Origin of the sequence: Brevibacillus choshinensis, assembly GCF_001420695.1 — a bacterium.
Lineage (GTDB): Bacteria > Bacillota > Bacilli > Brevibacillales > Brevibacillaceae > Brevibacillus > Brevibacillus choshinensis.
In genome coordinates this window covers 474,140-589,482 of sequence record NZ_LJJB01000010.1, presented here as the reverse complement: position 1 = coordinate 589,482, position 115,343 = coordinate 474,140, and the positions used below count along the sequence as shown (strand labels likewise).

Here is a 115,343-nt window from a genome sequence, read left to right as displayed (position 1 = left end):
AAAGTCCTGGGCTTCAAGGTAACGGACTGGAGCGAGCATCAAATGGTTTTCCTGCGCTGCAACAAAAACCATCACTCCCTCGCTTTCAACCAGGATGCACATGCATCTGTGAACCACATTGCTTATGAAGTTGAGAGTGTAGACGAAGTCATGCGAGGCATCGGCAATGTACGCAAAGCAGACGTCGAGCCGATGTGGGGACCTGGTCGTCACGGTCCTGGTAACAACATCTTCTGTTATTTCCGCGATCCAGCCGGCTATGTCATGGAATACACCTGCTACCTGACAACCGTAGAGGATGACGACAAATGGCAAGCACTGGTCTGGAAGCGCGTACCGCATTTGATGGACCAATGGGGAATTGCAGGACCTCCACCACCAGGAGCGCGTGCGTCTATGCAAGGCGATCCCGACGAGGGCTGGGCTACCAAGCTCGTCAACAAACAATAAATTCGACTAACTGGCACTAGCCTTGGGGGAGTGGAGAAACCGATGGATTTGGGACTGAAAAATAAAGTCGCGGTAATCATGGGCGGAACATCTGGGGTAGGCCTGAAGGCAGCCGAAATGTTCTTGCAAGAGGGTGCAAAAGTCGCCATTTGTGGACGCGATCAACAGCGTATGGAAGGGGCCGTTGCTCATCTCGCAGCATTCGCTCCTTCTGAACAGGTGTTCGCTGAGACCTGTGATGTGACGAATAAAGAAGACGTTACCCGTTTTATTGACGGAGCGGCAGAAACGTTTGGCGGCGTGGACATTTTGGTTAATGCAGCTGGACAAAGCGTCATGGGGTACTTCTTTGACATTACGGATGAACAGTGGAGACAACAGATCGATCTGAAGTATTTCGCCATCATCAACGCCGTTCGTGCGGTTCATCCACACTTGCTCAAGCGTGGTGGCGGCCGAATCGTCAACATCAACGCGACGCTGGCAAAAGAACCAGAGCGTCACATGGTAGCGACAGCAGCAACGCGCGCAGGACTGTTGAATCTGAGCAAAACGTTGTCACACGAGCTTGCTCCAAACAACATTTTGGTCAACTCGGTGAGCCTCGGATTGATTGCGACGGACCAATGGGAGCGCAGACGGATGAAAAACGCTCCAGACATGGATCCAACCGACTACTACAATGATCTGGCACAAAAACGGAACATCCCGCTTGGTAGAGTGGGTCAGCCTGAAGAGGTAGCGAGCGTTATTCTCTTCCTGGCATCAGAACAGGCAAGCTATGTATCCGGATCGACAATCGAAGTTGCGGGGGCTTTGGGAAAAGCGCTGTAATGTGAAGGGGCGAGAATAATAACATGACAACTAATGGGCAAATGGAATTCACTACGGCAGACGCAGTCGTTGCGGAGCTTGTTCGCGCCGGAGTAGAAGTCGTTTTCGGTGTAGTAAGTATTCATAATATGCCAATCTACGATGCGCTGCTGCGCGAAGGAAGCATTCGGATCGTTTGCTCCCGCGGTGAGAGCGGTGCTGCCAATATGGCAGACGGCTATGCGCGCTCGACTGGCAAACTCGGTGTTGTCATCACGAGTACAGGTAGCGGAGCAGGTAACGCAGCAGGTTCTTTGGTAGAGGCATGGGCTGCGGGAACTCCTGTCCTGCATCTGACGGGTGAAGTTTCCTCCAAGTACTTGGGAACAGGCAGAGGGTACATTCACGAATGTAAAGACCAGCTGTCGATGATGAACGGCTGCTGTAAAGAAGCGTATCGTCTGCGCAAGCCGGAACAAGCTGCTGCTGTGGTACGCCAAGCGATTCAAAACGCAACAACGGCTCCACGCGGTCCTGTATCGCTAGAGATTCCGATCGACTTTCAATCTGCGATCATTCCAAATAGCGTGATTGAAGCAGTTCAAGCAGTAACTGCTCAAGAAGTAGCTCCACATATTCCAGCTGAAGTAACCAAGCTGGTAGCAGCTGCTCGTCGTCCAGTCATCTGGGCAGGCGGAGGCGTCATCTCCTCCGAAGCTTCTGCTGAACTGACCAAGCTGGCTGAACTGACAGGTGCGGCTGTGATCACGAGCCAGTCCGGAAAAGGCTCTATTCCAGAGGATCATCCACAATGCATAGGTCATTTCGCAGCGTATGAAGATGTAAAAGCACTGTTGAAGCAATCAGATCTGTTGATCAGTGTAGGCGTTCGCTTCCGTGGCAACGAAACAGCCAACTGGAAAGTGACTGCACCAGAAGCGCACATCAGTATCGATGCAGACTGGAGCGCATTCAACCGCAACTACGAAATTACACATGGTCTCTTGGGAGAAGCAAAAGCGATCCTGAACGCGTTGAATGAAGAGCTAGCAGCACAAAGCGTAACACCAAATGCAGAGTATGTAACAGAAGTGAAATCCGTAAGAGAAAAAATCCGCGGCATTCTCCGCGATACATTAGGTCCATACGAGAAATTCGTAGATGGCATGCGCAAAGTATTGCCGAAAGATGCCATCCTGGTACGTGACGTAACCGTTCCTGCGAATGTATGGGGTAGCCGATTGTTTGAAATTTACGAGCCTCGCACGTCCATTCACGCTTCCGGTGGTGGGATTGGACAAGGCTTGCCGACAGCATTAGGTGCACAAACGGGTCAATTGGACCGTGTAGTCGTCCTGATGGCCGGTGACGGTGGATACATGCTCAATGTTGGCGAGATGCCCGTTGCCGTTCAAGAAAACCTGCCTTTGATCGTTGTACTCTTTGATGACCAAGGCTACGGTGTTCTACGCAACATTCAGGATGCAGCGTATGGCCGTCAGGTAGCGGTTGATCTGGTTAGCCCAGACTTTGTCATGATGGCGAAATCGATGGGCTTTGAAGCAGAGCGCATTGGTTCTCCAGAAGAGTTCGTTGCTGAGCTGGAAGCGGCAGTGGCTCGCAGAAAGCCATCCATGATCGTTGTCGACATGAATGCTGTCGGTCCAATGGCCAAGCCTTTTGGTGGACCTCCAGGAGCAGCAGATTCATTCAAGCCGAAAAAACTGTAAGGAGGTCTGGTCATCCATGTCAAACGCATATCCTAGCATTTCCGGCCAATTTCTGATCAACGGTGAATGGGTACGAGGGGCAAAGGTCACAGATGTGACCAACCCCGCCATTCTCACTGAAGTAGTAGGACAAGTCGCTCTTTGTAGCAAAGACGATGTAAAACAGGCGATTGATGCAGCGGAGCAAGCATTCCCAGCTTGGGCATCTACCTCCGCAGAAAAGCGCGCTGAGCTGGTAAAAGAAGCTTCCAAGCATTTGGCTCCGATCATTGAGCAGACCGTTCCTCTGTTTGTTCGTGAAAATGGAAAACCACAAGTAGAAGCGAAAAAAGACCTCCTACGCTGTGTCGAAATCATGAGCCAAGGGGCGGACGCTTTGGTGAAATGGTGGCAGCCTGAGTCCATCCCAGGTGGGCAGATGGTACAGCTTCGTCGACGTCCGAGAGGTGTAACCGCTGTCATCTCTCCATGGAATTCTCCGATGATTCTTACGTTTAAACGTGTCATTCCTGCTATTCTCGCAGGGAATACGGTCGTAGTGAAACCAGCGACAGATTGCCCGTTGACCGTTTTGGCTACGCTTAAAGTCGTAGCAGAGCACCTGCCTCCAGGTGTTATCAATATCGTGACTGGTTCTGGTGCCTTGGTCGGTGAACAAATTTGCGGAGATCCTCGCGTGCGTACGATCGCCTTTACAGGTAGTACGGAAACAGGAAAACGCATCATGAGCATGTCTTCTGGCACCGTGAAAAAACTGTACATGGAACTGGGCGGAAACGATCCAGCTCTGATCCTGCCTGATGCAGTTCTAGATGAAGTAGCGATGCAACGCATTCGCATGGGAATCCTCCGAGCAGCTGGTCAGGTATGCTCGGCAATCAAACGCGTCTACGTTCACGAATCCCGCTATGAAGAGTTCATGGGCAAATTGACTCGTGAGTTTGGGCGCATGATCGTCGGAAACGGCATGCAGCCAGATGCGATGATGGGTCCAATCAACAACAAAGCACAGTACGACTATGTCACTGGCTTGATCGAACGCACCAAACAAGAGGGCGCCGGGGTTGAGACATTGGGGATCAAGCTGGATGAAGAGTCCTGGAATCAAGGCTACTTCCTGCTTCCTTCCATCGCGACTGGAGTCAATCAATCGAGCGAGCTAGTACGCGCTGAACAATTCGGACCGATCATTCCAGTACTTACGTATTCCGATCTGGACGAAGTGATCGCGATGGCGAACGATACAGAATTCGGCTTGCGTGCTTCTGTCTGGACGGCTGATCAACAACTGGCAGAATCTTTTGCAGATAGACTGGACGCAGGTGCTGTGTTCTTTAACAACCATACGATTTTCCAAGACCTGCACTACGACTTCCCAGGTCTGAAAGAAAGCGGACTGAGCAGAGAGACCCAAATGTGCGGTATCGATCTCTTTGCTGATACGTACGGATTTGCCAACTAACCTTAGCCAAAGTGCCTTTCAACTACGACTGAAAACAGAATGTCCAGTCACCAGGAGGTTGTTGCATATATGCTTAGCAAAAACATGCGATGGGTTTATATTTCGTTGCCAATCTTCTTCTTTTGGTTCTTTGGCCAGATCGATAAGCTAGGGATATCTGTGATTCAAACGGATCCAGGCTTTTTGCAGGACATGGGACTTACCGGTCCGGATAAAAACGCGAAAATCGGTTTCCTGACCTTTATCTTCACAGTAGCGTATGCGTTGTCCAATTTGTTCTGGGGCGTCATTATCGACAAGCTGGGCGCACGAAAGACAGCGATGCTGGGGATTGCGGTATGGACGGTCACGATGGTGCTGGCCGGACTTTCCACCTCTTATGAAATGTTCGTCGTTTCCCGTATCATTTTGGGTATTGGGGAAGGGATTATGATTCCGGTTTCTGGTAAGTTTATTGCCAACTGGTTCAATCGAAATGAATTGGGTAAGGCACAGGCGTCCTGGATTTCAGGTAACTACCTTGGCCCAGCACTCGGGGCACTCGTGTTGTCTATTCTGATTGCCAATCTGACTTGGCATTCCTCGTTCTTCATTTTGGCGGCTTGTAACTTGATTCTCAACATCCCGATGTTCTACTTCATGACGCGAGATAAGCCAGAAGAGCATCCAAAGCTAAGCAAGGAAGAATTGGCTTTCATCCGTAGCTCTGATGGACCTGCAGAAGAAAAACAAAGCTTTGCTCAAGATTTCCGGTACTGGATTGTTTGGATCGGGATGCTGGTTGCGTCCTTCCTGTTCTTTGGATTGAGCATTTGGCTGCCTACCTATCTGACGCAAGGGAAAGGCTTTGCACGAGAAGCGATGGCAGGGATTACCTCACTCTCCTGGTTGTTTGCCCTCATCTTTGTATTGGTGTGCGGCTACTTGGCAGATAAAACGAAGCGTCCAGGTCTGCTAGCGGCGATCCTGTTTGGACTCTGTGCCCTTTTCCTGGGGATCGCAGTCAGTGCGACGAATCCGATCGTAGCTGGTATATCCATCGGACTTGCTATGGGAACACAGGGTGGAGTCTTCCATCTGAGTAACCTGTTTATCGTTAAATTCTCAACACCTGAAACAGCCGGGCGCGCAGCTGGCTTGATGGGCTTTACGAATATTCTCGGTGGTTTTGCGAGCTATATCATGGGTTGGATGCGAGATATTTCTGGAGGGGACTTCGGTCCATCTATTCTGATGCTGATAGTCATTTCCCTCGTTGGATTGATTGCCTACCTCTTTACCTTGAAGCGCGAAGCAGCAGAGGCTATCAGGATCAAGCAGGCTGAGTTTGCAAGAGCGGTTTCCTAGTTGTCGAACTGTAATTTGAGATTGGAGTGATTACGTATGGGTAAGCCTGAAGTGCGCTTGGACGAAATGACAAGGGAAGAGGCCCTTCGCTATTTGAACGAAACAATGGTACCGGAGGAAGGCGTCATTCCCGCCTACATTTTGAGCGATCCAACGATTTACAAGCTGGAACATGAAAAAATCTTCATGAAAACGTGGGTACTGCTCGGCCACGAGTCAGAAATTCCGAACAAAAACGACTACATGCTCCGCGATCTGGCCGGTTATTCCGTGATTATTTCGCGTGGCCAGGACGAAGAGATTCGTGCATTCTACAACATGTGTACGCACCGCGGCATGAAGCTTTGCCGTGCGGATCATGGAAACAAAGCGAACTTCACTTGTCCCTACCACGGCTTCAACTTTAAAAATACGGGCGAATTGATCGGTGTTCCACTCCAAAATGATATCTATGGCGGCAAACTGGATACGTCCAAAATGAGCCTGAACAAAGTGACGCTCGGTACGTACCGTGGTCTGATCTTTGGTACGTGGAACGACAATCCGCAACCACTTGACGACTTCCTCAGCGATTTCAAATGGTATTTGGACATTGGTTTGGGCCGCACGGAGATGGAAGTCGTTGGACCGCCGCAAAAATTCATCGTGCATTCCAACTGGAAAATCGGTTCCGACAACTTTGTGAGCGACTCCTATCACACGATGGTGACGCACGGTTCGATCGCACAGCTCGGAATGGTCCCTAGTGCGACTTACTCCAAAAAAGGCTACCAAGTCCACACAGATAATGGACACGGTTGTCTGATCGGGATGCCAAATCCGGATTTCCCATTCCCTGAAGAGCTGAAAGACGAATACAAGGCACATCTGACACCTGAGCAATACGATCTGATTTCCAATATGAAAAACCTGATCGGTACGCTGTTCCCGAACCTGTCCATCCTGGTATCGCACACCAAGGTAAAAGGACAGCTCGTTTCCAACACGACCATGCGTCTGTGGAAGCCAGTAGGACCAGACAAAATGGAAGTCATGACCTGGTTCATGGTGGAGAAAAACGCATCGGAGGATTGGAAATACCGTTCCCGCGAAGCGTACATCCTGACGTTTAGCCCATCCGGTATTTTTGAGCAAGACGATACCGAAGTATTTACCGATATCACGGCAGCGGCAAGCGGGGTTATGCCTTTTGCCAAGCAGCTGACCTACAACTACACCATGGGTATGCACCGTGAGCCTGTCACCGATTTCCCTGGACCTGGTGTTGCCTACGGAGATAAATTCTCGGAAGCGAACTCCCGGAACTACTACCGTTACTGGCTTAATCTGATGAACTCGTAATTGCCTAAGGAGGAAGACGCAATGAGCATGGAAATGATGCTGGCTACTTACGAATTCCAGCAATGGTTGTATCGCGAAGCAAAATTGTTGGATGATATCGATTTTGATGGTTGGTTTGCGTTGATGCATCCTGACATTAAATACTCGATGCCAGTCCGCGTAAACAAAGAAGGAATCGAGCGCCCTGATTACGCGACGGACATGTTCGCCTTCCATGACGACCACCATCTGCTGTCCCTGCGTGTGGAGCGTTTGAAATCGGATTATGCCTGGGCGGAGATTCCTCCGTCCCGCACTCGCCGTTCGGTAAACAACGTGCGCATCGAAGAGTACGTACCGAATGACAAGGCTGTTGTCAAAAGCTACCTGCTCTTGTATCGCAGCCGCTCGACGGATATTCACCACGATCTGGTCTCTGGTGAGCGTACGGATGAGTTCCTCTATGTAGACGGAGAATGGAAGCTGTCCAAGCGTTTCTTCGTGATCGACCAGACCACCATCAATACACGTAACCTGGCAATTTTCGTATAGAGAAAAGGAGGCATGACGGGGATGGCAGAGCTTTCCGGAAAATCGGTATATATCACAGGTGGTGCCTCCGGGATTGGCAAGGCGGTTGTGGAGGCTTTCATCAAAGAAGGGGCTGTTGTCACCGTACTGGACCGCTCAGCAGACGGTCTGCGTGAGCTGGAACAGCAACTGGGGGACAGTGTCCGCACCATCACGGGCGATGTGACTGTGTATGAGGATCATCAGCGAGCCGTGCAATGCGCCGTGGAGGCATTTGGGAAGCTGGATATTCTCGTGTCCAACGCAGGTGTGTTCGATGCATTCGCCAAATTCGTCGATGTCACCCCGGAAGCGATGTCGGATGCCTACGACATGCTGTTTTCGATCAATGTAAAAGGAAGCTTTTTTGCTGCAAAAGCGGCAGTGGACGAACTGAAACGGACGCGGGGGAACATGATTTTCACGGTGTCCGGTGCAGGCTTCTATCCAGATGGTGGAGGCGTATGGTATACGGCAAGCAAGCACGCGCAGATCGGTCTGCTCCGACAGCTCGCTTTCGAATTGGCACCCGATATTCGTGTAAATGCCGTGGCTCCTGGCGGTACATTGACAGCACTATCCGTGATTCCACCACTGCGCCCATTTGTCAATATAGTAGACAACGAGACAAAGGCGAAAAGCATTAAGAGACGAAACCCGTTGCAAATTGCGATGGAAGCAGAAGATCATGTGGGAGCATACATCTTGCTGGCTTCAGACAAAGCGCGTGCGATCACTGGCGAAGTATTGGCTAGCGACGGTGGATTAGTCGTGCGAGGACTCGGATAGGGGGAAACAGAGATGAGAGAAGCGCTACTCGGTAACAGTGAGTTGAACCAGATTTGTTTTGTAGTCAATGACATAGAGAAAGCAGCGGGGGCGTTCGCGACACTGCTGGGTATTGAAAAGCCAAATTGGTTTTTGACGGGGACGCGTGAAGTTTCTCAAATCGTTTTCAACGGCGTACCGACAGATGCACGCAACAAGCTGATTTTCATTAATACACCTTCCGTACAGATCGAATTGATCGAGCCTGACCAAGAGCCAAGCACGATGCGTGAATTCTTGGGCAAGCAGGAAGGCATCCACCACGTTGCTTTCAATACCGATGACATGAAAAAGCAATTGGCACTGCTTAGTGAAAACGGCTATGGCGTCATTCAGACCGGTGAATTTACTGCGAGCAAAGGCCGATACGCGTATGTAGACACTGTGCCAAATTGCAAAACGATGGTGGAGCTTTTGGAGCGCGATGAGCCACAACCAATTCCTCCAGTGAAACCAAGAACGGCAGAAGATCCACAGCCTCTCCTCGGTACAGACACCTTGACTCAAATCGCAGTCGTGGTCAAAGATCTAGATGCAGCTGCTGATGCTTACTGCTCTCTTCTGGGAGTGGAAAAACCAAACGTGCTCAGAGAAGGACCGAGCGACGTAACGCAAGTCGTATTCCGTGGAGAGCCGACGGAAGCGAAAGCGCGTTTTCTATTCATCAAAACTCCGTTGATCGAGATCGAATTGATCGAGCCAGGAGATTCTCCTAGCACGTGGAAAGAACACCTCGAAACAAAAGGTGAGGGTGTTCACCACATCTCCTTCCTGGTGAAAAACATGGATGAGAAAATGGCCATCCTGGAGGAAAAAGGCTATCCTGTGATTCAGAAAGGCAACTTTTGGAACGGGAAAGGCAGATACGCATACATGGATACGACCTCTGACTATCATGTCATCATCGAGCTTCTGGAGAAATTCGAAGCGTAACGCGTGTAAATGATGGGAGGGACGGATGCCACAGGTTCCAGAAAGGAGAGAGACAAGACGTTGGAAAAACTAGAAAAAGATCGATACAGTTCCAGCTCCCTTGTAAGGGGATTGGAAATCTTGCGGCTATTTAGGGCAGAGCAACCAACGCTTTCTCTTGTGGAGATCGCCAATCAGTTGGGGATTAACCGGACGGCTCCGTTCCGGTTATTGTTTACACTGCAGTCTCTTGGATATTTAAAACAGAACGAAGATACCAAACGCTATGAATTGACGCCGAAAGTATTGGAGCTGGGTTTTGCCTATCTAAACACGCTGCAGATCACAGAAGTAGCTAGACCGTTTTTGGAAAAGCTACGAGATGAGACGGGTGGCTCCTCCCATATCGGTATTCTGGACGATACAGCGGTTGTGTTTGTGGCGGTTCAACAGGCGCGAGGGCCGTCTACAGTCAGTGTTTCCGTAGGTTCGCGTCTGCCTGCACATGCGACAGCAGTAGGGAAAATTCTGTTGGCATTTCAGCCGAGAGAATTGTGGGAAGAGATTTTGCTGCTGTCTGATTTGCAGTCGTACACGAAAGATACGAAGACCATGATGACCGCGATCCTCAAGGAGCTGGATGTCGTTCGCAAGCAGGGTTACTCCGTCAGTAGCGGTGAGTTCGAGGTGGGAATCCGATCTGTATCCGCGCCGATTTTTGATGAAACGGGTCGGGCTGTCGCTGCGGTGAGTGTTGCAGCACATGAATCGATCTTGCCAGACGAGCGTGTGGAAAAATACGTATTGCCGGCGATTTGCGATTCCGCAGAAAAGCTCTCCGCCTTTTACGGCTATCGGCAAACCAAAAGGATGGGATAAGGCATGTCCTTGAAAACAGAGTGGGTTCATTTTGAGCAAAATGGCGCCAAGCACCGCATCTACACCTCTCGGATGGAGCGGGCGAAGACACCTTTGCCTGTCGTTATCGTCATCCAGGAGATCTGGGGAACGGACGCGCATATTCTGGATTTGACCGATCGCTTTGCGAAGGCAGGCTATTTGGCTGTCGCTCCCGATCTGTACGCAGTAGATGGAAAGCGGACAGAAAGCATGACCGAAGAGCGTATCGAACAAGTCAAAGCCTTTCTCGAGGCGTTGCCACCACCTGCATGGCATGATCCGGTAGCACGTGAGGCAGCGATGGAGCAACAGCCGGAAAAGGCACGTGAAGAATTGCGAGCGACGTACGCGGATGTATTTGCCAACCTGAAGCGCTTGCCACAGCTCCTGGAGAAACTGCAAGCGACCATGACCTTCCTCGAAGGCTACGACCTGTCCAAAGGGCAAAAGGTAGCTTCTACGGGCTATTGCATAGGTGGGGCTCTCTCCCTCTTGCTGGCTTCTTCTGATCCGCGTCTGGCAGGTGCTGTAGTCTATTACGGGCATCTCCTAAACAAAGAGCAGATAGCGACAATCCAATGCCCAGTCGTCGGATTCTTCGGCGAGCTGGACGGAAAGATCAATGCCCATTTACCAGAGTTCGCCCGTTCGATGCAAGAGGCAGGGAAGTCCTTTAGCTACGAAGTCTATGAAGGAGCACATCATGCTTTCTTCAACGACACACGGGGAGCCTACCATGTAGGAGCTTCGCGTGATGCTTGGGAAAAGACGCTGGCATTTTTTAATCAAGTCTTGGTATAAAAAGGTAGAAATACCCTTCGCGAGAGTCGATATGGCTCAGGTGGAGGGTATTTTTTGTACCATCGGAAAGTTTAAATTCCTAGGAAAAAAAGATGAGCTTATCAACATAGCGGAGGTGGGGAGAAGCAAGCTTTTGTGGTTTCTAGGCACCTTTTTAGCGGTTATTCAAGGGGGAAAAGCCTATTCTCCCAATGGATAGGGAGGAGCAAGCTTCCGTTCGTCGCAGGCATTGCCCCAAGCAGCGCTTTTTTCAAAGAAACTCCATGGAAAGCCCCTGGAAAAGGAAAGTAGGATATTCAAGGCTGGCCTAGGAAAAAAGGGAAAAAAGCGGAGGCGTTTGGGACACAGCCCAAGCGGAGTGGAAAAAGGGGAAAACGCCTGAGCGTCCACCTCTGAGAAGCTCCCGCGAGCCGGCTAATTTGGACGCCGTTCCACTTTTGGAATGGAGCTGAACAGTCAATACTTCTAAGTAGTGTCCCTATCGCTGTAGTGTTTTCCCTTTTTTCCTTCCCTCCACCACCGTTCGATTTACCACCAAACCAAAGGACGCGGGCATCATATCCGCGTTTTTCTTACTCCAATAGCTTATTGTTTATAAGTAAATAATTTTTTGACTTATTTTAAAGTTTTCAATATTGACAACTATATAACCCTGACATAATATTTATATAGCAAAACTACGTTTTTCATACAAAACACTCAAGATTATTTCCAGGGGGTCACTTATGAGAAAAAGCATGGGAAAAATCGCAATGATTTTGGGTCTGGCAGTCGGGTTGACAGCCTGTGGATCGGGGCAATCTGCCCAGCCTTCTTCAGGATCAGCATCTGGTGGCCAACCAGCAGCGGGCGGAGGAAGCCAACCGGTAGAGATTAGATTAGGCGGTGGTTTTTCATCCGAAGAGCCGCTGTGGCTGATGCAGGTAAATCCTTCCTTGACGCCCAACCAAGGAAAGAGCTACACACTCAACATTACTCAGTTCCGCGCAAATGCTGACCGTCTGAATGCCTACCAGGCGAACCAGATCGACGTTGCTTCCATCGGTCAAGGTGCTACCTTGGTCGCGGCTTCCCAAGGCATACCGCTCAAAGTGATTGCCTCTGTTATTAAAGAAACACCAGGAAAAGGCTTCAACACGATGTTCATGGCGCTAAAAGATTCCGGGATTAATAGCATGGCAGATGTGAAAGGCAAAGTAATCGGTATTCCTGACTTCAAGTCTCCGACAGACATGTGGGCACGGGCTGCGATTCGCTCCGCAGGAATGGACCCTGATAAGGACGTGAAATATGCGATTATTCCGATTCCTTCGATGACGGAAGCGGTGAAGTCGAAGAAGATCGACATCGGGATGTTCCCGCAGCCATTTGGGGCTACAGCTCTAAAGGCCGGAGAATTTAAAGAAGTGTTCAATGCGAAGACAGGTGTACAAGCAGATGAAGATTTCTTGTCCATGATGGTGAACCCTGAGTTCCTGAAAAACAACGAACAAGCAGTCAAAGACTTCTTGAGCGATTACGTAGCTGCCCTGAAGTACTACAACGAAAATGGAACAGAAGCTCGTAAATTGTTGATCGAAAAACAAAAAGTAAAAGCTGAGCCAGATGTCTACATCAACTTGACCGACAACAACCGCTCTACAGACGGAAAAGTGGATCCAGAGGGCTGGAAAGCAGTACAAGACATTCTGCTGCAAGAGAAATGGATAGACAAGCCAGTCGATCTGAACGCGATTATCGATATGTCCTATTTGCCAAAATAAGGACACCTAGCTGGCCAAGACTTTGTTGGATCGTCTCTTTTTATCCCCTTTTAATACCCGTTAAAAAAGGTTGCTCGAAACCAAAGAAGCTCGCAGGAGAAGCAGGTTTCCAGGCGGAGAGGAGATCGGAAGCCTGCTTCTCCCTCCTCAGCTAATAAACTTAACAACCTATACCGAGGTTTCAAACACGCTCTATGAATGGCGGTCCCTATTTCCCAACATAGGGGCCGCCAATGTTATGTAACTTCCATAAAAACCAGCGAAGGAGAAGATTGTCATGCAAACTAAGACACCCGCTATTGAAATCGAAAAGCTGCGCAAAGTCTATACGCGAGGGAAAGAAGAGGTCACGGCCATTCAAGAAATCAGCCTGCAGATTCCCGAAGGCAAATTTGTCAGCATTGTCGGTCCTAGCGGATGCGGAAAAAGTACCTTTTTGCATATTGTTGGTGGCTTCATTCCTAAATCTACGGGGACAGTGCGCATTCGCGGCAAGGAAGTCGACAAGCCAGGTCCGGATCGGGGCATGATGTTTCAGGAGTCAGCCCTGTTTCCTTGGAAAAACGTCTACGACAATGTGGCATGGGGACTCGAGGTTCAAGGCGTGGAAAAGGCAAAGCGTGACGAGATCGTGGAGCACTACCTCAAGCTGGTACACCTGTGGGATTTCCGCAACAATCTCCCATCGGAGCTGTCTGGCGGGATGAAGCAGCGCATTTCCCTCGCACGTGTGCTCGCTTTCAATCCGGACGTCCTTTTGATGGATGAGCCGTTTGGTGCGCTCGATGCGCAGACGCGAGAGAAGATGCAGGTAGAATTGCAACGCATTTGGCAGGAGTCAAACAAGAGCGTGATGTTCGTCACACATGATATCGACGAAGCGGTTTTCTTGAGTGATGTCGTGGTTGTATTTAGCGGTCGTCCTGCTGTCATCAAGGAAATCATCGAGATTGACTTTGCGCGCCCTCGTCAGCTAGACGTGCACAAGACACAGGAATTTATGGATATTCGCAATCATATCTGGGATTTGCTCCATCAAGAACACAGCAAGAATGGAGAGGATGATTTCTGATGGATAAACGCCTGCACAAAATCGCGTTAATCGAAGTCGTCGTACTGCTAGTCGTCTGGCAGATTCTTGCTACGCTACAGTGGATTCCCGAGTACTTGTCCAGCCCGATGGTCGTCGGCAAAGAACTGTTCGCCATGATTATGAGCGGAGACTTGTTTAGCAATGCGGCCGCCAGCTTGTATCGTTCGATCATCGGATTTTTGCTGGTAGCCGTCGTCGGGATCGTACTGGGTATAGCTGCAGGGTACTTCAAGCCCATCGGCACCTTTTTTACCCCGATCGTGGATGTACTCAACCCTGTACCGAAAATTGCCTTGCTGCCGATCTTGATGGTCTGGTTTGGCATTTCGGATACGACACGTGTGTTGCTCATCTTTTTGACCGCATTTTTCCCTTGTTTTATCGCGACTCAGGACGGTGTGCACGGGGTGAAACAAGTTTACGTCTGGGCTGCGCAAAATATGGGAGCAAGTCGCATACAAATCTTGTGGAAGATCATTCTTCCAGCTTCCTTACCGAAAATTTTTGACGGTTTGCGCGTTTCGCTCGGATTGACGTTCGTCATGATGTTTTCCTCGGAAATGATCGGTTCCTCCAATGGTCTAGGGCTTGGCTTCATGATTTTGACCGCGGACATGGCAGGACGTACGGACCTGATGTTCGTCTCCATTTTTGTCATTGCTTTGCTCGGCTTTTTGTTTGATCGAATTTTACTGGCTGTCCGCGCTCGCTTGCTCTGGTGGTCGGAGAACAGGGGGTAGACATACATGAAAAAAGGATGGAATGTCCTCATTCAATACCAATCGCTCATTTGGATCGTCGTGGCATGGGAAGTGATTGCTTTTATGCAAATCATGCCAGAGCGTCTTTTCCCGTCGCTCGCCAAGGTAGTGGTGGTCGCTTTCGATCTGATCTCGTCCGGCATGCTTATGGAAAATCTGCCAACGACACTGTTCCGGGTCTTTGCTGGATTTGGTCTGGCGATATTGATCGGAGTGCCACTCGGTCTTTTGATGAGTCGCTCTGCTTTGCTCAATGATGTGATGCAGCCGATGTTTTCCCTCGGCTATCCGATACCGCGCGTGGCGCTCTACCCGATTCTCGTGTTCATATTGGGCCTGGGCTCCGCGTCAAAAGTGACTCTGATTTTCATCGAGTGCCTGTTTCCGATTGTGCTCAACACCTACTATGGTGCGACCCGCGTCGGCAAGCTCTATCTGTGGGCAGGACAAAACATGGGAGCGAGTAACAATCAGATTTTCTGGCGCATCCTCTTGCCGGCGACGATGCCTTCCATCTTTACTGGTCTGAAAATCGCGCTCCCGCTGGCGTTTATCATCGCTGTGTTGACGGAAATGATCGGTTCGACGGTCGGTATGGGCTATCTGCTCAGTTACATGTCAGCCTCGTTGATGCAGGAAAAAGTATTGGCAGGTGTCCTCCTGATTACACTGGTCGGATATTTGCTCAATCTCCTGCTGCAAGTCATTCAGCGAAAGTATGTATTTTGGCAGTAGTTTCAATCAATTATCTCACACTTTCGAATATTGACTTTTGCCGAGAACGATCGTATAATCATTTTAAATACAAAACGATGTTTTTTATATAAAACAAACAGGGAGGCATTACCCATGAGTGAACAAAACATCTCTATTGAAGAATTTGAGCAAAAGTTTGTAGCCCGTCTGGAAACGAGAAAGCTTGACTACAATGCACTCTCTTTCCAAGAGCAAGTAAACCCAGCATATCGTCGTGCGCAATGCCGTTATGTAGGTACTGGCGGCGTAGCTACAACTGACAGCAACGTAATCCAAGCAGGCAACTTCACATTGAGCAACATGTACCTGCCAGCTGGCGCTGAAGGCCCTCTGCACCTGCACAGCGACGTAGAAGAAGTGTTCTTCGTGATCAAAGGTAACATCACGGCTCTGGTACAAATCGGCGAAACTGTGCATGAAATCAAACTCGGTGAGCGCGATTGCATCTGGTCACCTCCAGGCTACTACCGTGGTGTTCGCAACGACGGTGACGAAGAAGCAATCATGGCTGTTATGCTGGGCGCACCAAAACCACAAATCCCAACATACCCAGAAGGCAGCGAGCTGGAAGCGATTCGCGTAGAGCGCGCGAAAGCAAAAGCAGCAGCGGCAGCAGCAGAACAACAAAAATAAAATGGGACTGTCTGGGAGCCTGCCACCACAGGCTCCCTCTTATACAGCGAAAGGACCGGCACTTAAAATCGCAGCCGGGTCTTTTCATTTATTGGCACAAAACGATATGTTCGAGGTGATAGCAATGCCGTACACGCAAGTTGGATCTCTCTCCATTCATTACCGGACCGCAGGAGAGGGAGCTCCGCTCATTTTGTTGCATGGCTTAGGCAATAATTCGCAATCATGGTCCCGCCAGCTGGCAGGCTTGCAAGACCACTTTCAGGTCATCGCCTGGGATACTCCTGGCTACGGTGACAGCTCCGATCCCGATCCGGAGTTCCGCACGTTTGGCGAGCTGGCTGATATACTCAAAGGCTTTATTGATTCCTTGGGCTTCAAGAAAGTCTTCTTGCTGGGTCACTCGATGGGTAGCACCCTCGCGATGGACTTCTGTTCGAAGTATCCGGAATACGTGGAAGCTCTGATTTTGGCAGCGAGCACCCGCGGTGGGCGGACGAACCCGGAAACAAATGAACGCAAGCTGAAGAACCGACTGCATAATGTGGAGAACTTGCCGCCGCAAGAGCTGGCTGAGCTGCGCACACCGGATATGTTCTCTCCGTATGCACCGCCAGAAGCAATTGCAGAGGCGAAGCGCATCATGTCGATGGTCAGACCTCCAGGCTATCGTTCTGTAGCTTATTCGCTCTATCATGCTGATCAGACGGAAAAGCTATCTTCTATTACAATGCCGACCATGCTTATCTGTGGAGAAGACGACAAAGTCACTCCAGTAGCAGAATCACGCATCGTCGAACAGGGAATTGCGGGTTCTTCTTTAGAGCTCATCGCACGTGCAGGACATTTGTGCTATATCGAACAACCGGAGGAGTTTAACCGCCTCGTGCTTACTTTCCTGCAGACATACAACGAGGGGGAAGCGTCATGAAGATCGGAATCATCGGTGGGGGAACGGTAGCGACTTTTTTAATCAAAAGCATCAATGTGGATCAGCGGCTGCCAGGCTGCACGGTGGACTCCGTTTTTCTGAGAAGTGCAGATGTCGCAGAAGCGTGGGAACGCGATTATGGGACACGTGCGTTTACGGAAATGGAAGCGTTTCTGTCCTCTGGAATTGATATCGTCGTAGAAGCGGCGACAGTGGAAGCCGTCCGTGACTATGCTGAGCTCGTCATTTCCAAGCGTAAAGATCTGGTGATTATCAGCGTAGGTGCGCTGGTGGATCAAGAACTGTACGATCGCCTGAACGAAATCTGTCGCCAGTTGGGCACGCACATTCATTTGCCGTCCGGAGCAATCGGTGGCTTGGATGTGATTCATTCGGCAATGGCATTGGGGCAGTTGGACGAGGTCTCCCTGACCACGCGTAAGCCACCAGCATCCTTGTTGGGGCGTCAGTTGGATGCGAAGGAAGTTGTATTTGATGGAACAGCTACAGAGGCCATCAGTCGCTTCCCGAAAAATATCAATGTTGCCATCGTGCTGTCTTTGGCGGGTCTGGGCTGTGACAACACGCGGGTGAAGATCGTAGCTGATCCGGAAGCGACGAAAAACATCCATACGATCGAGGCGGTAGGTTCATTTGGCAAAATGAACATCCAGCTGGAGAATGACCCGATGCCGGACAATCCGAAGACAAGCTACTTGGCGGCTTTGAGCGTACTTTCTACATTGAAAAAGCAGACTGAGCGCATTTCTATCGGGTAACCAGAGGAATTCCACGGTTCGCACTTGTTACGTTGACGTGTGACGACTACAATAGGTGAAAAGGTACCAATTGCATGTCCCTTAGTGAAAGGAGTAACAAGCGCTCATGCCGAAAACGGAGAAAGATCGGTATCTGTCTAATTCCCTAATCAGGGGATTGGAAATTTTAAAAATGTTCGACGCTTCTCATTCCACGCTGAGTTTGGCAGAAATCGCCGCTAAAATGGGGGTAAGCCGAACCGTTCCATTCAGATTTCTCTATACCCTTCAGCATATGGGCTACCTCTTTCAGGATGAGACGACCAAGCGCTATCAGCTGACACCCAAGGTCATGGAGTTGGGTTTTGCTTTCTTGAACACCATGCATCTTCCGGAATTGGCACGACCGTACCTGGAGAAATTGCGGGATCAGACAGGGGCTTCCGCACATATCGGGATTTTGGATGGAACCGAAGTCGTCTATATTGCACGTGCGGCTACCTCTACCAGTTTTTCCACGCTCAATGTCATGATCGGTTCGCGGCTGCCAGCTCACGCCACATCGATGGGAAAAGTGCTTTTAGCGTTTTTGTCGGAGGAAAAGCGTGCGGCGATGCTGGAGACGATTCAATTGCAATCGTTCACTACGCAGACGAAAACCATGATAAAAGAATTGAATACGCAGCTGAATGAGATCCGCCGCAACGGGTATGCCGTCAGCAACGAGGAATTTGAGATCGGCATTTATTCGGTGGCATTCCCTATTTTTGACCGGGATGGAGTCATTATGGCAGCAGTCAATATTGCCTCGCCGACGAGCATGATCAACGAGAGCACGATCGATACACAAATCATTCCGGCCGTACGTGAAGCTGCAAATGCGCTTTCCGGTTATTCCAAGTAAGACAAAGAAAGTCCATTCCGAATAAAAAGCTGCTGCTCTCTTTAGGAACGGCAGCTTTTTGCTGTTCAAGAGTCAGGAAACGATGTTTCTTTCAGGGGAAATGGGAGCAGAAGGAGCGAGTAATCCGAGAAAGTAACGGCGATAAGACCAAAACAGGAGGACGACCAGACCCGCCACCAGCAGGCCAAGCGGCAACAAATCACGGTCTACAAACAAGTGAAAAGCCAGGATGTTGACTGAGATAGGAGCGACGATGGTCAATGTGAGCGGAACCCATCGATTGGTCAAGAGGAGCAGCGCACAAATCACTTCGGTAGACTTGACCAGTACCAATAGATAGCCTTGCAAAAGTGCCATGGCTGCAGGGCTCGTGGGAAAAAAGGGCGGGCGTCCCAAAATGACCAAGTAGCCGTTCAAGCCGGCACCAAGCAAAATGAGTCCCAATAAAACGCGAGCGAATGCCGGAATCCTTGTCTTCATCGACGAGTTCCTCCTTTTAGAAATGCAAGTCACCCAGTTCTGACCAGGTGGTCAATGATAGCATACACGGATTTTGACCACCTGGTCAAGATGCGATAAGATGAATGTGAGGAAGATAGCTTTCGGAAAAAGGTGAGGGAATGATAACGATCTGGCAAGACGAACAGATGGAGACGAATAAAAGAAAACTGTTGGAGGCAGCTCTCCTGGAGTTTGCGGAAAAGGGATATGAAGCAGGGTCTACGAATCAAATTGTCCAAAGCGCAGGTGTCTCCAAAGGGATGCTGTTCCACTACTTTTCCACGAAAAAGACGCTGTTTTTAGCTGTTGTAGACGCATGCGTCGAATCCTTTTTCACCCACCTCGATACCCACCTAAGCGAGCGATCCCAAGATCTGCTGGAGCGTCTTGTTCAAATTCAAAGGGTGAAGTTGGATTTGTTTGTGGAGCAACCGTACATGTATCAGATGGCGATTTCGACCTTTATCGATTTTCCAGCCGCGTGTCGGGATGAAGTAAAGGAGAGGGAGGAAGATTTTAACCAGCGCTATTATTCCTTGTTTTTGGATGGGATTGATCTTTCGATGCTGCGAGAGCAGGTAGACGTAAAACAATCACTATCTTTCATACTCGCTGCCATTGAGGCCGTGACTCAAAAACACGTACGGGACAATTATCAAGCCCAGGATAAAGGATTGGAGCAATTGACTTTATTTCACGAAGACATCACAAGATATTGCGATTTGATTCGATTCGGGTTGTACAAGCAACATGGCTGTCCATGAAACCGTTCGTAAGGGTATTTCCCTCCATAAACCTGATGGAATTCGTTGACAAAATGGGTTTGTGGAGGTATTATTTAGAACATAAAACATAGTAAATCGGTAGGAATAATATAAATTATAACGTTTCAAAAGTGAGGAGGGAACCAGATGTCAAAAAAACGGGAAGCGTTGGATGATCAGCTAAAGGAGCGGATTGTGAAGGCGCTGGAAGACTTGGAGTACGGCTCCATTCACATCGTGGTTCACGATTCGCAGGTGGTTCAGATTGAGCGAACGGAGAAGTATCGACTCCCTGCAGAGAAATTGGAGAACAAAAACGTTTCGGTTCGTGCTAGCAAATAATAAGACGAGGCAATGAAAAGAGAGGAGGATCAAAATGGCAGGCGTTCTGGTAATTGGTGGAGATCGGGTGGGGGCAATCGAGAACAAGCTTCAGGAGAAAGGATTTCGTCACGTCTATCACGTATCAGGTAGAAAAAAATCGGATGTCAAAGCAATGATCCCGTCAGACACGGAGCTGATTCTTGTATTTATCAATTTTGTCAATCACAATCTCTGCAAAAATATCAAGAAGCTTGCCAAGCAAAGACAAGTGCCGATCGTCTTTTGCAGACGCTCCTGTGATGCAGTTGATTTGTATGAGCCAGTCATCAGCTAGTGTGAGAAGAGATGCGGGAACATAAAAAGAGAGGTATTCGTTGGTGAATATTAATATTCACTCGCGAATACCTCTCTTTGGTGTCGAATGAACACGAATAAAATGATAGGAAGCAGGGATCGGCGAAAAAGTATTCATCAATGAATAGTGCGGGTGTGAAATAACCGCAAATTTCAGATGGCACGCAATTTGCAGAATATTTTAACCATCAGCTATTGAAAGATTCTAGGAGGGAAATCATGAAACGATCTGTTGCCATCATGAGTGTGCTCGTTCTGCTGACAGGACTGTTTGCAGGCTGTAGCAACAACACCGCCAGCCCGTCCCAATCATCCCAATCTGGCTCTCCACAAACGGAACAACCCCAGGCTGCACCGCAAGTTTTGCGTATCAATGCGGCTGAACCCGAAACTCTGGATTCAGGCATGTCCAACGACGTGATCTCCGGTGCCTTCATTCGTTCGCTGTACGATTCCTTGGTGCGTTTGGACAAGGATGGCAAGCCGGTAAACTCCGTCGCATCTGATATCAAAGTATCGGATGACAAAAGGGTGTACACCTTTACGTTGCGTGACACGAAGTGGAGTAATGGCGATCCTGTAACGGCAAACGATTTTGCTTTTGCCTGGATGCGTGTGCTCGATCCAAAGACTGCCAGTGGCTCTGCTTATAAATACTATCCAATCAAAAATGCACGAGCCTTTTTCCAAGGGAAAGCAGCAGCACAAGACGTGGGCATCAAGGTAGTAGATGACAAGACGCTGGAGGTCACGCTGGAGAATCCGACTCCGTACTTCCTGACTTTGGCGACCTTCTACTATCCAGTCAATCAAAAGGTAGTCGAAGGAAATGGCGACTGGGCGAAAAAGCCAGAAACGATTGTCACCAATGGTCCTTTCAAGCTCGCCAACTGGGAGCATAAAAACAAGATCGAGCTGGTGAAGAACGACCAGTACTGGGAGAAGGATGTCGTCAAGCTGGACAAGATCGACTTCTCCATGATCGAGGATACCAATACCGAGCTCGAAATGTTCAACAACGGCGATCTGGATTGGGCAGGCGGTCCGATCAGCGCTTTGCCTGCAGACGCCATCGGACCGTTGAAGGACGAAGGCAAGCTGGAAGCGATGGCACGTGCGACCAACTACTACCTCCTGTTCCAGACGGAAAAACCACCGTTTACAAACGCAAAGATCCGCAAGGCGTTTTCCTACGCGATCAATCGTAAGGACATTGCGGATAACATCGGTCAAGCTGGCCAGACTCCGCTGATGGGATTTGTCCCACTGTCGGCTTCGCTAAAATCGGATGGCTACTTCAAGGATAATGACACCGAAACGGCGAAACAATTATTGGCAGAAGGAATGAAAGAATTGGGAATTACCCAGCTGCCTGAAATTACGTATCTGTACAATACATCGGACTTGAATAAAAAGATTGCTGAGGCACTGCAAGCTCAGTGGAAGAAAGTGCTGGGCGTCGATGTGAAGCTGACCAACAAGGAATTGAAAGTCATGTTTGACGATCAGGAGCATGGAAAATACATGATTTCTCGATCTGGCTGGACTGGCGACTACAACGATTCTGTCAACTTCCTCGAATTGCTGATGGAAAAGAACAGCTCCAACAACTCTACGCTCTGGCACAATGAAAAGTACGTGGATCTGGTGCAAAAAGCGTACGCTGAGCCGGATGAGGGCAAGCGCAATCAGTTCTTGGTAGAAGCAGAGAGCATTTTGATGGATGAAATGCCAGTCACCGGTATTTACAGCAGTGTCAACTCCTGGGTGCAAAGCGACAAGCTGAAAGGCATCACAGTGGACCCATTGGGCTACATCGATTTCAAATGGGGCTACCTGGAGCCATAGCGTGAGGAAGGATTGGCCGACACTTACCAAGTGTTGGCCTTTTCATAAGAGTTTCACCATGATGATGGAGGGATGATAATGGGTACATGGGAGCAAGTGATCCAGGAAACATTGATTGATGCACCAGGGGTGTTTGGGGTAGCAGTTACTCATTTGGAGACAGGTGAGACGGCAGGAAACCTCGATGACCAGCTGTTCCAGCTCGCGAGTGCATTCAAGATTCCGATTCTGGTCACACTCATGCGCGATGTCGAAGAAGGAAAAATCAGGCTCGATCAGCGCGTGCCGCTTAAATGGAACGAGCGTGTTCCAGGTTCCGGTATTTTGCAAGAGCTGGATGCAGGTGCGGCTTTGACGGTCAAGGATCTGGCGACGTTAATGACAATCGTCAGCGATAACTATGCGACAGACCTCATTCTCAATCTGGTTGGGCTGAAAAATGTGAATACACATATGCGTGAGCTCGGCCTGGAGGAAATTCACTTGCGTCACACGTGCTGGCAGCTGCTCAATCATTGTGTCGGTATGGAAGACCTAGAGCCATCCCCAGCCGGTTTTGCAGAGTACGAACGTCGTGAAGAGACAGAGGATTACGAAATTTTGCTAGATGTCTCCATGCCGACATTGGATAACAACGTAGCGACTCCAGCAGATCTGAATCGTCTGCTGGTCATGATCGCCAAAAAGGAGATACTCACGCCAGCTTCCTGCGACATCATGCTCGACATTATGCGCCGTCAGCACTACAACAGCCGTTTGCCGTACTTGTTGCCCCCAGGGACCAAAGTGGCGCACAAGACAGGGACGGTAAACGAAGTGGTCAACGATGCGGGTATCATTTATTTGCCAGAGAACAAAGGGGCGATCGCGATCACGGTGCTGTCTCGTGGCATCAAAGACAAGCAGGCAGCAGAGCTGACGATTGCACGCGTCGCCAAAGCGATCTATGACGAAGCGATGGGGAGCAAAGAGAAATGAGCCAGTGGATACCAGCATTTGAGGCGTTTGCAGAAACACTGCTAGGGAATGCCAAAGTCCCCGGTGCCGCTATAGGCGTGATGCGCAATGGGGAATGGCTGTATCAACGGACTTTTGGGCATCGGGACAGAGAACAGGCTCTTCCCCTCTCCATGGATACCGTTTTTGGCATCGCTTCTGTGACCAAATCGTTTACCTGTGTGGCGATTATGCAGCTGCAAGAGGCAGGCAAGCTGTCTGTTCATGATCCGGTCGTGAAGTACCTACCTGAGCTTACGATGGGTGGGGAGGAATGGAGACAGAAGATGACGATCCATCACTTCATGACGCACACTCCAGGCATGCCTCCATTGCCATTTTTGGATGGAGCGATGAAGCGCAGTATGGAGCAGGATCCTGCCATCCACGGCACGGAGTCAGAGCTTGAATTGCAGAAGCTGCCCTATCTCGATACGTACGCAGAAGTGCTGGCTGCCATCTCCGGTTTTGATGGACAGCCGTTGGGAGAGCCAGGCGAGGTCTTTAGCTACAACAACGATGCGTACGGATTGTTAGGCGCGATCATCGAGCGGGTGAGCGGACAACCCTACGAGAAGTACGTTACCGAGCATATTTTGCAGCCACTGGGAATGTCCCGTACCGTCTTTGATGTGCAGGATCTGGATGAACAGGATGATGTGACTGTTTTGTACACGAATAAAAAGATCGACGGAGTCAACCAGGTGATAGCTGCTCCCTTGTGGCACGATGCACCCGCTATGCGCGCAGCCGGATTTCTCAAATCGACGGTGCGTGATCTGCTGAAGTATCTCGACGTGTACGCTGGGGGACAAGAAACACACCGAGCCACAATCTTATCGCCTGAAAGTATTCAGCAAATGAAGGGAACGTACGCCAGATGTGACGGTTACCGTTCCTACGGCTACGGTCTGATGGTAGCTCCAGCCTTTCCCGATGGCCTCATGATAGAGCATGGCGGATCGTTAAAAGGGATCAGCTCTCATGTATTTGCTCTACCCGAAACGGGGCTGACAGGGGTGGTATTAACCAACCTCGACGGCGTATCGGTGAGAGAGCTCGTGATGGGACTACTAAACTCGATTGCTTCCCGGGAAGCCACTGCTCCTCTTTATCCGATTGAGAGAATCGAGCTGACGGAAGCAGAGCAAGGCGACTACATTGGACGCTACGAGTCGGAGGAATGGCTGAACGCGACGATCTTCCAAAAGGAGGGTCAGTTGCAACTGGAGGTAGATGGTCTCTCCTACCCGCTGATCCCTGTTGAGAAAGACAGCTTTGTGTTCAAACTGAGCAACTCGATTGTCTGGATTGACTTTTCCCGTGCTGCTTCAGGAGAGGTCGAGAGGATGAGCTACGCTTTGCGGCAGTTGCAGAAAGTCAAAATGCAAGTAATGCAGTAATTTCCAATCTACTCCAAAAAAGGAAGAGAGGACAATTCGTTTTTCTAGCGAATTGTTCTTTTATTTCACAGATAGGAATTTATAAGATTCCTATCCAGTATAAGTGCAACTATGGCTCCGCCAGAAGCTTGGCGTAGCCAAGTTTTCTAATAGATGAGTAGGTCAGTAGCCATGACATAGTTGGGAGATTACGATGAGTAAACGAGGAGCTGCAGCATCGAATAGTTTGGCGAAATTGCTGGCTGCACTAGACGATATTGTAGACCAGCACATGGAAACGATGATTTCCATAGGGGATCCGATTTCACGTTATTATCGACGGTATCAGCAGCAACAACGAATCGGAATTCATGGCCTCTTACTAGAAACCTTCCAACAGCTATTCTCCGAGAAGCATGAATACGCCGCCTTTCAAGAGGCATTGGCCATTGAGGCGTTCAAATGGGGAGAAAGATGGGCACAAGCAGAGATTCCCAAGGAAGTGTTGCTTGAAGTGCTCTATCATTTACGACTGCATGTGTTCCAAGCTGTCAGGGAGACGCTTGCAGATGCGGAGCAAAAGGAGGAGCTGCTCTCAAGACTGCACGAAATTCTCAATCTGCGCTACCACCATACGATGCGTGGATATCTGACGTACAAAGATCAACAAATCAGTCACTTGCATCAACAAAAAATTGGCATCATTGGGCAGATGGCAGCAGGAATGGCGCATGAGATTCACAATCCGCTGACCGCCATCAATGGATTTCTCCAGCTCATGCAGACGAGTGTCCACCAAGAAAAGGAGAGTACAAGGATGGATGCTGAGCAGTTCAGCCAGTACATCCAAATTTGCCAGCATGAGGTCCAGACGCTGGAACAGCTCGTGACGAGCTTTTTGATTCTGGCACGCAAGAATGAGAGCGTAGAGATGCAAAACAAGCGGGTAGAGCTGCGATCGTTGCTCGAACGCGTGCATGAACTGGCCAGACACTATGTGGTAGAAAAGGATGTACAGCTGTCCTTTCATTACGACAGCGAGGAGTATCAAGTCTGGGCCATCCCCTCCTACGTGGAACAGATCGGCTTGAATCTCATCAAAAACGCGGTAGATGCGGTCGATTCCAATGGTGAGGTCCGAGTCAGCCTGCAAATGGGGCCAGCAGGTAATCATGTTCTGGTTCGTGTCGAGGACAACGGCTGTGGCATCCCGGAAAAACGAATCAAGCATTTGTTTGAACCGTTTTATACGACGAAAGAAAAGGGAACAGGAATGGGATTATCCGTCTGTAAGCAACTAGTTGAGGAAATGGGCGGACAAATTTTTGTTCAATCGACCGTTGGTGAAGGGACGCAGATTGACATACACTTTCGGACCAAGCTGTGAGAGAGTACGGCAACGACAGTACTCTCTCACAGCTTTTTTGTTCTTTAAATAAATTTTATGTTATACAAAAAATTGTTGAAGTAGAATCTTCGGAATAGTATGGTTAAAGAACACAAAGAAAACGACGAGGTGAACTTCAATGTCTAGAGTGGAACAGCGTTTAAAAGAGCTAGGCTACGAATTGCCGCCAGTCCCTCCGACAATGGCCAATTACGTGTCCTGTGTACAGACAGGCAACGTCATTTATACATCCGGAGGTGGTTGCTACGTAAACGGAAGTCCGATGTATCTGGGCAGACTGGGAGCTGACGTGACGATCGAACAAGGCTACGAGGCGGCAAAGGTCACCGTACTCAATCTGCTAGCTATTTTGAAAAGCGAGATTGGCGATCTGGACCGAATCACACGGATCGTCAAGCTGTTCGCGCTCGTCAGCAGCGCCCCTGATTTTTATGAACAGCCCCGGGTCATCAACGGAGCGTCTGACTTTCTGATCGAGATTTTTGGGGAAGCAGGCAAGCACGCACGTGCAGCGGCGGGTACGTCTGTCTTGCCATTTAACAACCCAATCGAAATCGAAATGATTGTAGAAGTGAGCCCTGCCTAATCTGTCAGGGCGATTCTATGAAATGAAAAGCGAGGCATCTATGAAAAAGACACATCCAATTTTAGCGAGCTACATTCCGGTAGTAGAAGGATTGGCGCGGACGTTTGGCGAGCATTGCGAAGTCGTTCTGCATGATTTGACTGACGACATTTCCTCGTCGATTATTGCCATTCACAATGGGCATGTCAGTGGGAGACAGATCGGTTCGCCGGTCACGAATCTGGCTCTACAGTCTTTGCGCAGCGCAAAGGTCAGTGAGCAGGCTTTCGATCTCAACTACCGCAATGACACGATCAGAGGAAAGCAGATCAAATCCAGCTCGATCTACATTAAGGATGAGCAAGGTGAGGTCATTGGCAGCTTGTGCATTAACCTGGACATGACTCATCTCTCAATGGCTCAGGCCGTAATAGGCTCGATGATAGCGATTCAGGACAAGCGTGACGAAGAAAAAGCGGAAGAAAGCTTTGCTCCTACCGTCGGGGATCTGATGGAGCAGATGATTGACGACTGTCTGAAACGGACGGCTAAGCCGATCGCCCTGATGCAAAAAGAGGACAAGATTCAATTTATCCACCAGCTGGATGAAATGGGTCTCTTTTTAATCAAAGGAGCAGTGCAGCACGTCGCTGATTTGCTGGATGTATCCAAGTTCACGATCTATAACTATCTCGATAAGAAAACCCCCCAGTAAGAAAACCTCTATCGAGGCTTGCACATGGATGAGCGACCGCGTTTAAGCGGAAAGTTATACCGAAGTGATGCCAGAAGCAGACGCTGAGGCACTTCGTCATGCGCTCCGGAATGAATAAGCGTAGACGCGCTTATTTAATTCCTACACGTTGAAAAGGAGATGAACCGATATGGCAGAGGTAACCAGAGAACAGGCTCGCCGGTTTCATGACAGTGTTCACGTATTGGACGGACATTTTGATCTGTTGATGGATGTGGAAATTCAGCGCGGGTACGGTCGTACGAAAATGATCGAGACAGACTATTTGCCGCGGTTTGAGGCGGGCGGGGTGCATTCCATCGTGGCAGCGGTGTTCGTAGAGGATGCCTACGTACCTGAAATGAGTCTTCGCAAGGCACTCAATCAAATCAGCGCCTTGCATGCGGAGGCAGCAGAATCTCCAGAGCTCATCGTCATCGCCAAAAACCTGGAAGATCTCCACCGGGCGAGAGAGGAACAAAAAGTGTCCTTCATCCTGTCTCTGGAAGGGGCAGAGCCGCTTCATAACGACCTGAGTCTCTTGCGCGTCTTTTACGAGCTCGGGGTACGCATGATGGGGCTGGTTTGGAGCCGCCGCAACTTTGCTGGGGACGGTAGCTTTTTTGCCCCGGTGCGGGAAGGGAAAAAAGGGGGCATAACCGATTTTGGCGTGCGCTTGATTGAGGAAGCAGAAAAACTGGGGATCGTCATCGATGTGAGCCATTTGAATGATGAAGGATTCTGGGACGTGATGGAGGTCTCGGAAAAGCCCGTGATCGCTTCCCACTCCAACAGCCGAAGTCTGGTACCGACAATGCGCAACCTGACAGATGATCAGATCAAAGCGATTGCATTAAAAGACGGCCTCATTGGCTTGAATGCTTTCAGTATGTTTGCAGCCAATAGCAGCGCGGAGGCGACGTTGGAGAGGCTAATCGATCACGTCGATTACATGAAAAACCTTGTCGGAGCCAAGTACATTGGGCTAGGGCTTGATCTATGTGATGACTTGACCAAGTACTTGCCGTTGGACAAGATTGCAAAAGCAAAAGAAATGCCGTTTGACGTAGTAAAAGGCCATGTATCGCTGCCAGAAATTACGCGTGAGCTGATGAAGCGAGGCTATAAGGACGAAGAAATCGAAGGCATCCTCGGTGGCAATTTCCTCAGAGTCTATCAGGAAGTGTGGAAGTAGGATCAGGAAACAGGAGGTATCGCAGATGGCGTACACTCAGAACGAAGGAACAACCTTTGGCTATTATCAATCTGGTATCCAGGTGGCCGACATTCGCTTTGCTGATGGGGAAGTCTGGGAACGGATTATAGGCTGGGAGGACCGTGCAGCCGATGGTCCATTTGAACAGCTGACTGAGGATGAAGCAGGCTACGAGCTGCCTCTCTCAGACCTGAGCAAAAAGCTCGTGGAATGGAAGCAGATCGACTGGGATCGTGAGGAAGTCGTCTTTCCACAGAGCGGGGATCACTACCAGCGTCATGTGCGGATCGATGGAATCGTAGAAGGAGAGCAGAAACAAGCGTGGGTCTGGGCTGTTCGTGAAGCATCACAACCGATCGATTTGATCATTTGTGACAACGAGGTAATCGCATTTGTGCTGACAGGTCGTGGCGATAGCGTCGTGTTGGTAAAAACGGGGTGGGAAGACCTGACTCCGCTCAAGCTGTGGCAAGACCCACTGCTGTCCCAAGCGAGCTACGGCGTCTTACGTCTGGGCAGACACGATGTGGAGATGAGAGACGGAATTCGTTTGGCGACAGAGGTATGGTTGCCGGCAGGATTGCAGGAAGGGCAGCGGGTACCGACCATTTTCATGCGCACTCCTTACGGCCGGATGGATGCCATTTTCCGCCGACTGCCGTTTGTGGCTCGTGGCTATGCGCTGGTCGTGCAGGATACACGCGGACGTGAAGATTCCGAGGGTGAGTGGGTTCCGCTCGTTCATGAGCGTAACGATGGCGACGACAGCCTCACCTGGATCGCGAGTCAGGATTGGTCGGATGGCAATGTCGGGATGCTTGGCGGCTCGTACGTCGGCTATGTGCAGTGGGCAGCAGCTTCTAGCGGAAACCCTCACCTGAAGGCGATATTCAGCTATGTGACGGTCGGTACACCTTATGTGGATATTCCGCGCAAAGGGGGAACGATCCTGGGCGGTCTGTCGTGGATCTTTATGATGGCCGAAAAACGTCGGAATGTATCGGCTCTTTTTCGGGATGACTGGAGTGATGTGATCAAGGTACGTCCGATCAAGGAGATTCCCCAAAAAGTGCTGGGCAAGGAAATCCCGTTTTGGACCAAATGGATGGAGCATCCGGATGGCGACGAGTTCTGGGGCGAGTCCGACTGGAAGCGGCATGCTGATTTGGTAAAGGTACCTTCTCTCTTGGTATCCGGCTGGTATGACGACAATGGCATGGGGACGAGCGAATCGTGGGAAGTCATCTCCCGAAATGCACCGGAGCATGCGCGACTCATTCTCGGGCCGTGGTACCACAAGGCAAATACGACGCGGGAGATTCATCATGTGCCATTTGGAAACAACGCCATTCGGTACGATTTGGATGTGACACAGCTGCGCTGGTTTGATCGCTATTTGAAAGGTATACAAAATGGAGTGGACCAAGAGCCGCGCGTGGAGTATTACATGGTGGGAGAAAACGAATGGAAGACCTCCCAGACCTGGCCGCCAGCAGAAGCGACCGTGACCAATCTGTACCTCAGCAGTGGCGGACAAGCCAATACGAGCGGTGGTGACGGGGCATTGAGCTTAATTGAGCCAGATGATCAGCCAGTGGATACCTACCAGTACGATCCGCTGGACGCAGCACCTTATTTGCTGGATCTGTCGGAAAACGAGAACAGCGTACCAGAAAATTATCGGGAGGTAGAGAAGCGGGAAGATGTTCTCGTCTACACCACCGAGCCGTTGGAAGAAGAAGTGGTCATTGCTGGGGAAATTTCTGCCGTCCTCTATGCAGCTAGCTCGGCGCGTGACACGGATTGGTTGGTGCGGCTGTGCGATGTGGATGAAGAAGGCAATTCGATACGCCTCTCTGACGGCATCATCTGTGCACGTTATCGTCACTCGTTCCAAGATCCACAGCTGCTGGTTCCCGGACAGATCGAGCGCTATGAGATTCGCATGACCAAGATCGCCAATGTTTTCCAAAAAGGTCACCGCATCCGCGTCTCTGTAACCTCTGGTGCTGAGAACTTCTCCTTCCCGAATCCGAATACGGGAAATGATTTGGCGACCGATACAGAGACGGTCATTGCCGAGCAGAGCATTTATCATAACGGTCAGTATCCGAGCCACATTAAGCTTCCTGTCTTGAAGCGAGGGTAAGCGAGTGAGATTGCAAACTATCCGTTTTATTTGCAACAGCAGATCGAGACGTTGAGAGCATCTGTCCTATAATCAAACGAGACGCCGGGAGCCAATCCCGGCTTTCTTGCGTGCTTGGCATGGTATTAGGGAAAAAAACGAGGATTCGTTTTGTTTTCATGCTCTATCCCTGTCATAATAGAAAATAGAAGGAATACGCTCAGGATGTGAAACGATCATGCAAATCATTGTATTTGACCTAGAAACGACTCTAACTCATCAAAAAGATAAGATACCGGAAATTATCGAGATCGGAGCCGCTAAGGTCGTGACTGGCAAGAATGGGGTAGAGGTGGATACTTTTCAACGATATACCTTTCCCGCCATCGAAAGAAGAATTACCGAACGTACCCGTAAGTTCATCGGTTTGGATAAAGAAAACATGCCGACGTTCATTCCGTTCCGTACCGCTTTTGCTTCTTTCCTGGAGTGGATTGGAGACGACCAGGACTATTATTTGAGCACGTGGGGCATGGATGACAAGCGCCTGATGATTGAACATTGCGCACGCTTTGGACTTGACTTTAGCTGGATGCGCAACTACAACGATATTCAGCCGCCGATCAGCATGATGTTGGCAGACCGCAAGCAAATGAGTCTAAAGGATGCCATTGATGCTGCCGGGATTGTTCAGGAAGGAAGGCTCCATTCCGCTCTGGTAGATGCGATACATACCGCTCATCTTTTGATCAAGTTTAACAAGCAGGTGCATCTGGCAAAAAATACGCCAGAGGAAAACTACAATCTTTCCAGCTCCTTGTACATCACTTGCCGCTCCTGCAAAAAGAGCAAGTACTACACGGCATTTGGACGCAAGAGCAGACGTTGCGAAGCTTGCCTGAAATACAAAAAGCAACTGGAACAGGCAGTCGAGTCAGCGGGCGTACCACAGTCATAAAACCAATTCAATATGTGAGACACCAACAAAAAATGCCGCGGGCAAAGGACCCAACGGCATTTTTTCGTTTATACGCCAAGCAGCAGCAATATGATCGATGTCAGACTAAAGCATACGCTGATCAAGCAGAGGAAGGCAACGACTTGCTTTGGATTCAATCCCGTCCGCAGCAGGCGATAGTGCACCTGACTGGCGTCTGCCTGATAGATCGGCTTGCCTTGCATGAAGCGTTTCGTAACGACAAATAGATTATCAAAGATGGGTACACCGAGAGCGAGAATTGGGATAAACAACGACAGCACGGTTGCCTGCTTGAAAGCCCCATCGAGTGCAATCACGGCGAGAATAAACCCGAGGAATGTGGCTCCGGCATCTCCCATGAAGATTTTGGCGGGAGGCTTGTTGTAGCGCAAGTAAGCGAGTGCGACCCCGATCAGACTGATGGCCATCACGGCAGAGGTGCTCTGTCCTTTTGCCACGGCGACGACGAACAACGTCCCGGCGGAGATCGCCGAAAGGCCACCTGCCAGCCCATCCATCCCGTCAGAAAAATTGATGACGGTCGTCACACCGAAAATCCATAAAATGGTCAAAAAGAACTGAAGCCAGACCGGGAGCAAAATATATTCGCCGCTAAACGGGTTGTAAAAGCCGGAGAACGTGATGCCAGACCAGTAGACGATCACGGCTGCCGAAATTTGAACGAGCATTTTAGGTAATGCCGAGAAGTCTTTTCCTTGTGTCTTGTACCAGTCATCGATGGTGCCAATCACCAGGAGTAGCGCAGATCCGGCCAGAACAGCCACTGTTTGTAAGGTGGATTCTTTTGAAAAGAGCAGAAAGGACGCAGCGAACCCGATAAAGATCGCATAGCTGGCAGTCAGCGGAATCGGTTCGCGATGTATTTTTCGTTCCACATCTTTACGAGGCTTGTCCACAAAATCAAGCCGAAAAGCCAATTTTCCCAAAGGTGGGATCAACACCAGCACGATACAAAACGACAGTAGAAAGGATAGAGCGTATGTAATCGTAACCATCTCCTACAAATGATAGAGAGTTGCTTCTCCACATGTTCATTATAGGGAGTATTCCAAAATTTGTCGACTCTTGCAAGCGAAAGGGAGGTACCAGAAAAAGTTGGTACTTATTCGCTTCAGGGAATATACATATAATCCCTTCTTAGGAGGGATTCACATGGAATACATGGCTTTATGGTTTTTGCTAGGCATTATTTTTATGATCACATGGACGACAAAAGGTTTTCAGCTGTGGCTCAAAATGATCATCACCATTTATTACCTTGTCCTATCTTTCGTGTTTATCATGAGAAAAGAAGAGATCTATCGACAATTTCATACCATACCTGTACCAAATACGTTTTGGGATGCAAACAGTGACTGGGTATCATCCTTGATCGGTTTTTATTTCCTACCGTTTTTACTGATCCTCTTGTTCAACTACTATCGGTGGTTTACCCAGACGAGCGGAACCGCAAAAAAAGTAGGAATTGTCCTCAGTCTGATCCCCTCAGGGGTTGTCTTTTTCTGTTTGCTCTTCATTTTTTCCATGTATGGTTATCGTCCCTAATTAGATCAGTTGGATTTCCATCACGAAGAAGAGGAGCCCATTCTTTTCAAAGGGTTCCTTTGTTGTTTTTTGCAGGCCGAACCTCTCGTAAAATCCCGATTTCGTAGCTCGTGCGTTGCACCAGATGCGTGTTGCTCCAAGACTCGCTGCCTCGAGGAGGACATGATGCAATAAAAGGCTGCCGTATCCTTTTCCTTGCTCACTAGGCAGGGTAGCAAATTTTCTAAATTGGGCATCGTGGCCATTCACGAATAGAGAGAGGACGCTGACGAGCTCCTGGTCTTCATAGAGACCGAAATGAAGGCCATTGTCATCCTCTCTCATTTGTACGAACGAAAGATCCTTGTCAGGCCACAGGACTGTATGACGAAGCTCCCATGTTTCTTCTTTTGGAATCCGTTTGATGATCACGACGGCGTCAGCCTCCACCTATATAATGAATGTCAGGAAATCTGACATTTGCACTTGCTTTTAGAAACTCCTCCCTTATAGTAAGAAGAGAGAGAACTCTATTTATTTTCCCAAAAAGCTAAGGGGAGTGTCGATATGTCAACCGAACTGGTTTTGGAGGAAATCACAGAACTGAGTACAGAGGATGCAAACGGATTGACGCGGTTATTGGTAGATGTCGTGGGAGATGGGGCCTCCATCGGATTTTTGCCCCCGTTGGATCAACATGTGGCGCGAGTGTACTGGTCGACCGTGCTGGGAGATCACGTGAGAGTATGGGTGGCACGCCAGGATGGTAACGTGGTCGGAAGCATCCAGTTACACCTCTGTGCTAAGCAAAATGGGCTGCACCGTGCAGAAATTGCCAAGCTGATGATTCATCCGTCCCAACAACGCAAAGGAATAGGTCGCTCCCTGATGCTCCAGGCTGAGGCAAAGGCCAGACAGGAAAAACGGACGCTGCTGGTGCTGGATACACGGGAAGGGGATCCTTCCAATCTGCTGTACCAATCGATGGGGTACACCGAAGCGGGGAAGATACCACATTACGCGGAGTCAGCCGATGGCAAGCTGGACGTTTCTGTCTTCTACTACAAAATTTTGGAGAGCTAAAGGCTAGGAATAAGGAGAGCAAAAGACTGCTGAAGTGCCGCAGTCTTTTTTTGCAGGAAAAGAGATGTAAAAATTGACAAACCGACCGACGGTTTGTATAGTTGAGATAAAGGGTTAGATTGTAATGCTGACGTCTTATGAAACAGGAGGAACTATGCAATCGATTCATCAAAATCAAAGCTTCCAGCTGCTGCTATCCATAACCGAGGAATTGATCGAGGAAAAGGGATGCCACCAAACCACTTTGCAGGACATCATCAAGCGTTCAGGGCTGTCTAAGGGGGCCATTTACCATTATGTCAAAAGTAAAGATGAGCTCTTGGGATTGCTGCTGAGAAAACGCTTGGAGCGCATTGGCGCCAAATTTTATGAAAAAGTAGAGCAGGGTGAGCATAATTTACACAGTCCGCTGGCAGCTATATCGGAGGCCTTGCGTCACATCCATGATCCGAAAGATGTCACGAATCTCATCTTTATTTATTTGCTGAGCAAAAAAGACGACCCGACGATCGGTGAGATGCTGACCACGATCTATGAACGCAGTGTTCAAAACTCGCAGGAATGGATTGAGCTGGGTCAAAAAAACGGAGTGATTCCCGAAAGTCTCGATGCTGAAAAAACAGCGACCCTGTTTACGATTCTGACGTATGGCATTCGCGTGCAGACAGTTGTTTCTCCTGATCTGAAAACATTTGGGGCAGAAGATGTGTTTCAGATCATGTATCAGACATTGTCGAAGGGATAAAAAGAAGGGGGGAAGCTCGATGTTCTTTTACTCGCTCTTCAAGGTTTTGCACATCATCGCAGGATTTACCGCATTGGCTGTCTTCTGGATTCCGATTGTGACGAAAAAGGGAGGCAAAGCACATATCCGGGTAGGCTGGATATACGTCGGGGCGATGGCAGTAGTGGCTATCTCCGCGCTGTTCATGGGCATCTGGAGGATCGGCTTTGATCCTGAAGGGACAGTTGAGTCGGTAGCATTTGCCTGGTTCCTGATCTTTATCGCCATTCTGAGCTCGGCGACTGCCTGGTACGGTCTGCGAGTACTGCGCTATAAGAATCGCAAAACGGGGCATCGCCAGTGGTTGGATTTGCTTTTCCCCGCATTGATGCTCATCTCGGGAGTCTGTATTTCCATCTACGGAACGATCATCGGATTTACGCTGATTACGTGGTTCCCGCTGATCGGCATCATGCTGGGGGCATCACAGCTACTTTACTGGCTCCGCCCTCCCGCAAAGAAAATGCATTGGTGGATGGAGCATTTAGGGGGGATGCTGGGCTGCTGCATCGCGACTATTACTGCTTTTACCGTTTTTGGCGCTCCGAGGTTGTTAGGGGTAAGCTCGGTACATCCGATCGTATGGTTTATCCCCACGATCTTGTTAGTACCGGTGATTGTCGGTTTTTCCGTCTACTATCAAAAGAAATTCAATCGAACCAAACATATGTAGGCAAAGCTGTCTGGGAGACCAGGCAGCTTTTTTATTTGAAAAGTCAGGTAGAAGCGCGTTCAGGACACCGGCCGGAAAGCTACTTGCCTACCATGTTGATCGCCTCTTTGGGGTTATGCATGAACTGGAGGATGACTTTAAACAGCTTGATCATCCTTCTGGTTCATTCGTTATTTCAGGGGCGGAATTTTACTGTACGCATTACATGCCCACGCTCATGAGCAGCTACCTGAAAGCGTATCCGGAAAGGATTGCCTATTCAAACTGGTGTTCAAATCGAACGCCAGTTTTTTGTGCTTTTCTTTACGATCAATTAACGAAAGATTTAAACAAAAACAATTGTATGCCTATATTTAAGAAACATATAATTAAGTAACAACGGTTAAGAAACAACAAGAATTTTGTAGATTGCAGTATTTATAAAAGAAGAAACCACAAATTCTCTGGAGGTGCTCATCGTGATGAAAGGCAAATGGCTGGAAAGACGTTCTCTATTTGCAGGTGCTGCAGGAGTGTTACTCGTCGCCGCTGTCATGACAGGATGTTCGACGAATTCCACAGGATCAGGCAACCAAAATCAACAAGGAACCAACGCGCAAGGAGAAACACCACCTGCCCAACCATTGACACTAGCGGACATCGAGAATAAGGCAAAAGAAGAGGGAAGCGTCGTGAGCGTAGGGATGCCTGACTCCTGGGCCAACTGGGTAGGGACTTGGAAGGACATGGAGACCAAGTACAGCTTGAAACACACCGACACCGACATGAGCAGCTCTGAGGAGATCGCCAAATTTGAAGCGGAGAAGAACAATCCAACGGCAGACATCGGCGACGTCGGTATCGCTTTTGGACCTGTAGCGGTGGCAAAAGGGGTAACCCAGCCGTACAAAACCTCCTACTGGGACGAGATTCCCGAATGGGCAAAAGACAAGGACGGGCACTGGATTGTTGGTTACCAAGGAGCCATTTCCGTCTTGGCGAACAAACAATTGGTCAAAAACCCACCAAAATCTTGGGATGACATTAAAAATGGTGATTACAAGATAGCGATTGGCGACGTAACAAAAGCGGCACAGTCTCAAATGTCCGTCCTGGCAGCTGCGATTGCGCACGGTGGAGATGAAACGAACATCCAGCCAGGGATCGACTTCTTTGCGGACTTGGCCAAACAAGGACGTCTTTCGCTAGGTGAGATGAACATGGCGACGATCGAAAAAGGGGAAGTAACCGTAGCCCTCTTGTGGGACTTCAATGCCCTCTCCTATCGCGATCAAATTGATCCGACCCGATTTGACGTGAACATTCCAGGAGGTGGTACTGTCGTCAGCGGCTATGCCACTATCATCAACAAATATGCACCGCACCCGCACGCCGCCATGCTGACACGTGAGTACATCCTCAGTGATGCAGGCCAGATCAATTTAGCCAAAGGCTATGCCCGCCCAATCCGTGAAAGTGTGAAACTGCCAGAAGACGTGGCGAAGAAAATGATTCCGGCCGATCAATACAAGGATGCCAAGCCTGTCAAGGATCAAAAGGCGTGGGAAGAGACTGCAAAGAAATTGCCGCAAATGTGGGAAGAGCAAGTTTTGATTCATGCGAAATAAGTGGGGGGAGTCAGGGATGGAAAGGAACAAGGTAATCGTGGTGGTAGTGGACGGTATGCAATACCAGGCAGCCATTACGCAAATGGGCTATCTCAATCATCTCGTTGAAAAGGGAAAGGCAGCTCGCTATCTGGTCCAATCAGAGCTGCCTAGTCTCTCCCGCCCGTTATACGAGGTTCTTTTGACCGGAACCCCGAGCTCGGTAAACGGCATTACATCGAATCAAGCCGTCCGTCTCTCTGGTCAAAAAAGCATCTTTCATTTAACGAAGGAGCATGGGCTGCGAAATGCGGCAGCCGCCTACTATTGGGTAAGTGAGTTGTACAATCGGGCTCCTTTTCATTTTGTCGAGGACCGCTTCCAGAATGACGCGGAAAAAGCAATTCAGTACGGACGCTTTTATTTTGACGACAATTATCCGGATTCTCATCTGATCATAGATGGGGAGGCGCTGCGGCGCGAAGTGGACCCTCATTTTCTCTACGTTCACTCGATGGGGGTGGACAACGCGGGTCATCTGTTCGGCTCTGACTCCAAGCAATATCGCGGCTCTGTTATCGCCGTGGACACGATTCTTGCGCAGGTGCTGCCGATTTGGATGGAAGAAGGCTATACCATCATCGTGACGTCTGATCATGGCATGAATACGGACGGCAACCACGGTGGGACAGGGAATGATGAGCGCAATGTGCCGCTCTACGGAATCGGTCCCGCCTTCACTCCGGGGGTGTATGAAGAAGCTGTCCCGCAGCTGGCAGTTGCACCTCTGATCTGCCAGTTGTTAGGCATTCCTGCATCGGAAGTGATGATTCGCCACTCGTTCCCCGGCGTGCAAGGCTGAACTTGATAGGGGTGGATGTGCTTGAAATTGCATAAAAGCCATGTTTGGCTGCTGCTGTCCTTGGTTCCATTTGCCATACTGGTCATTTGTTTTCAAGTCTTGCCGCTGATCGTCATGTTTCTGGAAAGCTTTCGTGGAGATGGCGGAGTCGGCTGGGGCCTGGATCAGTACACCAAGGCTCTGACGAGCAAATACTATTTGCTTGGCCTGAAGAATAGCGTGTTGATTTCGTTTTGCGCAAGTGCGATCGGGATCGTGGTAGCCCTGTTTGCCGCTTATTCCATTACGCGTTTTTCCAGGCGTATGCGAGATTTCCTGTTAATGCTGTCCAATATGACCTCCAACTTTTCAGGCGTACCACTTGCTTTTGCCTACATCATCATATTGGGTAGCAATGGTCTTTTTACTCTCTTATTCAAGCAGCTGGGCTGGACAACGCTCGCTTCCATTGATTTATTCAGCTGGTTCGGCTTGGTTTGTGTGTACGTCTACTTCCAGATTCCGCTGGCCATCCTGCTTTTGTATCCCACTTATTACGGGATTCAAGTGCAGTGGCGGGAATCCGCTTCCTTGCTCGGAGCGTCTACTCCCCAATTTTGGAGGCATATCGGGCTTCCTGTGATTATGCCGGGGATCGTAGGGACCTTTAGTATTTTGTTTGCCAATGCGATGGGCGCTTATGCGACAGCCTATGCCTTGGTGGGAGGGAACTACAATCTGATCGCCATCCGCATCGGTTCACTCGTCGCGGGTGATGTAGCCGCGAGACCTGAGTTGGCTGGAGCGCTTGCTGTCATTTTGGCGTTTACCATGGTGAGTGCGATGCTGATTAACGAATGGATGATGCGCCGGGTGAGGAGGGAGCTTGGATGAAAGAAAACAAGGGGTTACATGGCTCTATCGTCACTCTGGTCATGCTCTATTTATTCATCCCCCTCGTCGCCACGTTCTTGTATTCGATCGCTACGGATTGGTATCGGACGATTCTGCCGGAAGGGTACACGCTTGCCTGGTACAAGGAACTGTTTACCGATCCGCGTTTTTTGGCAGCGATGCAGCGCACGCTGTTGGTCTGCTTCATTGCTATCTGTATTAGTGTAACGGTCATGGTGCCGACTATTTTTATTGTCACTGTCTATTTCTCACGGTGGGAGCTCATCCTGCAAAGTCTGGTCATGCTGCCCTATGCCATTCCCGGTGTTGTGGCTGCCGTCGGTTTGATCAAAGTGTACTCTTCGGGACCAATCGTATTGTCTGGCAGCATCTGGCTGCTGGTGGGTGCCTATTTTGTCGTAGTTCTGCCGTACATGTATCAGGGAATAAGGAACAGCATGCGGACGATTGACGCCATCAGGCTCGTGGAAGCAGCAGAGCTACTGGGCGCAAGCAGGATGCAGGCTTTTTGGAAGGTGATCTTTCCAAACATCTTGACTGGAATCGTCATCTCCACCCTATTATCGTTCTCCACCTTATTTGGCGAGTTTGTTTTAGCCAATCTGCTTGTGGGCGGGCACTATGAAACCATGCAGATTTATCTGATCCGCCGGATGGAAGAGAGTGGTCATCTCACAAGTGCCATTGTTGTCACCTACTTCATTCTGCTTTTCGTTTTATCGGGAGCAGTCATGAGACTAGGAAAATCGTCCAAGGAGGGAAGCAGATGAGCTATGTACAGATTGAGCAATTGACCAAACGATTCAAGGATGCGACGGTGTTGAACCAGGTTTCCCTCTCGGTTGAAAAGGGCGAATTGATCACGCTGCTAGGGCCGAGCGGATGCGGAAAAAGTACACTGCTGCGTTGCATCGCGGGTCTGACAGAGGTAGAGGAGGGGGGCAAAATCGTCGTAGGCGAGACGGATATCACGGCACTCGCTCCCAAGGAAAGAGGAGTGGGTATGGTATTCCAGTCCTATGCGTTGTTCCCCAACATGAACGTATTTGACAACATCGGTTTTGGCTTGAAAATGCAGGGCATGAAGAAGGAAGAATACAAGTCCAGAGTGGAGCGAATCATCGAGCTGGTCGATCTTGGTGGGCGCGAAGGATCGTATCCGCACCAGCTTTCTGGAGGTCAGCAGCAACGGGTGGCTTTGGCACGGTCGCTCGTCGTGGAACCGAAAATACTCTTGCTAGACGAGCCGCTAAGTGCACTTGATGCGAAGATCCGAAAAAACCTGCAGGCCGAAATCCGGCGAATTCAACAGCAGCTCTCGATCACAACCGTGTTTGTCACACATGATCAGGAGGAGGCTTTGACCGTATCCGACCGGATATTTGTCATGGATCACGGGAATATCGTTCAGACGGGGACCCCCGAAGAAATTTACTCCCAGCCTGGCAACGAATTTGTCGCTCGCTTTATCGGGAATTACAATGTACTGGATCGTGCGCAGCTGGATCAGCTGCTGGGAGAGGCTCCTATACATGGAGGAGCATTCGCCATTCGACCGGAAGTCATTTCGCTGTCGCCTGTAGGAGACGAACGGTCTTCAGGCTCGGAAAGTAGCTGGTACGTAGAGGGTGTGGTCCGAAATCTGACATTGAAGGGCAATGTCATTCGCTATGAAGTCGAAGCGAAAAAACAAAACCTGCAAGTGGATGTGCTCAATACAGCTGACAATCATTGGATCCGTTTGGGAACATCGGTGAACATGCGGATACCATCTGACGAGTGCATCCCGTTACAATAAGGGAGAGTAACGAATGTCCATCTTAGCGGAAGAAAGAAAAAAAGTGATCATCGAGGAACTAAATCTATACGGAAAAGTAAAAGTGTTATCGTTGGCCGAGCGGCTAGAGGTATCAAGTGAGACGATCCGCCGTGACTTGGATGCCTTGGAGCAGATCGGGAGGCTAAAGCGCGTATATGGGGGCGCGGTCAAGCAGAACTATGCTGAAGGGGAGCCGCCGTATTACCAGCGACAGGATATCAATCTGGCGGCAAAGCGGGCAATCGGTCAGCGGGCGGCCGAGCTTTTATCCGACGGTGATACAGTCGTGATCGACACAGGGACGACGATGCTAGAGTTTGCACGAGCCATTCAGGGCAGAAAGCGGTTGACGGTGTTGACCAATTCTCTCCCGGTTGCCTCCTTGTTGGCGGAGTCACTAAATCAGCAATTGTTTACGGGAAAAGTCGTTCTGTTAGGCGGGGAAATCAACACGGAGCAGCAATCGATCAGTGGCCCGCTTTGCGAAAAAATGCTAGAGACGTTCCATGTCGACAAAGCGTTCATTTCTGTCGGCGGCATATCCCTTTCGACAGGGATCAGCGACTACGACATCAACGAGTCCATGATGTCGATCGTGATGGCCAGAGTGTCCAAAGCCGTTTTCGTTCTGGCTGACCAGAGCAAAATCGGCGTGCAGGCATTTTGCAAAATTACGTCATTGGACGCCGTGGATGTCATCATTTCTGACCACGAGAAGCCTGCGTCCTGGGATAATGAGCTGGAAAGTAAAGGGGTCACCTGGATGGCGGTCGAAATCGGGGAGGGAAGAGCATGAATGTCGATTATCACGTTCACCTAGAGGAGGGGCCGTATTCTCTGCGCTGGTGGAGCAGGACAGCTGAAGCGTTGCTGTCTTTTTACCAGCCTACTTTCGACAGGCATTCTCGGGAATGGATGGAAGAGCTGTCGGGATGGATGGCGAGACGAGTGAATCAAGGAGCTTATTCCCAGGAGTGGTTAGATCTCTACCGCTTGCGTGCCAAGCAATTGGGCTTGCGAGAAGTGGGGATCGTCGACCATCTCTATCGCTTCAAGGAATTCAAGCCGTATTTCGAGCAACACATGCACTTGCAGGATGATCCTTTGGGGCACATCCAGCGCATATGGCTGGACCAGGTATGCACGGATTCAATCGATCATTTCGTCTCGTTCATCCAGTCACAGCAGGCCATTTGGAAAGCAGACGGAATCAACTTGCGTTTAGGGATCGAAGCCGATTACTTCGTGGGAGGAGAAAACGTGCTCGCCCCGATGATGGAGGCTTATCCGTGGGATCATGTCATTGGCTCCATTCATTTTGCTGACGGCTGGGGCTTTGACAATCCAGATGCGCAAGACCGTTTTGAACATACAGATTTGCTCTCGCTCTATGAGCAGACGTTTGCTGTTGTAGAGCGAGCGATTGGCAGCGGATTATTCGATATTGTCGCCCATTTGGACAATCTGAAGGTGTTCGGGCATCGTCCGCCAGAGGAACAGCTTCTCCCACTGTATCAGCGAATTGCCCGCGCCTTGCAGCAACACGGAGTCGCAACAGAAGTGAATACAGGATTGTACTATCGGTATCCCGTCAAGGAAATGTGCCCGAGCTACCGTTTTTTGCAAATCCTCCACGAGCACGGGGTGCCGATCACGACTTCTTCGGATTCCCATTTTCCTGACCATTTGGGCAGTTATTTGGTAGAGGCGAGGCAATTGTTGCGAAAAGCTGGATACCGGGAGATTGCCACGTTCGAACGGCGTGAGCGCAGGTTGGTCCCTTTGGATGATACAGAATAAAACAAGGAATAACCGGCGTTCACCAAGAGCGCCGGTTTTATTTACTGAATTAGAAAGTATAAACTTCTTAGCTTATCTGCTTGATTCAGCAAGAATAACCATCCGCAAAACGCGGTCGCTCGCCCCTTCTTTTTTGTAAGATAGGAATTTTATCATTTTTTTTGCGTGCTGTGGTGGGGAGAAGCAGGGTTCCGGAGTTGTTCCGCCTGGAAACCTGCTTCTCCTGCGAACTGTTATGACTTCTAGCAACCTGGTATGAAGAAGTTCGAGGGAGCAAAAGCTTACTTTCCCAATCGTTGCGCTTCGAAGGACATGGGTGAATCAAGAGAAGAACGAAGTAGTCAAATATGTCTGCTCGACGTGTAATGGGAGCCATTGAATAAGGAGAACCAACCTTTCGTTCTTCATAGGCATTTTCCCGCGAAGGGTTTCCCTCAAATAAACTTCGTGGAAAGCTCCCAAGAAAAGACACGTGGAAGAACCAAAGGTGGTCGAGGAAAAAGGGGAAATAAGCGGAAGATCTTTGGAACACCAACCAAGGCGCAATGGAAAAAACGAAACACGGTTGTAAGCGTCCACCTCTGATAAGCTCCCCGAGACGGCTGCTTTGGACGCGGTTTCGTTTTTTACAGGGAGCTGGACAGGGATGCCCCCCAGTAGGTGTTCCTATGAAGCTGGAGCGTTTTCCCCTTTTTCCTCACATCCACTACAGTCGGACCGAGTGTAAAAAAGAAGCGGGTGTATTTCCTGAAAGGCCTCGATAAAGGTTTTCCTTACTGCGTCAATCTGTCAGGCGACTACCATCCGGCATATTGTCTGACCTTTTCCATGTCGATGTTGTTGTTCTCCAGATCCTTGAGAGCTTGATCCAAAATCGAGACCGCCAAGTCGATTTCCTGTTTGGAGATCGTCAATGGCGGGGTGATTTCTATGACATTGCTATGAATTCCGACATAAAAGACAAGCATGCCCAATTCAAAAGCTCGATAACAAACGGCGGCCGTCTTTTCAGCGGCAGGAATTTTGGATGAGCGGTCCTCCACGAGTTCCACTCCAATGGCCAGTCCACGTCCGCGCACATCGCCGATCCACTCGTATCTTTGCTTCAGCTCTTCCAACAGTTTCAAAAAATAGGCTCCGTTTTCAGCTGCATTCTCGATGAGCCGCTCTTCTTCCAAAATAGCGATATTTTCTAGAGCTGCTATACTGCAGACGGGATTGCCGCTTGCCGTGAACATGTGTACGCCGAAACCTGCATCTAGCAGCTCTTTTCGGGCTATCACCGCGCTAATCGGCAAGCCTGCCCCCAGTGATTTGCCTACGACGACAGCATCAGGAGCCAGGTTGTAGTGGTCAAAGGAGAACCATTTCCCCGTCCGGCCCATTCCTACCTTCACTTCATCAAAGATCAGGGAGATATCATAACGCTGACACAGCTTTTGCAATTCTGGCAAGAAGTCATCAGGAGGTACAATCAATCCACCGTCGCTCTGGATTCCTTCGACGATCAGTCCGGCTGTGTCTTCGGGGGGACAGATTGTGCGAAAGAGTTCATTTTCGATGTATGAAATAACTTGCGACGTGAGCGCCTGCGTCTCGCCGAATGGAGGACGATAGGGGTTCGGATACGGAAGCTTCACGACATTGCCATGTCCGATAAATTTGGCTTGGGCAGGATGGCCGGATAAGGAAAGGGAGCCCATCGTCTGCCCGTGATAGGAGCCCATAAAGGAGACAAGACGCGACCGATTGCGGACGAGCGGCCACAGCTTGTATACACAGTCATTCGCGTCCGAACCGGAATGTCCAAACCAGACCTTTTTCTCAAACGAGCCTGGCGTGATCTCGATGAGCTTTTGCGCCAAGCCGACCATGTTTTTCTCGGGAATGGTCAATTGGGATGTAAACGAGATGGTCTCATACTGCTTTTTTAATTGATGGGCAATGCGAGGATGGCCGTACCCGATACCCGCAACCGCCCAGCCAGCGCTCAAATCCAGATAAGACACGCCTGCTTCGTCCATCAGTCTGGTTCCGTGCGCGGAGGCGACAGCCATCGGGTAAAAGCGAATTTTCAACGCGTTGGAAATCACTTTGTCTTCGATTGAAAGCAGTGTGTCCTGGTTCATGAGAGCATCCCCCTAACATTTTTGAGATCGTATTTTTTTAGCTTGTAGTTCAGATTTTGACGAGGTATCCCTAGCTGCTCACTCGCTTTGGTAATGTTCCCCTTGGCATCCCGTAGTGCTTGTTCAATCATGACCCGTTCGAGATGTTCGATTTGTTCGGGGAGATTGCCCCGGAAATCATGGACAGAAGGCTGAGAAGAGAGAGTGGGCTCGGCGAGTTGGTTCATTTTTTGTTTGAAGTCAGGGGGGAGGTGATCAAAGGAAATCATCGTTTCGTCATACACGAGATTCAGAGAGCCTTCGATCGTATGCTCCAGCTGACGGACGTTGCCTGGCCAGCTGTAATTCAGGAAGAAGTGGAACACATCATCGTCCACGCCTTCTACCTCCACTCCCAATCCTATCGAGTGTTTTTGAATGAAAGAGTCGATGAGAACGGGAATGTCTTCTCTTCTTTTTCGTAAGGGGGGAATGAAAATATTGACCACGCCGAGACGGTAATACAGGTCTTCCCGCAGGTGTTCATTGGCGATGGCGTCGTGCGGATCTTCGTTCATCGTGGCAATCACCCGAACGTCGATGTCGAGTACCTTGGATGATCCGAGCCGTTGGATTTTCCTTTCCTGCAGGACGCGGAGGAGCTTGGCTTGGAGGTTGGGATTCATCGAGTTGATCTCGTCCAAGAGCAACGTGCCCCCGTGTGCTTGCTCAAAAAGACCGGCCCGATCGATGGCTCCCGTAAAGCTACCGACACTCGTCCCAAATAGTAAACCTTCGAGCAAGGCTTCCGGCAGGGCAGCACAATTTTGAGCGATAAAGGGCTTGTGCTTGCGTGGACTTTCATTGTGAATGCTCTGGGCGATAAGCTCTTTGCCAGTCCCGGTTTCTCCCGCAATCAGAATATTCGAACGAGAGCGGGCAGATCTGCGGGCTTGCTCGATCATGTAGCCCATTTCCTTGCTCGAGTAGACGATGGTCTCGAACTGGTATCGGGTGTTGCTTTTCTCTGTGGTAGGCACCCGTGGGACGGATGAGGCGGAAGTCTGCTTTTGCAATTGGTAGATAGTCTCGGTCAAATGCTTTTGTTCGGTAATATCTTTGGAGATTTCTACCGCCCCTACTTTTTTGCTTCCCACATACAGTGGCATCGTGCGGGAGAGAGTAGTCACGGCTTTTCCGTTGTTCGTGAAATGGGTTTCCCGGTGATTGAGCACCCGGCCTGTTCGCAAGCAAGTCAAGAGTGTGCTGGTTTCTTCGTCGAGTGACCAGACATCCGCTAGCCTCTTATCCCTGACCGCGTCGGGTTCCATCGTATCGAGCTCGCCCATTTTCCGATTGTAGAAAATGATTTTTCCTTGCTGATCAATACTGACCACGCCTTCCTCCAATTGGTCGAGGATGGAGTCGTACATGGCCTTGGCTTCGTTCATTTGCTGGAGCTGGTGCTGTAATTGCTGTGTCTGTGTCATGTTCTTAAAGGTGAGCAGAAAGAGTGGCGGATTCGATGAGGTGTGGATACAGGAGAGATTCGCGATCAACTGCTGCGTACCAAATGAAATGGCGATCCCGGTCATGTTTTTGCTCATGTGAATGCACTTGCGGAACTCTTCGGATGGAATCAGTTCAAAGATGGAGATACCAATCAAACTGCTTGGACTACTGGAAAACAGTCGTGTAGCCGCTCTGTTTAAGGAGAGAATATCTCCCTTTTCATCGGTGATGACCATGCTGTCAAAGCTGGCGTTCCAGACATCGAGCAAAGGGAGACTGGAGATAGCGTTCATGTGTATAGATCGCCTCCACATACTGAAAAATTTTTAGTGAAAAAAAATGAGCGTTTTCCTTCCTGTAGCTTGGTAGAAGAGATTCATTTTGTAAACTATAGCAGAACATTCAGATCTTTTGAAAGGTATAATTGGAATAAAGAATGAAAATTTCGAATGAAAAAAATCTTTCGAAAGATAATGGGCGATTGGAGACTTTTTTTCGCTTTCTGTTAGGAGGATTGTATAAAAGAGCGAATATTCATGCGTCTTTTTCGGTTTTGGAGCGGTTGGCACGGATGTTGCTGAATGACACGGTATCACATCATACAGGGGGTCATTATGACAGAAATATCATTGCGAGATATACAAGCGGTAGACGTCCATGCCCATCCGTACGTAGCGAACGAACAACCTTATACGACCGAGGCGTTTATTCGCAAGCTGTCCTTATCCGTACTACCTGAGCAAATGCACAAAGGCCAAGTCTCATCCCCGCATCAGCCTTACCCGGGTTCGATCATGTGGATGCAGATTCTAATCAGGCGAATGGCGCGTTACTTTGGCTGTGAACCAACGCTTGCAGAAGTCGTGAAACAACGAAATGAGCGAGCGGGAAACTTCCAGGCGTATACGAGAGAACTATTCGCGGATGCAAAGCTCACGGGTGTCATCGCGGACTTTGGGTATCCCATGCCGATGCTGAAAAAGCAAGCGTACGCCGACCTGTGTGGAGCGAGGATCTGGGAGATTCACCGAATTGAGCCCGTGATGGTGCGCTTGCGAAAAGAGTGTGCCAGCTTCGGGGAGTTCGTCGAGTTGTATCGCGCAGATTTGCGAAACGCTTTGCAACGTCCGGATGTCGTCGGATTAAAATCGATCATCGCCTATCGCAGCGGATTAGAAGTGCTAGACAAGAATGAACAGGCCGCTGCAGCACAATGGGAGGAATTCCTGGCAAATGAACGTGCGGAAGCAAAAGCCTTGCGCGATTACTGCTTGCACATCGCTATGGAAGAATGCACAGCGGCAGACAAGGTCATGCACATCCATACAGGCGTAGGGGATGGGGATGTTGTCCTGCCCAAGGCGAGTCCGAGCTTTCTCCTCCCCATGCTGCGCACCCAGGCTTACGCAGAAACAAAGGTCCATCTCGTTCATGGTGGCTATCCGTGGGTGGAAGAAGCGGCTTTCATCGTTAGCATTTTGCCAAACGTCTACATGGACATATCCTTGCAAAATCCTTTTGTTGGTCACGGAGTCAAACGGATTCTCTCACAAGTCTTTGAATTTGCACCGTTTGACAAGGTGATGTACGGCTCCGATGCCTTTACCGTTCCAGAAATGAACTGGCTGGGTGTACATCTGTTCAAGGAGTGCTTTGAACAAGTGCTGCAGTCGTGGGTGGAGTCTGACTACGTGGACGCCGAGACTGCGCAATACATCGGAGAAATGGTGTTGTACCGCAACTTTGAGAGTATTTATATCAAATAATTTGGGGGTGCCATGATGGAACAGCGAGTGTTGGAGCTTGCACCGGAGCGAAAGCTTGGGTATTGGCACATTTGGGCATTGGGGGTAGGAGCCGTCGTCGGTGACGGTGTCTTCCTGCTCATGGGACAAGGGATCGCGATGGCAGGACCAGGAGCCATTCTCGCATACTTTGTCGCAGGTCTCTCACAATTTTTTCTGATGATCGCGCTCGGGGAGCTGGCGGTCGGGATGCCTAATGCCGGAGCCATGTCCCGTTGGGTAGAGCGGATGATGGGGCGCTGGTGGGGCTTTTTATCCGGAGTAACGTTTGCGCTCGGATGGGTCATTGCAGGTGGTAGCGTCGGGTTGGCGCTAGGAAAAATAACGATGTGGTTCTTCCCACAGCTACAGGGTGAGTACTGGTCAGTCATTTTCGCCGTTTTCTTTATTACGGTGTTTGCTGTACTAAACGTGTTGGGGACAGAAATTGCTGCAACAACGCAATTATTACTCGTGATCATTATGACGGCCGTTATTGCTATCTTCTCTCTCATTGGTTTAAAAGATATGAATCTCGCTAATTTCACTCCGTTTCTCCCGCACGGATCGGACGGCTTCTGGTCGGCTATTCCGCTCGGCACATACGCTTACTTGGGTGCGGTGACGCTGGCAACAGCCGGGGGAGAATGTAAGGACCCGAAAGATTTGCCAAAAGCGCTGATCTGGTCTGGAATTACATTCCTGCTTCTCTACACGGCAGCACAAGCTGTTCTGCAAGGGCTGATTCCTTGGGATCAGATCACAATGGACAGCTCGCCGTTTACGGTTGCGGCTGGGCAAGTGTTTGGCTTTGCTGGAGCCTTTGTCATGAATGCCGTCGCCTGGATTGCTGCTGCGACTTGCATTTTGATGGGGACATTGTATGCAGCCTCGCGTATCTTTTTTGCCCAAGCGCGTGAAGGGTTCTTGCCAGCGTTTTTCGGTTACCTCCATCCCAAAACGAAAACACCTGTGTACGGCATCCTGTTTGTGTGGGCTTGCTCCGTAGCTCTCGTGATTCTGGGTTCCTTGAATCCCGATTTCCTCTATGTAGAGCTGTCCAATCAGTTGGTTCTTGCCTGGATGGTTTCCTGGACGCTCGCTTTGATTGCTTCCATTCTCTACCGCAAAAAGTACCCAGATGAGATCCAGCAACTGCCATGGAAACAGCCTTTGTATCCTCTCTTTCCGATCTTGGGCTTTATTGGAATCGGCATTGTCTGTTACGGCTCGTTCGTCGGTTCCCCGATGACGCTGGTTCGCGGCGCCATTTGGATGGGAGCTCTGTTCTTTGTATTCAAGCTGTTCCAAAAGAAAAGCCAATCTACTCTCAGTCAGTAGCCATGGTAATCAGATAGGAAGGGATCATTCATGAAAAGTTCCATTCACGACAAACTGATGCCCGGCGAGGAGCTCTCGCAGCAGCTCTACGAAATCAGGAGTCACCTCCACCAAAATCCAGAGCTGTCCTTTCAGGAGTATCAGACGTGCTCGTATATCATGTCCTGGCTAGAAAAGTGGGGCATCCCGCATCGTCGCTTTGGGGAGACAGGGGTCGTCGTCGACTTGATCGGTGAAGAGGGAGAGGGGCGCCACATAGGGGTTCGAGCCGATATTGACGCCCTGCCCATTGAAGAAAAAACAAAGCTGTCCTTTGCATCTAAACAACCAGGTGTCATGCACGCTTGTGGACATGATGGGCATACCACTATTTTGCTTGGGACGGTCTATCAGCTGTTTCAAATGAAAGGCAAGTGGAAAGGGCGTGTGCGCTGCATTTTCCAGCCGGGTGAAGAAGCGGATGGAGCGGCGCAGCAGATGATCGAAGAAGGTGTCCTGGACAATCCTCGCGTGGATGGCATGCTAGCTCTGCACTTGTGGCCACATTTGCCGTTTGGTTCCGTAGGGGTGAGGAATGGAGCAATCACTGCCTCGTGTGACGATTTTCGGATCGCGATCGAAGGCAAGGGTGGCCACAGCGCGCGACCACAGCATGCGGTCGATGCGATTGCGATCAGCAGTCAGATTCTCCAGGCGCTCTCTCTTCTCGTGACGAAGGGAACCAACCCCGTTGACCCTGTAGTCGTACACGTCGGTAAGATTCAGGGTGGGACGGCGAGCAACATTGTTGCAGATCGGGTGATCATGGAAGGAACGACGAGGACGGTGTCACGTGAGACGAGAAACAAATTGCGGCAGCAGTTTATCTCGCTCGTGAAAGGAATCGTGGAAGCGTATGGAGCGACGGTTAAGATCACCTACAACGAAGGCTTTCCCCCTGTCATCAATGATCCAATGCTGACCGATTGCGTCAAACAGTGTGCAGCAGAGCTTTTGGGGGAATCAGCTGTCTACGTCTTGCCTGAGCCGTCGATGGGGGCAGATGATTTCGGAGCCTTTGCCGAACAGGTCCCGAGCACGTATTTCCGACTGGGCATTCAGCAAGCGGATCAACCTGTGTACGATTTGCACCATCCGCAATTTCAATTTGATCAGGACATTATTCCGATTGGCGTACAAGTATGTACCCATACGGTTCTCACATGGTTGGAAAAAGGAGAGAAAGAGACATGCTAACAAAAGAAGAAGTGTTGGGAATTGTAGAAAAAGAACAAATCGAATTCATTCGGATTGAATTTCTTGATTATGCAGGGGTGACACGTGGAAGGACTGTTCGTCCGGCCCAGCTCGCCAGTGCCATGGACAAAGGAGTCAATTTCAGTACAGCGATTATGAGCTTCGACTGCTTTGACGAGTACATTCCGAATCCAACGTATGGCGCGAACGATGGGGATTTTTTCGCGATTCCTGATCCAGCGACGTTTGCCATCCTACCGTATCGGAAAAGTACGGCTCGGATGCTATGTGATCTCGTCGATGCCAATGGAGATCCATGGGCAGGGTGCCCGCGCAATGCGCTCAAGCGACTTTTGTCCGAGGTAGAGTCAAAGCTTGGCGGGAAGATGTTTATGGCATTTGAACAGGAAGCGTATTTGCTTCGTGAAGTAGACGACAAGATCCAGACGGCGGACAACAGCCATTGCTTCTCGACGGTCGGTGTGGATGTGCAGGAGGATTTTGTTCAGGATTTTGTCCTCTCGTTGGAGAAAATGGGTGTGGAAACCGAGCAAATCTCCAGTGAATACGGCCCTGGTCAATTGGAAATCAACTTGAAGTACACGCCAGCCCTGCAGGCAACGGACAATCAGGTGACGTTCATGCACCTGTTTAAACAAATTGCGAAAGACAAAGGGATGATCGGTACATTGATGCCCAAACCGTTTCAGCATCTGGCGGGTAGCGGCCTGCATGTGCATATCAGCCTCTTTGACGAATCAGGGGAGAACTTGTTCGAAGATCCTTCTGACCAGCGGGGATTGGATATGTCAGAGAAGGCCTATCACTTTATTGGCGGACTGCTCAAGCATGCACCTTCCCTGATTGCGATCGGAGCGCCGAGCGTCAATTCCTACAAGCGAATGCAGCCAGGTACTTGGGCTCCTGCCCATGTTTGCTACGGCTCAGGTAATCGGTCAGTACTCGTGCGCATTCCAGAAAAGCGCCGAGCGAGACGCTTTGAATTTCGGGGAGCGGACGGCACGTGTAATCCGTACTTGTTGGCCGCGTGCCTGGTGGCTGCAGGGCTGCATGGAATCCAGAGCCGAATCGAGCCAGGTGAGCCAGCTACGACGGACGTAAGCAAAATGAGCAATGCCGAATTGAAAGAGCGGGGAATCAGCTGGGTACCTCGTTCTCTCCCGGAAGCGATCGGTTATTTGGCAGAAGACACGATTCTGGCAGAAACGATCGGTCGATCTATTTGGGAAGAGTTCATCAATATCAAGCGGACAGAATCAGATAAATTCAATCGCTACGTAAGTGACTGGGAGCGCAAATTGTTTGCGAATCTGTTTTGACCTAGCCATTACGAAGATTCTAGCCGGCGTTCACAAGCAACGCCGGTTTTTCATTCCATTCTTTACCCTTCATTTCCCTGTAATGGAAAACCTTTTGCAACGAAACACTAGCATCAGATTTTTACCTGAAGGTATTCCGAACAATCCTTTGCTTATTCACAAACAGGGAGGAAGCTGCCTTGAGCTCCGTTCTGCCCATTTTTTCTTTACTGTTTACCATGATGTTGCCGTTTGCGCCGCAAGAAATCGGAGGTTCTGCCATAGCGGAACAAGTCTTCCGAAACAACTGCATGATTTGTCATGGACAAGCTTTGGAGGGAGGCTTCGGCCCAGAACTTTTGCATGTCGGTTCCCGTAAGTCGAAAGCGCAGATCGCCCAGCAAATCCAGCATGGCGGGATGCTCATGCCGGCATTCGGCAATCAATTGGATGCAGGAACCATTGAAAAGCTCGCCCAATGGCTGTCTGAGAAAAAGTAAGGGAACCCTTCGACTGGCATTGCACATATTCTGAGGAATATAGGCGGCAGCCGCCTGGGAAGGGTGTAAAAAAGATGAGCCAACCTGCAGGACAACAGCTTCCCGTTTCATACGCAGAATGGGAATCGAGGGCAAGAAGTGTTTTGGCAAAAGGTCCATTCGACTACATCGACGGCGGAGCAGGGTATGAGGATACCATCCGTGTGAACAGGGAAGCATTTCGAAGCTGGAGATTGCAGCCTCAAGTGCTTCGGAACGTATCGAAACGTGATGCACGGGTGACCTTGTTCGGCAAGACATATCCTGCCCCTGTAATGCTTGCGCCCATCAGCATTCAAGGTATTGCCCATCCCCTGGGCGAACTGGCTTCGGCACGGGCGGCTGCAGCGCTGGGGGTGCCGTTTATTCTCAGTACCGTCTCCTCCCGCCCGCTGGAAGAGGTGGCAGCAGTAATGGGAAACGCACCTCGCTGGTTTCAGTTGTTCTGGCCAAACGACCCTGATGTGACAGCCAGCTTGCTTCGCCGGGCGGAAGCCGCAGGATACTCCGCAATCGTCCTCACCGTCGACTTGCCGGTGTACGGCTGGCGGGAGAGGGACATTCGTAATGGCTACAACCCATTCCAGGTAGGAGAAGGCATCGCTAATTTTGTGACGGATCCTGCTTTTCGCGCAAAGCTGAGGAAACCGCCGGAGCAAGATTGGCAAGCGGCGATCTCCCTGTTCGGAAGCATTTTTTTCCATCCGAGCCTGTCATGGGCAGACCTGCCGTTCCTGCGACTCCATACCAAGCTGCCGATTCTGATCAAAGGGATTTTAAACATGCAGGATGCGGAATTGGCTTTGCGATATGGTGCAGATGGCATTGTCGTCTCCAATCACGGAGGCAGGCAGGTGGATGGAGAAGTGGCTTCTCTTGACGTTCTCCCTGATGTTCTCGACATCGTGCGGGGACGGATTCCCGTGCTCATGGACAGCGGCATTCGCAACGGCCCGGATGTGATCAAGGCGATCTCACTCGGGGCATCGGCCATCCTGTTCGGCCGCCCTTACATCTACGGACTAGCGGTGGCAGGTGAAACGGGCGTTGGACGGGTGATCCAGAATTTATTCACGGATTTGGATCTCACGATGGCAAACTGTGGGATCAGGTCCATCGCGGAAATGAACCGCACTTTTCTCATCAGGAGGTAAACAGGTACTCCTCTGGGTGGACGCACATAGGCTATGGCGAAAGTTGAAACCGGAGGGAAGGTCTTGGAAGGAACCTATCAGCAGACGGCAGTGTTTGAGCATCGATTTTGGCTGCAAATTCTCGGGGATCACGCCCGCATGTTGTACAATACGTTGCCCCGGCAAGCGGAAGCGGACAGCCGACGGGCGTTCTCTTTCATTTCCGCTTACGACCGTTTATTGATGCAAGCGCGCCAGGAGATAAGCGGGGATCAGTTGCAAATGGTAAATCGGCAGGCGAATGCTTTGACGCATGAGCTTCGGACATTCAAACTCCACCTGATTCGGGAAGGCCTGACGGGCAAGCTGTCCCTCCCGATTACGTTTCTCAATCACATGGTGAATGAAGCGGATGAGTACCTGGAGATTCTCGTCTGGTTGTTGGCAGATCAAGTCCCGCCGCTGCAGCATCCGATCCACCATCATCTGTTGTGGTTATCTGATGCATCCGCTCACGCATCCGGAATTGCCCGTTCGCTGGATATGGTGGAAAAACGTCTACAGGCAAAAAGTGAAGATTTCATCAAAGTATTCGACGCCTTGTACTTGAAAGCGATTGAAATGGCCGGCTATATGCGCTCCAACATGCAGCAGTTTCCCGCTTTGACGCGTTTTGATCAAGAGGCGGAATGGGAAATTCTATTGTTTTCCAAGTTCCTCGAAGAATTGGAAGAACTGAGCTTGAGTGCGCAACTGATAGGGACTTTGACTCCGCTGATCCCAGACCACATGGGTAGGGAAGAGTGCTATTACCTGATGAAGCTGTCGGAAGTGACGGCTGTTCAAAAACCTTCGTGCAATCCGGCACGACCCCGCCCGCAAATGTAAGCAAAACTCAAAGTGGAGATTTTGGGAAACGAAAGGAATAATTTTGATCCAATATACAAAAATATGATTGGTTACGCATTCCAACTTAAGGGAGAACAATCATGAGAATTAAAACGTACTGGATCGCACTCCTTATCGTTTCCTTCGTTTTACTGGTCAATCTGGGCATCACCTACGCAAAGCAAAAACAGGCCGAAGCCACGAGTGCTCGTTTGCGTCTATCTGCTGATCCACAGCAAAACTCTGGTGAAAACGAACCCGCTTATGACCTGTGGGGACGGACGATCAGTCAAAAAGAAGCGGAAGAGTTGCTGAAAACCCCACAAGGACGGGCGATGCTGTCTGGGCAGAACGGAGCCGTGAAAATAGATCAGGCCCTCATTGATTTGGGAAAAAAAGCGTTTTATGAAGAAACGTTCGGCAACGAAGTGTTCATCACCGACATCATGGGAGCTTTTAACGGCCCCCTTACACTTGCCAACGTAAGAAAGGCGATTGGGGAACTGAACGGCGAAGGGACAACTAACCTGCAGGTGGAACTGGCCAAGACCGTAACCATCGGAGGCAAAACGTTTAAAAAAGGGACGAAAGTGGATACGGGATTGGATGTTCCCAAAGGGTGGAATCAAGTTCTTGGCATGCCGCTCAAGCAATCGGAAGGAACCTGGAAAGCCGGGATTTCGTGTGCCGCCTGTCACGCGACGGTGGATCGAGACACCAGACAGATCATCGAGGGGGCACCAAATGCTGACTTGAACGCAGGCTTGTTCATTGCCATGGGAACCAACTCGGCAGCCTACTTTACGCATACGGATATTAAGTCTCTGCAGAAGTACATGAACAATCTGGATCGGACAGTTGAGACCAGTGATGGGAAAAAGGCCCCTTTGCCTGATCCAAAAGCGTTGGAAGATGCGGTAGACGCAAATGCGCTGAAATGGCCAAAAGGGAATTTCGATTCCACGATTGACATGAAAAGCAATCCGGCGCAAATTCCCGATTCGTTTACGATGGGTGATTTTCCATACGGCTGGAGCGGACATGCCATGGCTGGACCGTTTAAAGGATTGAGCACCTTCAACAACAACGTACATGCACAAAATTCGGATTCTCTTTCGCAGTCGGAAGTCAGTCGCGAACTGTTCGGCATCGACAAGGAAGTGTACATCGGAACACTCCTGCAAAATGCGGCCAATCCCAAATACCGCTATTCACCGTCGGAAGGGATAAAGCCGTCAGAGTTCTTCGCAAAAGTTGACCCGACACCAGGAACGCCAGGGGTAAATCAGGTAATCTTGCCGCCTTCGTTTCCAAAAGCGACGCTAATTGCTCCTGACGGTTTGATCGTCAGTTCGCCTAAAACCAAGGTAAACGAACAAAACAACGCGATGTCCGCCTGGCAAAACAAGCTCGTACCGCCTAAACCGCCAATAACGGCCGATGCGGCTACACTGGAAATAGGCCGTGACGTATTCCAACGGGCGTCGTGCATCAAGTGTCATGCAGGCGATTTCTACACCAACAATCGGATCGTTCCGGCGCCGGAAATCGGTACCGATCCATCCCGGGCGCAAGCGCTGAAGGCAACGGAAAAAATCTGGGGAGAAGCAACGATCTACTCGCCGGATACTCCGGTTCCCGTGCCGCCAAACGCCAAAGTCTTGAAGGTTCCCACGGACATGCTTGATCCTGAGCAAATCAATTTGGCCTTTGCCAAAGGGAACTCTTCGGGGGGATACAAGACACCCAGTCTGATCGGATTGTACTGGACAGCGCCCTATTTACATGACGGAGGGGTAACGGTAGGACCAGACGCGAAGAAACAGCTCGGTTATCCGGGAACCCTGGCCAAGGGGATCCAGCCCGATCCGGCAAACAGCTTGCGTGCGCTCATGGATAAGAAGCTGAGAGAAAAGGTAATTGTCGCCAACCGATCTGCCAACTTGCAGCAGGTTCACGTGCAAGGCATCGGTCATGAATTCTGGGTGGACGAGACCACTGGGTTTACACCTCAGGAGCAAGAGGCGTTAATCAAATACTTGCTTCTGCTGAAATGAAACGCGAAACGAATAAAGAAGGCCAATCCGGGTCATGCTCCGGATTGGCTGTTTCCATTTCTAATTCATGAGATCGTTCCTTCGTGGAATAGACGATCGGTTATTTGGCAGGAGTTCATTAACGTCAAGCGGACGGGCTCTGTCTTTAGGAGACTTCGCTCTTTTTCGGCGAAATGTCCGGAATCGGAGAGTGCTCCCACGCTTCCGCATTTTCGAGGCCATCGATGCTGTCCTGATAAAACACAGGATCTTTCCCCGCTTTTTTCTGTACCACATAATCATGCAAGGCAGCAAAGGCAACCCTCGACAGGAGGAAGATCGCGATCAGGTTGACGATCACCATAAGCCCCATGAACAAGTCTGCCAAATCCCACACGAGCTGGACCTTTGCCACGGCTCCGAACAAGACCATGCTGAGCACGCTGACTCTGTACAGCATGAGCCAAGCTTTGTTTGTCTTCAAAAACTCGATATTGGTCTCCCCGTAGTAATAGTTGCCAATCAATGTACTAAACGCGAACAAGAAAACCATGATGGCAAGGAATGCGGAAGCCCACGGGCCAATATGAGTGCTCAGCGCTGCTTGGGAAAGCTCGATACCGCTCAGCCCCGGTTGCTTGTACGCATCTGAAAGCAAAATGATGAAGGCCGTGCTAGTGCAAATGATCAGCGTATCGGTCAAAACGCCAAACGCTTGAATGAGGCCTTGCTTCACAGGGTGACTGGTCGTTGCTGTCGCTGCAGCGTTAGGCGCACTCCCCATCCCAGCCTCGTTGGAGAATAGACCGCGCTTTACTCCATGAAGGACAGCGGCGCCGAGTGTCCCGCCGGCTACCTGATCAAACCCAAATGCATTCTTCACAATGAGGGAGAGTACTTCCGGCATCTTGCCCAGATTCATCAGGATGATGAACAACGCCATGCCGATGTACAGAACAGCTAAGACGATGACGATGTACTCGGACATTTTCGCGATGCGCTTGACGCCGCCGAAGATGATGATGGCAAAGAGGATTGCCATGATGATGCCGAGCGTCAATCGGTCCGTGCCAAATGAGTTTTCGAAAGCGACGGTAATGGTATTGGACTGAACCGCATTAAAGACGAGGCCAAAGGACAAGGTGATCAAAATGGCAAACAGAGCGCCCATCCAGCGTTTCTTCAGTCCCTTTTCCATGTAGTACGCCGGGCCGCCGCGGAAGCCATCTTTGTCTTTGATCTTATAGATCTGGGCTAGCGTGCTCTCTACAAAGCTCGACGCTGATCCGATAATCGCGATAATCCACATCCAAAAGACGGAGCCAGGTCCACCCAAAGATACAGCGATGGCAATCCCCGTAATATTTCCGGTTCCGACGCGCGCCGCCATGCTGATACAGAATGCCTGAAAAGGGGAGATGCCTTCTTTCTTGCCTGTTTTGCCTTCGCGGATCGCCTGCACCATTTCCCTGATCATGCGGACCTGCAAAAATCTACCTTTATAAGTAAAAAACAAACCGACAAAGACGAGCATGATGATTAACACATTGGACCACAAAAAATCGTTGAGGGAACCGATGACTTCTTGAAGGATTTGCTGCATGATGTCACCTCGTATTCATGATTTTGTCTAAAAAATGCTGAGATCCCATTCCTGCGCGATATGTTTGAGCAGGGAAACACCAGCAACACTATTCCCGCACTCATCAATGGCAGGCCCGAACAAGCCAATCCCGCAGCCGTCTGGAAAGTGAGATGCGGCATTTTGCTTGGGAGGGACCATGGTCATAATCCCGCCCGATACGCCGCTCTTGGCAGGAAGTCCTACATGAGCTGCGAATTTGCCAGAAGCGTCGTACATTCCGCAGGTAAGCATCAAGGCTTTCGCCAGCCTGACCACCTGTTTCGGGAGGATTTGTTCCTGGAGGAGCGGATGGAAGCCGTCAAGGGCCAAGATCAATCCAATCAAGGCGATTTGCTGCGAATCTACTTCGATCGAGCATAGCTTTAAATAGACTTCTAGCGCTTCCTCTACCTCGCATTCCAAAAAGCCAGTATCTTTTAAATAGTGGGAGAGGGCTCTGTTCCGATGAGAGGTTGTCCACTCGGAACGGAAGACTTCCTCGTTCACGAGGGGTAGTGTGCCTGTAAGCTTTTGGAAAATTCTGTTTGCATACGCCAGCTTTTGCTCTGATTTTCCCGGGAGAAGCGAAGCGACTGTAATAGCGCCTGCATTAATCATGGGGTTAAATGGTTTGCCCGGCTTGTGCATTTCCAAACGAATAATGGAATTGAACGCGTCACCTGTCGGTTCGACATCCACTCGCTCCAACACATAGGGAATGCCATGATGGCAGCAAGCGGCTATCAAGCTGATTACTTTTGAAATGCTTTGCAGCGTGAAAGGTGCTTCCCAATCGCCGGATACCGTCATTTTTCCAGTCGGCTCGATGATACAGATACCCAACTGTGCGGGATTAACTCGCTTCAATGCAGGTATATAGCTCGCGCATCGTCCCTTCTCAGCATCAGAACGCCATTCAGCCACCCATTGATCTAATTTCTCCAGTCTTTGTACATGCTGTTTTGTGCCGTCTTCCCATACCGCTTGAACCATGTTCGTTTCCTCCCCAAACCCTCACCTTTGCATGCTGACAAGAGAAGCGAAAGCGCTTCCACTCTTTTTTAAGCGCACATACCTACACGGTATCACCCAACCTACAGAATCAAACGAGAAGTCACAGATTATCCTCGGTAGTTATATAAATATTTTTTCTACGCTTGTTCTTCCTATGTTTTTTAGATAAGAATAATAGGGATGAGAGGATAGCGATTCGATTTTCAGAAACAGGGGAAGTGGAAGGATTGAAATTCAGTTCCATTGCAAAAAAGGATATGTATATCCTTGCTCTCATGATGGTGACGGTCCCTTTGGCAGGGGAATTGAAGTTTTATCCCGTTAACGAGACATTCCGGATCAGCTTTGGCGCACCTACCTTTTTCTTTTTTCTGTTGTTGTTTCAAAATACTCCGGCCATTGTACCGGGGTTTTTGACTGGAATCGTCGTGGTAGGATTCCGTATCCTGCTCGATTTGGTGTCAAAAGCACCGTTTGAATTCTCTGCTTCACTCGAGGCACACTACTCCAGCTTTTTCTTTTACTTCACGTACTCGGTATTGTTTTATTTGGTGAAAATGGAACGCTTCCACAACCGGACTTTACTCATTGCATGCATCGGAATGGTCATCGAAGTGCTGTCAGACTTAATGGAACTATTCGTGCAGCAATGGGCATTCCATACGATGGTCACTTTGGCAGCTCTCCAGGAAATGATGGTCATCGCGCTTTCCCACAGCTTTATCGTCCTGAGCTTTTTGAACATGATGAAGCTCTACGAATCGCAATCGCGGGAAAGGCAGACGAGAATGCAGAATGAACATATGCTGCTGCTCATTTCCAATTTGTACGAGGAATCCGTTCATCTCAAAAAAACATTGCAAAACGCAGAAAACATCACGGTCAAATCCTTTGATTTATACCAAGGCTTGCAGGATATTCGCCACACCTCTCCTGCCATTTCAGATGAGTTTGTCAGGCAGGCGCTCATCATTTCAGGGGAAGTCCATGAGATCAAAAAAGATAACCAGCGCATTTTTGCAGGTCTGCTCAAGCTCATTTCCGAAGAGAGCATGACGGATTATATGGATATTCACCAGCTCGTGGAAATCATCGTCCGATCAAACAAGAAATATGCCGGGCTGCTAGGGAAAGACATTCATTTTGACAGCACGGTGAGAGGCGATCATCAAGCTTATCATGTGTTCACCGTGCTTTCGCTCATCAACAACATGGTAGCCAATGCGGTGGAGGCTATACAGAGGGAGGGCACGATTTCGATTGGAGTTGAGAGAGAAGAAGATTGGGTGATCATCAGGGTCAGCGACAATGGTCCTGGAGTATCTCCCAGACGGAAAAGATTGATCTTCAAGCCTGGCTTTACCACAAAGTACGATCGCTTGGGCAATCCTTCGACGGGAATTGGGCTATCCTACGTGAAAGAAATGGTAGAGCAACTCCAGGGCGATATTTCTGTACAGGATGGCGAAGGTGGAGAAGGAACGATTTTCCAGATTCGATTGCGGGTTGAACATTTCATGCAGAAAGAGTGATGCTTTCATGCTGTTTTATATCGTGGATGATGATGAAGCCGTTCGACTGATGTTGACCGAGATCATCGAAGACGAGGATTTGGGAGAGGTCGTGGGGGAAGCGGAGGACGGCTCATTTCTGGACGGGCACATGCTGACAATGAGAAATGTGGATATTTTGCTGATCGATTTACTCATGCCGACTCAGGACGGGATTGAAACCATCCGCAAGATAAGACCGTCGTTCAAGGGAAAGATCATCATGATCTCGCAGGTAGAATCGAAAGAGCTAATCGCCCAGGCTTACTCGCTGGGCAGTGAATACTACATCATCAAGCCTGTCAACAGGATCGAGGTGGTCACAATCATTCAAAAAGTGATCGAGAGGATTCGCTTGGAGAAATCGATCCAGGACATCCACAAATCTCTCCATGCCGTGTTTCCGCAGGACGAAGCGCCAGGGGGGAGGCAGAGTTCTTCAGACCTAAGACAGATCCGGGAGGCGGGTCAATTTCTCCTGTCCGAACTGGGGATCGCAGGCGACATCGGGAGCCACGATCTGCTGGATATCCTGGATTATCTCTATCAATTCGAACAAAAACATACGTTTAAAAGCGGGTTTCCTACCTTGAAGGAGATCTTTTTGGAGGTCACGCAGATGAAGCTCGGGCAAATAGTCGAGGAACAGCAAATGAACAAAGTGGTGAAGGCCTCTGAGCAGCGGGTGCGCCGGGCGATTTATCAGTCCTTGAATCACTTGGCTTCGCTTGGTCTCACGGATGTAACGAACTGGAAATTTGAAAAGTACGCGTCCCAATTCTTTGATTTCACCAGCGTGTGGAAAAGGATGGGGGAGCTGAAGGACCGCGCAGCTCCGTCTGGCTCGGCCATCCGTATCAACATGAAAAAGTTTATTCAGGCTTTTTATACAGAAGCGAAACGGATACATTTGGAAGGGTAATCCGGCTTTACTTTTTCATTGGTCCTGATGCCCCAAAATCCGTTATCTTCACATGAACGGAGTACGTTATCGGGACCGTGCTAAACGTATGGTCCCAATCTTTTTTTACCTGTTCCCACGTGCGCGGGTACTCGATTCGCAAGCGATTTCCAAAGCCTGCGACGTCCGCCTTGAACTGTTTTTGGATTTTGTTTGTTACGCTTTTCACCAGTTGCTGCACTTCGGCTTCCGTTGTCTGTTCCACTTTTTTTAGAAACCCTTGATCAAAAGGATCTCCGCTCGTCACCCATTTTTCTGATAGACGCCCCTCTGATTCGATGGTGACCTCAAAAGAAATCTTGTCTCCGTCTACCTTCGGCGTAATTGTGCTGTCCATGGTTTTGATTTCATAGACGAGAAGCTGGCCCGTCTTTTTGTCAAAGCTCTTTACCACGCCTCCTTTTCCCTTACCGGTTATCCATGTTAGGCCCTCCAGATCGCGCTCATCCAAGAAGCCTTCCCATTTCTTCGTCCTTCCTTTGATTACGGCTGCACCCGCGAATTTTACTTCTTTTTCAGACGAAACGAGATTTTGCAGGAGAAAGCTTGAGCCGGAGTTCATGTTGGTCGTTAATCGGGCAAGCGAAACGGGGGAGAAAAGTCTGGTGCTTCTATCTTCATTATCCGAGATCCCGATCAAATGCATCGCTGGCAGTTCCCCCTGTTTTTTTGATTCCAGTGCATCGAGAGCTTTATCTTTGCTGATGAACACCAGACAGCTTGGGCGTATCTCATTATCGCGCAAATTTTGATCCAGCAGATGATCCAAGCGATAGGTTCGGGCCAGCGCCTCGCTGATCACGATGACCTTTAGATGTGGACTGTACATCGGGCCGTCCTCTCGCAAGGCGAACTCCCGGATGATCTGGTGAATGGAATCGCCCGTTTCGGAAACATTTAAATAGGCTTTCTGCTGCGGGCCTGTAGAACTGACCTCCTTGCTTGACGATTTCGGGTTGATGAATTGGTAGGTCAAAGTGATCTTGTCAGTCTTCGGGTAGCCGCCTCCCTTTTTCTCCAGTTCTTGTTCAACTGGGGACGGATGAGCGAGATCCAGGGCCAAGCCGACACCCACCCCCATTTTGTCTATGTCATTGCTGCTCCAGCATGCTGTAAGAGAAACAAGCAGAAATACGTAAAGAAAGGCAAGTGGCAATCTCTTAGGGTGATGATTGGGCGTCAACGCGTTTCACCTTCCAGCGGGAGATGATCAAGAGGCAGAGCGGCAATACTCCAAACAGAAACAGAGCAGCATTGCCGACCATATCTCCGAGCGCAAATACTCCATTGATATCCTTTGGAGCCATGGCGATGATGTAGAGGAGAGGGAGCAATCCGTACTGAAACCGTCGTATCTTCTGGCCAAAAATCTGGGATAGCCCCAGGGAGGCAGCGTAGTAAGCGATAGAGAAGCTGGAAAAAATCTGCATGATCCATAGTACGAGCAGCAAGGATTCAAACCTCTCAAACAAAATTCCTGTCAGTTCAAAGCTCCGGATGAGATCAATGGTCGGCCAAGTCCTCGTGACGACGCCATCGATGGAGAAGGCTCCAACCACCATGACGACCGTGATCAGATAAAAGACCAACGGGAGGCTGATTCCTACCAGCACAGCTTTTGTGGCTTTGTTTGGCATTTTCATAAAGGCACAAAGGATTAGCATGATTTCAAAACCCGAATACGTAAGAGCCGTCGTCTTTAACCCCGCAAACACAGGCTGTATTCCCAAGCCTAGAACAGGGCGAAGGTAGTCGATCTCAAATATTTTCAGGCTTAAGAGAGAGACCAGCAGAAAGAAGAGGACGGTAATCGGCAAGATGATCTCGTATAGGCGTGCGATCGGCTGAATTCCACCCGTGACGAGATAGAAAGAGACCCACATGAAAGCCATCATGATGGCCCAGCTAGGGGTTCCTTCTAAGAGATAAAAAGTAGTGACTTCCGTCATCGATCGGACTTGAAGGGCAGCGGTCATGAGGAAGTAGCAGATGATCAACAAACCAAAGGCAGTGCCCAGCCATTTTCCTGCTATGTCCAGAATGTATTCAAAAAATGTTTTTTGTGGGAATCGCTGGCACAATTTGACGATGATGACTCCGGCGAGCATAGCGATCAGCCCCCCTAGAATGACCGTGATCCACACATCCGGTGTGTGCACTTTTTCCACAGAGGACCGGGGCAAGGTAAGGATGCCCGATCCCAGTATTAAATTAATGACAATCACCGCTGCTTGCGAGGTAGTCAGCAGATTTTTCTTACTGGCTATCACTGGGAATCACCTCCTTGCGATTGTCTAGCCTTTCCGTACAGGATCTTTGGTATGAAGCATGCCGGGGCGACGCTTCATCATTTTCAGAGGAAAACGGAAAAATAGATCTTTCCAATCCCTCAGCCGATAGGGGACAGCCGGGCTGACATAGGGAACACCGAAGCTCTCTAGCCGGACCAGATGACTGCACAGCAATAAAAAAAATAAAATCAGCCCGTACATGCCAAAGATTGCCGCTGAGATCATGGCCAAGAAGCGAATGATCCGCAGCGATATTCCCAGATTGTACGAGGGTATGGCAAAAGACGAGATGGCTGTTACTGCCACGACAATCACCATGATGGGGCTGACGATCCCAGCCTGCACGGCGGCTTGACCAATGATCAATCCGCCGACAATTCCCATGGCGGGACCTATTGGCTTGGGAAGACGTAGACCAGCTTCCCTCAAAATCTCGATGGAGATCTCCATAATCAGGGCTTCGAGCAGTGAAGGGAACGGTACGCTCTGTCTGGATTCGATGATGGAAATGACCAGCTTGGTAGGGATCAAACCTTGATGAAACGAGATAAAGGAAATATACAAAGCGGGTATCAGCATGGAAGCGAATGCGGTAAAAAATCGCAAGAAGCGGATGAACGTGCCCGGAATCCATCGTTCATAGTAGTCTTCCGGCGATTGCAGCAGCATGCTGAACGTAACAGGAACGATCAAGGCAAACGGCGATCCGTCCAGCAAAATCGCCACGCGCCCATCCAGCAATGCACTGATGACGCGGTCGGGACGCTCTGTGCTCTGTACTTGCGGAAAAGGGCTGAGGAAGTTGTCTTCGATCAATTGCTCGACATAACCGGACTCTGCCAGATAGTCCAAATTGATCGTGGATATTCGGTTTTTTACTTCTTCGACAAGGGCGGGATCGGCAATTTCTTTCATGTAGGCTATGACCAGCTCTTTTTTTACCCGCGATCCTACACGGAATTGGAGTATGAGTAAGTCACCGTTTTCACCGTGCTGCCGCAAGAGCGCGGTATTGTCGTCGAGCGATTCGGTAAAGCCAACTCTGGGGCCTCTGACCAAAGCCTCAGAGACCGGCTCTTCTATATTTCTAGTCTTTTTTTTCACCGTGTCCAGGAGATAAACGGCTGCTGATCCTTCTATCCATAACGCTGTGTAGCCTGCCAATACTTTTGGCTTCCACACCTTGACATCATTGGTTTCCATTCCACTACGGAAGGACAGAAACTGATTGGTTAGCTCATCAACAGAAACAGCATCCGTTTCAGAGAAAAGCTCTGCTTGATCATCCTTCAGTAGGAGGAATTGGCTAATATGTTGATCGATGAGGGTGTGATCCGACAGTCCAGACACATAGATCATGGCCGCATGAACGGCTGATTGCCCAAAGGAAAACTCGCGAATATGCACATCAGAATTTTGCCCGAGCTCCTGCCGGACAAGCTCCAGATCTTTTTGGTAATCGCCAGTGAACTTGAGAGAAGACAAAGGATTTGAGCCGGAATGATTTCCGTTTTTAGAATGGATTCTCTCCATGCTTCTGTGAAATGTCCACCTTGTCATTCACATCACTCTTCCATGGACGTATGAATCCATTTGATCATGCGTGAAATCAGGTACGGGACAAGAAAGACGATGAAGGCTTGCACAAGCACGGACCAGTCTGGAAGGCTGGCAAGAGTTGATTTCCACAAATTCCCCATCCTTTCCCTATTCAATACTTGCATCCATTATCGTCTGTTGGGAAAAAGGTTATACCAATTGTTTACGGTTCCAGAAATCTTGCGGCAAAGAACAAGAGAGTCGAGCCTAAAAGCTCGGCTTTTAATTTTCTAAAAAAGATTTGAAATGTTTAGACAATTGGGTATAATTAAAACAAAAAACAACTAAAAAACTGGAAAACAAACTAATTTATGTGGAATTAGTGTTGTGTTAACCGGAAGGGCACGTGGAGTGGGAGACTCGTGCAGGAAAAAAGGGAGGGTTAAGGATGAAAAAATGGTACGGCTCTTTCTTCGCAGGTGTATTGCTTCTAGCGGCACTCACAGGTTGTGGACAGTCTTCCAATCCAGCTTCCGGTGGCAAGGGCTCATCTGAACTGACCGTGTATACGGCTCTGGAGGATGACCAGCTCAAGGCATACGTCGGAGCATTTAACAAAGCTCATCCTGAAATCAAACTGAATATCGTCAGGGATTCGACAGGCGTCATTATTGCCAAGCTGATTGCGGAAAAGGACAACCCACAAGCTGACGTCGTCTGGGGAACGGCAGCAACCGAACTACTCGGGGCTGAAGCGCAGGGCGTCCTGGAAGGGTACTCGCCCAAAGGCATCGAGCGCATCGTTCCTGAGTTCAAGGACACCAAGGATCCTGCTCACTGGGTAGGCATTGACGCTTTCGAGACTGCGTTTGTCGTGAATACCAAGGAATTGGAAAAGCACAACCTGCCCGTTCCGCAGTCGTACGCCGATCTGATCAAGCCCGAGTATAAAGGGATGATCGTCATGCCAAATCCTTCCTCGTCCGGAACCGGCTTCTTTACTGTCTTTGCTTGGCTACAGCTTTCGGGAGATACCGAAGCTTGGAGCTACATGGATAAGCTTCACGAGAATATCGCTCTGTACACGCACTCTGGTTCCAAGCCGGCGAAAATGGCAGCTTCCGGAGAGTATCCGATCGGCATCTCCTTTGGCTATCGAGGAATTACTGAAAAGAAAAAGGGCGCACCACTTGAGATCGTATTTCCAAAAGAGGGCGCAGGCTGGGATGTGGAAGCCAATGCACTCGTGAAAAAGGCGCAAATCAAACCGGAAGCTAAAGTGTTCCTCGATTGGGCGATCTCCGATGAAGCGATGAAGGAGTACAACAAAAACTTCGCGATCATTACGTTACAAGACGCTGGCGGTGGCATTCCCGAAGGCTATACGAAAGAACCGAAGTCCCAGCTGATCAAAAATGACTTGATCCAGGCAGCAGCCGATCGATCCAAGATCCTAGGAGAATGGGATAAGCGCTACAGCACAAAGAGCGAGCCGAAGCAGTGAGTAATGACACGCAGTCACAGCCTCTTACACCAAGCATAAGGAAGAAGGGAGGAGCCGTATGACAAAGCCATATCTCAGCATTCAGGGAATCCGAAAAACCTTTGGCAAATTTGTAGCGCTCTCATCGATCGATATTGATATTCAAAAAAATGAATTCATCTGTCTGCTTGGCCCCAGCGGTTGCGGGAAGACGACATTGCTCCGCATCTTGGCTGGATTGGAGCAGCCCACTAGCGGGCGCATTCTCGTGGGTGACCGTGACATTACGACTCTCCCGCCTGCCAAACGAAACTTCGGGATGATGTTCCAATCCTACGCCCTCTTTCCCAATCTGACGGCAGCACAAAATATCGCGTACGGACTACTGTCGAAAAAATGGTCCAAGAAAGCCATCGAGGATAAAGTGCGGGAAGTGTTGGTGCTGATCGATTTGGAGCACATCCGTAACAAGTACCCATCTCAGCTCTCTGGCGGGCAACAGCAACGGGTCGCCTTGGCACGTGCGATCGCCTTGTCTCCTGATTTCTTGCTGTTGGATGAGCCGCTGTCTGCACTGGATGCCAAAGTCCGTCTCAAGCTGCGCAGGGAATTGCGCAGCTTGCATGAAAAAATCGGCATTACCACCATCATGGTGACGCACGATCAGGATGAAGCATTGACCATGGCGGATCGGATCGTGGTGATGAACAATGCGGAGGTCGTCCAGGTGGGTTCTCCACAGGAAGTGTACGAGCGGCCCAATAGCCCGTTTGTCGCTGATTTCGTAGGTTCAATCAATTTCCTCGAGGAGTCGGTATTCTGTGGTGGGACGATCAGTCAAGACAGACTCTTTGCGATCCGACCGGAAAACATCCACTTGATGGATCCCGCAGCCGAGTACAGTATCAAAGCGATTGTGCAGGACCTGGAGTTTCGTGGTTCGTTTTACCGCGTCACTCTGCAACTGGTCAATCAACAGAATGGTTTACTTCCGCAGCTGGTGACGATTGATCTGCCCGTCCACCAGACGCACCGGATGGGACTTTCTCGAAACAAGCAGGTAGCTTTTGAACTGCCGATGGAAAATCTGATTTCATTTGATCAGACAGCTGTGACGAAGAAGACGGGGAGTGGGTAAGCCGATGAGCACGCGAACCGTTCGCCAGAAAATGGGCAGGGATGAGTGGCTTCAGAAGATCCTCGTCAGCGGAATTGTCATCGTGCTTTTCATCAGTGTGTTATTGCCGCTCGGGGATTTGTTCAGTAGAGCGTTTATAAATGAAAGCGGCCAGTTCATCGGCCTTGCCAATTTCGTCAAATATTTTGCGACTCCAGCTCTCGTGCAGTCCTTCAGTAATACGATGTACGTCTCAGGAATTACTACAGTCTTGTCGGTGGCACTTGCGTTTCTGTACGCATTCGCGCTGACCCGCACAGATATGAAAGGAAAGGTGTTTTTCCGTTACGTCGCCTTGCTGCCGCTTTTTGCGCCTACGATGATGCATGGAATCGCGCTTACTTACTTGTTCGGCAATCAAGGCATTTTGACCACAGGCTTATTCGGGGCCTTACCGGGCTTTGACATGGAGCTGTATGGTCCATTGGGGATCATCCTGTCAGAAATCATTTACACCTTTCCGCAGGCCTACCTGATCATGGCCGTATCGCTCGCCTTTGCGGACTACAATCTGTACGAAGCGGCGGAGACCATGGGGGCAGGGAAGCTGCGCAAGTTCCTCACCGTCACCTTGCCAAACGTCAAATACGGGTTGGTCAGCGCCATCTTTGTCTGTTTCACCTTGAGCTTTACTGATTTCGGAGCACCCAAGGTAGTAGGCGGCCAATTCAACGTACTGGCTACGGACATTTACAAGCAGGTGATCGGTCAGCAAAACACAACAATGGGCGCGACAGTAGGCATGATCTTGATACTCCCGGCGATCCTCGCCTTTATCGTGGACCGCATTGTGGAGCGCAAGCAAAATTCCTCCGTCTCCGCTAAATCCACGCCGTACAAAATTACGTCACAGCGTGGACGGGATACTGCTTTCTTCGTTTACTGCTCCGTGATCACGGCATCGATCTTTGTGATGTTGGGTACGGTGATCTTCGCTTCACTGGTCAAAGTGTGGCCATATGATCTGACGGTTACCCTTACGCACTACGACTTCTCCAAGGTGGCAGGAGAAGGGCTGCAACCTTTTTGGAACAGCCTACTCGTTTCCTTCTACAGCGCAGTAGTGGGCACGGTCATCACGTTTATCAATGCGTACTTGATTGAAAAGACGCGCTTCATGAAAGGGTTGCGGCAGGTAGGGTACTTCCTTTCCATATTGCCGCTCGCCTTGCCGGGGCTCGTGATTGGTCTCGCCTACATCTTTTTCTTCAATCATCCGGATAATCCGCTGAACTGGATGTATGGCTCGATCCTGATTTTGGTGTTGGCCAATCTCATTCACTTTTACGCCGTTCCGTTCATCTCGGCAACGACCGCGCTGAAAAAACTGGACAAAGAATTCGAGCTCGCATCTGAATCGATGGGTGTTCCGTTCTACGTCACGTTTTGGCGGGTGACGGTGCCGATGTCGCTGCCAGCCATCCTGGAGAATGCCGTCTATTACTTTATCAACTCGATGGTGACCATCTCTGCTGTCGTCTTTCTTTACTCGGCCGATTTCAAATTGGCATCCGTATCCATCGTCAATATGGATGATGCAGGTGACGTGGCTCCAGCTGCTGCCATGTCCGTACTGATCGTTCTGACGAATATCGTGGTGCGGATCGTGTATGAGATCGGGACGAAGAAATGGCGAGAGAGGACAGGGGCATGGCAAAAAAGATAAAGGTGGGGAGTGTAATGATTCAAGCAGTGATCTTTGACTGGGCTGGAACAACCGTTGACTATGGATGCTTCGCGCCCCTCGATGTCTTTTTGGAGGTGTTTAAAAAGCGGGGGATCGAGGTCACCCATGAGGAAGCCCGGGAGCCGATGGGAATGCTCAAATGGGATCACATCGACACGATGCTGCAGATGGAGCGGGTCGCGAATTTGTGGAAAGACAAATTTGGCAGACTCCCTGAGAAAAAAGACGTGGATATGCTGTATGCCGATTTCGAGCCGATGTTGTTTTCCATCCTGAAAAACTATACGTCGCCTATCCCAGGTGTGCTGGAATTGGTTGGACGATTACGGGCAGCTGGAATCAAAATCGGTTCGACCACCGGATACACAGCTGAAATGATGGCTGTCGTGGCTCCAGAGGCCAAAAAGAAAGGCTATGCGCCTGATTCGATGGTCACACCGAGTGAGATGCCGGCTGGGCGCCCTTTCCCGTGGATGTGCTACCAAAACGCGATCAATCTCGATGTTCACCCGATGAAGCACATCATCAAGGTGGGGGATACGACCAGCGACATTAAGGAAGCGGTGGCTGCGGGTGCATGGGCAGTGGGGGTGATCAAAGGAAGCAGCGAGCTCGGCATGACCGAGCGAGAGGTGCTGGATTGTGACCCCGACGTGTTATTTGACAAGATGGAGGCAGTAACCAAAAGATTCAAGGCCGTCGGCGCCGATTATGTGATCGAATCCATCGGAGAGCTGGATACACTCATTCCGAAAATCAACCTGCGCCTGGCGCAAAAGGAGAGATAACGATGAAACTCACCCAATTGCCTGACAATCCGTACCTCTTGCTGACTCCGGGACCACTGTCGACCTCCAAGGGAGTAAAGGCGGCCATGCTGCGTGACTGGTGCACCTGGGACAACGAGTACAACGATCTGGTCCAGGTGATCCGCCGAAAGCTGATTGGTTTGGCCGGTGCTAACCACGACGACTACACCGCTGTGCTCATGCAGGGTAGCGGCAGTTTTTCCGTAGAATCGGTAGTCGGCTCAGTGGTTCCGGCAGACGGAAAGCTGGTGGTTTTGACCAATGGGGCTTATGGGAATCGTCTCGCTCAAATGGCACAGGTGTTGAAAATCGATACGCAGGTGCTCGACTTTGGGGAAGTATCCCCCGCAGAGGCTGGCAAATTACGCGAGACTCTGGAGAACGATCCGCAAATCACGCACGTCGCAGTCGTCCATTGTGAAACGACAACCGGCATGCTCAACCCGATCGAGGAAGTCGCCAAAGTGGCAAAAGAGTCCGGCAAGTTATTGATTGTCGATGCGATGAGCAGCTTTGGCGGGATCGCAATCGATGTGGCAGGTCTGGGTATCGACTTTTTGATCAGCAGTGCCAATAAATGCATTCAGGGTGTGCCCGGCTTTGGATTTATATTGGCCAAGACAGAAGAACTGAAAAAATGCAAGGGCCAGGCGCGATCGCTTTCGCTGGATTTGTACGATCAGTGGGAAACGATGGAAAAGCATAACGGCAAGTGGCGGTACACATCTCCTACACACGTCGTTCGTGCCTTCTATCAGGCACTGGTGGAGTTGGAAGAGGAAGGCGGCGTGGAAAAGCGTCAAGTGAGGTATCGTGAGAATCAGCGCACGTTAGTCGAAGGAATGGAGCGGCTCGGTTTTTCTACACTGCTGACTCGAGAGTGGCAGTCGCCAATCATTACATCTTTTTACTTCCCAGATAGTCCGGCATTTACGTTTGCAGCCTTTTACGAGCGATTGAAAAAAGAAGGCTTCGTCATCTATCCAGGCAAAATCTCCGTGGCAGATACGTTCCGGATCGGCAATATCGGTGAGGTCTACCCGCATGACATGAAACGGCTCGTGCAGGCTGTCGAACAAAACATGTTCTGGTAGTTCCCTATGTCTCTAGCAGGCGAAGAACGTAAAGACCTCATCATCGATCTTCTCAACTCACGAGGCAAAGTCAGAACGAGCGAGCTAGTAGATAAATTGCAAGTCTCCTCGGAAACGATTCGCCGTTATTTGGAGGAGCTCGAGCAGGATAAGAGGCTCAAGCGGGTGTACGGCGGAGCGATCAAGATTCATTTTGATCGGGAAGAACCTTCTCACCTGACGCGGGAAGTAGCCTTTGCGGATGAGAAAAAGCGTATCGCCCGTACCGCAGCAAGTCTTGTGCAGGACAACGAAGTGGTGCTGATCGACGACGGAACGACGACGATGCACATGCTCCCGTATTTGCTCAGCCGCAAGAATCTATGCTTCATCACCATCTCGGTGCCAGCGTTAAATCTCTTGATGGACTACCAAAACAAAGGGATGCTGAGCGCAGAGGTGTACTTCATCGGAGGGAAAGTGCAGTCCAAACACTTTCGCTCAGTAGGCACGCTTGCCGAAAAAATGATGCAAGACTTTTTCGTCGACAAGTCCTTCCTCTCGATCGACGGTATTCAGGCTCAGTACGGCATCTCTAGTTATGACGCGGAGAAAGCAATGCTTGCCAAACGGTTCATCGAGAATGCAAAGGAGACGATTGTGCTCACGGATCACTCCAAGATTGGCATCAGCACGTTTTACAAGATCACTGACCTGAAAGAAACGGATGTCGTCGTCAGTGACGTGCCTTCCCCAAAAGAATGGGATAGTGAGCTGGAAGCAAAAGGCGTGAATTGGATAGTAGCAGAGTGATGACCGGGGCATCAGGGAAGCCCTCTATTTTTCGCAAGAAGTCACAACTAAAATCAATGAAAACAACTGAAGTACAGAAAAAATCCTGATATTTCTTGTTTTAACGAAAGTGTCGGAGAAAGGTGGATACCACATGCTCGAAAATGGCTACGCCTTGGGAATGATCGAGACGCTAGGATTCCCCGCCCTTGTCGCTGCTACAGATGCTGCTGCCAAAGCAGCGGATGTCCGTTGTGTGACGTACCAGGGAGCCGATGCGGGGATCGTCACGATTTACATTGTAGGAGATGTTGCCTCTGTGACGGCAGCCGTCTCCGTGGGAGAGGCAGAAGCGAGAAGGGTAGGGCGGCTTCTCTACTCCCGCGTCATCCCGCGGCCAGAGCGAAGTGTCATGCAAATGATTCTGCAGCAGCTGGAAAAAGAAAAAGGTAAACAAACAGCAAAAGCAGCAAGCAAACCCAAAACTAGCAATCCGGCAACGACTACGCAAACAAGCAAGGAGGAATAGACATGGGAGACGCATTGGGCATGGTGGAAACGAAGGGCTTGATCGGTGCTGTGGAAGCAGCGGATGCGATGGTCAAGGCTGCGAATGTCAAGCTGATTGGGAAGGTGCATGTAGGCGGTGGTCTCGTGACCGTCATGGTTCGCGGAGACGTAGGAGCGGTGAAAGCATCGACAGACTCTGGCGCAGCGGCAGCGGAAAAAGTGGGAGAGCTTGTCTCCGTCCATGTCATCCCGCGCCCTCACTCGGATATCGAGCTGATTCTGCCCAAACTCGAGCAATCGTAAATTCAACCGCCGAACATATCGCAAGACTCGTAAACGGCTGAGAAGAGGTGACAGTATATCGTGATGCTAGATAGAGATTTGCAATCAGTCCAGGAAGTACGCCAATGTCTGGCGCAAGCCACAGGTGCGCAAAAACAGCTGCAATCCATGTCGCAAAGGCAGATTGATCAGATCGTACAAGGCATGGCCGAGACCGCGCAATCGGAAGCGGGTCGCCTGGCTGCACTCGCCGTAGAGGAAACCGGCTATGGACGAATTGCAGATAAAACGGTGAAGAATTTGTTCGCCGCAAACGATGTCTATCAATCGATCAAAGACAAGAAAACAGTTGGGATCATTCGGCGTGATGAGCAAAAACGTGTTTGGGAGATCGCGCAGCCAGTGGGAGTCATCGCAGGGATCGTGCCCTCTACCAACCCTACCTCGACTGTGATTTTCAAAGCACTCATTTCCGTGAAGGCGGGCAACGCCATCGTCTTCAGCCCACATCCCCAAGCGGCAAAGTGCACGAAGGAAGCGGCGGTACTCATGCAGGCAGCGGCCGAGCGTGCAGGTGCACCAGCCGGATTGATCTCTTGCATTACGGAGCCTACATTGGCTGCCTCACAGGAGCTGATGAAGCACAGCAAAACGGATGTCATCCTGGCCACTGGTGGGACGGCAATGGTAAAAGCCGCCTATAGCTCAGGCAAGCCTGCATTTGGGGTCGGACCTGGCAACGTGCCGGTATACATCCACGCCAGTGCGGATATCGGAAGGGCTATCCGCCAAACGATTCAGAGCAAAACGTTTGATTACGGTACGATTTGCGCATCCGAGCAGGCATTGGTGATAGACAAATCGATTAAGCGAAAAGTCATTGCCGAGCTGAAGCAGCAAGGGGCCTATTTCCTCGATGACCATGAGCGAAAGCGGGTAGCGGCTATCATCCTGAAAGCGGGGGGACTCAATCCCGCCATTGTTGGGAAATCGCCGCAAGCGATAGCCGAGCTTGCAGGTATTCTGGTTCCGAAAGACGCCAAGCTGTTGATTGCCGAAGAGAGCGAAATCGGCATGGCGTATCCGTTTTCCATCGAAAAGCTGGCTCCCATTCTCGCTTTGTACACGGCTAGTGACACGGCAGAAGCGAGCAGCATTTGCACACGACTGCTGGAGCTTGGTGGATTAGGACATACCATCGGCTTGCATTGTGAGGATACACAGGTGATCGAGAGGTTCGTGCTGGATAAACCGGCTTCCCGAATCGTCGTCAACTCGGGCACGACCTTCGGAGGAATCGGCGCCACTACGGGCATCGCCCCTTCGCTCACACTGGGCTGTGGCTCGTATGGCAACAATGTGACGTCGGACAATATCGGACCCGAACATCTTTTCAATATCAAGCGCGTCGCTTTTGGATTGCGTGAGATGGAGCTGGGAAATGCTCCGGTTGCAGCACCATCGACTAGCTCCACAGCGGCTCCAGCAGCGATCAGCAGGGACGAAATCGCCCAGATTATCAAGAGTGTATTACTAGAATTACAGTCTACCAATCGGTAAGGAGGCATAAAGAATGGCAGGAGAAATGGGAGCACTGGGAATGGTAGAAACAAAAGGATTGATCGGAGCGGTCGAGGCGGCCGACGCCATGGTGAAGGCAGCCAATGTCAAGCTGATTGGAAAAGTGCACGTAGGCGGTGGCTTGGTAACCGTTATGGTACGCGGGGATGTGGGAGCGGTAAAAGCGTCGACCGATGCAGGCGCAGCAGCGGCGGAAAAAGTGGGAGAATTGAAATCCGTGCATGTCATCCCACGTCCGCATTCGGATATCGAGCTGATCTTGCCCAAGCTGGAAGGGTAATGGTCTAGCCTATGGCTTTGATCACGGAAACAGCATTGCGGGCCATGCTACGATCTGGGATTCCCAATCCTTATCTTGTCCGCGCCGATGACAAATTCACCCCGGCAGCCATCGATTTTCTAAAGGGGAGAGGGATCAAAGTGGAAGCTTTTCAATCGTCAGATACCTTTTCGCCGAAGTGCGAAAGCCCAATTGAGCTCAGTATCCCGGTTGGCGTATCCAACCGTCATGTTCACTTGTCCCAGGAAGATGTCGAGAATTTGTTTGGGGTTGGCTACCAGCTGACCCCGCTACGACCTCTCTCTCAGCCTGGACAATTCGCAGCAAAGGAGACGGTAACGCTCCTCGGCCCAAAAGGGAACATCAAAGGAGTACGTATACTCGGACCTGCGCGAGGATCCAGCCAGGTGGAAATATCCAAAACGGATGGATATACGCTCGGTATTCATCCGCCGATCAGAGTGTCTGGCTCTCTGGAGGGAACACCTGGCGTCACTCTCATTGGGCCGAGCGGCTTCGTATCACTCCCAAACGGGGTGATTGTGGCGAAATGTCATGTTCACATGTCTGATGCAGAGGCTCGTACGTCAGGCGTTGAGGATGGCGACAATCTGATCTTGCAGATGAGAGGGGAACGCTCTCTCATCTTTCCAGATGTGACCGTGCGGGTCAGTCCCCGATATGCATTGGACTTTCACATCGACCTGGACGAAGCCAACGCAGCGAATCTGTCTACGGGTGATCAGGTGCACCTGGTCGGGAAGAACGGCAATTGGTTTTCCACAACAGGGAGGTGGTAGACGTGGATGTCCGCCAGATGATCGAGTCCATCACACGGGAAATTTTGCAGTCGATGAGCATTCCCCAGGAGAATAAGCCGAAATGGCTGTTCATCTTTTGTGACAGCACGGCGCATGAGTCGTTTGCCGATCAGTTTATCGCCCTGCAAAATCACGGAATCTGCCATGACCTTCTGTTTTTAGATGGGGAGACCTCCTCTTGGCTGGGTATGCATTGCATTGAGTGCACAGGGGCAGGCAAGATCATCGCGACAGACGAGTATGCGCCTGCTCCGCTGGAGTTGCCAAAAGAATACGACGGGATCGTGATCCCGGAAATCGATCTGGACAATGCGGCACGGGTGGTCGCTGGGTTAAAGGGGACCATCAAGGCCGAAATCATTTTCTCTGCACTCGTATTGGGCAAACCTGTCTTGGTGGGAGAAGACGTGCCTGGCATGAAACGCTCCGACCGACGTTGCCTCAAGACCTTAACCTTGCCGGGGCCGTACCAGAAGCTTTTTCAACGTCATGTGATCGAGATGAAGGAGCTAGGCATCGAATTCGCTGCGCAAAAAGAATTGGCAGCGTCCATCATCCGTAAGAGTCGGGCGAGTCAGCAGGCAACGGCACTCGCACTTCCCCATCAGGATACGCAAGGCCAACAACCCGCAGCGGTGAAACTGCTCACAGCAGACTGGGTGAAATCACAATCAGACTTTCCCGATCAGAAGCTGGTCCTGCGACAGGGAGCGATCGTCTCTCCTCTGGCGATAGACTTACTCAAAGAGAAAGGGATCGCTGTCCACTATGTGCGATAAAGGGGGAGCGCCATGTTTTTGGGAAAAGTGATCGGCAGTGTCTGGTCCACACAAAAAGAAGAGGGCATGGAGAATTTGAAGCTGCTGGTTGTCCAGCCCATTGACTGGAACGAAAAAGAGGGTGGACGAACGGTGATTGCGGCAGACCGCATCGGAGCGGGTTTTGGTGAGAAGGTCATCGTTTCTTCGGGCACTCCTGCGCGGATCATTTTTCACAATAAGATGGTCCCCATCGATGCCGTCATCGTAGGAATTGTGGACTCTTATGAAGTTACACAAGAGACATAAGAAGAAATCAGGTGTAGTCTATACAAGACTACACCTTTTGCCATTTACTCGACCGTCGTGACGATCGCTTCCACTTCGATTTCAACTAGCAACTCGGGCTCGATCAGTGCCTTGACTTCGACCATCGTCGCAACTGGTTGAATGTTCCGGAAAAATTCGCCGTGCGCTTTCCCGATCTCTTCCCATTTGGATATATCCGTGACGAACATTCTCGTTCTTACCACGTGGGAGAGATCCGCGCCCAGCTCGTGCAAGGCCTTTTCGATCGTCTGCAAAATAAATTTCGTTTGTTCATACGGATCTCCGACGCCAACCACTGCTCCGTCTTTCATGGCAGTAGTTCCGGCTACTTCGATCTTGTCACCGACTCGAATGGCCCGGCAATAGCCGACGACTGGCTCCCAGGGAGACCCAGTAAATACTTGCGTTCGGTTCAAAAGAATCCACTCCTCTTTCATAGGAAGTTTGTACCTACTGTTATTTATCCGTTTGTTTCCTCAGAAGATCAAGCATTAGTTTCAGGCTGTCGAGAAAGTGGCTGCTGTGTGGAGACGCCTGTTTCCATTCTCCGCTCCGGGCTACGTCCTGCAGGGGAGTCTAGACTGTCCGCTCCACCATGATCCCGAGGGAATCGCCAAACGGAGCGCAGCTACGAAGGTTATTCATAGATAGCGATTCTGTTGCCGCGGGATTCATGGCTACGCTGAGTGGGACTCCGCGAGTCGCTCCGCCTGGAAACATGCTTCTCTTGCGAACGGAGCCTGCTCATCGGGCTTTTCTAAAACCTTTTGGGACACGCCAAAAAATAAAGGAACCTTTCTCTTTAGAATCGCTTTCACGATTTATGCTAGCCGCGATCTTTATACCCAAAAATCATGAAATAAAAGTAAATCCCGAAATGCATGAGGTTTCTCAACGCTCTTATTACTTTTTTACCTTCGCCTTTTTCTGTCCCAGCACTACAATCTCCGAGCGACCGCCAAAAACGAGAATGCCTTTAACAAGTCCAGAAAAGACACGCTCAACCCAAACAGCTGTCCAGGAAAAAGGCGAAATGGAGATGTTCGGGGCACAGCCCAGGTGGAACGGAAAAAGCGGAACACGCTTGAGCGTCCACCTCTGAGTGGCATCCGTGAATCGTCTACTTTGGACGCCGTTCCGCTTTTGGAGTGGAACCGTACGGGGATGACCTCGAAGCAAGTGACCCTACTAACCTGGAGTGTTTTCGTCTTTTTCCGCCCCAGCAATACAGTCTCCGAGCGACTGCCAAAAAGAGGCACGCTCAACCCAAACCGCTGTCCAGGAAAAAGGGGAAAAAAGCGAAGGTATTAAGGACACAGCCGAGGTGGAGCGGAAAAAGCGGAACACGCCTGAGCGTCCACCTCTGAGTAGCATCCTGAACCGTCTGCTTTGGACGCCGTTCCGCTTTTGGAGTGGAACCGTACAGGGATGCCCCCCATGAAAGTGACCCTACTAACTTGGAGCGTTTTCGCCTTTTTCCGCCCCTCCACTACGGTCCATCATTTAGCAAAAAAAGAAAGCTGGGAGAAGAAATGTCCACCACCATTTTGCTGATCCTGTTGTTTGCAGCGATCTGTCACGCTATCTGGAATGCCCTGTCCAAGCAAATCGAGGAACGGGATGCTTTTTTTACGCTGATACTGGGTGCTTCCGTGATTTTGTACGTACCGCTGGCCATTTACTTGTGGAACACCTCTCCGTTCCCTGTCGCCGCGATCAAATGGCTGCTGTTTAGCACCATCTCGGAGGTGCTGTATTTTGTCGCGTTAGCAAAAGCGTACAGGACCAACAACTTGAGTTACGCTTACCCCATTTTGAGAGGGACGGCCCCTATCATGACTACTATTATAAGCACCCTGTTCATCGGAGCAGCGATCGCGTGGACAGGGTTCCTGGGCATCCTGGTCATCGTAGCCGGAGTCGTTTTCATGAATCAAAAATCCTTTTCCTTGCGTGAACTCAGTCACTTGCTGAAAGACTGGCACAACATGAAGTGGGTTTTCATGGCAGGGAGCTTTTCCGCGCTCAGCAGTGTACTGGACGGAATGGGAGCCTCGATGATGTCTGGCTTGCTCTTCAAATACTTCGTGTTTATCGGCATGTTTGCTGGAAAGTGGATCCTCGACCGCAGAGCGCAGACAAAAGTCTCTTATTTCTCTCTGGTCAAACGTTATCCGTGGCATACCCTGGCAGGCGGGCTATTCGTTTTTGTATCCAATTCACTCGCGGTCTATGCCATGCAGACGACTCCTGTCACGTATGTAGCATCCGTACGTGAAATCAGCATTGTCTTTGCCACCATCATCGGAGTCGTCTGGCTAAAGGAACAGGTGAGTATCGTAAAATGGGTTTCGATCGGTTTGATTCTGGCTGGAGTCGTGATTATCAAGCTAAGCTAGTCGTTCAAGCAGTTTGGACCATACGAAAGTCGGCTGCTGGTGATAAAATGGATAGGAATAGTAGGTGTCTAGACCTTTTGGACATGAAGGAGGCGTAGAAACCATGCAAAAACCAATTCGAGCATTTATGGTCAACAAAGACGAACAAGGGTTTTCCGCGGAAGTAAAAACGATCTCGATGGACGATTTGCCAAAGGCAGATGTACAAATCAAAGTCCATTATTCTAGTGTGAACTACAAGGATGGCTTGGCGAGTATTCCGAATGGAAAGATCGTCAGGAGCTATCCCTTTATCCCTGGAATTGATCTGGCAGGTGTCGTCGTAGCATCAGCAGATCCCCGTTTTCGCGAGGGTGATGAAGTGATTGCGACCAGCTATGAGATCGGTGTATCCCATTACGGCGGCTATAGCGAATACGCAAATGTCCCAGGAGATTGGGTCGTTCCTCTTCCAGAAGGTCTCACGCTAAAGGAAGCCATGATCTTTGGGACTGCTGGTTTCACAGCCGCGCTATCCGTGCATCGTTTGGAAGAAAATGGCGTGTCACCGGAAAAGGGAAAGGTACTGGTTACGGGCGCGACTGGCGGAGTAGGTAGTATTGCCGTATCTATCTTGGCGAAAAGAGGCTATCATGTCGTCGCCAGCACAGGCAAAGAATCGGAGCACGACTATTTGTACAAGCTGGGGGCAAAAGAGGCTGTTTCGCGTGAGGAAGTGACCGGAGAAAAAATCAGTGCTTTGGACAAACAGCTCTGGCAAGCAGCGGTCGACCCTGTCGGCGGAAAAACGTTGGCGGCCATTTTAAGCAAGCTCCATTACAACGGTTCGGTTGCGGTCAGCGGTTTGACAGGGGGAACAGACGTGCCGACGACCGTGTTTCCATTCATTTTGCGCGGGATCAATTTGCTGGGAATCGATTCCGTCTATTGCCCGATGGAATTGAGAAAGGTCATCTGGGAGCGATTGGCGACGGACTTGAAGCCAGACCGTCTCGAAGATTTCATCGATGAAGAGATTTCTCTAGATCTATTGCCGAATGCCTTGTCAAAAATATTGGCGAGCCAGATGCGCGGCAGGGTGATCGTGCGCCTATAAGCTGGTAAGATAAATAGAAGAGATAACAGGTACTCCAAGATGCGCAGATGGGGTATCTGTTTTATGTAGAGGGGAGCAAATAGATGAGAATTGGATTGGCTCAAGCAAGATTTCCTCAATCGTTAGCGGATGGAATCACAATCGTCAAACAAATGATCGGGCAGGCAAGCGAGCAGTATTGCGATGTGGTTTGTTTCCCCGAATCGATCATCCCGGGATTGCGTGGGGTCGGCTATGAGGTCGAGAAGTACGACCACACATTAATGACTTCAGCGCTGGAAGAAATTTGTGCAATTGCGAAGCAAAATCAGGTGACCGTCATTTTACCGACGGAATGGAGAGACGAGGATGGCTTGCATCTCGTTGCTTTCGTTATTTCAGAGACTGGAGAGATTTTGGGCTACCAAACAAAGAACCAGATCGATCCGGAGGAAGATCAGTTTGACTACGTCCCGGGAAAAGGTCGCCTATTGTTTGAACGGAAGGATGTAACCTTTGGCATTGTCATCTGCCATGAGGGATGGAGGTATCCAGAGACTGTTCGCTGGGCGGCAAGAAAAGGAGCTCATATCGTTTTCCATCCGCAGTTTACCGGACAAGTCGCGAATCCGGAGTTTTACAAGGGTGCGATGGTGGGCAGGAGCTTGGAGAACAACATCTATTTTGCGAGTGTTAATTACGCGCTGGAGCATCAAGGCTCTACTACGACTCTCGTATCGCCGACAGGAGAAAAGCTGAGTGTCATACCCGAAAATGCGGAGGGACTGCTTGTATGGGATATCGATCCCGCGCAGGCGCACGGATTGCTGGCGAAGAGATTTCATTCGGAGTTGTTTTAAAGCGAAGGGGGAAACCATGACGACCGTACCCTATTTTGCACAATTCGAGTCTCGTGATCGGATACTAGACTTGATATCCGGGAAGCTGGACCCTACACAAGACCCTAAGTGGCACTTGTCCGGGGCAGTAGACCCCGAAGAATATGCACATTGGAGCTCCCATATCTGTGGCATGGCCTGCCTGAAAATGCATCTCGCGCGTTGGCAAAACCGGATCATTCCAACCATCGACCTGATGAGACAATGCCGCGAGTACGGAGGATACGTGGAAGGGGAAGATGGAACGATCAAGGGATTGATCTATCGCCCGTTTATTACCTTTATCCAGGAGAAATACGGTCTCCAAGCGGAGCTTCGTGAACACACACCGATCGAAGAAATATACGACCTGCTGGACCTGGGATATGTGTATATCGCTTCCGTTCATCCAAGCATCCGCAAGCCTGATGCAAAACCGCCTAAGCAAGGGGGACATCTGGTGTATGTGTTTGGCAAGAACAGTGAGAGACAAGAGCTTATTTTTCACAATCCGTCCGGCCACACGTCTGCCACTCAGGAACAGGTTCACGTCGATTTGGAGACCTTTTCCCGGTTTTACGCCCAGCGCGGGATCTTGATAAAGACGGAAAAGAACTAGAGAGGGTTTTAGAAAAGTAGGGTGAGCAGGATCAACTCGCGAGAGAAGACTGTTTCCAGACGGAGCGACTGTGAAGTTCTACTTAGCGGAGCCATGAATCCCTCGGGATCATGGCGGAGTGGACAATCTGCGCTCCCCGGAAGGACGCAACCCGGAGCGTAGTATGGAAACAGGCTTCTCCCCACGACAGCTGCCTTCTTGACTGACCGACCTCATCAAAAAGTGATGAGGTTTTTTTGTTCCCACTTTTTATATGATGGGTGGATGTTATCCAAGAGAAAAAGGAATTGGGAAACGGTTAGAAGAAGTAGTCGCAATTATCAGAACCTAATGAGGAGTGTCTACCATGAATGACCGACGGAAAAAGCATCCGCTGAACCTGTTTCGAGGAACGCTGCGCATGAAGATGCTCACGCTGTTTCTCTGCCTCATCGCGATCCCGTTGAGCCTGCAAGGCATGATCACGTATAGTAAATTTTCTACCTCCACCGAGGAGAGGACCTCCGAGTACACGGCGCAGATCGTCTATCAGATAAACCGAAATCTGGATCGGAATATGGAAGAGATGAAGCGTCTCTCCCTCATGCCTCTCTACGATAATAGCGTCCTTTCTATACTGAGAGAGCTGCGCAGTAACACGCAGGCTCCTCCCTATCTCTCCACGGAGAAACGCCAAAAAATGACGTTGTACATTTCCAGCCTGTCATACAGCCGACCGGAAGTAAGAGGCATCCAGATCATGTCCCAAAACGGGATGATTTTCTCCAACCTAGATCCGTCCACGATAAAATCACAAGTCCATTGGAGCGAGGAAGCGTGGTACCGTCGGGTGATAGAAGGTAACGGTGCATCTGTCATCATCCCTTCGCATCGGCCGGGCTATTATGTGGATTCGTCTGAGGAGCAGTACTTCTCGGTGGCTCGCCTGTTGAGAGAGCCCAACACAAACGTGCCGCTCGGGATCATAAAGATCGACATGAAGATGGAGATGATTGACCAGATCTTGACCAACATGCCATTTACTAAAGAGGGCAGTCTGATCATCGTGAATCAACAAAATGAGCTGTTCTTTGAAAAAAGGGAGAACGAGGAGACACCTGGCTATCGTACGCTACTACAGGAAACAGATAGGCTCAAATCTCCCCGTGCGGAAAAAACGATGTGGCTGCAGGGACAGCGCTACTTGCTGATCGACAATGAATCTGCGAGCACGGGACTCAAGGTCATCAGTATCATTCCGGTAGACAGTCTGTTAAAGGATTCGAATGCCCTGCGTAGCTTCACGATTTTGATTGCGGCGATTTTTCTGGTAGTGGCAGGAGGCTTAGCCAGCTATTTTGCCTACTCACTCAGCAAACCGCTCGTACAGCTCAAAGAAAAAATGCTGCAGGTCGAGCACGGGCACTTTCACGAACGCGTGCCTGTGGCTTCCGAGGATGAGATCGGCAAGCTGAGCGAGCAATTTAACCACATGGTCGAAGAGATCAATCGACTCGTCAATGAAGTGTACGTCATCAGTCTGCGGGAGAGAGAGGCGGAGCTGGCTGCCCTGCAGAGCCAGATCCATCCGCATTTCATCTACAACACCTTGGAAGCGATCAACATGATGGCGATACGCGCTGGAAATTTCGACGTATCGGACATGGTGTCTTCCTTGGGCAAACTGATGCGCTACACGGTGGAGCGCGACGATGGCTTTGTGACGCTTGCACAAGAGCTAGAATCTCTGGCTTCGTATGTGCGAATTCAGCAGACCCGCCTGGGTGATCGCTTACTAGTGGAGATGGATGTGGACGAAGCAATACTAGATACTCCGATTCCCAAGCTGCTCTTGCAGCCACTAATCGAAAACGCCATCTATCACGGCATCGAGCGTCAGGAAAACGGAGGGACGATTTGGCTGACGGTCGCACGCGATGACCAAGACGTGCTAATCAGCGTGAAAGATGACGGGAAGGGAATGACTCAGCCAGCGCTGACCCGGCTACGTTCTATCGTCAGCATTCCTTTTCATCAGAATGAGTATTCGAACAGCCAAGGAACTGGAACGGCCCTACGCAATATTAATCAGCGCACTACCCTTTTGTACGGTGAAGGGTACAACCTTTTGATGGATAGTCATGCTGAGCAAGGATCGATTTTTTCTTTGAGAATCCCATTAGAGAATGAAAAGAGGGCGATGCGACATGTACAAAGTCTTGCTAGTGGAAGATGAGAGGATCATTCGGGAAGGCTTGAAGACCTTAATCGAAAAAGTGACCACCGGATTTGCCGTCGTCGCAGAGGCAGAGGATGGGAAAGAAGCGCTGCACTACTTGCGAACGGAAATGCCTGACCTGATCGTCACGGATATTCGAATGAGAGAGGTAGATGGTCTTGCGATGATCAGCAAGATCCGCGAAATGTATGAAGAGCTGCCGATTGTCATCATCAGTGGGTACGGAGATTTTCAATACGCACAGAAGGCACTGAAGTACAAAGTGTCGGACTACCTGCTCAAACCGATTGATCGCATCGAACTCGTGAGTACGCTGGAAAAAATCAGACAGTCACTGGAGCGCAAAAAGCAAATAACCGGAGAAGAAAATCAGGAAAACCAAAAAGAAGAGCGGCAAATCATACGCAAAGTAAAGTCATACATCCAAGATCATACGGATGGCGACCTGCGATTGCAGACGCTTGCAGATTTCGTGCACCTCAACCCAATCTACCTCAGCCAGCTGTTCAAGACCGAGACGGGTGAAAATGTCTCCGATTACGTCACTAGGGTGCGGATGAAAAGGGCCAAGCAGCTTTTGCGTGAGACGAGCCTCAAGATTTATGACATCTCTCGTCTGGTGGGATATCAGAGTCCCAAGCATTTCATGATCGTGTTTAAAAAAGAAGTGGGAATGACCCCTGGAGGTTATCGTGATAGTGCATGGGGAGATGAAGACCTTTAAATCCCATACCAAATCTGTAAACTAGATGATTTATCTCAATATTCCATCAAATTTATACTTGAACTAGGAAATGATTCCAGTGAGAAAAGGGGGTCCACTATGAAAAAGGCAATCTTTTTGGTATTGTCTATCCTTTTGACAGCGTTTACTTTTGTGGGCTGTAGCAGTAAGCCTGCAGCTTCCGGCGATCCGGCAGCAAGCACCAACGAGCCCGTCGAGCTTTCCTTTTTGACATGGGGCAATCAAGCTCACCTCGATCTGTACAAAAAGCTGATCGATAAATTTACTCAGTCGCATCCGAATATTAAGGTAAAGCTCGAGTCTGTGCCGTTTCCTGATTATCAGCAAAAGGTGACGGTACTTGCGGCAGGACAGGAATTGCCTGATATCGGATGGGTCTCAGAGCGCATGGTGCCACAGTTTATGGCAAATGGGATTTTGGAAGACGTCTCGGATATCAAACAGGATGCCAACTTCAAAATGGACGACTTCATCCCTTCCACGTTGGAGCTTTTCAAGAAAGAAGAGAAATTATACGGAATTCCTTTTTCAACACCCCCAAGCGTGATGTTTTATAACAAGGATTTGATCGAAAAGGCAGGATTGAAGTCGCCCAATGATCTGGCCAAAGAAGGCAAGTGGACGTGGGAAGAGTTTGAAAAGACGGCGAAGGACATTACGAGTGGAACGGGAGCGAGCAAGATTTACGGGGCAAACTTCTTCCGCGACTGGAAAACATGGATTATCCTTTCCTCTTACGCGTGGTCGAATGGTAGCGGTCCGTTTAATAAAGAAATGAATCAATTTACGTGGAATGACCAGTACGGCACTGAGACACTCAGCATGCTGCAGCGCATGATGTTTACCGATGGCTCGCATCCAAAAGCAGGGGAGCAAGTGAGCTTTGAATCAGGCAAAATCGGGATGTTCTTCGATGTGTACAGCTACGTCTCCAAGGCGCGCGCGATTAAGGACTTTAAATGGGATATCGCTCCGATGCCATCGGGCTCTCAAGGTTCTGCACCGATGCTTGGTCAGGCAGGCTACTCCATTTTTAAAGGAACCAAGCATTTGCAGGAAACCAAAGAGTTCCTCAAATTCATCGCCAGTGAAGAAGGAGTACAAGCGACTTCCGCTTACTTCGTCCCTCCACGTACGTCTGTACTCAATTCCGACCTGTTCCTGAAGCAGCCGGACAATCCAGATCCAGCTCACATCAAACAAGCGGTGATTGATGAGATGCCGAAAGCACACTTCCAGCCAGGACATGTGGAATGGCAAAAAATCGATAACACTATTCTCGCAGGCTTTGACCAGCTGTTCGGGCAAACCGCACAGCCACAGGACATCATGAAGTCTCTGGAAGAGAAGATCAATCCGATTTTGAAAAAATAGGGGAGCCACGACGGTCTGGAAACAGGCCGTTGTGACTTAATGGGAGGTCTCGGGACACGATGAATCGTTTTCAGCAAGCGCTAACGGAAAAACCGTTTCTCCTTCTGGTGAGTCTGCCAAAAAATGAGGAGGAACTGGCGAGAATCGTGCTCGAAGAAGGCGCAGACGGACTCAAGGTGCACATGAATGTCCACCACCGAGCAAGTGGAAACAGCTTTGGGCCTCTGTCACACTATCGCGAACTGTTCTCCTCCATTCGCAGTCAGTTTGACGGGCCGTTTGGCATCGTTCCCGCAGGCTCTCCACAAGATCTAGACCCTGCAGAGCTCTCGCAGCTGTCTTCGGTAGGGATCGATTTCATCTCCATCTACGGACATCATTTGCCAGCAGCTCAGATGCGTATCGAGGGAGTGGCAAGCACCTTTGCCATTGACGATCAATTTGATTTGTCGTTGCTTGAGGTCGTGAAGCATTTTCCTATGGCGGCGCTGGAAGCCTCGGTCGTTCCGGGAGCCGAATACGGAACGCCACTGGTATTCGCCGATCTGTTGAAATACCGGTATTTGGCTGAAAAGGCAGGCATTCCAGTCATGGTTCCTACGCAACGAAAGGTCGTGCCAGCAGATATTTCAGCCTTGCGGGATACGGGAGTACGGGTCTTATTGGCAGGGGCGATGGCTCTGGGGACGACGACGGAGGAGATAAAAAGGTCGGTCGCTGCACTCCGCAATGCGATTGACAAATAAGCACCTATGCGGTCTCGCAAGAAGAATTTCGAGGTCGCTTCGACCACTAAGAAGGAGGGAATCGAATGGAGAGCAACATGAACGCCCCCCTCTCTCCTGAACAGAGAAAAACGAAAACGAGGAGCAATCCGTTTCATAGAGAAGCCAATGTGACTGGTTGGCTGTTCGTCAGTCCGATGGCCTTAGGATTTCTGGTGTTACTGCTCGGGCCGCTCCTGCTTGCCTTTTACATGAGCTTGACGGATTGGCCATTGCTTGGGGAGCCTACCTTTGTCGGGTTAGATAACTACAAAGCCATTTTTCAGGATGAGGAGTTTTGGACAGTCGTCGGCAATACCTTTACGTTTGCGGCTGGCCTCGTTCCAATGAACATTGTCCTTGCATTGGGGCTCGCGCTGCTGTTGGCCCGCAAGCTGCCGGGGATCGGAATTTTCCGCACCGCTATCTTCGTGCCTGTCATGACTTCGCTGATCGTCTGGGCGATTGTGTGGAAGTATTTGTTTGCTACCGACACGGGATTCATCAACCAGATTCTGCAGCTGTTCGGGATCACCGGTCCTGCCTGGCTGTACAATCCACAGCTGGCGATGCCCGTCGTTATCGTGACCAGCGTCCTGAAAAACGTCGGGTTGAATATGGTTTTGTTTATCGCGGCCCTGCAGCAGGTACCCGTGCACTTGTATGAGGCAGCGCGCATCGATGGAGCGGGGAGGGCCCGTCAGTTCTTTCAGATTACGGTCCCGATGATTTCGCCCACCATCTTTTTGACGACGCTGTTGACCATTATCGGGTCACTAAAAGTGTTTGGACAAATCTATGTGATGACACAGGGAGGACCAGGCGATAGCACCAAGGTGCTGGTCTACTACATTTGGGAAAAGGCCTTTAAAAATTTTGAGTTTGGCTATGCGTCGGCCCTCGCTTTTGTGCTGTTCTTTATCATTTTCGTCTTTACGCTGCTCCAGTGGCAGTATCGAAAGAGGTGGGTGTTCCATGAAGAATAAGAGTCCAGGAAAAATCATCGGCATCGGGATGAATTACTTCGTGCTGACGGTCGTATCCGTCGTGATGCTCGTCCCGTTCCTGTGGATGCTTTCGACATCCCTCAAAGAGCCGTCCAAAATCTTTGTCTTTCCTCCTGAGCTGATTCCATCGCCGCTTCGGCTGGAAAATTACACGGAGGTCTTGTCCAATACGCCGTTTCATTTGTTTTATTGGAACAGCCTGTACATCGCGATTCTCGTGACAATCGGCACAGTCCTGTTTGCTTCCATTGCCGGTTATGCATTTGCGAGGATTCCTTTCAAGGGGCGCAATCTCGTCTTTTTGCTCCTGCTGTCGACGATGATGATTCCCAATGAAGTGACTTCCATTCCAATGTTTTTGTTCATGCGCTTTCTCGGCTTCATTAACACGCATGTGCCGCTAATTGTGCTCCCGATTTTCGGAGCGGGTGGCATCTTTGGAGTCTTTGTCATGCGGCAGTTTTTCCTCGGGATTCCCAAAGAGCTGGAGGAAGCTGCGATGATCGATGGCTGCTCACGTTGGCGGATCTACTGGAGTATCATGCTGCCGCTAGCCAAACCAGCGATTGCCACATTGACGATCTTCACGTTTTTGACCAGCTGGAACGACTTTTATGATCCGTTGATTTTCTTAAATGACAGAGAGCTGATGACGTTGCCGCTAGCCCTTTCCTTGTTTACGGATGAAGCAGGAACGGCATGGCATCACTTGATGAGTGCATCCGTAATGGCGACGCTGCCGCTGTTAATTGTGTTCTTCTTTGCTCAAAAGCAATTCATCGAAGGCGTATCGATGACAGGGATGAAGGATTAAATGGAGGTGGATGCAGATGGATCGCGTACTGGAAGCAGATGTCGTCGTCGTTGGGGGAGGGCCAGCGGGAATCAATGCAGCACTAGCTAGTGGAAGAATGGGAGCCAAAACGATTCTCATCGAACGGTATGGATTTCTCGGCGGAATGTCTACGGCGGCACTGGTGTACCCTTGGATGACGTTTCATACGGAAAAAGGGGAGCAAGTGATCAAAGGCATCGCGCAGGAGATCGTCGAGCGCTTGCAGGAGCGGGGCGGTTCTCCGGGGCATTTGCGGGATACTGTGGGATTCGTTCATACGGTCACACCGTACCATCCAGAAATCTATAAGCTTCTGGCTGTGGAAATGCTGAAGGAAGCAGGGGTCAAGCTGCTCGTGCACAGTTTCGTCGATCAGGTGGCTGTAGAGGGAGAACGGATCACCGCGATACAGATTACGACCAAGTCAGGCAAGTATGAAATTCGCGGAAACGTCTTTGTCGATGCGTCCGGTGATGCCGATGTGGCCTACTTAGCTGGCGCGCCGACGAGTCAGGGCAGGGAAAGTGACGGGCGGACGCAGCCGATGACGATGAAGTTTCGGATGCGCGGAGTTGATCTGGATCAGGTCAAAGCGTACATGCTGGAGCATCCGGAAGATTTCTACCACAAGACCCCATTCGATCAATTGCGCGAGCTGCCTCTGACGGGTGTCCAAGGCTTTTACACGCAATGGAAATCCTCAGGTGTCCCAATCAACCGCGATCAGGTCCTCTTTTTCAGCGGTCCGGAAAAGGATGAAGTGCTCATCAACTGCACGAGGGTGCAAGGGCTGGATGGAACGGATGTAGAGGATCTCACGGAGGCGGAGGAGGTAGGAAGACGTCAGGTGCTGATGATGTCTGATTTTTTGAAAAAGATGGTCCCGGGATTTTCCCGAGCCTCCATTTCAGCAGTCGGGACGCAGATTGGCATTCGTGAAACGCGCAGGATTTCGGGAGAGTACAGCCTCACCATCGAGGATGTTGTGCAGGGACGCAAATTCTCCGATGTGATTGCGCGCAGTGGTTATCCTGTCGACATCCACGATCCTTCCGGCAAAGGAGTTATCGCGGCAGAGATCGAGGGGGACGGCGCGTACGACATTCCGTATCGTTGCTTGCTGCCCCAGACAATCGAAAATCTGCTTGCCGCAGGGCGTTGTATTTCGACGACGCACGAAGCGCTGGCGACGACGAGGCTCACTCCGAGCTGTATGGCTACGGGGCAGGCAGCGGGAACAGCCGCCGCCATTGCTCATCTAGAGGGAACGATCCCGCGAAAGATCGACGTATCCAAGCTACAAGAAGCATTGCGGCAGGCTCAGGCAGTCCTGTAAATCGTCAATCATTTCGTTCATTTGGAAAGGAGTCGAAACGATGAAAAAGTTGAGAGTTGTGATTTCCACTGTCGCGATGGCCACGCTGCTGACAGGAATGCTGCCTTTTGGTCAAATGAGTATGGTGCAAGCCAAGCAATCGTCACCCAAGCCGATTGCCCGTATCGCCCTGGTTCCTCTGGATGATCGTCCGGTCAATACGTATTTTCCCATGATGACCTCGCGAGCCGGGGGAGTAGAAACAATCATGCCGGATGAAGACATGCTCGGGCACTTCACGACTCCGGGAGATGGAGAGGAGATCGGCGACTGGCTGCTCGACGAGGCAGATGAAGTGGACGGTTCCGTCATTTCTGTCAGTATGCTGGCGTACGGAGGGCTCGTGGCTTCCCGTACCGCCGACCAATCGTATGAAGATGCACTGTCCAACATCAAAGCCATCAAGCGATTGAAAGCAAAGGAACCGAAAAAGCCGATCTACGTGTTTGATACGATCCAGCGCTTGGCTGTTACGGCTACTGATCCTGAGACGTTGAAATATTACGATCAGATCAGGGAGTGGGCGATCCTGTATGATGAGGTGCACAATCTCGGAATGACGGAAAAAGAGGATCGTCTGGAGGAGCTGGAGGAGCTCATCCCGGAAGCTGTTCTGCAAGATTATCTGGATGCTCGCGAACGCAACCATAAAATCAATTCCTTGTTAATCGACTGGGTGAAGGATGGAACGATCGATTACCTCGTACTCGCTCAAGATGATGCCGCTCCTCATGGACTGCATCGTGCTGAACGAGAAGCGTTGGTCGAAAAAGCGGAGGACCTCCACGTCGAGGATCGAACCGCCATTTTCCCTGGAGCAGATGAAGTTGGTACCGTTCTCGTCAGCCGACTTTCTCTTGAACAATTGGGCATTCATCCCAAAGTAGCGGTCGAGTACTCTGGCATGGACGGAAGCGATTGGACTGCGCCGTTTGAAGATACGACGTTTGACGAGAGTGTGGACAAGCATATCGTCGCGGCGGGGGGAAAACCGGTGCGTGATGCGGCCGACGCTGACCTTGTCTTGATGGTCAATACTCCCTCGGAGCCTGGTGAGAGCAAAGCAGACAGAAGAGAAGCGCTGGATGACTTTGTCGCCGCGATCAACGAACATTTGGAAGATGGCAAACGCGTAGCCGTGACAGACGTGACGATCACGAACAAGGCAGATGCTGATCTGATCGAACGCCTGCAGGATGAAGTGAAGCTGCCTGCTTTGCTTTCCTATACCGGGTGGGGGACAGCAGGGAACAACATGGGCAGTGCTTTGGGACAAGGCCTTCAACGCATGGCTTTTCTACAAAAGGGCAACCAGTTCGGTATCCCCCTAACAGTCGAAGCAGCAGAGGCTCATGTGAATCTTTTGCTCTCTTCTTTTGCCAACGATCACAACTACCGCAACGAAGTCATGGCTGACGCTCGGGCATTGGTCAAAAAACTGGGTGGCAACGAATGGGGACTGGGTGATGACTTTGAAGAAGTCAATGATTTTGTCGTAGAAGAGCTGTCTCCAGCAGTGGATGACTGGTATGAAAACTACTTCGCGAATCAATCCATCGACATTGGCAAACGAGGCAGCCATACGTTCACTGGCAAAATCGCAAGCCTCGATGACGTAGAGATCGTGCTGCCCTGGGAGCGATTGTTTGAAGTATTCATCGGTCCGGAAATGACGATTGAACGGGAATAACGAAAGCTACCAGCAAAAACAGGTACTCCGTCTCAGACGGGGTACCTGTTTTGTTTTCTGCTTACCGGGGTAAGACCTTTGGAAATTTTGAATGAAATGTGTGAAGTACATGTCGTCAAGAATCTGGAGATGTACTTTCGTATCATTGTTAGTGCCATACTGGGATTATTTATCGGCCGCGATGATCTTCCTCGCCGGGGGGATCGGGATCGGAATTGGCGCGGGCTTCTACGGAATTGTGATCTTCTCCGTGGTCGTTTCCTATTTGTTGGCTCGGCTCAGTCACCGAACCAGGAGCAAATGGATAAGTCTTTTGTTTAGTGTTTTTTCTCTACAGCAAATCATGCAGTTCAGCATCCGAGTAAATAGCAATCAATACAACCGCTTTTTCATCCCCAATATTTTTTACATAATGTGGCACGCTCGCATTCCAACTGAACGAGTCACCTTCCTCTAGCGTAACGGAGTCCTCTCCTTGTTCGGCGAGAAGTCTTCCTTCCATCACAAAATGGCACTCTTCTCCCTCATGGGAATGTGGTTCTCCCATGGAAGCCCCTGGAGGGAATTCTACAATCATCATTCTGAGTCCACTCTTGGAAGTTAAATGCTCGATCTTCAATTGATGAAAGGAACTGTACCTCCTCGTATCTTTTCTGACAACACGCATATGCTGCTGCTTTTCTAACAATAAGTAAGGCAAAGGAACCCCTAAAAAGCTGGCGATTGTTTGAAGCGTTTGAAAGGATGGGGAGGTATTATTGTTTTCCACATTACTGATGAAACCCTTTGAAAGTCCTGTTGCTTCACACATCTGTGCAATGGTTATTTTTTTTCTTTTACGTATCGCACGAATTTTTGACCCAATATCCAGTTTAACCACCTCTAATGTTTCCTAATAAAAAACATATTTCTATATTAGCAAAATGATCGTTGACGTTCTATATCATCTATTGTTATCTTATACATAACGAATCAATAGCCTTATCAAAAAAAGAAGAATCATCGGGCGATGTTTTTTTTTATCCAAAAAGTTTTTTAATATGAATATTATATTCTTATAAAGATACAAAAGTGAGAAAGGATGCGAACTATGAATTCACCAATGCTTTATGAACTTCGTCGACCAAAACAAGCCGACCCGAATCAAACCTATCCAGCTTTATTTTTGATGCATGGCATAGGGAGTAATGAACAGAACATGTTGTCACTCGTAGATGGACTGGAAGAGAAATTCTACATTTTCAGTATTCGGGGACATCTTCCACAGCCACCAGGATATGCATTTTTCACCATCCAGGGATATGGGAAACCGCATAGAGAAGTCTTTGATCAAGCCGTACACAACCTGACAAGCTTTATTGACTATGCTGCCGATCAATACCCGATCGATCGCAGTCGCTTGTACTTGCTTGGCTTTAGCCAAGGCGCGATTCTCGCAAAGACTCTTGGTTTGACATTGGGGAATCGCGTAAAAGGGATTGTTGCACTCAGTGGATACATCCCAGGATTCGTCAAGGAAGAATACAGGAAACAACCTGTCGATCAACTTTCTGTCTTTCTTTCACATGGTCAATTTGACAACATTCTTCCCTACGAGTGGGGCTTAGAAAGCAATGATCTCTACGGAAGCTTGGGTGCCGATGTCACCTTCCAGACTTATGAGGAAGGGCATTCGGTTTCGATAAAAAACCAACAGGATTTTACGAAGTGGCTTCTCGATGATTTGAAGAAGTAACGGGGGTCGTAAATAACACCAGGGAGGAAGAGAACATGTTACCGTCATTTTTCGTCGCTCACGGAGCGCCTTTACTAGCGATTGAGGATAATGAATACACGCAGTTTCTAAATACATTAGGTCGTACATTGCCAAAACCAAAAGCGATTGTCTTGTTCTCCGCTCATTGGGAATCATCCGTACAACGAGTCAGTGATGTCGATGAGTATAAGACCATTTATGATTTTGGAGGTTTTCCAGAAGCATTGTACCGGATTGAATATCCAGCTCGAGGCAACCAAACAATCACCAAGGAAATCGAAGACCTGTTCACGAAACAGGGAATCCCGTTTGATGTTGAAACGGAACGGGGCTTGGATCATGGGGCGTGGGTCGTCCTCAGGTTGCTTTATCCTCATGTAGACATTCCGGTCATTTCCATGTCTGTAAACCCGAAACTCACACCCAAGGAGCAATATCAAATCGGTAGGTCTTTATCTGGATTAAGAGAAAAAGATGTTTTGATTATTGGCAGCGGAGGAACAGTTCATAATCTTAGGGCTTTAAATTGGGGAGCAGAGGATGGGGAGATCGATCCATGGGCACTTAGCTTTGATGAGTGGCTGGAAAGCGGTTTACGTAATTGGGACCTAGAATCACTCTTTACCTACGATTCTGTAGCACCAAACGCAAACCTTGCCGTGCCGCCATATGGAAATGAGCACTTTGTTCCCCTTTTCTACGCGATGGGTGCAGCTGATAATGAGCAAACAGCGAAACTGCTACACCGCAGTTACCGATATGGAAACCTGAGCCACAGCGTTTGGCAGTTCGGATGAGTGCATGACTTCAAGGGAGGAGGAACAAACATGCCAATCATACAAATTATGATGCTGGAAGGTAGAGAACAAGAAACCATAGAACAATGCATACGTAATGTTGCGCGTACAGTTCACGAATCACTGGGGGCCCCTTTGTCTAGCATTCGTGTGATTGTAAACGAGGTACCCAAAAATCATTTTGCGGTAGGCGATCGTTTAAAAAGCGAAATGTAAGAAACGGTGACTGTGTCATCGTGGAGATCGGAGGCATTTTACATGCTTGACTGCAGAGAACTGGCTATACGTTTACTCAAGGCGGAAGAAAACCACAAAGCTGTTTCTTGTATAACCGAAAAAAATCCTGAATTCGATATCGCAATGGCATATCAGGTACAAAATGAACTCGTTCAATTGAAAAAGAATCAAGGGCATAAAATCCTCGCGTACAAAATGGGCATTACGAGTCAAGCAAAAATGAAGCAAATGAATATCAATGAGCCAATCTACGGTTATATTTTTGACTACATGAATGTTCCTGATGAAGGTGAACTCTTGATAGAGGATTTCATACATCCGAAAGTAGAGGCTGAAATTGCCTTTATTCTTGCAGAGGATGTGGAAGGTCCAAATATGACAATGGAAGAAGTACTGTCAAAAACGGAATGGGTTTTACCTGCTTTAGAAATTATCGATAGCCGTTATACTGATTTTGTATTCAAGCTTCCAGACGTAATCGCGGATAACACCTCTGCGGCAAGAGTCGTTTTTGGAAAGAGACGATTTCGACCAAATGAATGTGAGCTAGATGAGATTGGTGTAACGATGTTTACAAATGGCGAATTACGAGCAGATGGAGTTAGCGCCGCAGTTTTAGGAAACCCGGCAAATTCGGTTGCCGTGCTGGCGAATATGCTTTCTCACAATGGAAAAGGGAAAATAGCCAAAGGCTCGATCATCTTATCCGGTGGGATTACAGAGGCCATCATGGTAAACAAAGGGGATTCGGTAACGGCAAATTATGATGGAATGGGCAGTGTTTCCTTTCAGGTTCGATAAGTAAAAAAAGGTACTCCATTGAAATGGGGTACCTTTTTGGGTTTCGAAGGGCTACCTAACCACCTGCACCGACTCATCGAGCTGCGTAATCTCCTCATGCATGAAAATTCCCCGCTTCTCCAGCTCAGCGAATATTTCCGCTGGCTCAAACGCATCTTCAGGGATAAGTACGCCCGTCTTTTTCACATGGCCTTTCGCGATCAATTCAGTCGCAATCGCCATAGGGATTCCGACATTGCGGGTATAGGCGCGCAGCTTTTCCCATCCTTCCACCGTTCCATCAGAAGCAGGATGTGTATGGTAGAGTACGTGCTGCACGCGACGTCCGTCTTTTACACCGATTACCTCTACGTGCAAGGAATAGCCATACAGTTCCGTTTCCTGGCCTTCTGTGGAGTGGAACAAATATTCACTGATGCAATCGAGGATGCCAATTTCTTTGCCATTAACGGAAATCGCATCATTGCGCATGAAGCCCCAATCGTAGAGGGCCCGGACCAGTTGCATATTTTTTGCGGGCCATGTACCGCGGACCTCGATGAGCTGGACGTTTTTGTCGGCGAGGGCAGCCGCCAACGTTTTCGTCTCGGCGTGGGGAATGATGTATTGGACGGTCTTGCCATAAGGCTCAGGCAAAACGATTTCACGCGGTCGGGCAAAAGGAGGGACTTGTAAGAATTCGCCGTTTTCGTATACGACTCGGCCAGGCAAAAGAGGATCATACTCATAGGTGGTGGTTTCGGTGATCGAGCGTGAAAAAGCAATCGGACGAAAAGCGCCATGGCTGACTCGAACCGACTCGACTGTATCCATCTGACCTGCGGCATACATCGCCATCATCTGAGTGACACCAGGCGTCATGCCAAATCCCGGTACACACGTCTTGTTATGCTTTTGAAATAAGTCATGGTAAGCATCTTCTGCTCCAAAGCCATTCAGATTGATTCCGTGGCAGCCTGCTTCCGCGATGCATGCGGTAGATAGGCCATTCAATGTGATTGTCGTACCATCCATGACGATGTCGTACCCTTTCATCTTGTTGACGGTGTCTTCGTGGTCGCGAACGTTGATCTGGACAAAGTCGACGCGCGGATCGTTCAAGGATTCAACGATAGCACGCCCTTCCGTTTCATTAAAATCAGCGACCGTGATCTTCTCAAAACTGGAATACTGTACCAGATCCAGAATCGATTCCCGGCAAATTCTCCCGGCACCACCCAAGCAAAGTACTTTCACGACCATTCACCCTCCAAAAAGTCATATTTTCTGAACATTCAGATGCTTGGTTTTGAGTATAACACAGCAATCGTGTTTTGTGTGTTATTTGTTGCGTAAAATATGTGTATTTTCGTTTATTTTAGTTTATTTTGTGGTGTTAACAAGTAAAGGCAACTTAATAGTTCGTTTATTAAAACGAATTCCAAATAAATACAACAAAACTATGGACATAGAAACGAGAGTAGGTGTAAAATTTAGAAAATTCAATTTACATGACCGTTACTAAATAAAACTGTCGAACGGCAGAGGAGGAGTGATTATGAAGCAAAAGCGGGCTGCACAAACGAAGAGAGCATTGATAGCGAGTCTGATTGGAAGTTCCATTGAGTATTACGATTATTTACTGTTTGGAACAATGGCATCTCTTGTCTTCAACAAACTCTTTTTCCCTACGCTCGATTCTTTTGCGGGATTGCTCCTTGCTTACGCTTCATTTGGCATCCCGTACTTATTCAGACCGCTCGGCGGCATTATTTTTAGCCATATCGGTGACAAGCTTGGCCGGAAAAAAACGTTGGTAGTGACGCTTGCGCTGATGGGCTTATCTACCGTGTTGATCGGATGTTTGCCTGATTATGAAAGGATCGGGATCTGGGCTCCCTGTTTATTGGTTTTACTTCGGCTGATACAAGGAATTGGGATCGGCGGAGAATGGGGAGGGGCATTACTTTTGGCGGTGGAATATTCACCCAAAAATAAGAGAGGCTTCGGCGGTAGCATCCCGATGATGGGATCAGCTGTCGGGATGCTCCTCGGAACGGTGACTATATCGATCATGGGGCTGCTCCCGGAACAGCAGTTTTTGTCTTGGGGCTGGCGAGTACCATTTTTATTGAGTGTGGTGCTGGTTTTCGTTGGTTTATGGATTCGGCGCGGTCTGGAAGAAACTCCAGACTTTCAGCAGATCAAGGACAGCGGCAGCGTTTCCAAATTTCCGCTCGGAGAGACCTTACGTCACTATCGAAAGGAAGTACTGCTGACGATTGGGGTAAAGCTGGTCGAATCAGCCCCCTTCTATATTTTCGCAACGTTCGTCATTTCCTACGCGACGGGACAGCTTCACATGGATAAAGTATCGGTGCTGAATGCGGTCACTCTGGGAACGTTGTTTTCCGCTTTCGTCATTCCTTTTATTGGGATGCTCGCGGACAGGATCGGTCGGAAGCGTATCTTCATCGTGGGAACGTCAGGCATGATTCTCTTTGCCTTTCCGTATTTTCACTTGCTCTCTTACCAGTCCGTCTATACGTTGACATTGGCCACTGTCTTGGGGATGGGGCTGTGGGGTGTGATCACTGCGGTCATGGGGACGCTTGTTTCCGACATGTTTGGTGCTCGGGTGAGATACACGGGGATTTCGGTTGGTTATCAGGTAGGCGCAGCTTTAGCGGGAGGCATGGCACCATTGATCGCGACTGCGCTCATCCACTCCTTTCATGGCTCTTGGGTTCCGGTAGGCATCTTCCTCATCGTAATCGGCGCTATTTCACTGATATCCGCCTTGTTTGTCCCAAATTCAATTCCGCCTGTCTATTCAACAAACGACCGCGTATAATGTCTCTATCGCTAAAAGAAGGTGCGTGGGATGGAATATTTGAATGTCATTTACGAACAGCATGTCTTCATGAATTTGGAGATGTATATCCGCGTTGTCGTCAGTGCAGTTCTCGGGTTGTTTATCGGATGGGATCGCTCCCATCGCAACAAGCCTGCTGGTTTGAAGACGTACATGTATGTATCTGTCGCCTGTACCTTGATTACGCTGGTCTCCATTTACAGCACCAAAATGTACAGCTCGCCCAATAGCGGGACGATGATGGATCCGATGCGACTGGCGGCACAAATAGTGACAGGACTTGGTTTTTTGGGCGCGGGCGTAATCTTAAAGGACGGCTTGCAAGTAAAAGGACTGACTTCTGCTGCGATGATTTTTTTCGCCGGAGGGATAGGCATCGGAATCGGTGCTGGATTTTATGGAATTGTAATCTTCTCCGTTGTCGTTTCGTTTGCTTTGGCGAGACTTAGCCAGCGCTTTGAAGAGGTACAGCACAGGCGTGTAGAAAGCAGCGAAAAAACCAATGCAGTGAAGCAACAAGGTGTGAGTTGAAAGAAGAACCTCCGAAAGGGCCTGGATCTAGCAAGTACAGATCCGGGCCTGACTGTTTTCCGTTGCGTGTTGAAAAACTTGCGAGAAACATTGAGACAAAATGGAGACGATCCACGGTAGTGACAACGTCGGAACGATCACAGGATATAACAACTCATTGTTCAGCAAGCTGGGTGCGAAAAATCGTACGCATGCAATTCAGCTTGCCTCTGAGTTGGGGAATTTACAGAAAACCTAACTTTAGTTAGTCTCGTTTTTCATGTCATTTTGTTACCTTATAGGAAAGCACGGCATTCATTTCATAGCGATTGGAAAGGGGACAAGCACACGTATGCATGAAGAGTTTTGGTTTTCGCTCCAAATGTACCTGTTGACGCTGGTGATGACGCCTTTCGGGCTGGTAGTCATTCCCCGGGGAATCGACACGCTCATCCAGCATGCGGCGCTGGCTCTGATGTTTTACGGGTACTTGCTACTCAATCCTCTCCTGTTTAGCTCCTATCTCAGACGCTTGAAAAAGAAGGCAGTTCTGCAAAGAAAGACGGACGGTAGTAAACAAAAGCATTGGTGGAGAGCTACCGGCTGGACGTTCTTCTCTCACTTTATCTTGTATGAAATGGTCTGCACGTGGCTTTCGCGTGTGAATCCTGAAACATCCCATCCTCCCATCGAGGTAGTCGGACTTTCAGCAATCGCCTTGTTCGTCCTCGCGGGAAGTACGGGATTCTTTACGTACAAGCATTCGTTGTACGTAAAAGATAGCAGACCTTCTCACTACACGGTTTTTCGAAAATAACGATTTTCATGACGAGCCACCGATCTGGCCGTTATTTTTTTTGCTTTGATATTCCTCTGACAAAGGGCACTTATTCTAGCACTATCCCCATTAGATGAGAAAAGAGGCGAATGAGAATGAGAGACGAACGGATTGGCAAGATCGCGAACAATTTGCTGGATTACAGTCTGGATGTGCAGCCGGGAGAAAATATCATGATCATGGTTTACGACGAGGGCGAGATTCTGGCAGCTGAACTGGTGAAGCAACTGTACGCCAAAGGTGCATTTCCCCATGTACGTTATGTCAGACCCAAAGTACAACGAGAATGGATGAAAGGGCTGTCGAACGCACAAATGGCCCAAGTAGTACGCTGGGAAGAAGAAATGTGGCTGGGCATGCAAGGATATATCGGGATTCACGGTGAGACCAATGGCAGTGAGATGCGCGATGTACCGGAAGACAAGAATCGTTTGTTTGCAGAAGCCTATCGGCAAATTGCCCATCATATCGATAACAAAATAAAAGGGATGCGCATCAATTATCCGACGTCTGCCTTGGCACAAAAGGCAAACATGCCTACAGAAGCCTTCGAGGATTTCTATTTTGAAGTATGCGCATTTGATTACCGGAAAATGGCGGAAGCATGTCGACCACTCTACGATTTGATGGACAAGACGGATCGGGTCCGCATCGTTGGGCCAGGGACAGATGTGTCGTTCTCGATCAAAGGGATCGGGACGAGGACTGCGGTAGGCAAGCGCAATATGCCGGATGGAGAAGTGTACACGGCTCCTGTAAGAGACTCGATTGAAGGGACGATTAGCTATAACACCCCCAGCCAGTACAAAGGGACGTTGTTTGAGAATGTACGGTTTGTTTTTCGGCAAGGCAAGATTGTGGAGGCGACTGCCAACCATACGGAAAGACTCAATCAAATTCTCGACAGTGATGAGGGCGCTCGCTATATCGGGGAGTTTGCGATTGCTTTTCACCCAAACATTCTGCAACCGATGGGAGACATTTTGTTCGACGAAAAGATTGCGGGCAGCTTTCATTTGACACCCGGGCAGGCATACGATGAAGCGGACAACGGAAACAAGAGTACCATCCACTGGGATTTGATCAACATCCAACGACCGGAGTATGGTGGTGGCGAAATCTGGTTTGATGACAGACTTATTCGCAAGGACGGGGTATTCGTTCATGAGGCTTTGCTGGGACTAAATCCAGAACAACTGGACAAATAAAAAGGAGGGCAATTGCCCTCCCTTACTTCAGTTTGAAGATGATTAAACCTACAATCATGACGGCGATCCCCATCACTTTGCTGAGATTCAATGGGACCTTTTCGACACCAAACAGACCGAGGGAATCGATGACCAAAGCAATTAGGAGCTGAGAGACGAGCAGGATAGAAATCGAGTAAGCAGGTCCGATCGAAGTAATTCCCTTCATGACGAAGAATACGATCAAGGCTCCGAAGACGCCACCGAGCAAATATACTTTGTTCACTTCATTGATTTTTTGCAGGTCCCCATCACGGACGACCAGAAAAATGGAGAAGGACACGAAAAAGCCCAATCCATGTACGATCGCGTTGGTTTGCCACAAGCCCAGTTTTTCACTCGCTTGGGCGTTGAAGACGCTTTGCAAGCAAATAAAGACACCAGCTAGTAATGAAAAGAAGATGCCTTGCACGAGATGACCTCCTGAGAGCGGACTTACTCGTAGATGTTCCCGCTCGCTAAATGTTCGATTTTGTCCCTGTCTCGGATGAGCAGGGCTCCTTTTTTTCGTTCAATGATTTGCTCTGCACACAGATTGCGAATGACTCGGTTCAAATGTCGGTAGCTGGTTCCGAGGAGCTCGGCTATTTCGGTTAGTTTGGCGGTTTGCAGTTCCTCCGAAATGGCAGAAGACTGCTCGGCGGATGTAGTGGAAAGCAGGTAACTGGCAAAGCGATTCTCCACCGGGTATAAGAGATTTAGGCTAGTTGTGTTGGACGAGGTATAAAGCTTGTGGCTGATTTTTTGCAAAATGAATTGCAGGAAAGGCGGATGGTTCACATATCGCTCCTGCAGCAGCTTGTAACTGATCCCGATCAACAAGCTGGGATGAACAAATTCGACGGTATTGCGAACCTCGCAGTGGGAAATAAACTCGATGTCCCCGATGATTGCCAGAGGATTGTTAAACCGCAAAAGCAAGGATTTGCCGTTGGGTGAGGTCGTGAAAATTTTGATTTTTCCTGTCAGTAAAAAGTACATTTGAGTAAGCTGATCGCCTTTGGAGCAGAGAATTTCACCTTTTTCAGCCTCGTACAAATGCATTTCATGGATCGTGTCATCAGTAAACATATTGTGGAGCTGGCTCTCACGAATGAGGGAGCGCAGCATGGCTTTATCTGTCCGTTCTTTCATCCAAGACCTCCCACAGCATCTATCTTAGTAAATAGCATTTTCTTTCGAAAAAAAAGGACATATGTCCTTTTTTGTACAGATAGGGACTTTTCACAGACAAGAAGTAGGGCGAGGTAAGAATTGGTCCGCCAAAAACGAGCAGGAATTTTAGAAGGATTCAGAGAAGTATATTTGTTGGATAGAGATGAGCGATAGGAGTGGTAAGCGTGACTTTGCAAACAAAAGAGACCGTAATCGGATTTGTCGGAACAGGCGTAATGGGCAAAAGCATGGCGTCTCATTTCCTGAAAGCAGGATACTCGGTTGTCGTGTACACGAGAACGAAGGCAAAGGCAGAAGACTTGCTGGCGCAAGGCGCTGTGTGGAAAGAGCATGTCTCTGAAGTAGCCCAGGCGTCCGATGTGATCATTACGATGGTTGGTTATCCGAGTGATGTGGAAGAAGTGTATCTCGGCGCCGGGGGAATCGTTCCTCATGCGAAGCCGGGGTCTTTTTTGATTGATATGACGACCTCCAAGCCTTCTTTGGCGAAAAAAATCTACGAAGAAGCCAAGAAGCACGATCTTCATTCTTTGGATGCCCCTGTTTCCGGTGGCGACATCGGTGCGCGTGAAGCTCGGTTGACGATCATGGTAGGTGGCGATCAGGAAGCATTTGATGCAGTGGAGCCACTGTTGAAAATCATGGGAACCAACGTCGTGCTCCAAGGTGGCCCAGGAGCGGGTCAGCACACCAAAATGTGCAATCAGATCGCGATTGCAACCAACATGATCGGCGTGTGCGAAGCGATCTCCTATGCGAAAAAAGCGGGTCTTGATCCGTCGCGTGTGCTCGAAAGTATTGCGGCAGGTGCCGCCGGAAGCTGGTCGCTCAGCAACTTGGCTCCGCGCATGATCGCGGGCAACTTCGACCCAGGCTTTTACATCAAGCACTTCATCAAAGACATGGGCATTGCGTTAGAAGCAGCCAAAGAAATGGGACTGCTGACCCCAGGCCTGGAGCTGTCCAAATCGCTGTATGACGAGCTGGCGGCAAAAGGGATGGAAGACAACGGTACGCAGGCTTTGATCAAGTGGTTTGAGAAGTAGACAGTTTCGTTTTCAACACATCTGATATGACCAAAGGAAGGAGGCCCGCGACAGTGGGTCTCCTTTTCTTTTCGCTGGGATGCTGAAACCTTTTCCAGCTTTCCTCGTCTGAATAATAGCGACAAATGAGTAAGCGTTAGGAGGGGAACAGCCGAATGAAAAAACAGATTATAACTGCTTGTACGGCTCTCCTGCTCGGTGCAAGCGCATGGATTCCTACCGCACAAGCAGCTAATTTCTCGACGATACAACCCTATATCACCGACTATAAAATCGGATTTACCAATGGTGCCAAGCTCAGTACCCAACCGGTCTACGATGAGTTTAGTCGTTATACTACCTATACGGTGGTCACAAAAGCCGGTAAAAAAGGTATTCTCGATAACAAAACGGGGAAAGAAATTACGCCGGCCATTTGGGATAACATTGACCTGCCTAGCTCAGGCAAAATCGCCATCGTTCAAAAAGGAGGATGGTTTCAATATCTGGACCTGGTGACAGGAAAGCTCTCGGCGGCAAAATTTGCAGGAGGGCACACGATTTATTTGTCCCCTGCTCACGAGACGGTGATCCTGATGGTTGGACAGACGTCCATGCTGCTTGATTCATCGGGCAAGGTATTGATTCCGCCAACAGCTGGTAAGCTTTCTATGGTGCAGCTCGTAGATCCTTCGCAAGCGGGCAAGGAAGATACGAAAACCGTTCGCTACGTGCTAAGGAGCGCGTCCAAGCAGGTTACGCTGTACGACCCAGTGACGTTTGTCCCCAAGTTTACGCTCAAAAATGCCGAGCTGATCCCAAATGAAGGCGGGCCGGATACGGCGTATCTCAAGGTGAGATCGGGAGGCAAGGAAGGATTAGTGGACGTTACCGGAAAATACGTACTCGCGCCCAACTACAACGCCTTGTATTTCTGGAATAACGACTACGTCCGCGTCGAAGGGCCCAAGGGAGTAGGGCTTTGGCGAAACGGAAAAATGATTGCGGAGCCGCAGTATACGGATGTAGGCATTCCGTCTGGGGATATTTACTCGACCATGACCAAAGACAGCATTACCTACCATTCGATCTCCAAAGGATCGTCTCTGACATTCAAAAAGGGAGCCGAAGTGCTGCAAGATCGGTATGTACTCGGACAGGACGTAAAAACAGGACTGTACGGTATTGCTGAAATTGGAGGAGGGGCTGTCATACCTTTCGTTTATCCGCGGGTAGAGGGACCACCAGCTGCACGGCTCTTGGTTCGATCGGACGGGAAAAAAGGCCTCATCCCCAGCTGGGAGCAAAAAATGGCTGAGCCAACGGTTTGGTTTGACACCCTCACGACTTTGGGCGGGACCTACAGCATGCTCGCTATCCAGGATGGAAAGAAAATCGGCTTGTATTCGGAGACTCGAGGACTGCTCCTTGCACCAGAGGAAAATACAGTAATCACGTATGATCAGAAAACGAACCGGATTCTTGTAAAGGCTGCTGACGGTACGACGACAGCATACGGCTTTGACGGAAAAGTGATCGTTGACACGGAGGAAAAAGAACGGATTTTAACAGACCATTTGGCGGTAGTCGGCAATCCCGAAAAGGGCTACGTTCTCGTGGATCGCGAGACAAAGGAGCTTATCAGCAAGACTTATCCAGGTTTTTACATGGAGGGTGAAGATAAAAAGCTCATCGTCGCCTTGGATGGGAAGGTAGCAGATCTGTATACGCCAGAGGGCGAGCTCTTGACGAGGGAGATTCAAATCCCATTGGGGGAACCTTCCGGCAATCAGGCACCAGCTACATTCACGATGGTGGATGGAGTGGTTTATACAGCAGGTGTGAAAGCTGATTCTGACAAATGGGCCTTGGTTAGCATCAAAAACGGACAGCTACTGCCCGTAAGCGAGTTTGCATATGTAAATGTAAGCACCAGAAATACGGCAAAACGGTACTTCTTCACGCTCGGTCGCCCTGATGGAACCAGTGATCTTTGGGCAGTGGTCAATGGCGAGATGACGCGACAGGTCGAGCAAGCGATCGCCGTGCAAACAGTAGATGGATTAGACAGAGTGTTTATCGAGAAAGGAACGGGCTGGGACGTTTATTCTCCTGAAGGACAGCGTCTGAGCAATGGTAACTACGGCTCCTTGAAGTATTTGAGCGCGGGCGTGGGCAAACCAGGTGCAATTGCCTATCAAGATGCGAAAACAGGTGGGTGGGGACTCTTGAATATCGATGGGAAACAGCTGACTGCCCCTACCTTCGATAATCTGTATCCAAGTGCGCAGGTCTTTCCACAATTATGGCAAGATACAAGCAGTCAGTCGCCGTTTGTTTTCTTGACGAAGCAGCGATTCGGCTACCTGGATCAAAACGGGCAGGAAACCTTCCAGACAGCCTTTTTGACCAAAAAGCCGACGATTACCTACCGTCCGCTGATCACCCAGACTTCGCTCTCTTACTCGGATATCATCCGCCAGATCCGCCAGAATCCGTTGGAGCTGGTTGCTTTTGACAAGCCGTACAGTTGGCCAGAGGGTGTCACCAGTGAAAAAAGATTCTTTGCCAATCTGGCGCTTAACGTCAATCTTCCGAAAGAAGCTGGCAAGGAAGAAGTGTTGGCAGAGCTCATCGGCAAAGGAATCATCAAAGCAGACGATACACGATCGGACTTGAGAGATGAGGATATGTTCGCTCTGAGCTACTATATGGAGACGGGGCAGATTAGTCAGATGACCTCTCCCCAACTGTGGGAGTGGGCTAGCAAACGGGGATTAGTGATTCAACGGGGCGGACATGACTATTATCAGACGATGGATTTGTACACCGAGTATCACCAACTGTTTTTCCGGGAGTTGCTCCACATACCTGCTGGACAGAAGACAGCTCAGGCGAAAAAGCTGTCGGTAGCTACTCTCAGTCCAGCCCAGAAAAACATGCTAGAATCCTTGATAATCGTCAACGGAAAATCGTGGGACCAGTTGCCTTTACCGTTGCCAAAGGAAGATTGGACCAAAGCCATGAATACGTTAATCGATCAGTACAACAAGCAAGCGCCACAGATGCTGGCGAATTATCTCAAACAACAGTAGTTTCATACAAAAAGGCACAACACCACGGGTTCCCGTAGGGTTGCGCCTTTTCCTTTTTAAGGTGATGATTTAAAATAGTGGCCAATATTTTGCCATCAAGACGTAAAAGAGAACAGCCAGGACGGCGGTTGCAATCAAGGTGAGGATGAGACCGAGCAGGGAAATCTGATCCAGCTTGTAGGCGACGAGAAAGAAAACGGTAAACGCCAGATAGGCTATCAATGTCGTTAGTTCCAATTGCGTCATATCAATCACCTCTAATATGATGGGCTTAAGAAAGTATAAAGATTATTACCCTCGTTTGGCAAGTGACGAATAGAAGAAGGGAGAGGGAGTTGTGCTGATCAATATCACACCGCTGCGGATGGAGGATGCAATTGAGCTCTATCAATTTGAATCCAGCAATCGTGCGTTTTTTGAAAAGATGGTCCCTAGTCGTGGGGAGGACTATTATCGCTACGAACATTTTCTACAAAGGCTGGAACAGCTTCTGGAGGAACAGGAGGCCGGACTATCCTTGTTTACCTTGATCCGAGATGAAGCAGGAATGATTGTTGGAAGAATGAATGTAGTAGATATGGATCGAGAAAAGGGAACCGGGCACATCGGCTACCGTGTAGGTGAGGCGGTTGCGGGTAAAGGCGTTGCTTCTCTAGCACTGCCGATGTTGCTAAAGGAAGCAGCTGAACGTTACGGGATGACAAAGTTGTATGCAAAGACTACCCGGGACAATATCCCATCCCAGAAAGTATTGCTCAAACATGGTTTTGAGCTCGTTTCCGTGGAGCCAGACGCAGCGGAGTGGGACGGAAAAAAGGAAGACTTTTTGCACTATCAAAAAAGAATGGCAGCCCCCTCCTTGTTCGAAGCGGACTGCCTGTAGTTTCTAGGACTCCCATGGTCTGCTCGTCCCGAGGAGATCAGCCAAATGCTTGCTGCGGGTACGGCGCTGCTTCCGTGCGTCTGCTCGTTCCGAAGCACTATCATGCAGGAAGATTTCTTCTTTTGTCTCTGGGATGACTTTCGGAACAGTCGTCGGCTTTCCGTCTGAGCCCAACGCTACGAAGGTCAAAAATGAAGTCGCACAAACCGTTCGTTCACCGGTGAGCAAGTCTTCTGCGACGATTTTGACGAAGATTTCCATCGAGGTCTTGTGCGTCCAGGTAACAAAGGCTTCAAGTGAGACCTCGTGATCCACTGGGATTGGCTGCAGAAAATCGACCGAATCCGTGGAAGCGGTCACTACCGGACCACGTGCGAGTTTCATGGCAGAGAGAGAAGCGACGTCGTCGATATAGGACATCAGCTTGCCTCCAAAGAGCGTGTTGTGGTTGTTCGTGTCTGGGGGAAGGACATGACTCGCTTTAAAAGTACGTGTCTCCCGGACAAAGCGTTCTGCAATCATGGAGAGGACTCCCTTTCGATAGCTTTTTCCACAGAATGACTTCATCTTGCTAGCTCCATTGTTCCACAAATCCTTTTGTCTAATCAACCTTCATGCCGTTTCTTATCCGTTTCAATCAAATGCGAGGATGTGAGTGCCGTGGAAGAAATCACGTACAGAGAGCTAACGATGGAGGATCTAGACACTACTTTGCTCAGCCGATTCAACCGCTATCAGGAGACCCATCGCGTCTGGTATATCGAAGACGGTCAGTGGAAGCAAAAAGACGACTACTTTGTGGAGCGGTGGGATGAGGACAAAAAGCGGTTGGTCCTCCAAGATTTGCAACGCTGTTTGCAGACCGGAGGAATCGTCGTAGGTGCTTATCTAGCAGATACATTAGTTGGTTTTGCCAATGTCGAGGGTACTTTCTTCGGCAGCCATCATGAATACTTGGAGCTTCCCTACATTCACGTAACCAATGAATGCAGGGGGAAAAGGATTGGGAAGGAATTGTTTGCCCTTTGCTGCGAGAAGGCAAAGAGCAAGGGCGCTACCAAGCTGTATATCGCCGCACACCCTTCTGTTGAGACTCAGCAATTCTATCGCTCGGTCGGATGTGTCTTGGCAAAGGAAATCAACCAGAGTATCTATGAAAAAGAGCCGCTAGATATCCAGCTTGAGCGGTCGCTATAGGATGCAAAAAAGACAACCTCCATAGGGGGGCGATAGCATGAATCCAGAGCAGATTGCGAGAGTGGTGCAGGCATTTCCTTGCTTCGTCGGAGTTCCGATCGAACAATGGGGCGTATCGGGTGCCCAACTGATTAGTATCCCGCCCCAACCTGTGATTGAAGAAGGACATATATTCGAGCATGCCTCTTTCGTATTGCGTGGCTGCGTTCGTATCTACAAGATCAGCCCGAATGGCAAGGAATTAACGCTTTATCGAGTGAAAAAGGGCGAGGTTTGCGTCATTATGATGGCAAGTATTTTAGGTGAGACAGGATATGAGGCGATAGCAGAAACGGAGGAGGAAACGGAATTAGTAGTGTTTCCAGTCAAGCTATTTCGGCAATGGATGCAAGAGTATAAGGAACTCAATCAATTTATCTATCGGTTGTTTATCAAGCGAATGGTCTCAGTGACTGATCTCGTAGAGGACATGACCTTTCAACCGATGGATCTGAGGGTAGCGGAATTACTGCTGCGAAAAACAAGTGAACATGCAAACGCTCCGCTGTATGTGACTCATGAATCATTGTCCAGAGAGTTGGGGACCGCAAGAGAGGTAGTCAGCAGAGTACTGAAAGGATTTGAAAGGAGTGGCTGGATTCGCTTGAGTCGAGGTAAAATTTATTTGGACCAGCGTGGCCAGCTGGAGCGGTTAATCTCCAGGTAAAGTGACTAAGTTACAGTAGCGACGTGGTTCATCTTCTAAACTGAAAGAGCGGCTGACACTGCAGCCAACCAATCTTGAGGAGATGAACAGACATGAACGCATATTACTCCCCAGCAAATCTAAAGAGAATACCGGAATTGATGAAATTGAGTCCGAAGGCAGCGGAAGCTTACATGGATTTTGAGCGTCATGTGTACGAAACAGCAAACAAGCTACCGCAAAAAACAAAAGAGTTGATTGCTTTGACCGTAGCCCATGTGACAGGCTGCCCGTATTGCATAGATGTTCATGTGAAAAAATATAAAGCGCTTGGCGGAAGTATGGAAGAAATCATGGAGGCTCTTCTCGTAGCAGCGTCTACTCGATCCGGTGCGATTCTCAGTCACGGATTGAATGCCCTGATGTCATATGAAGTAGGGGAAGAATCAAAAGGAGAGCGAAAAGCCTCAGACGACCCTGAATGCTTTTGCTAAATAAGCTGGCGGCCACTGTCTATTCATAAAAAGACAGGTGGCCGCCATTATGTGTAATAAAAAAAGACTTTTGCTAAAAGTCCCTTGGATTCGAATCACATTTGATATGAAAAGGCTTAAACCAATTTTTTAGAAATGCACGTGTATCTGAGACCGTTACAGCCACATCGCCATTTGGTATATCGATGTACAAGCTATATCCGCCATCAGATTTAGACTCGATTGGAATCAAGCTAATAAATTCGTTAAAATCCTTTAGTTCTTCGGTTACTTTATCAATTTGTGGCTTGGTTACATCGCTCACAATCATCAAAAACTGTCTTTTCAATGATACACCCCATTGTTTTATCGTTATCATTCATTATAACACACAGAGAGAACGAGATGGCAAAAGGCGAGTCGTAATGATTTGCGTTCAAAATGAAAGGAAAGAAAGCTGGATCATGTAGACGGATTTTTCTGTTTTTATTGACAATTTATAGGCTGCGATACAATAATGAAGACATCCTCTAACAGTCGGTGAATTGAATGGATAAAATAGCAGAAGAAATCGGAAAAGGAATTAGTGAGGCAATTGGAAAGGTTCCGTGGGCGCTTCCTATAATTGCAGCATTGGTAATCCTTGGATTTATTCTTTTTATCATAATGACAATTTGGAGGTTAAAAAAGGGATCTGAGGTTTCGATTGCGGGAGTATTGACTATTAAACCAAATGAGACGGTCGAACAGTTAAAGAAGGACTTCGAAAGCCTTAACGAAGATGACAAGCAAAAAACTCAAATCCTCAAGTTACTCAACCAGTTAACAATTGAGATCGCTAATGTTATTTGTAATACTACGAATGAAGAGTTTTTGGAGACACGCAGATCAATCTATGAATACCTGCTACCTGGAATAGGGATTGTACTTACAAAACAAAAGGGTAACAACCACAGGGTAGCAATTTTTGTACAAGAAGTAGATACATTGCGAATTCACCAGGGAATAGGTTACAGTACTGAGGGAAAGAGAAATTTACGACTTTCGATGGACTCTTCGGCGGGTCACTCTTTCACTACAGGTGAGATTTATTCTTCTGGGGACGTATTATCTGCTGGAAATAGGTTTAAGACACATCCTAAAGCATCGAAACAATACCGATCACTGATTTGTGTTCCAATAAAATGTGGTAATCATATACTAGGAGTACTTAGTGTAGACGGGGAAGAGCCAAATTCATTTACAAAGGATGACGAGGATTATCTAACCTATCTTGCTAACTCTCTGTACATACTGCTGCATTTCGAAATGTTTATGGAAATTGTTATTGAATCGGGGAAGGGTGGTGAAATCGATGGGACACTTAGTAGCTAAAAAAAAGACTCCTCTTGAACGCTATCATGAAGGAACTCTTTCCGTCGAGCAATTTCTTGATAAGCTGCTTAATGGTAGAGAAGGCGACAGAAACCGTCGCCGTATTGAGGAAAAGCACCAAAAATTGTTCACCGCCCAACCGTTACGTAAATAAAGAGCTGGTTATCAATACCCTAGCGGTAATTAGGCTAGGATATTTTTTGTGTTTTGCAGGTTCGTAAACAATACAGAGCGTGTGTTCTTGTTTCGTCAGGCGTGAATTTAACGAGAGTTCAATAAACACAGCAGCAGTCTAGGATTTTATTTTCTCTTCCTAGTCTGCTGCTGTTTTTCATTGATTGGATCACTCTATAACCAATTACTGTCTAGTGACACAAGCATGTATGCCTAGGTGCTAGCAAATTGATAGCTCGTTCGATTCATATACAAAAAAAGGATATTTAATATCATATAGATGGCAGTTTGAGGAAGAGTCAAAAAGGGAGAGGAAGAAAACATGAAGAAAGTAAAAAGACTGCTTAGCTTCTAGTTAAAATACTTAACAATCAAAAATTGTAGTGATGCCCTTGTCCACTTCAACATCTCCTGCATATTTTGGTACAAGGAGGTGGTGTCAAGATGGCAGCAAACCAACCCATTTTTGTTGGAGCAAATAGTATTGCGAGGATCGGCAACCGTTTTTTCCTAATCGTTGAGGTTGAGGCAAAAGTACCTGGTGTTGAAATTGACCCAGTGTTTGCGGTCCGTATAACCCGCGAACAAGCACGAAGGCTCCTTAATGCAGGTGTGATACGAACGATTATACAGAATACACGTCCGCAATCTACACCTGGATTGGATGTTGAGTTTAAAGGTGTTCTGTTCGCTAATGGACGGTTTTTCTCAGTCTTCGACGTTGAAAACTCAACGGACATTTCAGTTTTAGTAAGAATTAACCGGGAAGAGGCTCAACGGCTTATCCGCAACAGAGCACGGAGAATTAAAGTAGTTAGAAGACCATTCTAATGATAAGACTAATTGCAATCTAATATAGTAGAGGTTGCTAACCTGCACAGGATTTAACTTTACCTACCTGCTGCAGGTTTTTTTATGGTTAGATTGAATGAAGTAATGCAAACGGTTATATTACTCATGGGGTGATAGACTTGAGCGATACAACAGCCTTTCAAATCCTAAAAAGTAAAGCCAAGAAGTTAAAAGTAGAGGCCTACATTCTTTACTTTTCCTATAAAGACTCCCGAGTTTCTTGGTATGCAAAACTATTTGCAATTTGCGTTGTTGCTTATGCTTTCAGCCCAATAGATTTAATTCCAGACTTCATCCCAATATTGGGCTACTTGGATGACATCATATTAGTTCCTTTGGGTATATGGTTAGCATTGAAGCTAATCCCTAAATCCGTGATCAATGATTGTCGAGAAAAGGCACAAGAACTTCTCGCTAAAGGTAAACCGAAGAACTGGGTTATGGGTGTCCTTTTCATTATTATTTGGATACTCCTTGGAGTTTGGTTTAGTTGGTACCTCTACAATTGGTTCCTTGCCAAGTAGGGAGATGGGTTCTCTTTTCTATTCACGCCATAGATTTTTTCTTCTGTGACGTGCTTTGTGGTAATTACGAAAAGGTACATCGTGGGGGGAGGTCTGCCACTTCTCCACTAAATAGATGTCTCGTTTGTTTCTCTAAAGAACGAGAAGATTTGTTCGTGGCGAAGTAATTACCATTATTTTCGTATGGAAACACTCGGAAACCAGGAGGATAATAGCAAAGTAATCCAAAACAACTAGTATAATCCACCTTGGGGATTACCGCGTGCGACTTAAATTGTGCAGACAAGTCGGCGCTATTTTTTTGCTCCAATAATAGGTTTAGATACCAATATGCACTTGTAGTCAAGTCCTTTTTTATAATTTATAGTAGATTTATTCACGTAACTTATAACGTACTACCCCGTACGTACCCCATCCGTCATTCATACGGGTGGGGATTTTTTATGGACAGGTGATAAATTATGTTCATAAATGGACAAAAGGTTACTTTAAATCAGTTAAAAGAAACGATACTGGAAAAAATATCGGAAGAAATCAACACTAAGTTAGCTGAAATTAATAAAGACATTTACAAGGGTCAAAGAAAGGCTTCAGCTTTATATGTAGAAGACCTTTGCACCTAAACCAAAACACCTCCTAATCATATGCACCACATACGATAAGGAGGTGTTTTTTCCTTGTCTAAACGATTTACTTAATATTATCGAATACACTTTTCATAACCTGCAGGGAGTCCTGACGATCGAATAAGTTATAACGTGCTTTAACCGCTTGATATACCTGCATGAGTTCTTTCTGACCCTTGGTTTTGCGATATCCTTGTACCAATTTGGTGAAGGAAGGATACCGAATCACGTCTTTTCTCCAGTCCCACACGCGCGGTTTTAGAATTTCTCGTCGTGTTTGTTCGATCATTCCTATCAATTGTGGCGCGAGAGCAGCACTAAACTGCGTTTCAGCTTTTTTTACTTCCGGAAGATTGCTCAACAGAAAATTGTTAGGAATGGAGGAGAGCAGCTTGTTGTTCACATACAAGAAATTCTCTGAACGAATGTCAACAGCGTTTAGCAAAAGGTCTTGTTGGACTTCAAACTGAAAATACTCCCTTCCTGTCCCATTGATTTTACTTGGTAAAAACAAATGAACGAAATCCAGCACGCTAGCGTAGTACGGCTGATTTTCCGGATATATATTTCCTTTGGCATCCACATGAAACCCTGGCAGGCCAACCTCTATGGCCCAGCGCACAGCTTCGTTTTGGCTGTCCTTCGGGGCAACACTACCCTTGTACGGTCTGACGTTTTTATATATACGGTACAACGTCTCTGCAACAAATTGCTTTGTAAGCCGTTGATTGTTTAGTTCTTCTGGCTTTACAAAACTAGCTTGTACCAGTGCTTTTATGCGTGAATCAAGTTCAGTCTGGCCCCGCATTTTTCTGAGTTCGCTATACTTTTCCCATCCGTCAGTGGGCTGTAACTGTGCAATTTTTTGTTTCATTGCCACGGGATCATAACCTGGAGGGTATATAGGTTCCAACACTCCTATTGCATTGTATAGCTCGAGCAAATAACCGTTTCTGGATACATAAAATTCATCCATCATAAATCCACGCGGAGTATCAGTGCCATTCAGATCTCCTACTATCTCCAATGCATCCATCCTGTTTTTTTCTACGGTAGTAGCTGAATATGGATTTTTGATTTGTAGAGATTCTCTAAGGAATGTATGAATTACTTCTACTTCTTCCATCATGTTGACAGTGGGCAACTTGTAGGTAACTCGGTATGTCGCTGACCCTGTTTGGGCTGCTTGAATGGATGGAGCGAATGGACCTGGAAACAACATGACTGCGATTGAAGCAACGAGCAAGCTTTTTTTTATCATGTTTAGTTTTTCCCTTCTTTTTACTCATTAATTAAACGCTGCTTGCTATCCAAATGTTTCTCTTTTGTTAAAAAATTCCCATCCTCATGGAGTAACCCGGGCACTCATTGAGCTAATTATGGAGGAAAGTCAATAAAGACAGTTTGCGTTTAACCTCTTGTGTTCTACGAGTATCACTTAGCTCATTTTGTTGACGGATTGTTGACGAAAAGCGTCAACGACCACATAAGAAGACCTTGGTTCACCAAGGTGTAAAAAGAAAAACCCTTATCAATGGTCATAACCCTGTCAAGTAGACTGTCTAAAAACCCATAGTTACGCGGCGATCGCTTTCCGATACTCAATCGGGGAACGGTCGCCAAGTTTTTCTGAAAACGATTCTGATTATAGAAGGCAATGTATTTTTCAACAGCTTGATTTAATTCCACATGTGTTTTTGGCGAGCATCGATACATCATTTCTGTCTTTAGATGTGAAAAGAATGATTCGATACAGGCATTATCTAGGCAATTTCCCCGTCTCGAATGACTTCCTAGGATGGCAAA

At 49.2% G+C, this 115,343-nt stretch carries 114 protein-coding genes and 2 pseudogenes (1 of these 116 cut by a window edge); 96 read left to right on the top strand and 20 right to left on the bottom strand.

What is annotated here, in order from left to right:
- From AN963_RS13120 to AN963_RS13025, 19 genes are all read left to right on the top strand, one after another.
- Positions 1–450, top strand: partial view of a VOC family protein gene (locus tag AN963_RS13120; protein WP_055745030.1) — the 3' portion only. 468 nt of this gene lie to the left of the window's left edge; only the last 450 of its 918 coding nucleotides appear in the window; its start codon lies off the left edge, out of view; the stop codon is at positions 448–450.
- A 42-nt stretch (positions 451–492) separates the two neighbouring features.
- Positions 493–1,284, top strand: coding sequence for an SDR family oxidoreductase (locus tag AN963_RS13115; protein ID WP_055745029.1), 792 nt, complete (start codon positions 493–495; stop codon positions 1,282–1,284).
- A 23-nt stretch (positions 1,285–1,307) separates the two neighbouring features.
- On the top strand, positions 1,308–2,993 hold the full coding sequence (locus tag AN963_RS13110) for a thiamine pyrophosphate-binding protein (RefSeq protein ID WP_055745028.1): 1,686 nt from the start codon (positions 1,308–1,310) through the stop codon (positions 2,991–2,993).
- Between the two features lie 16 nt (positions 2,994–3,009).
- Entirely contained in the window at positions 3,010–4,455 is a 1,446-nt protein-coding gene (locus tag AN963_RS13105) for an aldehyde dehydrogenase family protein (RefSeq protein WP_055745027.1), read from the top strand.
- A gap of 69 nt (positions 4,456–4,524) precedes the next feature.
- Positions 4,525–5,802, top strand: coding sequence for an MFS transporter (locus AN963_RS13100; protein ID WP_055745026.1), 1,278 nt, complete (start codon positions 4,525–4,527; stop codon positions 5,800–5,802).
- Positions 5,803–5,838: 36 nt separating this feature from the next.
- Positions 5,839–7,143, top strand: a complete 1,305-nt coding sequence (locus AN963_RS13095) for an aromatic ring-hydroxylating dioxygenase subunit alpha (protein ID WP_055745025.1) — start codon at positions 5,839–5,841, stop codon at positions 7,141–7,143.
- 21 nt (positions 7,144–7,164) lie between these two features.
- Positions 7,165–7,674 (top strand): aromatic-ring-hydroxylating dioxygenase subunit beta, encoded by a 510-nt coding sequence (locus tag AN963_RS13090; protein ID WP_055745024.1) that lies wholly within the window; start codon positions 7,165–7,167, stop codon positions 7,672–7,674.
- 21 nt (positions 7,675–7,695) lie between these two features.
- The gene (locus AN963_RS13085) at positions 7,696–8,481 is read left to right on the top strand and encodes an SDR family NAD(P)-dependent oxidoreductase (protein ID WP_055745023.1); all 786 of its coding nucleotides are present in this window, start codon (positions 7,696–7,698) and stop codon (positions 8,479–8,481) included.
- Positions 8,482–8,493: 12 nt separating this feature from the next.
- Positions 8,494–9,453, top strand: coding sequence for a VOC family protein (locus AN963_RS13080; RefSeq protein WP_055745022.1), 960 nt, complete (start codon positions 8,494–8,496; stop codon positions 9,451–9,453).
- A gap of 9 nt (positions 9,454–9,462) precedes the next feature.
- Positions 9,463–10,311, top strand: coding sequence for an IclR family transcriptional regulator (locus AN963_RS13075; RefSeq protein WP_330218833.1), 849 nt, complete (start codon positions 9,463–9,465; stop codon positions 10,309–10,311).
- A gap of 3 nt (positions 10,312–10,314) precedes the next feature.
- On the top strand, positions 10,315–11,133 hold the full coding sequence (locus AN963_RS13070; protein WP_055745021.1) for a dienelactone hydrolase family protein: 819 nt from the start codon (positions 10,315–10,317) through the stop codon (positions 11,131–11,133).
- 725 nt (positions 11,134–11,858) lie between these two features.
- A complete protein-coding gene (locus AN963_RS13060) occupies positions 11,859–12,896 on the top strand; it encodes an ABC transporter substrate-binding protein (RefSeq protein WP_055745019.1) in 1,038 nt (345 codons plus the stop codon).
- 277 nt (positions 12,897–13,173) lie between these two features.
- Entirely contained in the window at positions 13,174–13,968 is a 795-nt protein-coding gene (locus tag AN963_RS13055) for an ABC transporter ATP-binding protein (protein ID WP_055745018.1), read from the top strand.
- Entirely contained in the window at positions 13,968–14,729 is a 762-nt protein-coding gene (locus AN963_RS13050) for an ABC transporter permease (protein WP_055745017.1), read from the top strand. Before AN963_RS13055 ends, AN963_RS13050 begins: the two co-directional genes overlap by 1 nt.
- Positions 14,730–14,735: 6 nt before the next feature.
- A complete protein-coding gene (locus AN963_RS13045; protein ID WP_055745016.1) occupies positions 14,736–15,485 on the top strand; it encodes an ABC transporter permease in 750 nt (249 codons plus the stop codon).
- A gap of 114 nt (positions 15,486–15,599) precedes the next feature.
- Positions 15,600–16,139: a cupin domain-containing protein gene (locus AN963_RS13040; RefSeq protein WP_055745015.1), complete on the top strand. Its 540-nt coding sequence runs from the start codon at positions 15,600–15,602 to the stop codon at positions 16,137–16,139.
- A 124-nt stretch (positions 16,140–16,263) separates the two neighbouring features.
- A complete protein-coding gene (locus AN963_RS13035; protein ID WP_055746283.1) occupies positions 16,264–17,070 on the top strand; it encodes an alpha/beta fold hydrolase in 807 nt (268 codons plus the stop codon).
- Complete coding sequence (gene nadX / locus AN963_RS13030; protein ID WP_055745014.1) at positions 17,067–17,849, top strand: aspartate dehydrogenase; 783 nt, start codon at positions 17,067–17,069, stop codon at positions 17,847–17,849. The genes AN963_RS13035 and nadX overlap by 4 nt, the downstream gene beginning before the upstream one ends.
- A 106-nt stretch (positions 17,850–17,955) precedes the next feature.
- Positions 17,956–18,732: an IclR family transcriptional regulator gene (locus AN963_RS13025; RefSeq protein WP_055745013.1), complete on the top strand. Its 777-nt coding sequence runs from the start codon at positions 17,956–17,958 to the stop codon at positions 18,730–18,732.
- A gap of 72 nt (positions 18,733–18,804) precedes the next feature.
- On the opposite strand, the gene AN963_RS13020 is transcribed toward AN963_RS13025, so the two are convergent.
- Positions 18,805–19,212 carry a hypothetical protein gene (locus AN963_RS13020; protein ID WP_055745012.1) on the bottom strand — a complete coding sequence of 136 codons (408 nt, stop codon included), beginning with the start codon at positions 19,210–19,212 and terminating at the stop codon, positions 18,805–18,807.
- 140 nt (positions 19,213–19,352) lie between these two features.
- On the opposite strand from AN963_RS13020, the gene AN963_RS13015 reads away from it, so the two are divergent.
- From AN963_RS13015 to AN963_RS12960, 12 genes are all read left to right on the top strand, one after another.
- Complete coding sequence (locus AN963_RS13015; RefSeq protein ID WP_055745011.1) at positions 19,353–19,997, top strand: TetR/AcrR family transcriptional regulator; 645 nt, start codon at positions 19,353–19,355, stop codon at positions 19,995–19,997.
- Between the two features lie 147 nt (positions 19,998–20,144).
- Complete coding sequence (locus AN963_RS13010; RefSeq protein WP_055745010.1) at positions 20,145–20,339, top strand: YezD family protein; 195 nt, start codon at positions 20,145–20,147, stop codon at positions 20,337–20,339.
- A gap of 34 nt (positions 20,340–20,373) precedes the next feature.
- Entirely contained in the window at positions 20,374–20,655 is a 282-nt protein-coding gene (locus AN963_RS13005; protein WP_055745009.1) for a DUF2325 domain-containing protein, read from the top strand.
- Positions 20,656–20,894: 239 nt separating this feature from the next.
- A complete protein-coding gene (locus AN963_RS13000; RefSeq protein ID WP_055745008.1) occupies positions 20,895–22,523 on the top strand; it encodes a peptide ABC transporter substrate-binding protein in 1,629 nt (542 codons plus the stop codon).
- Between the two features lie 78 nt (positions 22,524–22,601).
- Positions 22,602–23,501, top strand: coding sequence for a serine hydrolase (locus AN963_RS12995; protein ID WP_055745007.1), 900 nt, complete (start codon positions 22,602–22,604; stop codon positions 23,499–23,501).
- A complete protein-coding gene (locus AN963_RS12990) occupies positions 23,498–24,922 on the top strand; it encodes a serine hydrolase (RefSeq protein ID WP_055745006.1) in 1,425 nt (474 codons plus the stop codon). The genes AN963_RS12995 and AN963_RS12990 overlap by 4 nt, the downstream gene beginning before the upstream one ends.
- Positions 24,923–25,115: 193 nt before the next feature.
- Positions 25,116–26,288: a sensor histidine kinase gene (locus AN963_RS12985; RefSeq protein ID WP_055745005.1), complete on the top strand. Its 1,173-nt coding sequence runs from the start codon at positions 25,116–25,118 to the stop codon at positions 26,286–26,288.
- A 139-nt stretch (positions 26,289–26,427) separates the two neighbouring features.
- A complete protein-coding gene (locus AN963_RS12980) occupies positions 26,428–26,895 on the top strand; it encodes a RidA family protein (RefSeq protein WP_055745004.1) in 468 nt (155 codons plus the stop codon).
- Positions 26,896–26,935: 40 nt separating this feature from the next.
- Entirely contained in the window at positions 26,936–27,589 is a 654-nt protein-coding gene (locus AN963_RS12975; protein ID WP_055745003.1) for a helix-turn-helix transcriptional regulator, read from the top strand.
- A gap of 169 nt (positions 27,590–27,758) precedes the next feature.
- Positions 27,759–28,802 carry a dipeptidase gene (locus AN963_RS12970; protein WP_055745002.1) on the top strand — a complete coding sequence of 348 codons (1,044 nt, stop codon included), beginning with the start codon at positions 27,759–27,761 and terminating at the stop codon, positions 28,800–28,802.
- Positions 28,803–28,827: 25 nt separating this feature from the next.
- Positions 28,828–30,972 (top strand): CocE/NonD family hydrolase, encoded by a 2,145-nt coding sequence (locus AN963_RS12965; protein WP_055745001.1) that lies wholly within the window; start codon positions 28,828–28,830, stop codon positions 30,970–30,972.
- Between the two features lie 217 nt (positions 30,973–31,189).
- Entirely contained in the window at positions 31,190–31,909 is a 720-nt protein-coding gene (locus tag AN963_RS12960; RefSeq protein ID WP_055745000.1) for a 3'-5' exonuclease, read from the top strand.
- A 68-nt stretch (positions 31,910–31,977) separates the two neighbouring features.
- Here the strand turns inward: AN963_RS12960 and AN963_RS12955 are convergent, their stop codons facing one another.
- Positions 31,978–32,946, bottom strand: coding sequence for an MraY family glycosyltransferase (locus tag AN963_RS12955; protein WP_055744999.1), 969 nt, complete (start codon positions 32,944–32,946; stop codon positions 31,978–31,980).
- A 157-nt stretch (positions 32,947–33,103) separates the two neighbouring features.
- Here AN963_RS12955 and AN963_RS12950 point away from each other — a divergent pair, with 157 nt between their 5' ends.
- Positions 33,104–33,496, top strand: a complete 393-nt coding sequence (locus AN963_RS12950) for a hypothetical protein (protein WP_055744998.1) — start codon at positions 33,104–33,106, stop codon at positions 33,494–33,496.
- Here AN963_RS12950 and AN963_RS12945 read toward each other — a convergent pair whose 3' ends face one another.
- Positions 33,497–33,907 carry a GNAT family N-acetyltransferase gene (locus AN963_RS12945; protein WP_055744997.1) on the bottom strand — a complete coding sequence of 137 codons (411 nt, stop codon included), beginning with the start codon at positions 33,905–33,907 and terminating at the stop codon, positions 33,497–33,499.
- Between the two features lie 135 nt (positions 33,908–34,042).
- Between AN963_RS12945 and AN963_RS12940 the strand changes: the two genes are divergently transcribed.
- The 10 genes from AN963_RS12940 (at position 34,043) to AN963_RS12895 (ending at position 42,976) form a co-directional block, all read left to right on the top strand.
- Positions 34,043–34,558, top strand: coding sequence for a GNAT family N-acetyltransferase (locus AN963_RS12940; RefSeq protein WP_055744996.1), 516 nt, complete (start codon positions 34,043–34,045; stop codon positions 34,556–34,558).
- A gap of 154 nt (positions 34,559–34,712) precedes the next feature.
- Positions 34,713–35,303 carry a TetR/AcrR family transcriptional regulator gene (locus AN963_RS12935; protein ID WP_055744995.1) on the top strand — a complete coding sequence of 197 codons (591 nt, stop codon included), beginning with the start codon at positions 34,713–34,715 and terminating at the stop codon, positions 35,301–35,303.
- A gap of 19 nt (positions 35,304–35,322) precedes the next feature.
- A complete protein-coding gene (locus AN963_RS12930; RefSeq protein ID WP_055744994.1) occupies positions 35,323–36,015 on the top strand; it encodes a DUF2306 domain-containing protein in 693 nt (230 codons plus the stop codon).
- Between the two features lie 461 nt (positions 36,016–36,476).
- On the top strand, positions 36,477–37,622 hold the full coding sequence (locus tag AN963_RS12925) for an ABC transporter substrate-binding protein (protein WP_055744993.1): 1,146 nt from the start codon (positions 36,477–36,479) through the stop codon (positions 37,620–37,622).
- A gap of 16 nt (positions 37,623–37,638) precedes the next feature.
- Positions 37,639–38,463 (top strand): alkaline phosphatase family protein, encoded by an 825-nt coding sequence (locus AN963_RS12920; RefSeq protein ID WP_055744992.1) that lies wholly within the window; start codon positions 37,639–37,641, stop codon positions 38,461–38,463.
- Between the two features lie 15 nt (positions 38,464–38,478).
- Entirely contained in the window at positions 38,479–39,336 is an 858-nt protein-coding gene (locus AN963_RS12915) for an ABC transporter permease (RefSeq protein WP_055744991.1), read from the top strand.
- Entirely contained in the window at positions 39,333–40,127 is a 795-nt protein-coding gene (locus AN963_RS12910; protein WP_055744990.1) for an ABC transporter permease, read from the top strand. The genes AN963_RS12915 and AN963_RS12910 overlap by 4 nt, the downstream gene beginning before the upstream one ends.
- Positions 40,124–41,155 (top strand): ABC transporter ATP-binding protein, encoded by a 1,032-nt coding sequence (locus AN963_RS12905; RefSeq protein ID WP_055744989.1) that lies wholly within the window; start codon positions 40,124–40,126, stop codon positions 41,153–41,155. The genes AN963_RS12910 and AN963_RS12905 overlap by 4 nt, the downstream gene beginning before the upstream one ends.
- A 13-nt stretch (positions 41,156–41,168) precedes the next feature.
- Positions 41,169–41,972, top strand: a complete 804-nt coding sequence (locus AN963_RS12900) for a DeoR/GlpR family DNA-binding transcription regulator (protein WP_055744988.1) — start codon at positions 41,169–41,171, stop codon at positions 41,970–41,972.
- A complete protein-coding gene (locus tag AN963_RS12895; protein WP_055744987.1) occupies positions 41,969–42,976 on the top strand; it encodes a histidinol phosphate phosphatase domain-containing protein in 1,008 nt (335 codons plus the stop codon). Before AN963_RS12900 ends, AN963_RS12895 begins: the two co-directional genes overlap by 4 nt.
- 797 nt (positions 42,977–43,773) lie before the next feature.
- On the opposite strand, the gene AN963_RS12890 is transcribed toward AN963_RS12895, so the two are convergent.
- Both AN963_RS12890 and AN963_RS12885 read right to left on the bottom strand, forming a co-directional pair.
- A complete protein-coding gene (locus AN963_RS12890) occupies positions 43,774–45,105 on the bottom strand; it encodes an aspartate aminotransferase family protein (RefSeq protein WP_055744986.1) in 1,332 nt (443 codons plus the stop codon).
- On the bottom strand, positions 45,102–46,889 hold the full coding sequence (locus AN963_RS12885) for a sigma 54-interacting transcriptional regulator (RefSeq protein WP_055744985.1): 1,788 nt from the start codon (positions 46,887–46,889) through the stop codon (positions 45,102–45,104). Before AN963_RS12885 ends, AN963_RS12890 begins: the two co-directional genes overlap by 4 nt.
- A gap of 321 nt (positions 46,890–47,210) precedes the next feature.
- On the opposite strand from AN963_RS12885, the gene AN963_RS12880 reads away from it, so the two are divergent.
- The 8 genes from AN963_RS12880 to AN963_RS12845 all read left to right on the top strand — a co-directional run bounded on the left by AN963_RS12880 (position 47,211) and on the right by AN963_RS12845 (position 56,893).
- Positions 47,211–48,362, top strand: coding sequence for an amidohydrolase family protein (locus AN963_RS12880; RefSeq protein ID WP_055744984.1), 1,152 nt, complete (start codon positions 47,211–47,213; stop codon positions 48,360–48,362).
- Positions 48,363–48,374: 12 nt separating this feature from the next.
- Positions 48,375–49,721 (top strand): APC family permease, encoded by a 1,347-nt coding sequence (locus AN963_RS12875; RefSeq protein WP_055744983.1) that lies wholly within the window; start codon positions 48,375–48,377, stop codon positions 49,719–49,721.
- A 30-nt stretch (positions 49,722–49,751) separates the two neighbouring features.
- Positions 49,752–50,957 carry a M20 metallopeptidase family protein gene (locus tag AN963_RS12870; RefSeq protein ID WP_083496926.1) on the top strand — a complete coding sequence of 402 codons (1,206 nt, stop codon included), beginning with the start codon at positions 49,752–49,754 and terminating at the stop codon, positions 50,955–50,957.
- Positions 50,951–52,297 (top strand): glutamine synthetase family protein, encoded by a 1,347-nt coding sequence (locus tag AN963_RS12865; protein WP_055744982.1) that lies wholly within the window; start codon positions 50,951–50,953, stop codon positions 52,295–52,297. Before AN963_RS12870 ends, AN963_RS12865 begins: the two co-directional genes overlap by 7 nt.
- Before the next feature lie 179 nt (positions 52,298–52,476).
- Positions 52,477–52,776, top strand: a complete 300-nt coding sequence (locus tag AN963_RS12860) for a c-type cytochrome (protein ID WP_055744981.1) — start codon at positions 52,477–52,479, stop codon at positions 52,774–52,776.
- Between the two features lie 74 nt (positions 52,777–52,850).
- Positions 52,851–53,969 (top strand): alpha-hydroxy-acid oxidizing protein, encoded by a 1,119-nt coding sequence (locus AN963_RS12855; RefSeq protein WP_055744980.1) that lies wholly within the window; start codon positions 52,851–52,853, stop codon positions 53,967–53,969.
- Positions 53,970–54,002: 33 nt separating this feature from the next.
- The gene (locus AN963_RS12850; RefSeq protein ID WP_055744979.1) at positions 54,003–54,836 is read left to right on the top strand and encodes a DUF2935 domain-containing protein; all 834 of its coding nucleotides are present in this window, start codon (positions 54,003–54,005) and stop codon (positions 54,834–54,836) included.
- Positions 54,837–54,937: 101 nt separating this feature from the next.
- Entirely contained in the window at positions 54,938–56,893 is a 1,956-nt protein-coding gene (locus AN963_RS12845; RefSeq protein WP_055744978.1) for a hypothetical protein, read from the top strand.
- 145 nt (positions 56,894–57,038) lie between these two features.
- Here the strand turns inward: AN963_RS12845 and AN963_RS12840 are convergent, their stop codons facing one another.
- Together AN963_RS12840 and AN963_RS12835 are read right to left on the bottom strand one after the other, a co-directional pair.
- Positions 57,039–58,475 (bottom strand): alanine/glycine:cation symporter family protein, encoded by a 1,437-nt coding sequence (locus AN963_RS12840; protein ID WP_055744977.1) that lies wholly within the window; start codon positions 58,473–58,475, stop codon positions 57,039–57,041.
- A 27-nt stretch (positions 58,476–58,502) separates the two neighbouring features.
- On the bottom strand, positions 58,503–59,489 hold the full coding sequence (locus AN963_RS12835; RefSeq protein WP_055744976.1) for a glutaminase: 987 nt from the start codon (positions 59,487–59,489) through the stop codon (positions 58,503–58,505).
- Positions 59,490–59,785: 296 nt separating this feature from the next.
- Here AN963_RS12835 and AN963_RS12830 point away from each other — a divergent pair, with 296 nt between their 5' ends.
- Together AN963_RS12830 and AN963_RS12825 are read left to right on the top strand one after the other, a co-directional pair.
- On the top strand, positions 59,786–61,042 hold the full coding sequence (locus AN963_RS12830; RefSeq protein WP_083496988.1) for a sensor histidine kinase: 1,257 nt from the start codon (positions 59,786–59,788) through the stop codon (positions 61,040–61,042).
- A 7-nt stretch (positions 61,043–61,049) separates the two neighbouring features.
- Positions 61,050–61,982 (top strand): response regulator, encoded by a 933-nt coding sequence (locus AN963_RS12825; RefSeq protein WP_055744975.1) that lies wholly within the window; start codon positions 61,050–61,052, stop codon positions 61,980–61,982.
- Between the two features lie 7 nt (positions 61,983–61,989).
- Here the strand turns inward: AN963_RS12825 and AN963_RS12820 are convergent, their stop codons facing one another.
- From AN963_RS12820 to AN963_RS12810, 3 genes are read right to left on the bottom strand one after another with little or no spacing between them, the layout of a single operon-like run.
- A complete protein-coding gene (locus AN963_RS12820; protein WP_083496925.1) occupies positions 61,990–63,204 on the bottom strand; it encodes a Ger(x)C family spore germination protein in 1,215 nt (404 codons plus the stop codon).
- The gene (locus AN963_RS12815; RefSeq protein WP_055744974.1) at positions 63,182–64,291 is read right to left on the bottom strand and encodes a spore germination protein; all 1,110 of its coding nucleotides are present in this window, start codon (positions 64,289–64,291) and stop codon (positions 63,182–63,184) included. The genes AN963_RS12820 and AN963_RS12815 overlap by 23 nt, the downstream gene beginning before the upstream one ends.
- Before the next feature lie 24 nt (positions 64,292–64,315).
- On the bottom strand, positions 64,316–65,872 hold the full coding sequence (locus AN963_RS12810) for a spore germination protein (protein ID WP_055744973.1): 1,557 nt from the start codon (positions 65,870–65,872) through the stop codon (positions 64,316–64,318).
- 427 nt (positions 65,873–66,299) lie between these two features.
- Between AN963_RS12810 and AN963_RS12805 the strand changes: the two genes are divergently transcribed.
- From AN963_RS12805 to AN963_RS12745, 13 genes are all read left to right on the top strand, one after another.
- Entirely contained in the window at positions 66,300–67,355 is a 1,056-nt protein-coding gene (locus tag AN963_RS12805; protein ID WP_055744972.1) for a putative 2-aminoethylphosphonate ABC transporter substrate-binding protein, read from the top strand.
- 58 nt (positions 67,356–67,413) lie between these two features.
- Positions 67,414–68,472, top strand: a complete 1,059-nt coding sequence (locus tag AN963_RS12800) for a putative 2-aminoethylphosphonate ABC transporter ATP-binding protein (RefSeq protein ID WP_055744971.1) — start codon at positions 67,414–67,416, stop codon at positions 68,470–68,472.
- A 4-nt stretch (positions 68,473–68,476) separates the two neighbouring features.
- Positions 68,477–70,177, top strand: a complete 1,701-nt coding sequence (locus tag AN963_RS12795; protein ID WP_055744970.1) for a putative 2-aminoethylphosphonate ABC transporter permease subunit — start codon at positions 68,477–68,479, stop codon at positions 70,175–70,177.
- Positions 70,178–70,191: 14 nt separating this feature from the next.
- Positions 70,192–70,986 carry a phosphonoacetaldehyde hydrolase gene (gene phnX / locus AN963_RS12790; RefSeq protein WP_083496987.1) on the top strand — a complete coding sequence of 265 codons (795 nt, stop codon included), beginning with the start codon at positions 70,192–70,194 and terminating at the stop codon, positions 70,984–70,986.
- Positions 70,987–70,988: 2 nt separating this feature from the next.
- Complete coding sequence (phnW, locus tag AN963_RS12785) at positions 70,989–72,101, top strand: 2-aminoethylphosphonate--pyruvate transaminase (RefSeq protein ID WP_055744969.1); 1,113 nt, start codon at positions 70,989–70,991, stop codon at positions 72,099–72,101.
- Between the two features lie 6 nt (positions 72,102–72,107).
- A complete protein-coding gene (locus tag AN963_RS12780; RefSeq protein ID WP_055744968.1) occupies positions 72,108–72,893 on the top strand; it encodes a DeoR/GlpR family DNA-binding transcription regulator in 786 nt (261 codons plus the stop codon).
- A gap of 133 nt (positions 72,894–73,026) precedes the next feature.
- The gene (locus AN963_RS12775; protein WP_055744967.1) at positions 73,027–73,401 is read left to right on the top strand and encodes a BMC domain-containing protein; all 375 of its coding nucleotides are present in this window, start codon (positions 73,027–73,029) and stop codon (positions 73,399–73,401) included.
- A gap of 2 nt (positions 73,402–73,403) precedes the next feature.
- Positions 73,404–73,685: a BMC domain-containing protein gene (locus AN963_RS12770; RefSeq protein WP_055744966.1), complete on the top strand. Its 282-nt coding sequence runs from the start codon at positions 73,404–73,406 to the stop codon at positions 73,683–73,685.
- 60 nt (positions 73,686–73,745) lie between these two features.
- Positions 73,746–75,224, top strand: a complete 1,479-nt coding sequence (locus AN963_RS12765; protein WP_083496924.1) for an acetaldehyde dehydrogenase (acetylating) — start codon at positions 73,746–73,748, stop codon at positions 75,222–75,224.
- A gap of 13 nt (positions 75,225–75,237) precedes the next feature.
- The gene (locus tag AN963_RS12760) at positions 75,238–75,525 is read left to right on the top strand and encodes a BMC domain-containing protein (protein WP_055744965.1); all 288 of its coding nucleotides are present in this window, start codon (positions 75,238–75,240) and stop codon (positions 75,523–75,525) included.
- 11 nt (positions 75,526–75,536) lie between these two features.
- Positions 75,537–76,325, top strand: a complete 789-nt coding sequence (gene pduL, locus AN963_RS12755) for a phosphate propanoyltransferase (protein ID WP_055744964.1) — start codon at positions 75,537–75,539, stop codon at positions 76,323–76,325.
- A 2-nt stretch (positions 76,326–76,327) separates the two neighbouring features.
- Positions 76,328–77,125 (top strand): hypothetical protein, encoded by a 798-nt coding sequence (locus AN963_RS12750; RefSeq protein WP_055744963.1) that lies wholly within the window; start codon positions 76,328–76,330, stop codon positions 77,123–77,125.
- Between the two features lie 12 nt (positions 77,126–77,137).
- Complete coding sequence (locus AN963_RS12745) at positions 77,138–77,413, top strand: EutN/CcmL family microcompartment protein (protein WP_055744962.1); 276 nt, start codon at positions 77,138–77,140, stop codon at positions 77,411–77,413.
- A 44-nt stretch (positions 77,414–77,457) separates the two neighbouring features.
- On the opposite strand, the gene AN963_RS12740 is transcribed toward AN963_RS12745, so the two are convergent.
- Positions 77,458–77,850: a RidA family protein gene (locus AN963_RS12740; protein ID WP_083496923.1), complete on the bottom strand. Its 393-nt coding sequence runs from the start codon at positions 77,848–77,850 to the stop codon at positions 77,458–77,460.
- Between the two features lie 1,116 nt (positions 77,851–78,966).
- Between AN963_RS12740 and AN963_RS12730 the strand changes: the two genes are divergently transcribed.
- The 13 genes and pseudogenes from AN963_RS12730 to AN963_RS32550 all read left to right on the top strand — a co-directional run.
- Positions 78,967–79,833, top strand: coding sequence for a DMT family transporter (locus AN963_RS12730; protein ID WP_055744959.1), 867 nt, complete (start codon positions 78,967–78,969; stop codon positions 79,831–79,833).
- A 103-nt stretch (positions 79,834–79,936) separates the two neighbouring features.
- Positions 79,937–80,929 carry an NADPH:quinone oxidoreductase family protein gene (locus AN963_RS12725; RefSeq protein WP_055744958.1) on the top strand — a complete coding sequence of 331 codons (993 nt, stop codon included), beginning with the start codon at positions 79,937–79,939 and terminating at the stop codon, positions 80,927–80,929.
- 83 nt (positions 80,930–81,012) lie between these two features.
- A complete protein-coding gene (locus AN963_RS12720; protein WP_055744957.1) occupies positions 81,013–81,768 on the top strand; it encodes a carbon-nitrogen hydrolase family protein in 756 nt (251 codons plus the stop codon).
- A gap of 16 nt (positions 81,769–81,784) precedes the next feature.
- Positions 81,785–82,405: a C39 family peptidase gene (locus tag AN963_RS12715; RefSeq protein WP_055744956.1), complete on the top strand. Its 621-nt coding sequence runs from the start codon at positions 81,785–81,787 to the stop codon at positions 82,403–82,405.
- Positions 82,406–82,751: 346 nt separating this feature from the next.
- Positions 82,752–84,620 carry a cache domain-containing sensor histidine kinase gene (locus AN963_RS12710; RefSeq protein ID WP_055744955.1) on the top strand — a complete coding sequence of 623 codons (1,869 nt, stop codon included), beginning with the start codon at positions 82,752–82,754 and terminating at the stop codon, positions 84,618–84,620.
- Positions 84,592–85,347: a response regulator transcription factor gene (locus AN963_RS12705; protein WP_055744954.1), complete on the top strand. Its 756-nt coding sequence runs from the start codon at positions 84,592–84,594 to the stop codon at positions 85,345–85,347. Before AN963_RS12710 ends, AN963_RS12705 begins: the two co-directional genes overlap by 29 nt.
- A 99-nt stretch (positions 85,348–85,446) precedes the next feature.
- On the top strand, positions 85,447–86,742 hold the full coding sequence (locus tag AN963_RS12700) for an ABC transporter substrate-binding protein (RefSeq protein WP_055744953.1): 1,296 nt from the start codon (positions 85,447–85,449) through the stop codon (positions 86,740–86,742).
- Between the two features lie 59 nt (positions 86,743–86,801).
- Positions 86,802–87,488, top strand: a complete 687-nt coding sequence (locus AN963_RS12695) for a hypothetical protein (RefSeq protein ID WP_055744952.1) — start codon at positions 86,802–86,804, stop codon at positions 87,486–87,488.
- A 65-nt stretch (positions 87,489–87,553) separates the two neighbouring features.
- Complete coding sequence (locus AN963_RS12690; protein ID WP_055744951.1) at positions 87,554–88,492, top strand: carbohydrate ABC transporter permease; 939 nt, start codon at positions 87,554–87,556, stop codon at positions 88,490–88,492.
- Complete coding sequence (locus tag AN963_RS12685; protein WP_055744950.1) at positions 88,482–89,327, top strand: carbohydrate ABC transporter permease; 846 nt, start codon at positions 88,482–88,484, stop codon at positions 89,325–89,327. Before AN963_RS12690 ends, AN963_RS12685 begins: the two co-directional genes overlap by 11 nt.
- Positions 89,328–89,343: 16 nt before the next feature.
- Positions 89,344–90,684 (top strand): FAD-dependent oxidoreductase, encoded by a 1,341-nt coding sequence (locus AN963_RS12680; protein ID WP_055744949.1) that lies wholly within the window; start codon positions 89,344–89,346, stop codon positions 90,682–90,684.
- 40 nt (positions 90,685–90,724) lie between these two features.
- Complete coding sequence (locus AN963_RS12675) at positions 90,725–92,413, top strand: DUF4127 family protein (RefSeq protein ID WP_055744948.1); 1,689 nt, start codon at positions 90,725–90,727, stop codon at positions 92,411–92,413.
- Positions 92,414–92,585: 172 nt separating this feature from the next.
- Positions 92,586–92,702, top strand: a pseudogene (locus tag AN963_RS32550) (MgtC/SapB family protein); the annotation flags it as partial.
- Positions 92,703–92,744: 42 nt separating this feature from the next.
- Here the strand turns inward: AN963_RS32550 and AN963_RS12670 are convergent.
- Positions 92,745–93,284 carry a helix-turn-helix domain-containing protein gene (locus AN963_RS12670; RefSeq protein WP_055746278.1) on the bottom strand — a complete coding sequence of 180 codons (540 nt, stop codon included), beginning with the start codon at positions 93,282–93,284 and terminating at the stop codon, positions 92,745–92,747.
- 219 nt (positions 93,285–93,503) lie between these two features.
- On the opposite strand from AN963_RS12670, the gene AN963_RS12665 reads away from it, so the two are divergent.
- The 4 genes from AN963_RS12665 to AN963_RS12650 are packed head-to-tail and all read left to right on the top strand — an operon-like array spanning position 93,504 to position 96,004.
- Positions 93,504–94,148, top strand: a complete 645-nt coding sequence (locus tag AN963_RS12665) for an alpha/beta hydrolase (RefSeq protein ID WP_055744947.1) — start codon at positions 93,504–93,506, stop codon at positions 94,146–94,148.
- A gap of 35 nt (positions 94,149–94,183) precedes the next feature.
- Positions 94,184–94,966 carry a dioxygenase family protein gene (locus AN963_RS12660; RefSeq protein WP_055744946.1) on the top strand — a complete coding sequence of 261 codons (783 nt, stop codon included), beginning with the start codon at positions 94,184–94,186 and terminating at the stop codon, positions 94,964–94,966.
- A 30-nt stretch (positions 94,967–94,996) separates the two neighbouring features.
- Entirely contained in the window at positions 94,997–95,182 is a 186-nt protein-coding gene (locus AN963_RS12655; RefSeq protein WP_055744945.1) for a 2-hydroxymuconate tautomerase, read from the top strand.
- A 42-nt stretch (positions 95,183–95,224) separates the two neighbouring features.
- Positions 95,225–96,004 (top strand): 2-keto-4-pentenoate hydratase, encoded by a 780-nt coding sequence (locus AN963_RS12650; protein WP_055744944.1) that lies wholly within the window; start codon positions 95,225–95,227, stop codon positions 96,002–96,004.
- 51 nt (positions 96,005–96,055) lie between these two features.
- On the opposite strand, the gene AN963_RS12645 is transcribed toward AN963_RS12650, so the two are convergent.
- Positions 96,056–97,240: a saccharopine dehydrogenase family protein gene (locus tag AN963_RS12645; protein WP_055746277.1), complete on the bottom strand. Its 1,185-nt coding sequence runs from the start codon at positions 97,238–97,240 to the stop codon at positions 96,056–96,058.
- A gap of 301 nt (positions 97,241–97,541) precedes the next feature.
- Between AN963_RS12645 and AN963_RS12640 the strand changes: the two genes are divergently transcribed.
- The 4 genes from AN963_RS12640 to AN963_RS12625 all read left to right on the top strand — a co-directional run bounded on the left by AN963_RS12640 (position 97,542) and on the right by AN963_RS12625 (position 101,414).
- A complete protein-coding gene (locus tag AN963_RS12640) occupies positions 97,542–98,837 on the top strand; it encodes an MFS transporter (RefSeq protein WP_055744943.1) in 1,296 nt (431 codons plus the stop codon).
- Between the two features lie 30 nt (positions 98,838–98,867).
- Positions 98,868–99,389, top strand: a complete 522-nt coding sequence (locus AN963_RS12635; protein WP_055744942.1) for an MgtC/SapB family protein — start codon at positions 98,868–98,870, stop codon at positions 99,387–99,389.
- Between the two features lie 331 nt (positions 99,390–99,720).
- Positions 99,721–100,185, top strand: a complete 465-nt coding sequence (locus AN963_RS12630) for a hypothetical protein (protein WP_055744941.1) — start codon at positions 99,721–99,723, stop codon at positions 100,183–100,185.
- Between the two features lie 116 nt (positions 100,186–100,301).
- On the top strand, positions 100,302–101,414 hold the full coding sequence (locus tag AN963_RS12625) for an aminopeptidase (protein WP_055744940.1): 1,113 nt from the start codon (positions 100,302–100,304) through the stop codon (positions 101,412–101,414).
- 22 nt (positions 101,415–101,436) lie between these two features.
- Here the strand turns inward: AN963_RS12625 and AN963_RS12620 are convergent, their stop codons facing one another.
- Positions 101,437–101,865: a DMT family transporter gene (locus AN963_RS12620; RefSeq protein ID WP_055744939.1), complete on the bottom strand. Its 429-nt coding sequence runs from the start codon at positions 101,863–101,865 to the stop codon at positions 101,437–101,439.
- Between the two features lie 23 nt (positions 101,866–101,888).
- Entirely contained in the window at positions 101,889–102,587 is a 699-nt protein-coding gene (locus AN963_RS12615) for a cyclic nucleotide-binding domain-containing protein (RefSeq protein WP_055744938.1), read from the bottom strand.
- Between the two features lie 206 nt (positions 102,588–102,793).
- On the opposite strand from AN963_RS12615, the gene AN963_RS12610 reads away from it, so the two are divergent.
- Together AN963_RS12610 and AN963_RS12605 are read left to right on the top strand one after the other, a co-directional pair.
- Positions 102,794–103,675 (top strand): NAD(P)-dependent oxidoreductase, encoded by an 882-nt coding sequence (locus AN963_RS12610; protein WP_055744937.1) that lies wholly within the window; start codon positions 102,794–102,796, stop codon positions 103,673–103,675.
- Positions 103,676–103,830: 155 nt separating this feature from the next.
- The gene (locus AN963_RS12605) at positions 103,831–106,749 is read left to right on the top strand and encodes a WG repeat-containing protein (RefSeq protein WP_055744936.1); all 2,919 of its coding nucleotides are present in this window, start codon (positions 103,831–103,833) and stop codon (positions 106,747–106,749) included.
- 69 nt (positions 106,750–106,818) lie between these two features.
- On the opposite strand, the gene AN963_RS12600 is transcribed toward AN963_RS12605, so the two are convergent.
- Positions 106,819–106,995, bottom strand: coding sequence for a hypothetical protein (locus AN963_RS12600; protein ID WP_236707974.1), 177 nt, complete (start codon positions 106,993–106,995; stop codon positions 106,819–106,821).
- 91 nt (positions 106,996–107,086) lie between these two features.
- Here AN963_RS12600 and AN963_RS12595 point away from each other — a divergent pair, with 91 nt between their 5' ends.
- On the top strand, positions 107,087–107,632 hold the full coding sequence (locus AN963_RS12595; RefSeq protein WP_055744935.1) for a GNAT family N-acetyltransferase: 546 nt from the start codon (positions 107,087–107,089) through the stop codon (positions 107,630–107,632).
- Positions 107,633–107,635: 3 nt separating this feature from the next.
- On the opposite strand, the gene AN963_RS12590 is transcribed toward AN963_RS12595, so the two are convergent.
- On the bottom strand, positions 107,636–108,154 hold the full coding sequence (locus AN963_RS12590) for an acyl-CoA thioesterase (protein WP_055744934.1): 519 nt from the start codon (positions 108,152–108,154) through the stop codon (positions 107,636–107,638).
- A 138-nt stretch (positions 108,155–108,292) separates the two neighbouring features.
- Here AN963_RS12590 and AN963_RS12585 point away from each other — a divergent pair, with 138 nt between their 5' ends.
- The 3 genes from AN963_RS12585 (at position 108,293) to AN963_RS12575 (ending at position 110,008) form a co-directional block, all read left to right on the top strand.
- Positions 108,293–108,829, top strand: a complete 537-nt coding sequence (locus AN963_RS12585; RefSeq protein ID WP_083496922.1) for a GNAT family N-acetyltransferase — start codon at positions 108,293–108,295, stop codon at positions 108,827–108,829.
- A 37-nt stretch (positions 108,830–108,866) separates the two neighbouring features.
- On the top strand, positions 108,867–109,535 hold the full coding sequence (locus AN963_RS12580; RefSeq protein ID WP_055744933.1) for a Crp/Fnr family transcriptional regulator: 669 nt from the start codon (positions 108,867–108,869) through the stop codon (positions 109,533–109,535).
- Positions 109,536–109,627: 92 nt separating this feature from the next.
- A complete protein-coding gene (locus tag AN963_RS12575; protein WP_055744932.1) occupies positions 109,628–110,008 on the top strand; it encodes a carboxymuconolactone decarboxylase family protein in 381 nt (126 codons plus the stop codon).
- A gap of 73 nt (positions 110,009–110,081) precedes the next feature.
- Here AN963_RS12575 and AN963_RS12570 read toward each other — a convergent pair whose 3' ends face one another.
- Positions 110,082–110,336 (bottom strand): hypothetical protein, encoded by a 255-nt coding sequence (locus AN963_RS12570; protein WP_055744931.1) that lies wholly within the window; start codon positions 110,334–110,336, stop codon positions 110,082–110,084.
- A 200-nt stretch (positions 110,337–110,536) separates the two neighbouring features.
- On the opposite strand from AN963_RS12570, the gene AN963_RS12565 reads away from it, so the two are divergent.
- The 4 genes from AN963_RS12565 (at position 110,537) to AN963_RS12555 (ending at position 112,911) form a co-directional block, all read left to right on the top strand.
- Positions 110,537–111,361 carry a GAF domain-containing protein gene (locus AN963_RS12565; protein WP_055744930.1) on the top strand — a complete coding sequence of 275 codons (825 nt, stop codon included), beginning with the start codon at positions 110,537–110,539 and terminating at the stop codon, positions 111,359–111,361.
- Positions 111,342–111,515, top strand: a complete 174-nt coding sequence (locus tag AN963_RS31175; protein ID WP_161827279.1) for a hypothetical protein — start codon at positions 111,342–111,344, stop codon at positions 111,513–111,515. The genes AN963_RS12565 and AN963_RS31175 overlap by 20 nt, the downstream gene beginning before the upstream one ends.
- 464 nt (positions 111,516–111,979) lie before the next feature.
- Positions 111,980–112,366: a hypothetical protein gene (locus AN963_RS12560; RefSeq protein WP_055744929.1), complete on the top strand. Its 387-nt coding sequence runs from the start codon at positions 111,980–111,982 to the stop codon at positions 112,364–112,366.
- 140 nt (positions 112,367–112,506) lie between these two features.
- Positions 112,507–112,911, top strand: a complete 405-nt coding sequence (locus AN963_RS12555; RefSeq protein ID WP_201783751.1) for a YkvA family protein — start codon at positions 112,507–112,509, stop codon at positions 112,909–112,911.
- Positions 112,912–113,601: 690 nt separating this feature from the next.
- Here the strand turns inward: AN963_RS12555 and AN963_RS12550 are convergent.
- Positions 113,602–114,798: a hypothetical protein gene (locus tag AN963_RS12550; RefSeq protein WP_236707973.1), complete on the bottom strand. Its 1,197-nt coding sequence runs from the start codon at positions 114,796–114,798 to the stop codon at positions 113,602–113,604.
- Positions 114,799–115,113: 315 nt separating this feature from the next.
- Positions 115,114–115,343 (bottom strand): annotated as a pseudogene (locus tag AN963_RS32545) (IS3 family transposase); the annotation flags it as partial.

Excerpts from the sequence above, each read along its gene's own strand:
- AN963_RS13115 (WP_055745029.1), top strand. The coding sequence starts at position 493 with ATGGATTTGGGACTGAAAAATAAAGTCGCGGTAATCATGGGCGGAACA.
- AN963_RS13110 (WP_055745028.1), top strand. The coding sequence starts at position 1,308 with ATGACAACTAATGGGCAAATGGAATTCACTACGGCAGACGCAGTCGTT.
- AN963_RS13105 (WP_055745027.1), top strand. The coding sequence starts at position 3,010 with ATGTCAAACGCATATCCTAGCATTTCCGGCCAATTTCTGATCAACGGT.
- AN963_RS13100 (WP_055745026.1), top strand. The coding sequence starts at position 4,525 with ATGCTTAGCAAAAACATGCGATGGGTTTATATTTCGTTGCCAATCTTC.
- AN963_RS13095 (WP_055745025.1), top strand. The coding sequence starts at position 5,839 with ATGGGTAAGCCTGAAGTGCGCTTGGACGAAATGACAAGGGAAGAGGCC.
- AN963_RS13090 (WP_055745024.1), top strand. The coding sequence starts at position 7,165 with ATGAGCATGGAAATGATGCTGGCTACTTACGAATTCCAGCAATGGTTG.
- AN963_RS13085 (WP_055745023.1), top strand. The coding sequence starts at position 7,696 with ATGGCAGAGCTTTCCGGAAAATCGGTATATATCACAGGTGGTGCCTCC.
- AN963_RS13080 (WP_055745022.1), top strand. The coding sequence starts at position 8,494 with ATGAGAGAAGCGCTACTCGGTAACAGTGAGTTGAACCAGATTTGTTTT.
- AN963_RS13075 (WP_330218833.1), top strand. The coding sequence starts at position 9,463 with ATGATGGGAGGGACGGATGCCACAGGTTCCAGAAAGGAGAGAGACAAG.
- AN963_RS13070 (WP_055745021.1), top strand. The coding sequence starts at position 10,315 with ATGTCCTTGAAAACAGAGTGGGTTCATTTTGAGCAAAATGGCGCCAAG.
- AN963_RS13060 (WP_055745019.1), top strand. The coding sequence starts at position 11,859 with ATGAGAAAAAGCATGGGAAAAATCGCAATGATTTTGGGTCTGGCAGTC.
- AN963_RS13055 (WP_055745018.1), top strand. The coding sequence starts at position 13,174 with ATGCAAACTAAGACACCCGCTATTGAAATCGAAAAGCTGCGCAAAGTC.
- AN963_RS13050 (WP_055745017.1), top strand. The coding sequence starts at position 13,968 with ATGGATAAACGCCTGCACAAAATCGCGTTAATCGAAGTCGTCGTACTG.
- AN963_RS13045 (WP_055745016.1), top strand. The coding sequence starts at position 14,736 with ATGAAAAAAGGATGGAATGTCCTCATTCAATACCAATCGCTCATTTGG.
- AN963_RS13040 (WP_055745015.1), top strand. The coding sequence starts at position 15,600 with ATGAGTGAACAAAACATCTCTATTGAAGAATTTGAGCAAAAGTTTGTA.
- AN963_RS13035 (WP_055746283.1), top strand. The coding sequence starts at position 16,264 with ATGCCGTACACGCAAGTTGGATCTCTCTCCATTCATTACCGGACCGCA.
- nadX (WP_055745014.1), top strand. The coding sequence starts at position 17,067 with ATGAAGATCGGAATCATCGGTGGGGGAACGGTAGCGACTTTTTTAATC.
- AN963_RS13025 (WP_055745013.1), top strand. The coding sequence starts at position 17,956 with ATGCCGAAAACGGAGAAAGATCGGTATCTGTCTAATTCCCTAATCAGG.
- AN963_RS13020 (WP_055745012.1), bottom strand. The coding sequence starts at position 19,212 with ATGAAGACAAGGATTCCGGCATTCGCTCGCGTTTTATTGGGACTCATT.
- AN963_RS13015 (WP_055745011.1), top strand. The coding sequence starts at position 19,353 with ATGATAACGATCTGGCAAGACGAACAGATGGAGACGAATAAAAGAAAA.
- AN963_RS13010 (WP_055745010.1), top strand. The coding sequence starts at position 20,145 with ATGTCAAAAAAACGGGAAGCGTTGGATGATCAGCTAAAGGAGCGGATT.
- AN963_RS13005 (WP_055745009.1), top strand. The coding sequence starts at position 20,374 with ATGGCAGGCGTTCTGGTAATTGGTGGAGATCGGGTGGGGGCAATCGAG.
- AN963_RS13000 (WP_055745008.1), top strand. The coding sequence starts at position 20,895 with ATGAAACGATCTGTTGCCATCATGAGTGTGCTCGTTCTGCTGACAGGA.
- AN963_RS12995 (WP_055745007.1), top strand. The coding sequence starts at position 22,602 with ATGGGTACATGGGAGCAAGTGATCCAGGAAACATTGATTGATGCACCA.
- AN963_RS12990 (WP_055745006.1), top strand. The coding sequence starts at position 23,498 with ATGAGCCAGTGGATACCAGCATTTGAGGCGTTTGCAGAAACACTGCTA.
- AN963_RS12985 (WP_055745005.1), top strand. The coding sequence starts at position 25,116 with ATGAGTAAACGAGGAGCTGCAGCATCGAATAGTTTGGCGAAATTGCTG.
- AN963_RS12980 (WP_055745004.1), top strand. The coding sequence starts at position 26,428 with ATGTCTAGAGTGGAACAGCGTTTAAAAGAGCTAGGCTACGAATTGCCG.
- AN963_RS12975 (WP_055745003.1), top strand. The coding sequence starts at position 26,936 with ATGAAAAAGACACATCCAATTTTAGCGAGCTACATTCCGGTAGTAGAA.
- AN963_RS12970 (WP_055745002.1), top strand. The coding sequence starts at position 27,759 with ATGGCAGAGGTAACCAGAGAACAGGCTCGCCGGTTTCATGACAGTGTT.
- AN963_RS12965 (WP_055745001.1), top strand. The coding sequence starts at position 28,828 with ATGGCGTACACTCAGAACGAAGGAACAACCTTTGGCTATTATCAATCT.
- AN963_RS12960 (WP_055745000.1), top strand. The coding sequence starts at position 31,190 with ATGCAAATCATTGTATTTGACCTAGAAACGACTCTAACTCATCAAAAA.
- AN963_RS12955 (WP_055744999.1), bottom strand. The coding sequence starts at position 32,946 with ATGGTTACGATTACATACGCTCTATCCTTTCTACTGTCGTTTTGTATC.
- AN963_RS12950 (WP_055744998.1), top strand. The coding sequence starts at position 33,104 with ATGGAATACATGGCTTTATGGTTTTTGCTAGGCATTATTTTTATGATC.
- AN963_RS12940 (WP_055744996.1), top strand. The coding sequence starts at position 34,043 with ATGTCAACCGAACTGGTTTTGGAGGAAATCACAGAACTGAGTACAGAG.
- AN963_RS12935 (WP_055744995.1), top strand. The coding sequence starts at position 34,713 with ATGCAATCGATTCATCAAAATCAAAGCTTCCAGCTGCTGCTATCCATA.
- AN963_RS12930 (WP_055744994.1), top strand. The coding sequence starts at position 35,323 with ATGTTCTTTTACTCGCTCTTCAAGGTTTTGCACATCATCGCAGGATTT.
- AN963_RS12925 (WP_055744993.1), top strand. The coding sequence starts at position 36,477 with ATGAAAGGCAAATGGCTGGAAAGACGTTCTCTATTTGCAGGTGCTGCA.
- AN963_RS12920 (WP_055744992.1), top strand. The coding sequence starts at position 37,639 with ATGGAAAGGAACAAGGTAATCGTGGTGGTAGTGGACGGTATGCAATAC.
- AN963_RS12915 (WP_055744991.1), top strand. The coding sequence starts at position 38,479 with ATGTGCTTGAAATTGCATAAAAGCCATGTTTGGCTGCTGCTGTCCTTG.
- AN963_RS12910 (WP_055744990.1), top strand. The coding sequence starts at position 39,333 with ATGAAAGAAAACAAGGGGTTACATGGCTCTATCGTCACTCTGGTCATG.
- AN963_RS12905 (WP_055744989.1), top strand. The coding sequence starts at position 40,124 with ATGAGCTATGTACAGATTGAGCAATTGACCAAACGATTCAAGGATGCG.
- AN963_RS12900 (WP_055744988.1), top strand. The coding sequence starts at position 41,169 with ATGTCCATCTTAGCGGAAGAAAGAAAAAAAGTGATCATCGAGGAACTA.
- AN963_RS12895 (WP_055744987.1), top strand. The coding sequence starts at position 41,969 with ATGAATGTCGATTATCACGTTCACCTAGAGGAGGGGCCGTATTCTCTG.
- AN963_RS12890 (WP_055744986.1), bottom strand. The coding sequence starts at position 45,105 with ATGAACCAGGACACACTGCTTTCAATCGAAGACAAAGTGATTTCCAAC.
- AN963_RS12885 (WP_055744985.1), bottom strand. The coding sequence starts at position 46,889 with ATGAACGCTATCTCCAGTCTCCCTTTGCTCGATGTCTGGAACGCCAGC.
- AN963_RS12880 (WP_055744984.1), top strand. The coding sequence starts at position 47,211 with ATGACAGAAATATCATTGCGAGATATACAAGCGGTAGACGTCCATGCC.
- AN963_RS12875 (WP_055744983.1), top strand. The coding sequence starts at position 48,375 with ATGATGGAACAGCGAGTGTTGGAGCTTGCACCGGAGCGAAAGCTTGGG.
- AN963_RS12870 (WP_083496926.1), top strand. The coding sequence starts at position 49,752 with ATGAAAAGTTCCATTCACGACAAACTGATGCCCGGCGAGGAGCTCTCG.
- AN963_RS12865 (WP_055744982.1), top strand. The coding sequence starts at position 50,951 with ATGCTAACAAAAGAAGAAGTGTTGGGAATTGTAGAAAAAGAACAAATC.
- AN963_RS12855 (WP_055744980.1), top strand. The coding sequence starts at position 52,851 with ATGAGCCAACCTGCAGGACAACAGCTTCCCGTTTCATACGCAGAATGG.
- AN963_RS12850 (WP_055744979.1), top strand. The coding sequence starts at position 54,003 with ATGGCGAAAGTTGAAACCGGAGGGAAGGTCTTGGAAGGAACCTATCAG.
- AN963_RS12845 (WP_055744978.1), top strand. The coding sequence starts at position 54,938 with ATGAGAATTAAAACGTACTGGATCGCACTCCTTATCGTTTCCTTCGTT.
- AN963_RS12840 (WP_055744977.1), bottom strand. The coding sequence starts at position 58,475 with ATGCAGCAAATCCTTCAAGAAGTCATCGGTTCCCTCAACGATTTTTTG.
- AN963_RS12835 (WP_055744976.1), bottom strand. The coding sequence starts at position 59,489 with ATGGTTCAAGCGGTATGGGAAGACGGCACAAAACAGCATGTACAAAGA.
- AN963_RS12830 (WP_083496988.1), top strand. The coding sequence starts at position 59,786 with ATGATGGTGACGGTCCCTTTGGCAGGGGAATTGAAGTTTTATCCCGTT.
- AN963_RS12825 (WP_055744975.1), top strand. The coding sequence starts at position 61,050 with ATGCTGTTTTATATCGTGGATGATGATGAAGCCGTTCGACTGATGTTG.
- AN963_RS12810 (WP_055744973.1), bottom strand. The coding sequence starts at position 65,872 with ATGACAAGGTGGACATTTCACAGAAGCATGGAGAGAATCCATTCTAAA.
- AN963_RS12805 (WP_055744972.1), top strand. The coding sequence starts at position 66,300 with ATGAAAAAATGGTACGGCTCTTTCTTCGCAGGTGTATTGCTTCTAGCG.
- AN963_RS12800 (WP_055744971.1), top strand. The coding sequence starts at position 67,414 with ATGACAAAGCCATATCTCAGCATTCAGGGAATCCGAAAAACCTTTGGC.
- AN963_RS12795 (WP_055744970.1), top strand. The coding sequence starts at position 68,477 with ATGAGCACGCGAACCGTTCGCCAGAAAATGGGCAGGGATGAGTGGCTT.
- phnX (WP_083496987.1), top strand. The coding sequence starts at position 70,192 with ATGATTCAAGCAGTGATCTTTGACTGGGCTGGAACAACCGTTGACTAT.
- phnW (WP_055744969.1), top strand. The coding sequence starts at position 70,989 with ATGAAACTCACCCAATTGCCTGACAATCCGTACCTCTTGCTGACTCCG.
- AN963_RS12780 (WP_055744968.1), top strand. The coding sequence starts at position 72,108 with ATGTCTCTAGCAGGCGAAGAACGTAAAGACCTCATCATCGATCTTCTC.
- AN963_RS12775 (WP_055744967.1), top strand. The coding sequence starts at position 73,027 with ATGCTCGAAAATGGCTACGCCTTGGGAATGATCGAGACGCTAGGATTC.
- AN963_RS12770 (WP_055744966.1), top strand. The coding sequence starts at position 73,404 with ATGGGAGACGCATTGGGCATGGTGGAAACGAAGGGCTTGATCGGTGCT.
- AN963_RS12760 (WP_055744965.1), top strand. The coding sequence starts at position 75,238 with ATGGCAGGAGAAATGGGAGCACTGGGAATGGTAGAAACAAAAGGATTG.
- pduL (WP_055744964.1), top strand. The coding sequence starts at position 75,537 with ATGGCTTTGATCACGGAAACAGCATTGCGGGCCATGCTACGATCTGGG.
- AN963_RS12745 (WP_055744962.1), top strand. The coding sequence starts at position 77,138 with ATGTTTTTGGGAAAAGTGATCGGCAGTGTCTGGTCCACACAAAAAGAA.
- AN963_RS12730 (WP_055744959.1), top strand. The coding sequence starts at position 78,967 with ATGTCCACCACCATTTTGCTGATCCTGTTGTTTGCAGCGATCTGTCAC.
- AN963_RS12725 (WP_055744958.1), top strand. The coding sequence starts at position 79,937 with ATGCAAAAACCAATTCGAGCATTTATGGTCAACAAAGACGAACAAGGG.
- AN963_RS12720 (WP_055744957.1), top strand. The coding sequence starts at position 81,013 with ATGAGAATTGGATTGGCTCAAGCAAGATTTCCTCAATCGTTAGCGGAT.
- AN963_RS12715 (WP_055744956.1), top strand. The coding sequence starts at position 81,785 with ATGACGACCGTACCCTATTTTGCACAATTCGAGTCTCGTGATCGGATA.
- AN963_RS12710 (WP_055744955.1), top strand. The coding sequence starts at position 82,752 with ATGAATGACCGACGGAAAAAGCATCCGCTGAACCTGTTTCGAGGAACG.
- AN963_RS12705 (WP_055744954.1), top strand. The coding sequence starts at position 84,592 with ATGTACAAAGTCTTGCTAGTGGAAGATGAGAGGATCATTCGGGAAGGC.
- AN963_RS12700 (WP_055744953.1), top strand. The coding sequence starts at position 85,447 with ATGAAAAAGGCAATCTTTTTGGTATTGTCTATCCTTTTGACAGCGTTT.
- AN963_RS12695 (WP_055744952.1), top strand. The coding sequence starts at position 86,802 with ATGAATCGTTTTCAGCAAGCGCTAACGGAAAAACCGTTTCTCCTTCTG.
- AN963_RS12690 (WP_055744951.1), top strand. The coding sequence starts at position 87,554 with ATGGAGAGCAACATGAACGCCCCCCTCTCTCCTGAACAGAGAAAAACG.
- AN963_RS12685 (WP_055744950.1), top strand. The coding sequence starts at position 88,482 with ATGAAGAATAAGAGTCCAGGAAAAATCATCGGCATCGGGATGAATTAC.
- AN963_RS12680 (WP_055744949.1), top strand. The coding sequence starts at position 89,344 with ATGGATCGCGTACTGGAAGCAGATGTCGTCGTCGTTGGGGGAGGGCCA.
- AN963_RS12675 (WP_055744948.1), top strand. The coding sequence starts at position 90,725 with ATGAAAAAGTTGAGAGTTGTGATTTCCACTGTCGCGATGGCCACGCTG.
- AN963_RS12665 (WP_055744947.1), top strand. The coding sequence starts at position 93,504 with ATGAATTCACCAATGCTTTATGAACTTCGTCGACCAAAACAAGCCGAC.
- AN963_RS12660 (WP_055744946.1), top strand. The coding sequence starts at position 94,184 with ATGTTACCGTCATTTTTCGTCGCTCACGGAGCGCCTTTACTAGCGATT.
- AN963_RS12655 (WP_055744945.1), top strand. The coding sequence starts at position 94,997 with ATGCCAATCATACAAATTATGATGCTGGAAGGTAGAGAACAAGAAACC.
- AN963_RS12650 (WP_055744944.1), top strand. The coding sequence starts at position 95,225 with ATGCTTGACTGCAGAGAACTGGCTATACGTTTACTCAAGGCGGAAGAA.
- AN963_RS12640 (WP_055744943.1), top strand. The coding sequence starts at position 97,542 with ATGAAGCAAAAGCGGGCTGCACAAACGAAGAGAGCATTGATAGCGAGT.
- AN963_RS12635 (WP_055744942.1), top strand. The coding sequence starts at position 98,868 with ATGGAATATTTGAATGTCATTTACGAACAGCATGTCTTCATGAATTTG.
- AN963_RS12630 (WP_055744941.1), top strand. The coding sequence starts at position 99,721 with ATGCATGAAGAGTTTTGGTTTTCGCTCCAAATGTACCTGTTGACGCTG.
- AN963_RS12625 (WP_055744940.1), top strand. The coding sequence starts at position 100,302 with ATGAGAGACGAACGGATTGGCAAGATCGCGAACAATTTGCTGGATTAC.
- AN963_RS12615 (WP_055744938.1), bottom strand. The coding sequence starts at position 102,587 with ATGAAAGAACGGACAGATAAAGCCATGCTGCGCTCCCTCATTCGTGAG.
- AN963_RS12605 (WP_055744936.1), top strand. The coding sequence starts at position 103,831 with ATGAAAAAACAGATTATAACTGCTTGTACGGCTCTCCTGCTCGGTGCA.
- AN963_RS12600 (WP_236707974.1), bottom strand. The coding sequence starts at position 106,995 with ATGACGCAATTGGAACTAACGACATTGATAGCCTATCTGGCGTTTACC.
- AN963_RS12590 (WP_055744934.1), bottom strand. The coding sequence starts at position 108,154 with ATGATTGCAGAACGCTTTGTCCGGGAGACACGTACTTTTAAAGCGAGT.
- AN963_RS12580 (WP_055744933.1), top strand. The coding sequence starts at position 108,867 with ATGAATCCAGAGCAGATTGCGAGAGTGGTGCAGGCATTTCCTTGCTTC.
- AN963_RS12575 (WP_055744932.1), top strand. The coding sequence starts at position 109,628 with ATGAACGCATATTACTCCCCAGCAAATCTAAAGAGAATACCGGAATTG.
- AN963_RS12565 (WP_055744930.1), top strand. The coding sequence starts at position 110,537 with ATGGATAAAATAGCAGAAGAAATCGGAAAAGGAATTAGTGAGGCAATT.
- AN963_RS31175 (WP_161827279.1), top strand. The coding sequence starts at position 111,342 with ATGGGACACTTAGTAGCTAAAAAAAAGACTCCTCTTGAACGCTATCAT.
- AN963_RS12560 (WP_055744929.1), top strand. The coding sequence starts at position 111,980 with ATGGCAGCAAACCAACCCATTTTTGTTGGAGCAAATAGTATTGCGAGG.
- AN963_RS12550 (WP_236707973.1), bottom strand. The coding sequence starts at position 114,798 with ATGATAAAAAAAAGCTTGCTCGTTGCTTCAATCGCAGTCATGTTGTTT.